Origin of the sequence: Pseudomonas sp. Eqa60 (assembly GCF_018326405.1) — a bacterium.
In the GTDB taxonomy this organism is placed as follows: Bacteria; Pseudomonadota; Gammaproteobacteria; order Pseudomonadales; family Pseudomonadaceae; genus Aquipseudomonas; species Aquipseudomonas protegens.
This window is the reverse complement of the sequence record NZ_AP024342.1, coordinates 3,870,071-3,979,740: the sequence shown is the minus strand read 5'-3', so window position 1 is coordinate 3,979,740 and position 109,670 is coordinate 3,870,071. Positions and strand designations below refer to the sequence as shown.

Annotated in this window: 114 protein-coding genes, 1 tRNA gene and 6 pseudogenes (2 of these 121 running past the window's edge); 51 read left to right on the top strand and 70 right to left on the bottom strand. The window is 62.6% G+C overall.

The window, feature by feature from the left end; all coding sequences use genetic code 11:
• Positions 1-81, top strand: the 3' portion of a protein-coding gene (locus KI242_RS18095) for a hypothetical protein (RefSeq protein ID WP_011061741.1). 303 nt of this gene lie to the left of the window's left edge; only the last 81 of its 384 coding nucleotides appear in the window; the start codon falls outside the window, past its left edge; its stop codon occupies positions 79-81.
• Between the two features lie 145 nt (positions 82-226).
• Here KI242_RS18095 and KI242_RS18090 read toward each other — a convergent pair whose 3' ends face one another.
• Together KI242_RS18090 and KI242_RS18085 are read right to left on the bottom strand one after the other, a co-directional pair.
• The gene (locus KI242_RS18090) at positions 227-1,189 is read right to left on the bottom strand and encodes a bifunctional GNAT family N-acetyltransferase/nucleoside diphosphate kinase regulator (RefSeq protein ID WP_077934284.1); all 963 of its coding nucleotides are present in this window, start codon (positions 1,187-1,189) and stop codon (positions 227-229) included.
• Between the two features lie 304 nt (positions 1,190-1,493).
• On the bottom strand, positions 1,494-1,961 hold the full coding sequence (locus KI242_RS18085; RefSeq protein ID WP_077934283.1) for a hypothetical protein: 468 nt from the start codon (positions 1,959-1,961) through the stop codon (positions 1,494-1,496).
• 288 nt (positions 1,962-2,249) lie between these two features.
• Between KI242_RS18085 and KI242_RS18080 the strand changes: the two genes are divergently transcribed.
• Complete coding sequence (locus KI242_RS18080) at positions 2,250-2,609, top strand: hypothetical protein (RefSeq protein WP_041752309.1); 360 nt, start codon at positions 2,250-2,252, stop codon at positions 2,607-2,609.
• Positions 2,610-2,895: 286 nt separating this feature from the next.
• On the opposite strand, the pseudogene KI242_RS18075 reads toward KI242_RS18080, so the two are convergent.
• Positions 2,896-3,150 (bottom strand): annotated as a pseudogene (locus KI242_RS18075) (alpha/beta hydrolase); the annotation flags it as partial.
• Between the two features lie 3 nt (positions 3,151-3,153).
• Between KI242_RS18075 and KI242_RS18070 the strand changes: the two are divergent.
• Positions 3,154-3,468, top strand: a pseudogene (locus KI242_RS18070) (2,4-dienoyl-CoA reductase); the annotation flags it as partial.
• 27 nt (positions 3,469-3,495) lie between these two features.
• On the opposite strand, the gene KI242_RS18065 reads toward KI242_RS18070, so the two are convergent.
• Entirely contained in the window at positions 3,496-3,876 is a 381-nt protein-coding gene (locus tag KI242_RS18065) for a hypothetical protein (RefSeq protein ID WP_077934281.1), read from the bottom strand.
• 138 nt (positions 3,877-4,014) lie between these two features.
• Positions 4,015-5,058 (bottom strand): hypothetical protein, encoded by a 1,044-nt coding sequence (locus KI242_RS18060; protein ID WP_011061732.1) that lies wholly within the window; start codon positions 5,056-5,058, stop codon positions 4,015-4,017.
• Positions 5,059-5,386: 328 nt separating this feature from the next.
• On the opposite strand from KI242_RS18060, the gene KI242_RS18055 reads away from it, so the two are divergent.
• A complete protein-coding gene (locus KI242_RS18055; RefSeq protein ID WP_077934280.1) occupies positions 5,387-6,841 on the top strand; it encodes a DUF1254 domain-containing protein in 1,455 nt (484 codons plus the stop codon).
• Between the two features lie 35 nt (positions 6,842-6,876).
• Entirely contained in the window at positions 6,877-8,370 is a 1,494-nt protein-coding gene (locus KI242_RS18050) for a DUF1254 domain-containing protein (RefSeq protein ID WP_072441539.1), read from the top strand.
• 262 nt (positions 8,371-8,632) lie between these two features.
• Here the strand turns inward: KI242_RS18050 and KI242_RS18045 are convergent, their stop codons facing one another.
• The 6 genes from KI242_RS18045 to KI242_RS18020 all read right to left on the bottom strand — a co-directional run bounded on the left by KI242_RS18045 (position 8,633) and on the right by KI242_RS18020 (position 13,078).
• A complete protein-coding gene (locus tag KI242_RS18045; protein ID WP_123430650.1) occupies positions 8,633-9,682 on the bottom strand; it encodes a hypothetical protein in 1,050 nt (349 codons plus the stop codon).
• A 7-nt stretch (positions 9,683-9,689) separates the two neighbouring features.
• Positions 9,690-10,376 carry a class I SAM-dependent methyltransferase gene (locus tag KI242_RS18040; RefSeq protein WP_011061728.1) on the bottom strand — a complete coding sequence of 229 codons (687 nt, stop codon included), beginning with the start codon at positions 10,374-10,376 and terminating at the stop codon, positions 9,690-9,692.
• Between the two features lie 518 nt (positions 10,377-10,894).
• Entirely contained in the window at positions 10,895-11,290 is a 396-nt protein-coding gene (locus KI242_RS18035) for a hypothetical protein (protein WP_011061727.1), read from the bottom strand.
• A gap of 25 nt (positions 11,291-11,315) precedes the next feature.
• Positions 11,316-11,879: a hypothetical protein gene (locus KI242_RS18030; protein ID WP_011061726.1), complete on the bottom strand. Its 564-nt coding sequence runs from the start codon at positions 11,877-11,879 to the stop codon at positions 11,316-11,318.
• A 443-nt stretch (positions 11,880-12,322) separates the two neighbouring features.
• On the bottom strand, positions 12,323-12,484 hold the full coding sequence (locus tag KI242_RS18025) for a DUF2986 domain-containing protein (protein ID WP_077934278.1): 162 nt from the start codon (positions 12,482-12,484) through the stop codon (positions 12,323-12,325).
• A 120-nt stretch (positions 12,485-12,604) separates the two neighbouring features.
• A complete protein-coding gene (locus tag KI242_RS18020; RefSeq protein ID WP_015635918.1) occupies positions 12,605-13,078 on the bottom strand; it encodes a hypothetical protein in 474 nt (157 codons plus the stop codon).
• 291 nt (positions 13,079-13,369) lie between these two features.
• Here KI242_RS18020 and KI242_RS18015 point away from each other — a divergent pair, with 291 nt between their 5' ends.
• Positions 13,370-13,510, top strand: a complete 141-nt coding sequence (locus KI242_RS18015) for a hypothetical protein (protein WP_003083582.1) — start codon at positions 13,370-13,372, stop codon at positions 13,508-13,510.
• Positions 13,511-13,571: 61 nt separating this feature from the next.
• A complete protein-coding gene (locus tag KI242_RS18010; RefSeq protein ID WP_011061723.1) occupies positions 13,572-13,709 on the top strand; it encodes a hypothetical protein in 138 nt (45 codons plus the stop codon).
• 90 nt (positions 13,710-13,799) lie between these two features.
• Here the strand turns inward: KI242_RS18010 and KI242_RS18005 are convergent, their stop codons facing one another.
• Positions 13,800-14,273: a hypothetical protein gene (locus KI242_RS18005; RefSeq protein ID WP_123430651.1), complete on the bottom strand. Its 474-nt coding sequence runs from the start codon at positions 14,271-14,273 to the stop codon at positions 13,800-13,802.
• Between the two features lie 227 nt (positions 14,274-14,500).
• Between KI242_RS18005 and KI242_RS18000 the strand changes: the two genes are divergently transcribed.
• Positions 14,501-15,469, top strand: a complete 969-nt coding sequence (locus KI242_RS18000) for a pyridoxal-phosphate dependent enzyme (protein WP_077934277.1) — start codon at positions 14,501-14,503, stop codon at positions 15,467-15,469.
• Positions 15,470-15,603: 134 nt separating this feature from the next.
• Here the strand turns inward: KI242_RS18000 and KI242_RS17995 are convergent, their stop codons facing one another.
• Entirely contained in the window at positions 15,604-16,245 is a 642-nt protein-coding gene (locus KI242_RS17995) for a hypothetical protein (protein ID WP_015635915.1), read from the bottom strand.
• Positions 16,246-16,349: 104 nt separating this feature from the next.
• Positions 16,350-16,595, bottom strand: a complete 246-nt coding sequence (locus tag KI242_RS17990) for a hypothetical protein (protein WP_011061719.1) — start codon at positions 16,593-16,595, stop codon at positions 16,350-16,352.
• 325 nt (positions 16,596-16,920) lie between these two features.
• On the opposite strand from KI242_RS17990, the gene KI242_RS17985 reads away from it, so the two are divergent.
• From KI242_RS17985 to KI242_RS17975, 3 genes and pseudogenes are all read left to right on the top strand, one after another.
• A complete protein-coding gene (locus tag KI242_RS17985; RefSeq protein ID WP_105625670.1) occupies positions 16,921-17,295 on the top strand; it encodes a hypothetical protein in 375 nt (124 codons plus the stop codon).
• A gap of 69 nt (positions 17,296-17,364) precedes the next feature.
• The gene (locus KI242_RS17980; protein WP_011061717.1) at positions 17,365-17,598 is read left to right on the top strand and encodes a YceK/YidQ family lipoprotein; all 234 of its coding nucleotides are present in this window, start codon (positions 17,365-17,367) and stop codon (positions 17,596-17,598) included.
• Between the two features lie 132 nt (positions 17,599-17,730).
• A pseudogene (locus KI242_RS17975) lies at positions 17,731-18,197 on the top strand (anti-virulence regulator CigR family protein).
• 64 nt (positions 18,198-18,261) lie between these two features.
• On the opposite strand, the gene fabF reads toward KI242_RS17975, so the two are convergent.
• Positions 18,262-19,530, bottom strand: coding sequence for a beta-ketoacyl-ACP synthase II (gene fabF, locus KI242_RS17970; RefSeq protein ID WP_015635913.1), 1,269 nt, complete (start codon positions 19,528-19,530; stop codon positions 18,262-18,264).
• A gap of 116 nt (positions 19,531-19,646) precedes the next feature.
• Here fabF and KI242_RS17965 point away from each other — a divergent pair, with 116 nt between their 5' ends.
• Complete coding sequence (locus tag KI242_RS17965; RefSeq protein WP_011061714.1) at positions 19,647-20,132, top strand: helix-turn-helix domain-containing protein; 486 nt, start codon at positions 19,647-19,649, stop codon at positions 20,130-20,132.
• A gap of 124 nt (positions 20,133-20,256) precedes the next feature.
• Here KI242_RS17965 and KI242_RS17960 read toward each other — a convergent pair whose 3' ends face one another.
• The 3 genes from KI242_RS17960 to KI242_RS17950 form a co-directional block, all read right to left on the bottom strand.
• Entirely contained in the window at positions 20,257-20,991 is a 735-nt protein-coding gene (locus tag KI242_RS17960) for an HAD family hydrolase (protein WP_041752307.1), read from the bottom strand.
• Between the two features lie 95 nt (positions 20,992-21,086).
• The gene (locus KI242_RS17955; protein WP_015635911.1) at positions 21,087-21,623 is read right to left on the bottom strand and encodes a hypothetical protein; all 537 of its coding nucleotides are present in this window, start codon (positions 21,621-21,623) and stop codon (positions 21,087-21,089) included.
• Positions 21,624-21,677: 54 nt separating this feature from the next.
• Positions 21,678-22,319, bottom strand: a complete 642-nt coding sequence (locus KI242_RS17950; protein ID WP_053152151.1) for a TetR/AcrR family transcriptional regulator — start codon at positions 22,317-22,319, stop codon at positions 21,678-21,680.
• Between the two features lie 93 nt (positions 22,320-22,412).
• Between KI242_RS17950 and KI242_RS17945 the strand changes: the two genes are divergently transcribed.
• Entirely contained in the window at positions 22,413-23,021 is a 609-nt protein-coding gene (locus KI242_RS17945) for an NAD(P)H-dependent oxidoreductase (RefSeq protein WP_194237719.1), read from the top strand.
• A gap of 607 nt (positions 23,022-23,628) precedes the next feature.
• Here KI242_RS17945 and KI242_RS17940 read toward each other — a convergent pair.
• Positions 23,629-24,117: an ATP-binding protein gene (locus KI242_RS17940; protein ID WP_015635908.1), complete on the bottom strand. Its 489-nt coding sequence runs from the start codon at positions 24,115-24,117 to the stop codon at positions 23,629-23,631.
• A 352-nt stretch (positions 24,118-24,469) separates the two neighbouring features.
• On the opposite strand from KI242_RS17940, the gene KI242_RS17935 reads away from it, so the two are divergent.
• The 9 genes and pseudogenes from KI242_RS17935 (at position 24,470) to KI242_RS17895 (ending at position 31,276) form a co-directional block, all read left to right on the top strand.
• Positions 24,470-24,733: a DUF1652 domain-containing protein gene (locus KI242_RS17935; RefSeq protein ID WP_015635907.1), complete on the top strand. Its 264-nt coding sequence runs from the start codon at positions 24,470-24,472 to the stop codon at positions 24,731-24,733.
• Positions 24,734-25,001: 268 nt separating this feature from the next.
• Positions 25,002-25,202 (top strand): hypothetical protein, encoded by a 201-nt coding sequence (locus tag KI242_RS17930; protein ID WP_015635906.1) that lies wholly within the window; start codon positions 25,002-25,004, stop codon positions 25,200-25,202.
• A gap of 356 nt (positions 25,203-25,558) precedes the next feature.
• A tRNA-Leu gene (locus KI242_RS17925) sits at positions 25,559-25,645 on the top strand.
• A gap of 634 nt (positions 25,646-26,279) precedes the next feature.
• Positions 26,280-26,912, top strand: a complete 633-nt coding sequence (locus KI242_RS17920) for a hypothetical protein (protein WP_244868132.1) — start codon at positions 26,280-26,282, stop codon at positions 26,910-26,912.
• A 265-nt stretch (positions 26,913-27,177) separates the two neighbouring features.
• Entirely contained in the window at positions 27,178-27,498 is a 321-nt protein-coding gene (locus KI242_RS17915; protein ID WP_019093051.1) for a hypothetical protein, read from the top strand.
• A gap of 519 nt (positions 27,499-28,017) precedes the next feature.
• Positions 28,018-28,734, top strand: coding sequence for a hypothetical protein (locus tag KI242_RS17910; RefSeq protein WP_212805401.1), 717 nt, complete (start codon positions 28,018-28,020; stop codon positions 28,732-28,734).
• 561 nt (positions 28,735-29,295) lie between these two features.
• On the top strand, positions 29,296-29,937 hold the full coding sequence (locus KI242_RS17905) for a hypothetical protein (RefSeq protein ID WP_041752304.1): 642 nt from the start codon (positions 29,296-29,298) through the stop codon (positions 29,935-29,937).
• Between the two features lie 129 nt (positions 29,938-30,066).
• On the top strand, positions 30,067-30,414 hold the full coding sequence (locus KI242_RS17900) for a hypothetical protein (RefSeq protein ID WP_125063870.1): 348 nt from the start codon (positions 30,067-30,069) through the stop codon (positions 30,412-30,414).
• Positions 30,415-30,893: 479 nt separating this feature from the next.
• Positions 30,894-31,276: pseudogene (locus KI242_RS17895) on the top strand (cytochrome c).
• 71 nt (positions 31,277-31,347) lie between these two features.
• Here KI242_RS17895 and KI242_RS17890 read toward each other — a convergent pair.
• Positions 31,348-32,295, bottom strand: coding sequence for a hypothetical protein (locus tag KI242_RS17890; RefSeq protein WP_041752303.1), 948 nt, complete (start codon positions 32,293-32,295; stop codon positions 31,348-31,350).
• Positions 32,296-32,512: 217 nt separating this feature from the next.
• Between KI242_RS17890 and KI242_RS17885 the strand changes: the two genes are divergently transcribed.
• The gene (locus tag KI242_RS17885; protein ID WP_011061704.1) at positions 32,513-33,112 is read left to right on the top strand and encodes a GNAT family N-acetyltransferase; all 600 of its coding nucleotides are present in this window, start codon (positions 32,513-32,515) and stop codon (positions 33,110-33,112) included.
• 60 nt (positions 33,113-33,172) lie between these two features.
• Here KI242_RS17885 and KI242_RS17880 read toward each other — a convergent pair.
• Positions 33,173-33,846: pseudogene (locus tag KI242_RS17880) on the bottom strand (polysaccharide lyase family 7 protein).
• A 269-nt stretch (positions 33,847-34,115) separates the two neighbouring features.
• Here KI242_RS17880 and KI242_RS17875 point away from each other — a divergent pair.
• A complete protein-coding gene (locus tag KI242_RS17875; RefSeq protein ID WP_019094152.1) occupies positions 34,116-34,502 on the top strand; it encodes an MliC family protein in 387 nt (128 codons plus the stop codon).
• Positions 34,503-34,697: 195 nt separating this feature from the next.
• On the opposite strand, the gene KI242_RS17870 is transcribed toward KI242_RS17875, so the two are convergent.
• Entirely contained in the window at positions 34,698-34,982 is a 285-nt protein-coding gene (locus tag KI242_RS17870) for a hypothetical protein (protein WP_015635899.1), read from the bottom strand.
• A gap of 179 nt (positions 34,983-35,161) precedes the next feature.
• On the opposite strand from KI242_RS17870, the gene KI242_RS17865 reads away from it, so the two are divergent.
• Positions 35,162-35,320: a hypothetical protein gene (locus tag KI242_RS17865; protein ID WP_011061701.1), complete on the top strand. Its 159-nt coding sequence runs from the start codon at positions 35,162-35,164 to the stop codon at positions 35,318-35,320.
• A 123-nt stretch (positions 35,321-35,443) separates the two neighbouring features.
• Positions 35,444-35,764 (top strand): YbjQ family protein, encoded by a 321-nt coding sequence (locus KI242_RS17860; RefSeq protein ID WP_011061700.1) that lies wholly within the window; start codon positions 35,444-35,446, stop codon positions 35,762-35,764.
• 20 nt (positions 35,765-35,784) lie between these two features.
• Here KI242_RS17860 and KI242_RS17855 read toward each other — a convergent pair whose 3' ends face one another.
• The 7 genes from KI242_RS17855 to KI242_RS17825 all read right to left on the bottom strand — a co-directional run bounded on the left by KI242_RS17855 (position 35,785) and on the right by KI242_RS17825 (position 42,977).
• Positions 35,785-36,177, bottom strand: coding sequence for a VOC family protein (locus KI242_RS17855; protein WP_019094154.1), 393 nt, complete (start codon positions 36,175-36,177; stop codon positions 35,785-35,787).
• A gap of 88 nt (positions 36,178-36,265) precedes the next feature.
• Entirely contained in the window at positions 36,266-37,906 is a 1,641-nt protein-coding gene (locus KI242_RS17850) for an ATP-binding cassette domain-containing protein (RefSeq protein ID WP_212805400.1), read from the bottom strand.
• A 178-nt stretch (positions 37,907-38,084) separates the two neighbouring features.
• Positions 38,085-39,122: a DNA topoisomerase IB gene (locus tag KI242_RS17845; RefSeq protein WP_053158950.1), complete on the bottom strand. Its 1,038-nt coding sequence runs from the start codon at positions 39,120-39,122 to the stop codon at positions 38,085-38,087.
• An 80-nt stretch (positions 39,123-39,202) separates the two neighbouring features.
• Positions 39,203-40,285, bottom strand: coding sequence for a molybdenum ABC transporter ATP-binding protein (gene modC / locus KI242_RS17840; RefSeq protein ID WP_011061696.1), 1,083 nt, complete (start codon positions 40,283-40,285; stop codon positions 39,203-39,205).
• A gap of 4 nt (positions 40,286-40,289) precedes the next feature.
• The gene (gene modB / locus KI242_RS17835) at positions 40,290-40,970 is read right to left on the bottom strand and encodes a molybdate ABC transporter permease subunit (RefSeq protein ID WP_015635894.1); all 681 of its coding nucleotides are present in this window, start codon (positions 40,968-40,970) and stop codon (positions 40,290-40,292) included.
• Positions 40,971-41,738 (bottom strand): molybdate ABC transporter substrate-binding protein, encoded by a 768-nt coding sequence (gene modA, locus KI242_RS17830; RefSeq protein ID WP_011061694.1) that lies wholly within the window; start codon positions 41,736-41,738, stop codon positions 40,971-40,973. It lies immediately after the preceding gene.
• A 174-nt stretch (positions 41,739-41,912) separates the two neighbouring features.
• Positions 41,913-42,977 (bottom strand): nitronate monooxygenase family protein, encoded by a 1,065-nt coding sequence (locus tag KI242_RS17825; protein ID WP_053158945.1) that lies wholly within the window; start codon positions 42,975-42,977, stop codon positions 41,913-41,915.
• A 214-nt stretch (positions 42,978-43,191) separates the two neighbouring features.
• Between KI242_RS17825 and KI242_RS17820 the strand changes: the two genes are divergently transcribed.
• Positions 43,192-43,680 (top strand): GyrI-like domain-containing protein, encoded by a 489-nt coding sequence (locus KI242_RS17820; RefSeq protein ID WP_011061692.1) that lies wholly within the window; start codon positions 43,192-43,194, stop codon positions 43,678-43,680.
• Here the strand turns inward: KI242_RS17820 and ada are convergent.
• The 5 genes from ada to KI242_RS17795 form a co-directional block, all read right to left on the bottom strand.
• The gene (ada, locus tag KI242_RS17815; protein WP_011061691.1) at positions 43,632-44,717 is read right to left on the bottom strand and encodes a bifunctional DNA-binding transcriptional regulator/O6-methylguanine-DNA methyltransferase Ada; all 1,086 of its coding nucleotides are present in this window, start codon (positions 44,715-44,717) and stop codon (positions 43,632-43,634) included. The genes KI242_RS17820 and ada overlap by 49 nt on opposite strands.
• An 85-nt stretch (positions 44,718-44,802) precedes the next feature.
• Entirely contained in the window at positions 44,803-45,483 is a 681-nt protein-coding gene (gene alkB, locus KI242_RS17810) for a DNA oxidative demethylase AlkB (protein WP_212805399.1), read from the bottom strand.
• A complete protein-coding gene (locus KI242_RS17805) occupies positions 45,473-46,189 on the bottom strand; it encodes a 2OG-Fe(II) oxygenase (RefSeq protein WP_011061689.1) in 717 nt (238 codons plus the stop codon). The genes alkB and KI242_RS17805 overlap by 11 nt, the downstream gene beginning before the upstream one ends.
• A 103-nt stretch (positions 46,190-46,292) precedes the next feature.
• Entirely contained in the window at positions 46,293-46,463 is a 171-nt protein-coding gene (locus KI242_RS17800; protein ID WP_015635890.1) for a hypothetical protein, read from the bottom strand.
• 29 nt (positions 46,464-46,492) lie between these two features.
• On the bottom strand, positions 46,493-46,795 hold the full coding sequence (locus tag KI242_RS17795; RefSeq protein WP_011061687.1) for a DUF1883 domain-containing protein: 303 nt from the start codon (positions 46,793-46,795) through the stop codon (positions 46,493-46,495).
• Between the two features lie 211 nt (positions 46,796-47,006).
• Between KI242_RS17795 and KI242_RS17790 the strand changes: the two genes are divergently transcribed.
• From KI242_RS17790 to KI242_RS17775, 4 genes are all read left to right on the top strand, one after another.
• Positions 47,007-47,357, top strand: a complete 351-nt coding sequence (locus tag KI242_RS17790) for a hypothetical protein (protein WP_011061686.1) — start codon at positions 47,007-47,009, stop codon at positions 47,355-47,357.
• Positions 47,358-47,654: 297 nt separating this feature from the next.
• On the top strand, positions 47,655-48,305 hold the full coding sequence (locus tag KI242_RS17785) for a c-type cytochrome (protein WP_011061685.1): 651 nt from the start codon (positions 47,655-47,657) through the stop codon (positions 48,303-48,305).
• Complete coding sequence (locus KI242_RS17780) at positions 48,302-49,222, top strand: c-type cytochrome (RefSeq protein ID WP_011061684.1); 921 nt, start codon at positions 48,302-48,304, stop codon at positions 49,220-49,222. Before KI242_RS17785 ends, KI242_RS17780 begins: the two co-directional genes overlap by 4 nt.
• 69 nt (positions 49,223-49,291) lie before the next feature.
• Positions 49,292-49,522, top strand: a complete 231-nt coding sequence (locus tag KI242_RS17775; RefSeq protein WP_011061683.1) for a hypothetical protein — start codon at positions 49,292-49,294, stop codon at positions 49,520-49,522.
• 14 nt (positions 49,523-49,536) lie between these two features.
• Here KI242_RS17775 and KI242_RS17770 read toward each other — a convergent pair whose 3' ends face one another.
• Positions 49,537-49,818 carry a hypothetical protein gene (locus tag KI242_RS17770; RefSeq protein WP_011061682.1) on the bottom strand — a complete coding sequence of 94 codons (282 nt, stop codon included), beginning with the start codon at positions 49,816-49,818 and terminating at the stop codon, positions 49,537-49,539.
• 465 nt (positions 49,819-50,283) lie between these two features.
• On the opposite strand from KI242_RS17770, the gene galU reads away from it, so the two are divergent.
• Together galU and gorA are read left to right on the top strand one after the other, a co-directional pair.
• Complete coding sequence (galU, locus tag KI242_RS17765) at positions 50,284-51,123, top strand: UTP--glucose-1-phosphate uridylyltransferase GalU (protein WP_011061681.1); 840 nt, start codon at positions 50,284-50,286, stop codon at positions 51,121-51,123.
• Between the two features lie 130 nt (positions 51,124-51,253).
• A complete protein-coding gene (gene gorA / locus KI242_RS17760) occupies positions 51,254-52,612 on the top strand; it encodes a glutathione-disulfide reductase (RefSeq protein ID WP_077934248.1) in 1,359 nt (452 codons plus the stop codon).
• Here gorA and KI242_RS17755 read toward each other — a convergent pair whose 3' ends face one another.
• Entirely contained in the window at positions 52,613-53,620 is a 1,008-nt protein-coding gene (locus KI242_RS17755) for a DNA-binding protein (RefSeq protein ID WP_212805398.1), read from the bottom strand.
• Between the two features lie 180 nt (positions 53,621-53,800).
• On the opposite strand from KI242_RS17755, the gene KI242_RS17750 reads away from it, so the two are divergent.
• The 3 genes from KI242_RS17750 to ahpF all read left to right on the top strand — a co-directional run bounded on the left by KI242_RS17750 (position 53,801) and on the right by ahpF (position 57,144).
• Positions 53,801-54,739, top strand: a complete 939-nt coding sequence (locus tag KI242_RS17750; RefSeq protein WP_212805397.1) for a site-specific integrase — start codon at positions 53,801-53,803, stop codon at positions 54,737-54,739.
• A 151-nt stretch (positions 54,740-54,890) separates the two neighbouring features.
• Positions 54,891-55,454: an alkyl hydroperoxide reductase subunit C gene (gene ahpC, locus KI242_RS17745; protein ID WP_011061677.1), complete on the top strand. Its 564-nt coding sequence runs from the start codon at positions 54,891-54,893 to the stop codon at positions 55,452-55,454.
• A 124-nt stretch (positions 55,455-55,578) separates the two neighbouring features.
• Entirely contained in the window at positions 55,579-57,144 is a 1,566-nt protein-coding gene (gene ahpF, locus KI242_RS17740) for an alkyl hydroperoxide reductase subunit F (protein WP_011061676.1), read from the top strand.
• 172 nt (positions 57,145-57,316) lie between these two features.
• Here the strand turns inward: ahpF and gloA are convergent, their stop codons facing one another.
• Positions 57,317-57,838: a lactoylglutathione lyase gene (gloA, locus tag KI242_RS17735; protein ID WP_011061675.1), complete on the bottom strand. Its 522-nt coding sequence runs from the start codon at positions 57,836-57,838 to the stop codon at positions 57,317-57,319.
• 198 nt (positions 57,839-58,036) lie between these two features.
• Between gloA and KI242_RS17730 the strand changes: the two genes are divergently transcribed.
• Positions 58,037-58,564, top strand: coding sequence for a DUF4946 domain-containing protein (locus KI242_RS17730; RefSeq protein WP_011061674.1), 528 nt, complete (start codon positions 58,037-58,039; stop codon positions 58,562-58,564).
• 230 nt (positions 58,565-58,794) lie between these two features.
• Here KI242_RS17730 and KI242_RS17725 read toward each other — a convergent pair whose 3' ends face one another.
• The 3 genes from KI242_RS17725 to KI242_RS17715 all read right to left on the bottom strand — a co-directional run bounded on the left by KI242_RS17725 (position 58,795) and on the right by KI242_RS17715 (position 61,904).
• A complete protein-coding gene (locus tag KI242_RS17725) occupies positions 58,795-59,160 on the bottom strand; it encodes a histone-like nucleoid-structuring protein, MvaT/MvaU family (protein WP_015635884.1) in 366 nt (121 codons plus the stop codon).
• Positions 59,161-59,403: 243 nt separating this feature from the next.
• The gene (locus KI242_RS17720) at positions 59,404-60,942 is read right to left on the bottom strand and encodes an EAL domain-containing protein (RefSeq protein ID WP_212805396.1); all 1,539 of its coding nucleotides are present in this window, start codon (positions 60,940-60,942) and stop codon (positions 59,404-59,406) included.
• Between the two features lie 89 nt (positions 60,943-61,031).
• Positions 61,032-61,904, bottom strand: a complete 873-nt coding sequence (locus tag KI242_RS17715; protein ID WP_053151989.1) for a LysR family transcriptional regulator — start codon at positions 61,902-61,904, stop codon at positions 61,032-61,034.
• Between the two features lie 85 nt (positions 61,905-61,989).
• Here KI242_RS17715 and KI242_RS17710 point away from each other — a divergent pair, with 85 nt between their 5' ends.
• From KI242_RS17710 to hpaR, 3 genes are all read left to right on the top strand, one after another.
• Positions 61,990-62,946: an EamA family transporter gene (locus KI242_RS17710; protein ID WP_077934244.1), complete on the top strand. Its 957-nt coding sequence runs from the start codon at positions 61,990-61,992 to the stop codon at positions 62,944-62,946.
• A gap of 251 nt (positions 62,947-63,197) precedes the next feature.
• Complete coding sequence (hppD, locus tag KI242_RS17705) at positions 63,198-64,274, top strand: 4-hydroxyphenylpyruvate dioxygenase (RefSeq protein ID WP_011061669.1); 1,077 nt, start codon at positions 63,198-63,200, stop codon at positions 64,272-64,274.
• A 128-nt stretch (positions 64,275-64,402) separates the two neighbouring features.
• Positions 64,403-64,825 carry a homoprotocatechuate degradation operon regulator HpaR gene (hpaR, locus tag KI242_RS17700; RefSeq protein ID WP_011061668.1) on the top strand — a complete coding sequence of 141 codons (423 nt, stop codon included), beginning with the start codon at positions 64,403-64,405 and terminating at the stop codon, positions 64,823-64,825.
• Positions 64,826-64,873: 48 nt separating this feature from the next.
• Here hpaR and rarD read toward each other — a convergent pair whose 3' ends face one another.
• From rarD to KI242_RS17685, 3 genes are all read right to left on the bottom strand, one after another.
• Positions 64,874-65,755: an EamA family transporter RarD gene (gene rarD / locus KI242_RS17695; RefSeq protein ID WP_015635880.1), complete on the bottom strand. Its 882-nt coding sequence runs from the start codon at positions 65,753-65,755 to the stop codon at positions 64,874-64,876.
• A gap of 204 nt (positions 65,756-65,959) precedes the next feature.
• Positions 65,960-66,973 (bottom strand): aldo/keto reductase, encoded by a 1,014-nt coding sequence (locus KI242_RS17690; RefSeq protein ID WP_053158935.1) that lies wholly within the window; start codon positions 66,971-66,973, stop codon positions 65,960-65,962.
• Positions 66,974-67,200: 227 nt separating this feature from the next.
• Positions 67,201-68,100 (bottom strand): LysR family transcriptional regulator, encoded by a 900-nt coding sequence (locus KI242_RS17685; protein ID WP_011061665.1) that lies wholly within the window; start codon positions 68,098-68,100, stop codon positions 67,201-67,203.
• Positions 68,101-68,200: 100 nt separating this feature from the next.
• On the opposite strand from KI242_RS17685, the gene KI242_RS17680 reads away from it, so the two are divergent.
• Complete coding sequence (locus tag KI242_RS17680) at positions 68,201-68,932, top strand: SDR family oxidoreductase (RefSeq protein WP_212805395.1); 732 nt, start codon at positions 68,201-68,203, stop codon at positions 68,930-68,932.
• Positions 68,929-69,339: a hypothetical protein gene (locus KI242_RS17675; protein WP_123473485.1), complete on the top strand. Its 411-nt coding sequence runs from the start codon at positions 68,929-68,931 to the stop codon at positions 69,337-69,339. Before KI242_RS17680 ends, KI242_RS17675 begins: the two co-directional genes overlap by 4 nt.
• Positions 69,340-69,417: 78 nt before the next feature.
• Here KI242_RS17675 and KI242_RS17670 read toward each other — a convergent pair whose 3' ends face one another.
• Complete coding sequence (locus KI242_RS17670) at positions 69,418-70,728, bottom strand: MFS transporter (RefSeq protein WP_123430665.1); 1,311 nt, start codon at positions 70,726-70,728, stop codon at positions 69,418-69,420.
• 191 nt (positions 70,729-70,919) lie between these two features.
• Here KI242_RS17670 and KI242_RS17665 point away from each other — a divergent pair, with 191 nt between their 5' ends.
• The 4 genes from KI242_RS17665 to KI242_RS17650 all read left to right on the top strand — a co-directional run bounded on the left by KI242_RS17665 (position 70,920) and on the right by KI242_RS17650 (position 74,875).
• Positions 70,920-72,041: a sugar diacid recognition domain-containing protein gene (locus KI242_RS17665; protein WP_011061661.1), complete on the top strand. Its 1,122-nt coding sequence runs from the start codon at positions 70,920-70,922 to the stop codon at positions 72,039-72,041.
• Between the two features lie 308 nt (positions 72,042-72,349).
• The gene (locus KI242_RS17660) at positions 72,350-73,513 is read left to right on the top strand and encodes a glycerate kinase (protein ID WP_212805394.1); all 1,164 of its coding nucleotides are present in this window, start codon (positions 72,350-72,352) and stop codon (positions 73,511-73,513) included.
• Between the two features lie 235 nt (positions 73,514-73,748).
• The gene (locus KI242_RS17655; RefSeq protein WP_092308884.1) at positions 73,749-74,045 is read left to right on the top strand and encodes a transposase; all 297 of its coding nucleotides are present in this window, start codon (positions 73,749-73,751) and stop codon (positions 74,043-74,045) included.
• Positions 74,042-74,875 (top strand): IS3 family transposase, encoded by an 834-nt coding sequence (locus KI242_RS17650; RefSeq protein ID WP_169894174.1) that lies wholly within the window; start codon positions 74,042-74,044, stop codon positions 74,873-74,875. Before KI242_RS17655 ends, KI242_RS17650 begins: the two co-directional genes overlap by 4 nt.
• A gap of 64 nt (positions 74,876-74,939) precedes the next feature.
• Here KI242_RS17650 and hpaI read toward each other — a convergent pair whose 3' ends face one another.
• From hpaI to KI242_RS17610, 8 genes are all read right to left on the bottom strand, one after another.
• The gene (hpaI, locus tag KI242_RS17645) at positions 74,940-75,740 is read right to left on the bottom strand and encodes a 4-hydroxy-2-oxoheptanedioate aldolase (RefSeq protein ID WP_077934239.1); all 801 of its coding nucleotides are present in this window, start codon (positions 75,738-75,740) and stop codon (positions 74,940-74,942) included.
• A gap of 10 nt (positions 75,741-75,750) precedes the next feature.
• Positions 75,751-76,554, bottom strand: a complete 804-nt coding sequence (hpaH, locus tag KI242_RS17640) for a 2-oxo-hept-4-ene-1,7-dioate hydratase (protein WP_077934238.1) — start codon at positions 76,552-76,554, stop codon at positions 75,751-75,753.
• 2 nt (positions 76,555-76,556) lie between these two features.
• Positions 76,557-77,864 (bottom strand): MFS transporter, encoded by a 1,308-nt coding sequence (locus tag KI242_RS17635; protein WP_011061657.1) that lies wholly within the window; start codon positions 77,862-77,864, stop codon positions 76,557-76,559.
• A 135-nt stretch (positions 77,865-77,999) separates the two neighbouring features.
• Complete coding sequence (locus KI242_RS17630; RefSeq protein WP_210458581.1) at positions 78,000-78,389, bottom strand: 5-carboxymethyl-2-hydroxymuconate Delta-isomerase; 390 nt, start codon at positions 78,387-78,389, stop codon at positions 78,000-78,002.
• A 65-nt stretch (positions 78,390-78,454) separates the two neighbouring features.
• Positions 78,455-79,312: a 3,4-dihydroxyphenylacetate 2,3-dioxygenase gene (gene hpaD / locus KI242_RS17625; protein ID WP_212805393.1), complete on the bottom strand. Its 858-nt coding sequence runs from the start codon at positions 79,310-79,312 to the stop codon at positions 78,455-78,457.
• Between the two features lie 54 nt (positions 79,313-79,366).
• Positions 79,367-80,827 carry a 5-carboxymethyl-2-hydroxymuconate semialdehyde dehydrogenase gene (gene hpaE, locus KI242_RS17620; RefSeq protein ID WP_011061654.1) on the bottom strand — a complete coding sequence of 487 codons (1,461 nt, stop codon included), beginning with the start codon at positions 80,825-80,827 and terminating at the stop codon, positions 79,367-79,369.
• Positions 80,828-81,628: a fumarylacetoacetate hydrolase family protein gene (locus tag KI242_RS17615; RefSeq protein WP_019095470.1), complete on the bottom strand. Its 801-nt coding sequence runs from the start codon at positions 81,626-81,628 to the stop codon at positions 80,828-80,830.
• Between the two features lie 9 nt (positions 81,629-81,637).
• Positions 81,638-82,297, bottom strand: coding sequence for a fumarylacetoacetate hydrolase family protein (locus tag KI242_RS17610; protein ID WP_053158921.1), 660 nt, complete (start codon positions 82,295-82,297; stop codon positions 81,638-81,640).
• A 197-nt stretch (positions 82,298-82,494) separates the two neighbouring features.
• Here KI242_RS17610 and hpaA point away from each other — a divergent pair, with 197 nt between their 5' ends.
• The gene (gene hpaA / locus KI242_RS17605; protein WP_174395181.1) at positions 82,495-83,424 is read left to right on the top strand and encodes a 4-hydroxyphenylacetate catabolism regulatory protein HpaA; all 930 of its coding nucleotides are present in this window, start codon (positions 82,495-82,497) and stop codon (positions 83,422-83,424) included.
• Positions 83,425-83,538: 114 nt separating this feature from the next.
• Positions 83,539-84,630: a DUF1176 domain-containing protein gene (locus tag KI242_RS17600; RefSeq protein ID WP_174395180.1), complete on the top strand. Its 1,092-nt coding sequence runs from the start codon at positions 83,539-83,541 to the stop codon at positions 84,628-84,630.
• A gap of 9 nt (positions 84,631-84,639) precedes the next feature.
• Here KI242_RS17600 and KI242_RS17595 read toward each other — a convergent pair whose 3' ends face one another.
• Genes KI242_RS17595 through KI242_RS17575 form a run of 5 tightly spaced genes read right to left on the bottom strand, consistent with a single transcriptional unit; the run spans position 84,640 to position 90,607 of the window.
• A complete protein-coding gene (locus KI242_RS17595; protein ID WP_053151964.1) occupies positions 84,640-86,301 on the bottom strand; it encodes a GMC family oxidoreductase N-terminal domain-containing protein in 1,662 nt (553 codons plus the stop codon).
• A gap of 35 nt (positions 86,302-86,336) precedes the next feature.
• Complete coding sequence (locus KI242_RS17590; protein WP_053158915.1) at positions 86,337-87,638, bottom strand: carbohydrate porin; 1,302 nt, start codon at positions 87,636-87,638, stop codon at positions 86,337-86,339.
• 56 nt (positions 87,639-87,694) lie between these two features.
• Positions 87,695-88,759: a 2,3-butanediol dehydrogenase gene (locus tag KI242_RS17585; protein ID WP_123473604.1), complete on the bottom strand. Its 1,065-nt coding sequence runs from the start codon at positions 88,757-88,759 to the stop codon at positions 87,695-87,697.
• Positions 88,759-90,039 carry an MFS transporter gene (locus KI242_RS17580; protein ID WP_065364199.1) on the bottom strand — a complete coding sequence of 427 codons (1,281 nt, stop codon included), beginning with the start codon at positions 90,037-90,039 and terminating at the stop codon, positions 88,759-88,761. The genes KI242_RS17585 and KI242_RS17580 overlap by 1 nt, the downstream gene beginning before the upstream one ends.
• 34 nt (positions 90,040-90,073) lie before the next feature.
• On the bottom strand, positions 90,074-90,607 hold the full coding sequence (locus KI242_RS17575; RefSeq protein WP_011061645.1) for a 2,4'-dihydroxyacetophenone dioxygenase family protein: 534 nt from the start codon (positions 90,605-90,607) through the stop codon (positions 90,074-90,076).
• A 326-nt stretch (positions 90,608-90,933) separates the two neighbouring features.
• Here KI242_RS17575 and KI242_RS17570 point away from each other — a divergent pair, with 326 nt between their 5' ends.
• Positions 90,934-91,980 (top strand): helix-turn-helix domain-containing protein, encoded by a 1,047-nt coding sequence (locus tag KI242_RS17570; RefSeq protein WP_212805392.1) that lies wholly within the window; start codon positions 90,934-90,936, stop codon positions 91,978-91,980.
• A 168-nt stretch (positions 91,981-92,148) separates the two neighbouring features.
• Here the strand turns inward: KI242_RS17570 and KI242_RS17565 are convergent, their stop codons facing one another.
• The 6 genes from KI242_RS17565 to hpaB form a co-directional block, all read right to left on the bottom strand.
• The gene (locus tag KI242_RS17565) at positions 92,149-93,270 is read right to left on the bottom strand and encodes a class II histone deacetylase (protein WP_212805391.1); all 1,122 of its coding nucleotides are present in this window, start codon (positions 93,268-93,270) and stop codon (positions 92,149-92,151) included.
• Between the two features lie 89 nt (positions 93,271-93,359).
• Complete coding sequence (locus KI242_RS17560) at positions 93,360-94,523, bottom strand: MFS transporter (RefSeq protein WP_212805390.1); 1,164 nt, start codon at positions 94,521-94,523, stop codon at positions 93,360-93,362.
• Positions 94,524-94,547: 24 nt separating this feature from the next.
• Entirely contained in the window at positions 94,548-95,420 is an 873-nt protein-coding gene (locus KI242_RS17555; protein ID WP_212805389.1) for a transporter, read from the bottom strand.
• 135 nt (positions 95,421-95,555) lie between these two features.
• Complete coding sequence (locus KI242_RS17550; RefSeq protein ID WP_015635862.1) at positions 95,556-96,533, bottom strand: helix-turn-helix transcriptional regulator; 978 nt, start codon at positions 96,531-96,533, stop codon at positions 95,556-95,558.
• A 203-nt stretch (positions 96,534-96,736) separates the two neighbouring features.
• Positions 96,737-97,249: a 4-hydroxyphenylacetate 3-monooxygenase, reductase component gene (gene hpaC, locus KI242_RS17545; protein WP_011061639.1), complete on the bottom strand. Its 513-nt coding sequence runs from the start codon at positions 97,247-97,249 to the stop codon at positions 96,737-96,739.
• Between the two features lie 141 nt (positions 97,250-97,390).
• Positions 97,391-98,953, bottom strand: coding sequence for a 4-hydroxyphenylacetate 3-monooxygenase, oxygenase component (gene hpaB / locus KI242_RS17540; RefSeq protein WP_015635861.1), 1,563 nt, complete (start codon positions 98,951-98,953; stop codon positions 97,391-97,393).
• Between the two features lie 379 nt (positions 98,954-99,332).
• Here hpaB and KI242_RS17535 point away from each other — a divergent pair, with 379 nt between their 5' ends.
• Together KI242_RS17535 and KI242_RS17530 are read left to right on the top strand one after the other, a co-directional pair.
• Positions 99,333-100,958 (top strand): methyl-accepting chemotaxis protein, encoded by a 1,626-nt coding sequence (locus KI242_RS17535; protein WP_183000367.1) that lies wholly within the window; start codon positions 99,333-99,335, stop codon positions 100,956-100,958.
• Positions 100,959-101,042: 84 nt separating this feature from the next.
• Positions 101,043-102,221, top strand: coding sequence for an aminotransferase class I/II-fold pyridoxal phosphate-dependent enzyme (locus KI242_RS17530; protein ID WP_212805388.1), 1,179 nt, complete (start codon positions 101,043-101,045; stop codon positions 102,219-102,221).
• 211 nt (positions 102,222-102,432) lie between these two features.
• Here the strand turns inward: KI242_RS17530 and KI242_RS17525 are convergent, their stop codons facing one another.
• From KI242_RS17525 to KI242_RS17495, 7 genes and pseudogenes are all read right to left on the bottom strand, one after another.
• Positions 102,433-103,218, bottom strand: a complete 786-nt coding sequence (locus KI242_RS17525) for a hypothetical protein (RefSeq protein WP_053158903.1) — start codon at positions 103,216-103,218, stop codon at positions 102,433-102,435.
• A 76-nt stretch (positions 103,219-103,294) separates the two neighbouring features.
• Entirely contained in the window at positions 103,295-103,645 is a 351-nt protein-coding gene (locus tag KI242_RS17520) for a DUF2493 domain-containing protein (RefSeq protein ID WP_041752297.1), read from the bottom strand.
• Positions 103,633-105,335, bottom strand: a pseudogene (locus tag KI242_RS17515) (Na/Pi cotransporter family protein). Before KI242_RS17515 ends, KI242_RS17520 begins: the two are co-directional and overlap by 13 nt.
• Positions 105,336-105,363: 28 nt before the next feature.
• Positions 105,364-105,564: a hypothetical protein gene (locus KI242_RS17510; protein WP_019095481.1), complete on the bottom strand. Its 201-nt coding sequence runs from the start codon at positions 105,562-105,564 to the stop codon at positions 105,364-105,366.
• Between the two features lie 124 nt (positions 105,565-105,688).
• Positions 105,689-108,400, bottom strand: coding sequence for a magnesium-translocating P-type ATPase (mgtA, locus tag KI242_RS17505; protein ID WP_011061631.1), 2,712 nt, complete (start codon positions 108,398-108,400; stop codon positions 105,689-105,691).
• A 283-nt stretch (positions 108,401-108,683) separates the two neighbouring features.
• Positions 108,684-108,974: a hypothetical protein gene (locus KI242_RS17500; protein WP_011061630.1), complete on the bottom strand. Its 291-nt coding sequence runs from the start codon at positions 108,972-108,974 to the stop codon at positions 108,684-108,686.
• A 410-nt stretch (positions 108,975-109,384) separates the two neighbouring features.
• Positions 109,385-109,670: the 3' portion of a hypothetical protein gene (locus tag KI242_RS17495; RefSeq protein WP_011061629.1), read on the bottom strand. Its footprint extends 65 nt past the window's final position; the window shows 286 of its 351 coding nt (coding positions 66-351); its start codon lies beyond the right edge, outside the window; it ends in the stop codon at positions 109,385-109,387.

The following is a 109,670-nucleotide window of genomic DNA, read 5'->3' as shown; positions in this document are numbered from 1 at the left end:
TTTCAATGGGTGTCTTTTGTGTCGTTTGTTTCGTTGAGTGTGGGACTGATCGCGGCGGCGGCTTATTTTATCTTTGGTTGAGTCATCAACACCGATAGCCGGCTAGACCTGTTTTACCGCCTCCTGCTTTTGATCAAACCAACGGGCCGCTCAAGCACGAAAAGCGCGGCACTCTCCTTTGGGGAATCCTCGCGCTTGATGGCCGAACACTAAGCAAAGGGCGCACTTACAGGTGGAAATCCCCCGCAGCCTCCGGCTGGTAAAGCACTTTCCTGATTTCAATCCGGCGGGTGCGATCAGAGATTCGCCAGTCGATGGTGTCCCCCTCCTGATAGCCAAGGATGGCGGCGCCTATATCGGAATACACCGAATGCTTCCCTGCGGTGCTGTCCGCGTCTTCAGGGTAGACCAAGGCCACTTCGATCTCTTCGTCGTCCAGTTGTAGCAAGGCCCTGGAGTTCATCGTGATGACGTTGCGCGCCACCTGCTGGGGCTTGACGACAATGGCTCGCTCAAGCTCATGTTCGAGTTCAACAATCGTCGGGCCTTGCTCGAACACGATCAGGCTCTCGAGCCTGGCCTTGTCGATTTCAGTGATGTAGATCTCAGTGGAGTCGACAACGGTACCTTTGCGCAAGAACTGGAGATAGCGCTCGGCCGTCATGGAAAATGATTTCAATGTCGGCGTTTCGCTTTCAAGCACAAAGCCGCTGCGCTGAAAGGCTTTCAGCGAGCGCGTATTGTCCGGGTGGATCTTGGCGATGAGTTTCTCGGCCCGCATGTCGAGGAAGGCCAGTTTCATGCCTTCGCGGATGGTGCGGGCGCCCAGGTTCCGGCCCCATTTGTCGCTGTCTCCGATGACCAGGACTATCTCGCAATTGGAGCCGGTCTTGACCAGACGGACAAAGCCCACCGGGGCGTCATGCCGGTCATAGGCCATGAAGAACCGGCCGTCCCGGTTGAATAGATGGGTCAGGATCGGCAATTGAGTCCGATCGATGACTTGTTCGATGGAGCGGGAGACGTGACGCGAATCGCTCAGAAAGCAGGTAACGCGCTCATCCTCCAACCAATCCATCAATGTCAGCGCGTGCGCCCGAGTAATTTCAGGGCACAGTGTAATGAAAGGCTTGTTCATCTTGACCACACTTATCTGTAAAGAATGGAAGCCTTTCATGGCTATGGTCATGACGGTTCTTCGGCAACCGCGCATTTTAAGATATACCGCGAGGAATGGCGAACATCCCGGCGTGTTCGAGGAAACCATCGTTCTGCCCCAGGATCCGGTCCAGAGGTTCGCCGCAGGCTGCTCCATCAAATGTATGTGGATGTCCGGGCATGACCGGGCGTAACAGTTTCAGTGCTTTGGATCATGTGGCCGAACTCGCTTTTGGGGCGGTTTCGAGAGTTTCGGCCCGCCAAGGCCCGTCTGGCGGCGTTTCAGCGCAGTGAACCTAAAGATGCCCGGCCGGGCCAATCTATTCGTGAAACGTTTATTTTCCGTTGGCTGCAATAAAATCTTGAAAGCTTTTGATAAAGGCTTTTCTTGTGCCAGGTAGTATTTTTTTTAGAGCCAGAAAATAAAGATAGATAGGCGTCGCGTCCCCAGTGCCTTCCTCTATCCAGCACTCTTCTGTTGCAAAGCAAAAAAGTACACAGCGTATGAGGTTCGCAAAGTCTTCATCTGATTTACGGTGCTGTTGCTCTACCGTCCAGAGTTCTAGCGCAAGCCTTTTCCGGAGATCCCCATCGCTTTCTATAGGTTCTCGCTGGATGCTTTTTTCGATATATGGAATCAGAACTTTCAACTTAGGGGTGGAAACGCTAGCAAGTACACCGCCGTCGATCAGACTGAGCAAATAGCGTGCGTACTGACGTGTTATTTTACCGAAAGGCACGTTTGCTTCAAGTAACGCCTGTTCAAGGTAATCGAACTCTTGAACCTCCAGGCTATCAATCATCATACAGCTCCATCTTTTACTCTTATCCTGCAGCAGCAATCGGCCGAAAGCGGTCAGTGCAGATTCAGGTAGGGGTTCGAGTTCCTATTCTCCCTACCCTGGTTGCATTTGGCGAGCTGGTTGTTGGGGGGGGCGAGGCCCTGGGCTGGTAAGCTGATAGCTAAGAACAACTACTCATCACAGAGGGCAATGACCCGCAGATGGCCGCCCCTGCGCATCGTGCAGCTCGTGCGCCGTCGATGTTGGTTAGAATGGCGTGTTGAAGTCTACTGCTCGCAAGGAAACCCAATGAGCACTGAAAAGCCAGAGCCTTTGCTCATCCTTCAAAGGTTTCTAGATAATGTTTATGTGAAGGCTTCGAAAAGCCAGAATGTTTTACTCAAAAGAAACCATGGCCACTACACATACGCGAATGGAATACTCTTCGTCTACGTGACGATCTTCCCTAAAGAGGTTGAGCTTGTTTTTGAAAGCAAGCAGGTAGGTAACGGGGTTTTTAGTATTGTTTTGGATATGTGCATGTCCAGTGGAGAAGTACTGGCTGGCAACCTGCTGTCTCTGAATGGGAGATGCGAGGAGATCAGCACGGCATTAGCCTCGCAAGAAGACTGGGTGTTGGCCCTGTTGTTAAAGTGCTTGGGCAACTGAGTCTTTTTCCAGAGCGTGGACACCGCAGGCGTTCCGGTTTGCCGGTTCGCGTGCGCCGAGTTTATGCAGTGACCGCTTCTGGCTGTGGATTCAACCGGTCGATGCAACAGATTGGCTAAATCGTTCGGCGGGTGCTTCGTAGTCTAGTGTTTTCCGAGGGCGGCTATTTAGCTGCCTTGCAACTTCATTGAGCGTGGCTCGCGTGCGAGGGCGGCGACTCGGTCTTTGCCCCGGCGATTTACTGGTTTTAAGCCAGCAAGGGCGGGTCTTTACCCGCCCCAGTGGTTTAGTTACGCACGAACGCCAGTAGATCAGCGTTAATCGTATCGGCGTTAGTTGTCGGCATTCCGTGGGGGAAGCCGGGGTAGATTTTCAGGGTGCTGTTTTGCAGAAGTCTGGCGGACAGAACTCCGGCATTTTCATAGGGCACGATCTGGTCATCGTCCCCGTGCATCACCAGTACGGGGATCTTTATGCTCTTCAAATCCTCGGTGAAGTCGGTCTGAGAAAACGCCACGATCCCGTCATAGTGTGCCTTTGCATAGGCGGCAGCTACTCGGCGCCCGCCATGCAGGGCGAAGTCCGTGACGGTAGTACCCTGGCGCGCGAGGCCTATTTCGTTGAGTTTGCGCGTGACATCCGCACCGTCGCCAGGATGCCGGTCATGGTCAACGGGGGAGTGCGCCGACGGCCGATCGCTGAAATGGCCGCCCAAAGTGGCATGGATATGGTGGGGATCGGCGCGGCGTTGACCTCCGATCCGAGCGTGTCGCCGTTGCGTGCGCTGGTGCTGCAACAACTCGCCATGGCCTTTCGCCCCCGCCAATATCGACGTTGGGTAGAGAAGCGTTCGATGTGAGTCGATACCTGGCAAACCTACCGCTCATTATTTGGGCGAGAAAGTCACTTTGACCGGATTGTCGTGTTTGTAGGTTGCCGATGATGGCCCGTAGTCGAGGTTGAAGCCTGGCAGCCAGGCCCTGAGTTCAGTATCTGAAATCCATTCGAGCTGGAGCTGGCTTGCGGCCGTATTGGCGTCGAACTGAGCTAAGGCTTGCACCGCAGATTGGCAGGCTGCCGATACGCCGGATTCCAGTACCGAGACCTGGAGCTTCTCGCTCCAAGTGATGGATCCGCTTTGCGGGCACTGGCGTACTTGCACATGATATTTCCCGCTGGGTGAAGGCAGGTCGTAGACAATTTTGTTGGGGCCGCATGCGGCCAGCAAGGCGGATGAGAAAATCAGGGCGGGGACACGTTTATTCATAGCAGCGTTCCAATTGCCAGGAGGGGCAAGTGGGCAGTCGGCCGGCCTGCACCGGGGGCGTGCCGAATTCAGGCAAACAGGCCCCGAGCGCATGCTCGACACGGTATTCGATGAGACGCCCATACCCCCGGACTTGTCTTACTTGGCCAGTGACAACGGCACGCCCCAGATGGGATCTTCCATGCCTTGCTTGCCCAGCGGCGTGATTTGCATGGGCTGGAGCCTGGACAGCAACTGCCGGTGCTTCTCGCTCAGGTTGCGCTGCTCGATGAGATTCTGCGTAAAGCTCATGGGCGCCGGCCAGGTATAGACGGTCAGGTTGTCGAGAGGGCACTCGATTTTCTTCGGGTCGATCGCCCGGCACTTCGACTGCTGGTACTTGTAGCCAGGGGTCTTCAGGTGCATGCGTGGGGCCAGCAGCAATTGGCCGCCCTGGATGGTGAAACTGGCAAGCGCCTTGTCGACCGGCAGGCGTGCCTGGACCTTGATCGCGGGAACGTCGCGAGAATCGGTCTGTTGGTAATAGCCGCCCGGGGAGAGCGCCGTCGTCTGGGTATATTGCTGTTCACCCCAGCTCACGCAGGCACCCGAAGCCCTGAGCACGGCGGTACAGACACCTTCGGTCTTGGTCTCGCTGCCATAGGTCGCGTCCTTCCAGACCTCTTCCCTGTAGTACTCGCGATACAGCTCGGGGGACAGGTAGGCAGTCCCGTTGGCGCCATGGCCCGAACCGGGTGGGCCGCTGCGGGCGCCGACCTGGTCGAGCAAGCCGTGGATCTGGTAGTCGTCGCCGCCGGTCAGCAAGTATTTGCCTGGTGGCAGGATGTGCACCTCGAAGGCCTTGAACAGATAGGTTTCACCAGGCGGCCTCTGCAGCGCGTTGGTCTGGAACTTGCGGCCGAAGGTCACCTTCGGATCCTTCTCGTATTCCCAGATCACCGTCGGCGTCCATTGAGTCATGGTCAGCGCATCGCTCAGCGACTTGTGCGGCATCACGTCCGCCACCAGCACCACCGCCATGTTCGCCTTGAGTGCTGCGTCCACCTGGTCCAACAGCTGCGCGTAGCGCGGATCGTCCATGCTGCCGTAGGCACCCGAATCGAGATCGGAGACGCAACCGGAGAGGGAAAGAGCGAGGAGCAACGCGGCGGGTAGGGCAGAGCGCTGCCGGAACAGTTTCATGTATCAATCCTTGATGGGCGTTGGCGGGAGGTGTTGAACATCAATATTAATGGTTTGAGGGTAGAGCGCAATATTTAGGAAGGCCGGTCCGATGGCATGCGCAAAGAGCAAGAATACGCTGTGATTCACCTCACATATCGAACTCTGAACGCTGTGCGAATTCGACTTCGCAGGCCCATAACGACCTGCGCAGGTAGAGGCAGGGAGGGGCCGAATTGCTGTCCGTTTCTCTGGCAGAACCCGGATCCTCTGCTAGTTTTTTTCAACGATCAATCTTGCCGCAAAAGATTCGCTCGCCAAAAAAACACTCAAGCAAGGAAGCAGCCGCATGAAGAAAGCCCCCGTATTCATCAGTGGCTTGATTGCTACGTCAGTGATGCTCGCCGCGATGCTTGTGCAGGCGCAAACCTCGCCGATGGCGCAGGTCTCCGGGCCTGAAGCCGATGTGAAGGTAACGCAATCTTACGTACGGATGATGGCGCGGGAAGCGTATTTCTGGGGTTGGCCGATGGCCAATATCTTCAACCGTCGGCAGAAGTTCAAGGACCTGCCGGAGCCGGGACTGATGGGCGGTATCGTGCCCGTAGCACCGATCAACCATCTGTCGATGCTCACCGATTACATTTCCCCTGGCGAGCGGCTGGTGGCCTGCCCGAACCAGGATGTGGTCTACGGTGCGGGCAGCATTGCCCTGGATATCGAGCCTGTGGTGATTCAGGTGCCGGACTTCGGCGACCGTTTCTGGGTGTATCAACTGGTGGACCTGCGCTCCGACAGCTTCGCCGAACTGGGCAAGATGTACGGTACCAAGCCGGGCTTCTATCTACTGGTGGGGCCGGACTGGAACGGCAAGGTACCGGAAGGCATTGCCCAGGTGTTTCGCGCCAAGACCAACACCGGTTTCGTGATCCCGCGGGTATTCCAGGACGATACCGCCGAAGATCGCAAGGCCATTCAGCCCTATCTGTCAGGCATCGATATGTACCCGCTGTCCAAGTACGACGGCAAACTCAAGCAGCGTGACTGGAGCAAGTCGCCGAAATTCCCTGCCGAGGCATCGGGAGACGAGGAGACCCGCTGGGTGCTCCCGGAAAAGTTCTTTGATGAACTGCCGGCGATTCTCAAGGACGCCAGGCCGCTACCGGGTGAAGAGGCGCGCTATGCGCAATTGGCGGTGCTGGCGCAAATCGCCCAGCGCGACCCCGAGCTGAAAAAAGCCATGATCGACGAAGCGCAAAAGGCTGACAGCGAGGTGGTCAAGCCGCTGTTGCAGTTTCGCAACTACGGCCAGCAGTTGCCGCATCACTGGAGCACCATCAGCAACGGCGCGGCGTTTGGTACCGATTACTTCCTGCGCACGGCAGTCGCCCGGTCGAATATCTTCGTCAACAAGCAGATCGAGACCAAGTATTTCTACCAGGACCTGGACGAGACCGGTGCTCGGCTCAATGGCGCCCAGCGCTATAGCGTGACCTTCCCCAAAGGTGCGCTGCCGCCGGTCAAGGGCTTCTGGTCGTTGACGCTGTACAACCAACAGCATTTCTTCGCCGAAAACCCGTTGGGACGCTATTCCCTCGGCACCAAGAACAAAGCGCTCAAGAGCAATGCCGATGGCTCGCTGACACTCTATGTGCAAAGCGACTCGCCGGGCGCGGACAAGGAAAGCAACTGGCTCCCCGCGCCCCAGGGCGCCGACTTCTCGCTATACGTTCGCGCCTACTGGCCGGAAGCCGCTGCGATGAACGGCCAGTGGACACCACCGGCGGTGGTCAAGGTCAACTGAACCGATTTTCCAACTGCGTTTCATAAGGACAGCCCATGAACCGTTTGCGCACTTCCCTGACGGCCCTGGCCGCAGCCATTACCCTGAGCGGCCTGGCCAATGCTGCGACGCGTTATGAGGAACTGGCCAACCAGCCCTTTGAAAAGGGCTTCCCGACTGAGACAGCTGCACGCACCCTGATCGATGAGCTGGTGTTCCAGCGCGCTGTGCAGTCGTACCTGTGGGCCTTGCCGGCGATCAACATCTGGTCGATGAAGGAGGCTTCGGAGAAGGAGTTCGGCGCCGGCTACAACATCCTGCCCACCTGGAAAAAGCGCATCAATGCCAAGACGCTGGTGACCACGCCGAACTCCGATCTGGTCTACGCCATGAGTTATCTGGACCTGCAGAAGTACGGCCCCCTGGTGGTCGAAGCACCGCCCGGTGTACAGGGCATGTTCGACGATTTTTTCCAGCGCCCGATCGTTGGCCCGACCATCGACGGCAAGACCTGGCGCGGCGACGTCGGCCTGGCCGGCCCTGACAAGGGCAAGGGCGGCACCTACGTGCTGTTGCCGCCGGACTACAAGGGGCCGGAGCCGACCGAGGGATACGTCTATCGTTCGCGCACCAACAACGTGTTCCTGTTCTGGCGCACCTTTTTCAAGGATCCGAAAGACCTCAGCGTGCCGGTGGCTGAAGTCGAGCGCACCAAGATCTATCCGCTGGGCAAAAAGGATGAGGCGCTGCCGATGCAATTCCCCGATGCCACCGGCGCACCGATCAACATGCTGTTTCCCGAGGATGGTCGCTATTTCGACATGCTGTCGCGCTTCATTGACGCCGAAGCGGTGGACCCGGCAGACATGGACATGCGTGGCTTCCTGCACACCTTGGGCATCGAGAAGGGCAAGCCCTTCGCTCCGGATGCGCAAAGGCGCAAATTGCTCGATGAAGCGGCGCGCACCGCGTTCAAGATGAGCAAGGTGGTGACCAGCCATTTGCTGCTCAAGGAACCGGGCGGCTTGTACTACAAAGATCGGCAATACGTGAATACCTTCGCCGGGGAGAACACCGAGTTTCAGTCCAGTGGCAGCTTCACCAATCTTGAGCAGCGGGTGGCGTTCTTCACTTCGGCCTACTCGGACAGCCCCGGCATGGTCATGAACATGGTCGGTGCCGGTGCCAAGTATCCCGCGACCACCCGTGATGCCGACGGCAAGTTCCTCGACGGTGCCCAGACCTACAAGCTCAACCTGCCGGCAAATGTACCTGCGGCGTTGTTCTGGTCGGTGACCGCCTACGACAACCTGACCGCCTCGGGCCTGGACAACGGCCAGCCGTTCCCGTCTCTCAATCAGATGGATAAGCCGGTGCAGAACAGCGACGGCTCCACCGATATCTACTTTGGCCCGAAATCTCCGGGCGAGGGCAAGAACTGGATCAAGACCGTACCGGACAAGGGCTTCCTGGTGATCGTGCGGCTTTACGGGCCCAAGCAGGCATTCTTTGACCAGAGCTGGAAACCGAGTGATTTGCTCAAGCAGTGATGAGTGTGCTCGTGTCGTGCCCCATAAGACGGCCAATGCGAACAACGCTTTTCGAAGGGTAGCCGGTGTGCGGTACGTTGAACCCTCTGCGCGATAGCGTTGAGCATTCATTAATAGCCGTCAGGTATGTCTGAATCAGGCTAAATGGTGCCCACTTCATTAGGTGGACACCATTTCCCTGAACGTTGGGATCAGGCCGGACGATTACAGCCATAGTGACTGTCGACCCGTGGGTGAGATTTGCACAGAGCGGGGAGTTCGCTCACTGCCCCTTTATATTGATTGTCACCTGTAATCCCAGTGGGCCAGGCCTGTCGCAGATCAATGTCATGCTGCCGATGGGATGACGCTCCAGCAATTGAAGCAGTTGCGTCGGTCGCAGACCTACTCGCACATGTGCCAGCAACTCGCGAGTGTGCTGAGACAGCGCTTGTAGCAGGGTGGCGGGATCATCAACCTGCAGATGCAGCCATTTGCGCGGCGCCGCGATATCCGGCAAATCGAAGCCGTCGACGCCTGTCTGGAACAGCTCCCCACCCTCGCTGTGAACGGAGGACGCAGCAGGTGAAATACCCAGGCCCTGCAGTAGCAATTTAAGCCTGGCAGCCTCGCCGGCAATGCCTGCGGCATTCATGGCAGAGAATGCGTAATTGACGCGCTTGCTCGGGGACTGCAATACGGCTTGCTCAAGAAAGGCCGTACGCTTGGGTGCTATCTCCCAAACCAGGGTGTTTTCAGTTTCGCAAGGCTGCATGGACTGCCTTTGAGCGGCAGCCTGATAAAACGGATGCTCACTCAGGGGCTGCATGACCTCGGACAGCCGAGTGGCCAACCCGGTATCAAGAAAGCTCAGATACGCCTCGAAGGTCTGGTTGGACTTCGCGTCAGGCCAGCACCCGCAAAAAGCCCTGAGTGCGTCACGGGCTGCCGAGTCGAATGCCTGCGGCAGGATCATCGTCCCCAGATCCCGGGATCGCCCGCTGTCGCTCAACAGCGCGGCGTAGTCCATCAGCAACTCGCCCTGGTCGACCCATTGAATACCGTGGTCACGACCACGGCGTTGCCACCGACTGCGTTGCTGCTCATCGTGAGAGAACAGCAGGGCTGTCGTCTGTCCCGGAATGCATTGCGCCAGGAAGTCTTCAGTGGTCATCAGTTGAATGCCATCAACGGCATCAATCAGTACCTTGTCGTGCACCAACGCCACCGGTTCCCAAGGGAAGTCCCGATCCTGCAACGCGCGCTTGAAGGGCACTGATCGCGGCGTACTGTAATCCCAACCGATAAAGTAGAGTTTCTTGCGAACAGTCATGCCGGGCTCACTGTGGTTTCTGGAAGTAAAAAGTTTGCGTATCGCCGATACGGCCTGCGGTCAAAGCACCGCTATGGGGGCTGTAGTAATTGCCCGAGACCACCTTTCCGCTACTTGGATTGACCAACGTGCAGTCGGCCCCCAGCCAGGTCATCAGGGTCAAACCATGCCTTTCGCCCAAGCTCAGGAACTCTTCCACGGTGTAGTGCTTGTAGTGCCACGCGTAGGGGTTTTTGCTCAGGTCCACAACCTGTGAGTTGGGTGCGGAGATAATCAATCGGCCGCCGGGCTTCAATGCATGGACCATCAGCCCAAAGAACGCTTCGCCCTGCTCGACGTGCTCGATGGACTCGATCGACACAATGAAATCAAAGTGGTTGGCTGGCAGTGAAAACGGAAAAAATTTCTGGCTGAACAGTACGTTCAAATCGACATAATTGCGGTTAGCCAGGTCAATGGACTCGGCCGAGCCGTCGATGCCGTGCATGAAGCAGGGCAGGGATTGCGCCAGCAGATGAGTGCCATAGCCATTGCCGCAAAAGATATCGGCGCCCAGCAGCGGCCCCGGCAGGTCGGCGAGGACCTCGCGTGCGAATTCATAGCGAGCGATGGCATCGGGCGGGAGTGCATCCGGGTGCAATGCGGTGAGTCGTTCACCACTGTCCAACCTAAAATCTCTATCAAGCAATCCCATAAATACCTCGGCACTAAATGCCCGGACTCCAGGCACCGTAAATAAATGATTAGTACGTGAACACCCTGGGGCCTAGGGGGCTCAACTTGTCATAAAAACTGTTGCCAGGTAACTGTCGCCCACGTACAGCTCCCAACAATAATTTGCAGTGTTCGCCCGCTACCGTGCCGGGCAAGGCGACACTGGCCAAGCCAACCTTGGGTCTTGCGAGCCACCCCTGCGCTGTCCGGGGTGACTGCAGATTGATCAGCCGGTAGCCCGCCATTTGAACCTGCGGGAGTAGCTCGTGGCAGCGTAATTCGCCGCCCTGCCATCGAGCACGACCCCTACACGTTTTTCGGCAGGCGGATAGTGCTGTAGCAGTGGCGACAGGTCAAATTTGGAATGGTTGTTCGATGCCACGCGAGCTATACCGCCCAGTAGATCATCTGGTGCCGCCGCTATGGAGGTTGGCCATGGGCCAGGAGCAGACCCCTGGCCCGGCGTGGCTCTGGCCACCCGGGGCGGGTCAAGGAGGGTCAGGCTTCTGGCTTGAGCTTTATGCCGGCGCATCGGCCTCGAGTCAGCAGGTAGTCCACTTGCCTGGCGCGGTTGATGGCGACGCGGATTTCGCAGCTGGCTGAGTTGGTCACGTCGCCCCAGTATTCAGCGTGTACCAGTTGGCCATTCTGTGGGCCGGTGTAGGTGCCGAGCGCTTCGCGTGAGGTGTACGAGGTGTCGCGTTTATAGATCAGTACCACCCAGTCCTTTTCGGGGGCGGTGGCGACTTGGTTGGGGACGCCAAAGTGCTCGATCGCCTCGCCAACCGGGCGGTTCTTCCAGTAGTTGCGAGCCTGGGCTTCGGGCAGGGTCGGAATGGCCGAGCATCCGCTGAGCAGGATGGCGGCTATTCCCAGTGCGAGCAGTCTTTTCATCGCACGTTCTCCATAAATAGTGCGTTCATTTGGCGGGCATCTGATCGAATGCCTGGTCGACGATCTTCAGGATGGCCGTCTTGGTGTGCTCGTGATTCATTAACTGGAACAGCCCCGGAGCGGCCGAAATCATCTGCGAGGTAGGCATCTTGCCGAGCGGATACATCTGCTTCGCCTGGCGCTGCTCCGGATGACAGAGGAAGTCCCGGGTCTGGGCTATCCAGGGCTCGGGCTGCTTTTGCCATTGAGTGGAAACCTTCTTCGGGCGCAAGTCGTTGAAGAACTTGCTGTAGTTCTGCGCGCCGTTCAGGCGCACCCGGTTCTTCGCGCAGTCGACTTCGACGTCATACGCGGTCATCGTTGGCTTGCCGCCTTCTTCGTAGAGCTGATAGACGCCCAGCGAACGGACACCGCCCTTGCGCAGGAAGATGTTGGAAGGTTCACCGTCGACGATGAAGGCTTCGTTCTTGTTGAGGCTGCCCTGGTGATGAATCATCCAGAAGTCGCCGGCCGGGGCACTTTCCGCTTGTGCAGCCAGCGGGCTGCACAGCAGCAAGGCGGGCAGCCAGGGTCTGAGGGAGGTGAGCATAGGGCAACAATCCTTTGCTGTGGTGGGCACCTGGAGGCGGTGCTTGCGGGTGAAGAAAAATCAACTCAGTCCGTTGGCAAGACAGTGAGTGGCCAAGCTCAGGGGCTGTATCGGGCGATGGGCAGGGCGGACTCTGGTGAGTGGCTGCCATGACCAGAGGGCGCTCCTCGAGTTTTTTGTTCGTGGCAGCAGGTGGGCCGCTCAAGGGTAGAAATATAGGTGCGCCGGGCGTCGTGGGTCGATTAGGGCAAATGTGCTAATGGCGTATTGCCGCTATCGAGCAGAGCCGCGGAAACTGCGGCGGGCAGCTTCCCAGGGCAGGCCGCAGGAGGTCGATGGAGCGCTCAGGCCCGAGGGGGCCGGGTGAATTCAGGTAAAGGCCAGGGCCGCTCAGGGAGGGGGGCAGTGTGCTACGGCGGCCAAGGCTGTTGGGGGGGGCTGGATCAGTTTTCGGGTGCGATGATCGGGTCTTGAGCGGCTTCAGCCGCCAGCTTCAAGCGATCGGCCTTGCTGATGTAGGTGCACTTCTTCTTCGGTGCCAGTTTGGCACTGGCCTTCTTGGCGTTGGCCTTCAGCAGTTGGTTGATTTTCTTGCGGCGATTCATGTGTGCGACTCGGCGGGTAAGTTGCCGAATGATATCAGCTAAGGGGGGCAGGCCGGCCACCCGGGGTGAACCCTGGTGGCACAAGAGTGGGTGGCGGCCCTGTTTAGCTGGATCACCCGATCACTTCTTGCTGTTGCAGTCGATTACGCTGGCATCGGTGATGATGTTCTGGCTATCGGTGTACAGGGTGATGCTGCAGAAGTAATCGAGCACTGTCCGGTTTTCCTCATACCCGGTCTTGCGATAGACCGCTTCGCTCCCCACCGGCATCATGCCGCCGACTCCGCCACCGCCAATGCCTACCCAGGTCTCCTTCTGGCCGACGTACTCGACGCCGGTCTGCACGAAGACCTTCTCTGGCGTGGTATGGGTCTGCACCCGGTTCCACAGGTAGAAACCTCCACTGCCGTAGGAAGAAGGCCCCATGCCCTGGTCGGGCCTGCCGAACAGTTGAAACGCATTCTTGGCCGGCTGCCCCACCAGTTTCTGGGCGGCGATCTCGACGTCGTTGGGTTCGGTCTTGGCTGTTGGGATGGCACAGGCGCTGATGGTCAGAACCGTGAGGGCAAGGCATACGAGCTTGAGTGAAGGCATGACACAGATTCCTTGTGTTCCTGGATTTTCGGCAAAAGATAATCTGAAAAATATCGGCATGGCCAGTGCAAGATTGTGCTGAAGAGTCGCCGTGCGCTGATTTGCGCCGGCCATACAGGCGCGACAACACGCCACACTGGCGCAATCGCCGGCAGTGGTCTTTGCTGTCTCGGGCCCGGCGGCAGGGCGCGCGGACTGAGCCTGCGTCATGCCATACAGGGGGCCTGTGTCCGACTCTGGTGACAGAGCAGGGCACAGAACACTATCGAGGTCTCGACCAAGGAGGTCAGGTTGAAAAGGAAAATGCTGGCGGCTTCGCTGCTGCTGTGGATGTTTTCGCTGACGGCGCAAGCCGACTGCGCGGTGCTGGGGCCGGGAGAGGATCCGTGCGCTGGCCCGGTGCTCGGGCCTACGGTCTGCGAATGCCCTTGATGAATGTCCGTGCCCTCGTCAGGGGGCATGGGTGACTGGATGACTGACCAGGAGGTCGCAAATGAAAAAAGTGATGTTGGCGGTATTGCTGCTGTGGGGCTTCACCCTGACGGCCCAGGCTTCTTGCCCGGTGTTCGGCCCGTCCGAAGATCCGTGCAGCGGCCCGGTATTCGGTCCGTCCACCTGCGAATGCCCTTGAGCTAGTTGCCAATGGCAGGCCCGGCCCAGGTCGGGCCTGCTTCTGCCTTGGGCTTGATCGGCAGGTGCCGAAGGGCCTGTGGCCGGTTCTTCAAAGATGGGCAATCAGCTGCTGCCGATAGCCGTTTTCATCGGCTGGGGCGGGGTATCGGGTTTCATCGATCAGCGCGCGCAACTGCTGTGAATGGCTGGACTGCCTGAAGGCGACCTGGCACTTGGCAGCATCAAAAAAACCTCGTAGATGAGGCAGGACCAAGGGCAGCAACAGAGGTTCTATCTTCAACGAAATACTGACGATATCCAGTTGGTCGGTGGGGTCTCGGTAGAGATCGATGACCAGTAGGCTTGCACTTTCGGTACCCGGATAAATGTGGACGTCGCCAGCGCCAACCGGGGTTTCGTCGAAGTAGCTGGTGTACAGCTTGCGAATGTCGAGAGCGATTCCCAGGGTGTTCAATGCCGCCGCCAGATCGGCGTTGGGAACAGGCTCGTCCTGCGCCCAGGTGACGAAGTCAGGCATGGAAACACAGATGTCGAACTCGTTGGCGCAGATGATGGGCGTCACTGGGAAGGCTTCCTGGTGGTGGAGGGCCGCTAGCCTACCACTGGGCGACGCTGTTTTTGCAGCGATGATCCATGAGCTACTCCAGGTTGCTCACCGGCTGTCCATAACTCTTGAATAGGTGGCGCATTCCCCGGTTTGTCCTGTAGCGTTCATCGCGGCTGGCGAAGCTGGCCAGGCACGGACGTTGGGAGTCCTGCACACATTCAGACCAAGGATATTGGCCCCAGATGACTCAGCTGATTGATTTCAAATCCATCGTTGCAGCAGCGCAGCGGATAGATGGATCGGTAGTTCGTACGCCGACGGTGGAAAGTTCAATGCTGGCAGGCATGGTTGAACGACCTGTCTTTCTCAAGCTTGAAAACCTGCAGACCGGTGGTTCATTCAAGGCCCGCGGGGTACTCAACAAGTTCTCGGCGTTGCAGGAGGGCCTGAGCGATAGCCACTTCGTCGCCGTCAGTGGGGGTAACTTCGGCATTGCCATCGGCGAGGCGGCCAAGCGCTTCGGCGCCAGGGTGACGGTGATCATGCCCGAGAGCGCGCCGTCTTCGTCGGTCGAGCGCATTCGCGCCTCCGGCAGTACGGTCATTGTCGAAGCGGATGTGCATGCTGCCTTTGCCCGGGCCAAGACCCTGGAGGCAGAGGGCTATGTGGTGATCGACGATTGCGCCGACACGCTGATTGCCGAGGGGCATGGAACACTGGCCCTTGAGTTCATTGCCGACTGCCCGTCCCTGACCGACGTGTTTGTCGCGATCGGCGGCGGGGCGATGCTGGCGGGGGTGGCCACGGCCTTGAAGGCAATCAAGCCCGGGATCCGGGTCTGGGGCGTAGAGACCGCCGGCGCACACTCCATGAGCCAGGCCTTGCAGGCGGGCAGGCCGGTGGATATCGACGTCAGTTCGATCGTCTCCACCCTTGGCGTTCCGATTATCGACGAGCTGATGTTTGCCCACGCTCGCCACTATGTCGAAGACATGGTTGTGGTCCCTGACGAAGAGGCGATCAAGGGCATGCTGTCCTTTGCGCAAGGGGCAAGGCAATGGGTTGAGCTGGCTTCTGGCGCGCTTGTGCCCGCGGTCATTGCCACCGCGCCCAGGCTGCCTGCCGACGCGGTTATTGGTCTTGTCGTCTGTGGTGGGAACATATCCCTTCAAGACATGACGAAATGGGCTGCCCATGCGGGAATTTCCTGAACATTCCCAGGGTGATGTCTGTAACAGGTCGCTCGCTATCGAAAGCGAGTGCTGGCTGACGTACGCGCTCCGGCGCTGAGAGGGGGCGAGCAGCCCTCTCAGCGCACCAGGTTGGCCAGCCAGCCGTGCAGGTCCTACTTCACATCGCCATTGTAGAAAACGTGCTGTACGTCTTCTTTCTTGACGATCAGCTTGTTGCCATCGGCCAGGCTTTCGACCAGCTCCGAGCAGTTGTTGATTTCCATCTTGCCGGTCACCGATTCCGAGGCACTGTCAAAGGTGAAGGCGTAGGTGGTGGCGGGGCAGCTGGCGCCACCTTCTCCGGTGGAGACCACCAGCAGATACTTGCCACCGAAGGCATAGGCTTTCTCGACGGCGACGTATCCTGTGAGGTCCGGGTCTTCAACCACATAGTCCATCACGTTGACGACACCGGCGCGGGATACATAGTTGATGGCCGAACCGCCCATTTCGCGGGTGCTGGTGGTGAATACGCCACCGATGTCGTCGCCGCTGATGATCAGCGGTACGTAGCTGACCCGGGGCGCTTCTGGGGCCGGTTGGGTGGCGACTGTCGGGGCGGGGCGCTCGCCGAGGGCAGGAGCCGCCTGTGGCGATACACACTTGCCGGTCTCGCAGATCCGATCACCCTTGCAATCGGTGTCCTTGAAGCACTGGGCGGCAGCGCCTGCCTGGCCGGTTGCCACCGGCTCGGGTTTCTTGTCGCATCCAACCAGGGCCAGCGCTGCAAGTGAGAGGGCGTAAACAAGCTTCATGTTGATCTGTCCTTAATCAAGAGGAGGGGCCGGCGGGCAATGTAAAGGGTTTGCTCAGGCGTTGCCAGGAAACCTCAGCCCGGCCATCCCCTGTTGGCGGCTTGTCAGCAAAGGCTGTCGGCAGCACTGAGCATGGGGAGGACCGGGAGGCTCATATCGCGGATGGCCGCTTCAAGCTTGTCCTGGTAGATGCTCAGGATGGAGTAATCCAGTTTCTGGGTGATGTTCGCGCCGCTTGCGCAATTTTGCAGCAGTTCTTCCAGTGCGCCGGCAACCAGGTCCGCGGTGACCTGCAAGACGTTCAAGCCGAAGCGGCTATCGACAATGACCAGATTCGTTAAGTCGTACATACAGCCCCTGCGGTCACTGTGATGAAGGGTAATGGCTATGAGCCACTAGCAGTTTAACTAAACCGTCGGTGGGCTGTCACGGGGAGAAAAGGGGGGATTTGCGCCGGTGAGCGGGTTTTTTGTACGGCGATTTTCCAGCGCTCAGGGGCCGCTCTGTGTACCATTCTGGTCCGCCTGGAAACCAGATTTGATCTGCATGCTGATTTTGAAAAAGGGTGATCACCAAGGCTTGAGGATAGGGCCACGCTGGCCGTCTTCAGAGGTCTCGATAGATGCCCGGGTCTTTGCCCAACTGCTTGAGGTCCAGTCGAGATTGCCTCGCTCCGTGCAACTGCTGGTAACCCGGGGTTACGAACCCAACAGCAGTTGCCTGGGGTTTTTCAGAACCCTGTCGCGCTGGCTGGGCATCCGGCTTTTCTGCCTGTGTTACCCGCGGCGAAAGCAGGAGCTGGAGGATATTTTCGGCTCCAATGGCCATGACGTGGACGGCACTCATGTCGACCTGTCCATCGTCCTCGATGGCAAGCGCCTGCGCTTTCTGCCCTTGGGTGTGTTTACCTCGCCGGCCCGCCAGGAACAGCGCAAGGCGCGTTACTCGGCGGTAGTGGAGGAGGTCAAGGCCACCCTGGGGCAGTGCGGTTTTCAGATTCATCGCAACCCTACCGAAAGCCTGCAGATCCATTGCGACTACAAGGCTTGATCTCGATCTCTGAAGCGTTGGTCATGCAGCACCCATGGTGCTTGCCGATGCAAGTAATAAGGACGTTACGTGTTGCGTAGTCTGTTGTGGCTGGTGCTGACCCTGGGGCTGAGCGGGTGCACGGCATTGATGACCCGAACCACTCCCTACACCTGTCCCTATATCGGCGTGCGCATGGACTGGGCCCTGGCAAAGGAAAACAACGGCGTGCTCTGGCCGTTTCTGGCGCTGGATGCGCCGTTTTCCGGGGTGGTGGATACGCTGATGTTTCCCTTTGAATACCAGCACAGTTGCAGCCTTTGATTCTCGAGGTTCAGCTGGGCTGAACGGTCAGGTGAGTGGGCGGGCCGATCCGTGCTCAGGGGCGGGGGCGACCCCAGGATAGAAAGGCCGTCTAGAGTTGATTCTGGCAATCGCTGCCTGAGGAGAACCACCATGCACACATCGCGTCCGCTTGTTACCGTTCTTGCCTGCCTGTTCCTGGCTGTGGCTTCCCCCTGGTACTGGCCGATCCGGGCGGGGGCAAGGGGCAAGGCCATTCCAAGCAGGGCGCCCAGGATGATCGTGGCCAGGGCAACCGGGAGGGCCACGGCAAGGGCAAGAAACCTGCTGCTGACGATTGGAGCCATGGCCCGAGCATCGATCGTGGCAACGTGCTCGGCATCTTGGGTGGGCACCGTGATTACTGGAGCCCGGGACCGGCGTTGCCTCCCGGTATCCAGAAGAACCTGGCCCGTGGCAAGCCCCTTCCACCAGGCATCGCCAAGAAGCTGGACAGCCGGCTGCTCGGGCAACTGCCACGCTATGAGGGGTATGAGTGGCGGCAGGCCGGTACGGACCTGATCCTGGTGGCCATTGCCAGCGGGGTCATCTACGAAGTGCTGAATGACGTGTTGAACTGATGGGGCTGCCGGGGTTTCAGCCAATCGCAACTCAAACCCCGGCAGGGAGCCCTGGCCCGAAGGGCTATTCCCAGCGCTTGAACAGCACGCTGGCATTCACCCCGCCAAAGCCGAAGCCATTGGACAGTGCGTATTGCATGGCCAGTTGGCGAGCCTGCCCCCTGACCAGGTCCAGCCCTGCGGCGGCGCTGTCCGGGTTTTCCAGGTTGAGGGTGGCCGGGGCGATCTGATCGCGCAGGGCGAGGATGGTGAAGATCGCCTCGATTCCTCCGGCCGCACCCAGCAGGTGGCCAGTGGCGGATTTGGTGGCGCTAATGGCCAGTCCACTGTTGGTGCCGAACACCGTTCTGATAGCAGCCAGCTCGCCTTTGTCACCCACGGGGGTGGAGGTGGCGTGGGCATTGAGGTGCTGCACCTGGGATGCCTGGATACCGGCCTGGCGCAGGGCCTGCTGCATGGCGCGACGGGCGCCGTCGCCGTCTTCCGGGCCGGCCGTCATGTGGTAGGCGTCGGCGCTGGTGCCGTAGCCCACCAGCTCGGCGATGGGCCGGGCGCCGCGGGCCAGGGCATGTTCCAGTTCCTCGATGACCAGCAGGCCGGCGCCTTCACCCATGACAAAACCATCCCGAGCCTGGTCGAACGGACGGGAAGCGCGTTCCGGGGTGTCGTTGAATTCGCTGGACAAGGCGCGGGCTGCGGCGAAGCCGCCCAGGCTGACCCGGTGGATGGCCGCCTCTGCACCGCCACACACAGCGATGTCGATTTCCCCGGCGCGGATCATCCGCGCGGCATCGCCAATCGCCTGGACCCCGGCGGCACAGGCGGTCACCGGCGCGCCCAGGGGGCCCTTGAGACCATGGCGGATCGACACGTGCCCGGCGGCCATGTTGCTCAGGAACGAGGGAATGGTGAACGGCGACAGGCGGCGCGGGCCCTTGCTGTCGGTGGTGCGTACCGCTTCGGCGATGGCCGGGAAGCCGCCCACCCCGGAGGCGATGATGGTGGCCGTGCGTTCCTGGGCTTCTGCCGTATCCGGCTTCCAGCCGGCCTGGGCCAGAGCCTCCTCGGCCGCGGCCAGGGCGAAGAGGATGAAGCGATCCATCTTGCGCTGTTCCTTGGGGGCCAGCAGTTGGTCCGGGTCGAAGCCGGCCTCCGGGTCCTGGAGCGAGTCGGGCACCTGGCCGCCGATGGTGGTCGACAGCTCGCCGATGAGTTCTTCCGGTAACGAGCGGATGCCGGACTGGCCTGCCAGCAGGCGCCGCCATACCTGTTCGACTCCACAACCCAGTGGCGTGATTGCGCCCATGCCGGTGACTACGATGCGTTTGCTCATGCGGATCCTGCTCCTTCAGCGTACGTGATTGGGGAACAACGAAACGTGGACGATACTATCATCATGAAAGTAACATCCGAATCCATAATTACCGAGGTGCAGTGCAGGAGCCAGCCATGCAACGAAAGAGTCTGATTGAAGCCGAGTGTCCGATCGCCCGAGGCCTGGAGCGGGTGGGGGAGTGGTGGAGCATCTTGATCATGCGCGATGCCTTGCATGGCTTGCGGCGCTTCGACGAGTTTGCCCGCAGCCTGGAGATCGCCCCGAACATGCTGACCCGGCGTCTCAATTCCCTGGTGGAGGATGGGTTGCTCGTACGTGAGGCCTACAGCCAGCGCCCTCTGCGCTATCAATATGTGCCCACGGCCAAGGGCGAGGACTTTCGCGTGGTGCTCATGGCTTTCGTGGCCTGGGGCAATCGTCACTACGCTCCCGAAGGTGAGAGCGTGCAACTTGTCGAGCGGGAAACCGGGCTTGCGGTACAGCCTGTTATGGCGGAGGTCGCCAGCGGCCGGTTGGTGGCATTGCAGGCGTGCACGGTGCAAGCCGGGCCCGCGGCCAGTGCCAGCATGCGCCAGCGCCTGGGGGCTACGGCTGACTGAGCCCTGGCGCCTGGTTCGATGCCGCGGGTGCGGCGGGTTGCTGTGCGGCGGCCAGGTTCTGGGTATCCAGCAGATTCTGGCTGGTGGCTGCCAGGGCGTTATCGTCCGCAGGCTGGCCGGCGTCTCAGCGTGCTCGCTGCCCGCGCCGCCATGAAGGGTGAAAGTGCCGCCAGTGGGCGTCCTGGGCTGCAGCCAGCAGCTCACGGTCGCCGCGGGTATCGCCCCAGGCCCGGAGCCGATACTGGTTCAGCGGACCGTAGACGCTTTCCAGGCGCAGGACCTTGTTCTGGCAACGGCAATTGTTGCCGGTGATACGCCCGCTCAGTATGCCGTCGACCACCTCCAGTTCGGTGCCGATCAAGCTGATCCCCAGGCGTGTGGCGAAAGGTTGCAGGACCAGGGCCGGGGAGGCAGAGCACAGGGTTACCAGGGCGCCTGAGCGCAGCTCCTGGGCCACCGCCTGCAGGCCCGCCGGGCGCATCAGTCGGCTCCAGGCCTGCTGGCAGAAAGCTTCTGCCCGCTGCTGGAGCCAGGCGGCCTCGACGCCTGTGAGGAAGGTGCTGATCAGTTGCGCCTTGAGCTGGTCGCGATCGACCCGGCGTACCAGGAACCTTAGGCTGGGCAGGGCCAGGCCGAGTATCCGCCGGTTGAACTGGCGGTGGCCGAAGGCAAACCTGAGAAAGGGTACGAAGCTGTCATGGCGGGTCAGGGTGCCGTCGAAATCGAACACCGAGAGCACCTGGCTGGCATCGGGGTTGATCCCGATGGTGTCCGGGGCAAGCGCCTGGGCTACGGATTGTGGTGCCTGGGATGGCAAGCCCGTGGGGGCGAGGGGGCCGGTTGGCGGGTGGGGCGGCATGGGTGTTCTCATTGATGGCGGCCGTGGATACGCAGCCGGTTTTGCCTGGGATTGCTGCAGTCTACGCGTTCCGAGTGGATGCTTCTGCTACAGGTCTACAGACGCAGCATGGGAAGGGGGTTCCAGGGACGGGTCAACAGCTGTCTGGCGGACAATTGAACCAGGCGCAGATGAAAGCCGGCATCGGGAAATGCGGCAAACACTCGACGCCGATCCTGGCGCGATAGACCAAAGCTCAGCATGCCCAGGGAGACATCAATCCAGTCGGCGCGGCGAAAGCCTTCCACCAGGCTACCCGGCTGCTCGGCAGTAGGGGTGATCTTGTGGTGCAGTTCAATCATTGGCAGCACCTCGGCTGCCCATTCCAGCCTGCCGATTTCCTCCAGATAGGCTTCGGCCAGGTGTAACGAGGGTGGCAGGTAGTCGAAGGTCCCGGCGGTCCAGATCCCCAGATCATGAAAGGCTCCGGCAATGGAGAGTTTCTGCAACTGCAGGGCATCAGTGCCTGTAAGCAGGTGGCAGAAGTTGATGACCCGGTACACATGGTTGCGATAGCCGGTGAAATCCTTGCCCAGCTCGCCGCGATAGCGTTGCAGCAGTTCGTCCAGCAGTTCCAGTTGGGTCAATAGCATTGCAGCGTCCTTGCGGTACCCCTTCGGGGCGCGTTTTCAAGAGTCGGTTCACAATTAACGGGAAGCGCCGGATGCCGGTGTGCGTTGCCTGGCGCGGGCTCTTTCGACCATGGCCACGATGGTGTCGCAGAGCTCTTCCTGGGCTTGGCCGAAGCTGATCTCTCCCAGTGTGGCGGCATGGGACAGCGCTTTAGCGGCGCCGAGCATGGCCCGCAGGCCCGCGGTGCCTATCACGGCGCCGTTCGCGAAGGGCTCAAGGGCACCTCGACAGGTTTCCAGGAAGGTGGCCTCGTATTCACGCTTGGTCTGTTCCAGCTCCGGCGAGCTGGCCAGGGCGGCGATCACCCCAGGGATTTCACGGCCCTGGCGTTGCACACAATCCATATAGGACGCGGCAATCACATCGGCGCGAGCCGCCAGCGTGGGGCTGGCAGTCTCCAGCGCCTGCTCCATGAGTGCGGTCTGACGCTGATCGTAGTCCTGGTAGAGGGCCGCCAGGAGTACCGCCCGAGTGTCGAAATGATCGTAGACCACGGGTTTGGTGACACCGGCCTGTTCTGCCAGGTGCCCCAGTGTCAGGGCCTCGGTGCCTTGTTCGCGAACTATCTGCCAGGCCACGCCCATCAACTGCTGCAGGCGCTGTTCCCGTGTCAGGCGACGGCGCGGTGAGGCATCGGTGTTCTGGCGGCTTGACATGCTTATATACCAAAGGTAGGTTATTGGTTGTAACTTACTAAAAGTATATAAATCCTCTGCAATCAGCGCAATGCGCTTGTGGGAGTAGTCGCCATGCACGCACTTCTTGTCTTTGCCCATCACGACCCCAGGTCCCTGACCCACAGCCTTGCCCGGCAGATTGCCGAAGGCCTGGCCGAGTCTGCGGAGCACTCCTTCGAGCTTGCCGATCTCTGGAGCGAAGGCTTCGAGCCACGCTTCGGCGCTGCAGATATTGCGGTACACAGAACCCAGGTCACCCCTCCTGTGGACGTTCTCGCCGAGCAGGCCCGGATCGATCGCGCTGATGCTCTGGTACTGGTCTATCCGGTCTACTGGTGGTCCATGCCAGCGCTGCTCAAGGGGTGGATCGACCGGGTGTTCAGCAATGGCTGGGCGTTTGATTTCCAGGCCGATGCCAGGTTGGTGAAAAGGCTGGGGCGCCTTCGGGTGCATCTGGTGGGGGTGGCTGGGGCTGATGCCGGTACCTATGAGCGTCACCGCTACCTCGAAGCGATGCAGGCTCAGATTGATCACGGGATCTTCGATTACTGCGGGGCCAGTGTGATGACGTCGCAGTTGCTGTACGAGTCGGAGTCCGGCGCCCAAGCCGCCAATCTGCAAAGGGCCCGGGCTATCGGGCAGGCCTTGTTCAGCGCCCACAGGCTCGCCGAGCCGGTGTAAGGCTTTGCCAGGCATATCCAGAGGGGCAGGGCGGGAGGGGGGCGGGCGGTGGTCGCGGTCGAAGGTCGGGCTGGTTCTAGCCCCAGCAGCACCAGGCGAAGGTCGTCAGGCAGAGCAGCAAGGGCAGGGCATCAAGAAATTCATTCATACCGGCACATTCCATTCGGACGGGTGCCGGCAATTTAAGGTGGCTGCTGTTATCTGTCTGTTGCGATTCTGTGAATTTTCAACGCTATTTTGTTGAATGCTTCACGAAGCATTGCAGGTGCGTGGCTGGCACCTTTTTTTCGCGGCTCCAACACTGATGGAGGCCTTCCAGAAATCTGTCCTGAAATCCAAAGACTCAAAAAAAGTGTGGATATTTAATGACTTAGGTGATTTTATTTGTGGTTTTTTTCTCAAAAAATGTTGTTACAGAATGTACGATTCCGTTACTATAGCCCTGCGTTCACCTACCACGGTTTATGCATTTTTAGCCCCAAGTGTCCATCAGCTACTTGGGCTTTTTTTTGCCTGGAATTTGTCACGGGCCGCTTTTACCCATGGGCTGGATGCACAGGATTCACGATCGGGCACCTGGCTCACCCGACCGTGACTGCCGATACGCCTAGTGCCGGACGATGTGCAGCCCTTCCTCCTCCTGAGGCGGCACGAAGTAGCGGCTAATCCGTTCGAACTGCTCGTCGCTGGCGGCAAACGGGTGATCGCCCAGACGATTGCGCTCGCGCAGCCTTGCCTTGCACTGGGCTTCATCCACATCCAGTACATGCAATTGATGAGGGGTGCCGGCCTGGTCCGCCAGCGCTCGCAGCCAGGTTCGCTGGGCGACGGTATTGGCGGGAAAGTCCAGGACGACACAGGTTCCAGCGCGCAACATGGCGATCACCAGCGGTTCCAGCACACTTGCCAGGCGCTGGGCGTGGAGCAGGTAGTCGGCGATCGAATGAATCTGCTCCGGATACAGGCCTGCCAGCCACTGGTCTTCAGAGATCAGGACGCTGCCGTGCGCCTCTGCCAGCTGCCTGGCCAGGGTGGACTTGCCCGAGGCGATCTTGCCGCACAGTAAATGCAGTACGGCGGGTGATGAGTGCTTCATGGTTTTCTCCTGGGGTAGTTGCCTCAGAAGAGTGGTGGTCAACCCCGCCTCCGAGGCGGGTTTTTGACAGCCTGGACGGCCGCTAGCCCACCTTGCTGATGAAGGGGGTAATAATCGCTGCGAGGCCAGGCCGGGGGATCGGGTTCATGTTGTGGAAACTACAGAGTCGCCACGAAAAAAAACAGCCCGGCCATGCACAAACCTTCATCATTTCGAAGCGCTGAGGCATTGCGCAGGCATTCGATAACTGCGGGGTAGTTAACATTTCTCTGTGTTTTTTCTGATACACAAAAGCGTATACAGGCCTATCCTGAACGGGCGAACTTCACCTCCCCCATACAGGCGAGAAGCCATGCTCTCTACCAGCGAGCTTTGCCACATATTGGAGTCCGGCTTTCTCCCGCTGTCCTGCGCCTGCGCCCTGAACCCCAACGGCTCCCTGACCATCAAGATCTACGATGCAGAGTCGGGCCGGGTGGACTTGCTGCTCACCGGTGTCTCCACTGCCGAACTCACCAGCGTGCGCGACATCTCCAATCTGATTGGCGAGCTGCGTACCGAATTGCGGGCAGGGCGCCGAGCCTTTGCCGGGGCCTTCACCCACTACGCCGGCTGAGGGGGCGGGGAGGCGCGTATTGCTGACAGTTGAACATGTCATTGCGAGGGCATAGCGTTACAGCGTTCGCCCAGTATCTATGACTCTTTACCGGTTCATGGATGGCGAGGTCATCTGTACTGGGCGAACTCCACAGGCGCTTGATGTACGTCTTTCTGGTTATAGCTGTTAACCTCCCTCGCCATTTTCACCCAAGGGTGCGCAACTCGGGCGGTACCCGAGGCTTTGTGCACCTGGCTTGGTCTTTACCCATTCAAGGAAGGTCTTCATGAACATCGGCAATACGCCTCCCGCCAACTACAGCTACGCCCAACTCTCGAAAGTACTGGAACACAACCGCTCGGTTGCTCAAGTCAAAGGTCCCGAGGCGCCTGTGGAGCAGGAGTTCGCGGCGCATCTGGAGGCCGAGCAGGCGGTCGCCAAGGACGACGCGCTCAAGCTCTCCTTGAGTTTTTCCGCGCAAGCTTGAGGGCTGCTCGGGGAGGAAGCTCTTGCTGGACATTGCTGGCAGGAGCTTCGTCCGAGGCTGTCATTTCAGGATAAGTCTTTAAAAATCAGTTGGTTGGCTTATGGCGCCATGTTAGTCTTGCCGCCGCTGAGGGAATTGGCGAGAGGCCGTGCGGCCCCTGGTTGAACCTCGAGATGACGCTGTAGATCTCTGATTTACCGTGTTTTTTTACCCTCGACAGCGAGTCGGGAACCGGGCTTTTTTGCCGGCTTCGACCTTGCTTCACAAGGACTGGATGTATATATTCCACTCCCTGCTTCAAACACTGGACGGCCTGATGCCGATTGAATGTTCCAGTGCCGCGTTATCGCGCTACCGCCCGAATGGCGAAACTGGTAGACGCATGGGACTTAAAATCCCCCGCTCGTAAGGGCGTGCCGGTTCGATTCCGGCTTCGGGCACCATCTATTTCAAGGGCTTGCACGGTTTTTTGAGTGAGCCTTACTCTGAATCAATTCGCAACTTCAAATACTGCTCCGCAATTCACTTTGTGGGTGAGGCCTTCTTGCCCTTGCGATTGCGCGTGCACTGTTCGGTCATCTCCAAATCGGGAGGGCTAAATGAGCTGGAAGCGTTTTAAGGTGGCGATCCTGTATGTCGGTGCTGTCCTCATGCTCGTGCAGGCCGGGCGACATTTGGCCGATGGTGCTACAAAGCTCGATAACGTGGGGCCCGCAATCATTGCCTTGGGGATCGCCTACTACTTGATCAGGCGAGCAAGAGCGTGTGCCGGATAGCATGGCGGCAACTTGATCTTGATTGATAGATCACGCTGTCACTAGTTGTCGAGTAGGCGGGTAAATCAACTCAGCGCTCGGATACTTGGCATGCTCTTGCGGCAGAGAAGGGCTTGCGCCCCTTCAGCATCGATGAATCCGCTATATGCGTCTATTTGTTGGCGCCCTGATCGCCAGGTATTTGCCGGTGGTTCTTTGGGGGAAGTTCACAAGTAGAGGTGGTGAAAAAAGCCTGGTAACTCTAGGCCGAACTATCTGGCAGTAGTGGTACCGTCTACGCTACATCTCTGGAGCCTGCTAGATGGATGGTCAAAGTCCACCTCACCGCATCGCAACGCCTCTAGTTGCGTCAAGCGCTGAAAACCCTGCTGTTCACCCACCTGTTTGGCATCGCGGCCCGGACTTGCTGACCATTGGAAGCACGGGGGCGGCCATTTTGGGTTTCTGCTTTGTGGTGCTTGGGTTGTTGCCGGGCTTGGTGCTGACGCTACTGCTCCTACTCGGGTTCGAAGCGATGCCAGGTGAACCGAGCGACGATGGGTCTAGCCTCACAACGTCGTCGTTCATCCAGCTCCTGTGTGGGTCTGTTGTGCTCATGGGGCTGGTCTTCGCGTGGATTTTTTCTGCATCTAGAGTGCTGGCCTTCACGTTCGACGAAAACCAGCAACTGCTTACTCTCACGGTCACCCGTCGCGCTCGCAAGCCCGCCGAAGTGCAAGTGCCATTTAGCGACATCATTTGTATCTGCCCTTACGTGCTCGCCAGTTATGACCGCGATGGCCATTTTAGTGTCGTGTGCCAGGGACCGAGGGGCAAGGAGTTCGTATATCGATTGGCCGAGGGCACTTCTCTGGAGGAGATGGAGTTTCATGCTGCGTGGTTGCGGGGAATGATAGGGGACCGAATGCAGGAACCATTGAATCTGGATAAATGAACGAAGCACGTCTCTCCAGCCACTATCGAGGTGAGGCGGCTCTGCGCTCGACTGGCCGGGGTGTTTCAAACGGATTCTCGAACGGCCTGCATCGGCCGGGACGAGCGCCAATTGGCATGCTTCATAGGGTGCTGATCGCATCCGGGGCTGGACTGTTCAAACTGCTCCACAGGTCGCCAAATTCTGCAATTCGATCGGGCCGGGATCGTGACGGGGTTGCTGAATTTAGGTAACTTGGCATTTTCCATTCATGGATGACGGATTCATGCCAATCACCAAGCGTATTGCAAAAATCTCCCTGAGCATCTCCCTGCTGGGCCTCGTAGGCGCTAGCCCATTCTCCCTGGCGGACGACACCACTCCGGTGAGCGAGTTGCTGCGTAGCGGCTATGAAGTCAAGGCGGCCTACCAGGCGCCAGCACGAGTCGGCCTGGTGCACTTTCTGATCTTGCAAAAAGGTTCGTCGGCGTTTCAGTGCGTGACCTATGGCGCCGAAATAAAGCCACGTTTCCATGACTACTCCAACACCTACTCTTGTGCTCAAATTCAGGACCTGATTCCCACCCAGCCTAACCTCCGGCAATAATCCCCAAGCGTGTTCGTGGCTCCATTGCCCCCCAGCCCTACGGCTAGGACTGGGGAGCTCCAGGCTGCACAGGCTCGGGTAGTTCCCAGTCATCGCGTAGTAATTGGTCCTCTGCTACTTCGTCCCTGGAGCATGATCTATGTGAGTTGACCATGGTCACCAGCTAGCCTTGGCAATTGCCCGGAACTGCTTGAGGAAGCCTGCGTCTACCCACTCCCGGCGGCTGCCTGAATCCTTGGCTTCGCCCATTCAGCAGGTAGGGCTGCAAGCTCTACACAAGTCAGTTTAGATAAAGGCATGCAGGAGACCATCCATATGCTTTCGGAACGGTCCTACAAAAAGAAGCGGTAGATTCTTAGATCTAAAACCAGGGGGATTTATATTCTTTCGACTCATTTACTGGGTCGGGATTTAATGCCTTGAAATTTTATAGGTTCTATAGGGTTGCAAGTATTTTTTTACTTTTTCTAATGGTTGATACTGCTTTTGCTATTTCGATAGTTTCAACGAAGAGCGTGTATGAGCCAGCTGGTACTAGATATTATTTTACAGTTTCAAATTGGGGGGGCGAATGAATATATTTGTAATACGATGAGTATGAGTAAGTGTACTGTGATAATAGTTGGTGCGCCTGCCCCTGGAGAATATTCTTCCTGGATAGATGCGCCTTATCGCTATGAAATTCAGCCGTCCTCGTCACCAGAACTTATTCTTTATCGATTGCGGGAGAAAGGTTTTTCGATACCACTGCATGGGTCCTTTGTTGTTCCAAGGTGGACTTATGTTCCGAGTACGTTCTGCATTTCCTTGGCTTATTCCGAGGTGAGCAATACTATCGGCGGAGCATACGCTTTGTATGGTCCTTGTGTCCGAGTTGTCAAGCCAGCGCTTAAGTGTGATGTGGGTGGAAACAAAACAATTGTTCATGACAATGTCAGTGAACGTGCAATAGATGGTAACGAGGCAGTTACTAACCTGCAGTTGTCATGTACCGGTGCGTCTAGCGTAATCATATATGCGAGCCGGGAAAGTGATTCCCGCGTTAATCTTAGAGCGGATGGCAGCTTGTACTCCAAACTCACGATTGAAGGCAAACCAGCGGCGCAGGGTGCTTCAATCAAAGTGCAGGAGGGCGTATCTACTCCGGTTTTGGTCAAATCAACGCTGTTCAGCAAAGGAACTGTTGAACCTGGTGAGTTCTCCGGATCTATCGTGCTGAGAATATCTCCACCTTAGTCGGGCCTATTGGCTCTCGAACTTCTGTCTGCCCTCTCGCTGATCTTGTGAATGCTCTGGAGTGGGAAGGCCGCAGTATTTCGCTCGGCATTGGAGCTGCCATTTTTGCTGCCTGCGTTGTCATGGTAAGGGCAGCTTTCTCTCGATAATCGCTGGCTGTATCACTTGCAGTGAGCTGCCGGTTCACCAATATCGGTAGTCAGGCGGGTTTCAAGACCGCCTAACTGAAGAGCCCTCGACAAGATCGGGACCTTTGCGTTTTCAGCTCCGTCACATCCATTGCCCCAGGTCGCGTGTGCGATGGGCAGGCCGTTCTTCCTGGTACGGGTCTGGACCCTTCCGGGCAGGAGAGATAGAGCACAGGGCAGATAATACTGGTTGCATATACAGTTTTTTGTTGAGAGAATTTCCCCACTCCGCGGGTGCATAGGAGGTGAATATCAGCTTGATGCTGATTTGCATGCATCCGTGTGAAGGCCTCGAGCCAGGAGCCATCGCCTTTGAGCGACATGAGAGCGGAGTCTTCCGCGACAAATCATTCGACTCAATAGGTCAATCCAAATGAAAAAAACTATCAGTGTTTCCCTGCTCGGTCTCTTGGCGTGTTTTGGTGCCAGCATGAGCGCCTTTGCTGACACAGCCATGTCCTGGAATTTGGCAAGGGATGTAATCCTGGCGAAGGAGAGCGCGCCACCAGGCTCACCTTGGTCGTTTATGCAGAACTTCTCCGGCGTGAACAAGGCTGAAAATTACATCCTATTGCCATACTTCAAAGCCGATTCGTGTAACAACCTCCCAGCTACTTGCTGGATGGACCAAGTTTCTGGGGCGCATGTTTCGGTTCACATGAAACCTTACACCTACACGGCAAACGGCAGCTTTACCATTGCGGCTGGCAACGTGGCCTTTCACCCAGGCCAGAATAGCCAGACGGTTATTCGCTGGACCAGTCCGGTGGTCGGTGAGATCAACATTCTCGGGCGAGTTAACAGCGTTCATGACAGTTGCGGTGATGGTGTGGCTTGGTCTTTGAATCAGGGCGACACGGTTCTTCAGTCGGGTAGCTTGGTCAGAGGCAGCGGCGCGGTCTTCTCGGTCAGCAAAGTGCCTGTCACCCAATCCTCTGCCATTTACTTGGTCCTCGACAAGAAGGCCAACTACGTCTGCGACACCAGCACCATCGACATGTTGATTACCAAGTAAAGGTGACGCTTGGTTGTATCGAGCTTTAGTGGCCTGCTTATTGAAAGCCAAGAGCTTCGAACTTATCGCCTTTGAGCGACATGAAAGCGGAAGCCTCCGCACAAATCATTAAGCTCAATAGGTGAAACTATGTCAGTAGTTAAAGTCGGCAAATTTTTTCGCAACGTAACCATGAATCCGGCGCGTGTTGTGAAAATTGTAGACCCCGCAGAAAACACTCATGGATTGATTATTCAGACTGGTTTGATTAGCCCCTCCAACGGCGCGTTGGGGCTCTACTCGGGCACCTCGGCACCGACCGGTATCGGTGATGAATCCAAGCCCATCATCTTTGCGGGGAACGGCAATACAGCTGCGGGTTCCGGCTCTGAGCTGTTGATGCCTAACCCACTCTTTGTCTCTGCGGGACAAGGCCTGTGGGTCGCTGCAAACGTCCCGGCTGCGGCCGTCGCTCTGACCTGGGATTTGCTTGATTGATCCTGATGCCGTGAAAGCGAGCCCTGCGATTGTGCAGGGCTTTTTCGTTTCCTCTCCCCGCCACGCTCCTTGCTTTAAGCGGGGTTACTGGTGGGCCACTTTTAAGTTGAGCCTTGGGAGGCGAAGGGCCTGGCGCTCACCCAGCCCCGCCCGTAGAGGCGGGGCGGGTGAGATGGAGCAAGGCGTTGCGGCCAAGTGCAGATGCAGCGTGAACAGGCTGAAAGTGAGCCTTGCAAGCAAGGACGGGGCAAAGGAGAATGGCCAGCTTTCAATGTTTGTAACTAGAAATAACAAAATAAAATCAATAAGTTACTTTCTGGTTTTTGAGGCGGCATGGAATGCGGAACTGCGTTTGAGCTGAAGTTCACCTCTGGCAAACACACGCCTGTTGCTGACCAACACTCTCGGTTCAGATGTGACCCAGAGCGTTGCTGCGCCGCCTCCGGGATCTGATTTCTACAACAAGGCCAGATGCAAAAATGAACATAAAAGCATTGCTTATCGCTTCGCTGGGGGGCTCTCGCTGATTCAAGCAACGCTTTCCTTTGCGGACAACACCAATGGCAAGAGTCTCTATGTGCAACGATGTGCCATGTGTCACGGCGCCGATATCAAGGGAACTGGGCCGCTGGCCAATAAGAGCAATCCTCCTACACCCGATCTGACGACCCCTGCTTTTAAAAAGCGACTCAATGAGTATCCGGGTGTGATTGTGTCGTCGGTAATACTGCGCCCCAATGGAGACTTGATTCCCAGAACTTTGCGGGAGAACGGTGTGAAGGTGCCCCCGCATGCTTGGAGCGTTAAGGATTTTCGCGATTTGAATCAATACATGAGTGACGTGATTTCAAAGACTCGATGAGTTCTTCATATGCGCTGGCATAGCGTTCCAAGAGCCACTTGCTCCGAGACGGTGGCCAATCAATCTTCGCTTCAGCCTTGAGGCTCATCGCTGCCCGGGTCGGGCTGCACCAGGTGCTGCCAGGGAAATACCTGTCGGGCGAAATTCTTCACGTAACCGCCAGTGGTGGCCTGGATCACCATGATCGGCAGTTTGGGTCGCTGGCGCTGCAGGGCTTCGAGTTGTTCCAGGCTCAGGCAGGTATTGCGCAAGCGCAGCGCCCGCAATGGGTCGCACGCGTGGCTGGCAAACAATCTTTCATAGCTGGTAAAAGACGTGATGGCGTGCTCCTCGCGGTCTTTTGCCCAGCTTTGCTGAAGTGCGCTGGATTCGCTGAAGTCCAGGCTGCTCAACCGCGGCAGGTTGCTGGAGCCTGCGAGGTTGTCGATAAAACCCTGGGTGTCGAAATGGGCGCCGATACGCAGTTGCGCAAGGTGTGGCAGGTCGACCTGGAAGAAGTCCGCGTTGGGGGCATTGGGCAGGGTCAGTTCGCTGAGGTACGGGGTCTTTGCTACCCAGCGGGCGATTTCACCGGCTTCTTCCATGATGGTGCCGGCCTTCTGGATCAACGAAGCGTTATGGTCCTGAGGTTCGGTGGGGCGAATCGCCAATGACCTGAGGCGGGGAAATTGCACCGCACTGTCCAGCAAGGGGCTGAACTCCCACTCGCGGGTACCGTTCGCGCCTTCATCGGCACCGGAAAACAGCAGCGAGCTGAGGGTGTCCGCCACGCTCTGCTCTGCCAGGCATTCCAGGGTCCAGGCAAAGGGCTCGTCCCATAGCTCGCCGTAGTACTCCAGATGCAGGCCGTCACGCATCGGCGCCAGGGCCAGGTAGTTGTAGTCGCTGGCCCACAATGGGCCGGCCGGGTCTTCGCCGGTGTCGTCGTGCTCGGCGGCCTGCTCCCGAGTGAACTCATGGATGCGTTGCTGCAGGGCCAGCAGCCGCTGGTAGCCAGGGGAAGACAAGGGATTGGACATGGGCTGGGTTCCGCGGGTAACGCAGGCGCGGGCCTGCTGGATAAACGCTGGGCATGGTGAGGGCCGATCATAACAAAGCGGCGAGGGCGGCCCGCTGTGAAGCGAGCGCTGGGCGGTACACATTTTTCCAACAAAGAAACTCTGTCCTCAGGGCCTGACCGGACGCTAGGATCCGTCGCCGACCTGCCGGCCTAGTGTTTTCCAGGGGCTCCACAGCATGCAATCAAGGCTACTGCCGTCATCAGCAACCGGGCTCGCGCCCAGGGAAATCACCCTGGATGACGCAGCGCTGTTGCAGCGTTTCTTTGTCGAGAACCCGGAGTATTTCCATATCGTCCACGGTGCAGCGCCGCAGCCGGACGAGGCGCGCGACGAGATCGATGATGCACTGCCAGCGGGCTGGTCCTACACCCACAAGTGGAAAATCGGTTACTTCGACAGTGAAGGGCGCCTGCTGGCGTTCGTCAGCATTGTCACCGACCTGTTGGCACAAGGGGTCTGGCACATAGGCCTGTTCATGCTGGCTACCCCCTGTCATGGCAGCTCCCTTGCCCGGCAGTTGCACGCTGAGCTGGAGGCCTGGGCTGCGGGCGAGGGCGCACGCTGGCTGCGCTTGAGCGTGGTCCAGGACAATGCCCGGGCACAGGGCTTCTGGAATGCCTGCGGTTATGCCCAGGTGCGTACCCGTGACGGGATCGAGCTGGGGCGCTTGCAGCACCAGGTGCGGATCATGATCAAGCCCTTGGCCGGGGATGCGCTAGCCGACTACCTGGCCCTGATGCCCCGTGATCGCAGCGAGGAGCAGGTACCTTCCTGACAAGGTGCCAGGAGCACCCGGACGGCGTGACTACCGCAAGGCAACCCCCCCAGCCAGGTGCTAGGCGTGGCTGAGCGACAGCTGGCTGATGATGCAGGCCGAGCCATCCTCCGCCGGAGTGCTGGGGGTGAAATCGATCTGGTTGTAGATCCCGCCATGAAAGTCGAATACCTGGCCATCCCAGGTCGAGTCCAGGGCGTGCGGGGGAGAGCTGGCTTGCTGACCATTGCAACTGGCGCCGATGGTGATCAGCCCAGCGTAGGTGCAGTGGATGCTGAGCTGGAACAGCGCGTCGAGCGGGACGCCGCCGAGCAGCGGTAGCGCCTGGGGTCGGCGCCGTTGAAGCTCTGGCGCAGGGCATAGGTCAGGGTGCCCTTGTCCCAGAACACCTTGACGGCCGGATTCACGTCATCGCGTACATGCATTTGCGCAACCACCACTTTCTGCGCCGAGTTGACCTTGGTCAGGGTCATCTGCTGGCGGCTCCAATGATCGGCGGCGCTGCTCAGGGCCCAGTAGCGGGATTCCTTCCACTCGCAGCGGGTTCGATGGGTGCTTTTGCTCGCCGCGCCCCAGGTCGGCGCGCACAGTTGTATCGAGCCATCTGCCAGGCGCGAGATCACGCTCGGGCATTGGGCCAGGGCGAGGTTGCCGTTGAGCTCCAGTGCCAGAGGGGTGCTGGCCGAGGTGGGCAGTGGGGTGGCGATGTCGAGTGTGCTGATGTCTACCGGCATGTGGAGGTTTCCTTGTCGGGGCGGTCGGTGGGCCAGCGTCCAGGGCGATGCTCGCGGCTGCGGGACCGCGGCATCAGCGGGAGCTGTTTCCCGGAGCGCCCCCGGAGCCGCTAGACCGCGGTGCCGATGTGACTGTCGACCCCGTTCCTCACCGACCCGCAGTTCTATCTCGAGCTTTGCCGCACCATGGTCCGAGGGGCTTGATCAGCCTGAACTAAAAACGCCCCTGCCAGTCCCATTGGGCATCTTTGAACGACTGGGGGAACACCATGAAAACTCATCCTGCAATGCTCTGCGCCGCGGTTCTGGCTTCAAGCCAGGCGCTCTTGGCACAGGCTGCCCAGACCACTACCGCCGAGCCGGCCTACCAGAGCCAGGTAGCACGCTACCAGTGTGAAGGGCAGGTGCGCATCGACGCCGCCTACCTGAACATCGACAACGGCTCCTCGTTTGCCACGCTGTATTACAAGGACCAGTTGATCCCCATGCACATCGCGCGTTCCGCTTCCGGCGCCCTGTATGTGGCGGACGACGAGCAGAACAGCTTCCGCTGGCACACCAAGGGCAAGATGGGGGTGCTCTCGTTCCTGGAGGCGGACCACACCGCCACGGAGCAAACCCTGCTCAAGGACTGCAAGGAACTCGAGCAGGACTGAAAAAACGCCAACGCACTTTCCCGCGGACAAAAAAAAAGCCCGCGGGGAGTGCGGGCGAACGTAGTTGCTTGAATGAGCGAGGCGACTATACACAGCGCTTTTTCGATGCTGGGTGAAAGAAGTTTCATCTTGCGCCTCAGGGGCGCACACCTTGCCCAGTCCCGTACTCGGCCGGCACGCTGGCGTGCTTCGGTTTCAGACGAAGGGCTGGCCGTGAAAGCCCCGTGGCAGACGCTGCAGGCCCGGCAGGGCGGTCAGGCGTTCGGTCCAGGCGTTACGCCAGAGTTGGCCGCCATGGCTGGCCTTGGCCTTGCGTGCAGCCCGACGAGCGGCATTGCGCTGGTTGCGTCGGGCCTCCTTGTAGACCTCGGTGTTTCGGCAACTGCGGCATTTGACCCGGTTCAGCTCGCCGGTGGAGGCCAGTTGGGTGCCGTGATGACCGCAGGCCAGGTGCCCGGCGACCTTGAAGTGAGTAACCATCGCGTTTCTCCTTCGGAGTGAGTCCGGAGCACGCGTCGTGTGTTCGATGCGTCTCCATACTTTTACGACCGCAGGGCACTGGTGACGTTCGTTGTTTTGTCGGCAAACCCCGAGCCACCGGCAGATCTGTTCTAACCTGCTAAAGCAAGTGAAAAATCCCTTCAGGAAGAGAGGTGGGCATGGCAACGCAACAGCAACGCCCTTACGAGCAGGAACGCAGCGATGAGACGGCACCCTACGAGGTTGAACACAAGGAGCCGCCTCCGCAGACCTGGAAGCATCCGGATGATGGCAAAAGCCTGTCGGAACTGGATGAAGAACGTCCCTTGAAACCGTGACCCACAGCCCCGCTCCAGAGCGGGGCTGTCGTTTGTGGCAAAGCTTTGGGCGGGCTCTGTTACCATCCCCGGTTTTGCCGCCCCGAAGCGCCGGGGCGAGTGGTCCGTTCAAGGGAGAAACACATGATTGTCACCACCACCGCCCATATCGAAGGCCGGGAAATTGCCAGCTACCTGGACATCGTCAGCGCTGAATCGGTCCACGGCATCAACGTGGTCCGTGACCTGTTCGCCGGCATGCGCGACTTTTTCGGCGGCCGCTCCCAGACCTTGGAACGCGCCCTGAAGGAAGCGCGGATACAGGCCACCAATGAAATCAAGGAGCGCGCCCGGCAATGCAACGCCGATGCGGTGGTCGGCGTGGATTTCGAGATCAGCATGCCGGCAGGGCGCGGCGGCATGGTAGTGGTCTTCGCCACCGGCACCGCCGTCAGGCTCAAGTAGCGTTCAACGCCTCCGGGCGTTCAGGGCGCGACCGGGGTGCACAGCTCCACTAAGGTGCCGTCCGGGCAGCGCACATAGGACACCGTCTGCCCCCAGGGCTTGCTTGTGGGGGGCGCCAGTTCCCGGGCACCGTGCTCCAGCGCCCGGGCATGGGCCGCCTGCACGTCTGCGGTGACCAGCCCCAGTTCCATGCCCAGGGGCCTGGGCGAGGAGTGAGCCGCCACATGGCCGGCCGGGAAATTCATTTCTGCCAGGTCATGGTCGGCGAAGGCCAGGGTAGTGCTGCCGGTTTCCAGCTCGCCATAGGTGCCGGATTCGTGGAGAAACCGCCGCTTGAAACCAAAGGCCTGCTCGAAAAAGCGCAAGGAACCTTCGACTTCGGGTACGTAGATGATGGTGTATCCGAACTGCATGGCGTGACGCTCCTGTCCATGGATTGTGAGGCGGCGAATCTAGCACGGGCCTGCGGCTGCGCAGGGCCCGTCGTTGTAAGCCGCTGTTTCATGGTTGCTGCTCCCTGAGGTGCCAGCCCAGGGCCGAGCATTGCAGCTCATGGGTCGGCGCCAGGGCCTGGAGAAAGGCCTGATCGTGGGAGGCCACCACCAGGGCCCCGGGAAAGTCCCGCAGGGCGCATTCGAAGGCCTGCACCGATTCCAGGTCCAGGTGGTTGGTGGGTTCGTCGAGCAACAGCAGTTGGGCTGGGTTGCCGCCCCACAGGGCCAGGGCCAGGGCGGCTTTCAGGCGCTCGCCGCCGCTCAGTTGCGCGCAGGGTTGCAGCACCCGCCGGGCATCCAGTTGCAGGCGTGCCAGGCGGGTACGCAAGGTGCTTTCCTCCAGGGGCGCGGCGGCGTTGCCCAGTTGTTCGAGCAGTGAGTGTGCGGGATCGAGTTGCGCCAGATGCTGATCCAGATAGGCACTGGCTACCGCCACTCGGCATTCGCCGCTCAGTGGCTGCAACTGGCCGGCCAGCAGTTTCAGCAAGGTGGACTTGCCGCAGCCATTGGGGCCGACCAGGGCGATGCGTGCCGGGCCGACGACGTTGCAGGTGAGGCGGCTGGCCGAGGCTTGCGGGTCCAGCCAGGGCAGTTGCGCCTGCAGTAGACTGAATACCGGCTGGCCGGCCTGCAAGGTGGTGGCGGGCAGAGTGAGCAAGGTCGGTGACTGCGCGCCGACCCGGGCAAAGGCGTCGCGCACCTGCTCGTCGAGCTCGCTCTTGTGCCCCTGATGGGCGTGGCGTACCTGGCCCATGATGTCCCGCGCGGCGCCGAGCAGCTTGGCCCGTTCGAAGCCTGAGACGTTGGCGGTCTTGGCGTGCCGGCGCGAGGCCGCGGCGTGGCGCTGGATGGTGTCGTGTTCCCGTTGCAGGCGCTTGTGCTCGCGGCTGCGCTGGGTACGCGCATGGTCCAGCGCCGCCTGCGCCGCCTCGCTGTGGGCCTGGCGCTGCGCCTGGTACAGCGCATAGTTGCCGCCATAGACCTGGGCGCCCTGGGGGCCGAGTTCGACGATGCGTTGCACCTGCATGAGCAACTGGCGGTCATGGCTGACCAGGATCAGCCCGCCACGCCAGCCTTGCAGTTGTTCCGTCAGCCAGCGCCGGCCGTGGCGGTCCAGGTGATTGCTGGGCTCGTCGAGCAGCAGCAGGTCGGCGTTGCCCAGCAGGGCGCCGATCAGCACCACCCGGGCCAGTTGGCCGCCGCTGAGGACGTCCGCCGGGCCCTGCGGTTCCACGTGCTCCAGGCCGGCTTCATCCAGGGCCAGGCGCAGGCGCTGGGCCAGGTCCCAGCGATCATCCACCCGGTGCAGGTCTTCCAGGCTGGCGCTGCCGTCGGCCAGGCGCTCCAGGGCGCCCAGCGTCTCGGCGAGGCCGGCGACCTGGGCCACGCTCTGCCCCGGCTGTACCTGCGGGTCCTGAGGCACATAGGCCACGCTGGCAGTGTGGCTGATGCTCCCGGAGGAGGGTTGCAGGTCGCCGGCGATCAGGCGCAGCAGCAGGGACTTGCCCACGCCATTGCGCCCGACGATGGCCGTGGGCAGGCGATCGAAACTCAGGTTCAGGGCATCAAGCAGGGTTTCGCCATTGGCGAATTGATAGGTCAGCTGGTTCAGGGAAACCAGTGCGGGCAGCCGGGTGACGTGAGTCATCAGCACCTCCGGAAAATGTGGCAACAGGCCAATGAGCGCTAGCAGTGCTCATCGCGGATACATTTTTGGAAGGCTTAGTTGTTCACGTCGGCAATCGTCCTTGGACGGGAAAGAAGGTGCGTAGCCTAACCTCAGAATTCTCTGGCTGACAAGTACGCAAATTCGAAGGTGGCCGTCGTCAGGCCTGTTGGGCCTCCTTCGCCAGGCGCCGCAGAAAGTTCGCCAGGCCCGCTTCCTCGGCCTTCAGGCCCTGGCGGGCCCGGGCCTTGGGCAACTGCGCCAACTCACCGAGGACGAAGCGCTCCAGCAGCGCCGGATGGATGTAGCACTTGCGGCACACCGCCGGAGTGTTACCCAGTTCCCGGGCCACTTCCTTGACCGTTGCCACTATGTGTCTCTTCGCCTCGGCCTGGGGCTCCCAAGGCTGCTGGCGCAACCGCTCCAGGGCCAGGACGCTGCCGGCCCAGGTGCGGTAGTCCTTGGCGGTGAAGTCGGCTCCGGTCAGTTGCTGCAGGCAGGCGTTGATGTCCGACGAGCTGACGTGGTGCCGTTGACCGTCTTCGTCCAGGTACTGGAACAGCTGCTGCCCAGGCAACTCCAGGCAGCGCTTGACCACCCGTGCCAGGCGCGGGTCCTTGACGGTGATCTGGTGCTCGACCCCGCTCTTGCCACGGAACTGGAAGTGGATGGCGCTGCCGCTGACCTGTACATGGCGGTTGCGCAACGTGGTCAGGCCGTAGGAGCGATTGTCCCGGGCATACTGGCTGTTGCCGACGCGGATCAGGGTTTCATCCAGCAGCAGGATCAAGGTGGCCATGACCTTTTCCCGGCTGAAGCCGGGCACCGCCAATTGCGCCTGCAACTGCCGGCGCAGCTTGGGCAAGGCGTTGCCGAACGCCAGCAGGCGGGCGTACTTGTCACCGTCGCGCACTTCGCGCCAACGCGGGTGGTAGCGGTACTGCTTGCGGCCCCTTGCGTCGCGGCCGGTGGCCTGCAGATGGCCTTTGGGGTCGGGGCAGATCCACACCTCTGCGTAGGCCGGGGGAATCGCCAGGGCGTTGATCCGCTGTACCTCGGCGGCCTGGGTAAGGCGCTGGCCCTGGGCGTCGTAGTAGACGAACTTGCCCCGCAGCTTGCGCCGCCGGATGCCCGGCTGGCGGTCGTCGGTGTAGTGCAGGTCGGCGGGCAGGGCGGGGGTATCGCAAGCGTCGGGCATGGCGGCAGGTCCTGGGCAAAGTGCGGGCCGGTAGACCATGGACCGCGGCCTCGGCCAAGGGTGCCGATTTTCTCTGCGGTTTACGCCAGGACGGCCACTGCCTTGATCTGTGCCCAGAGTTGCTGCCCGGGGTGCAGGCTCAACTGGTCCCGGGAGAAGCGGGTGATGCGCGCCAGCAACGGGCTGCCCGCCACGTCCAGACGCACCAGCACATGGGCGGCGTTGTCCGCGGGGATTTCGTCGCGCACCGTTACCGGCAGGCGGTTGAGGATGCTGCTGTGCTCGCTGTCCTGCAGGCTCAGGCTGACGTCCCGGGCCTGGACCTTGAACCGCAAGGCCTTGCCCAGTGCCAGAGGCTCGTGGGCCACGCGGATCGTCAGCTGGCTGCCGGGCAGTTGCAGGGTCAGCAACTGGTAGTCCGGGTCGTAATGGCTGACCCGGCCTTCCACCACCACGCCCGCGTCGTCACCCAGGGCCAGGGGCAGGTCCAGGCGCGCCAGGGTCTCGCCCACGGGGCCGCTGGCCAGGGCCCGGCCATCGCTGAGCAGGACGATATGGTCGGCCAGGCGCGCCACTTCATCCTGGGAGTGGCTGACGTACAGCACCGGGATATCCAGCTCGTCGTGCAAGCGTTCCAGGTAGGGCAGGATCTCGCTTTTGCGTTTCGAATCCAGGGCCGCCAGGGGCTCGTCCATCAGCAGCAGCCGCGGGCTGGTGAGCAGCGCCCGGGCAATACCGATGCGCTGGCGCTCGCCGCCGGAAAGGTGCTGCGGGTGGCGCTGCAGCAGGTGGCCGATGCCCAGCAGTTCAGTGGCCTGGGCCATGTCCACCCGGCGCTGTGCCTTGGCAATGCGCCGCAGGCCGAATTCCAGGTTGGCTTGCACGGACAGGTGGGCGAACAGGCTGGCCTCCTGGAACACATAGCCCAGGGAGCGCTTGTGGGGCGGGACGAACAGCTTGCGCTGGCTGTCCTGCCAGACTTCGTCGTTGATCTGGATGCGCCCGCGGCCGGCTTTTTCCAGGCCAGCGATGCAGCGCAGGCAGGTGGTCTTGCCCGAGCCCGAATGTCCATACAAGGCTGTTACCCCGCGCCCTGGCAGTTGCAGGTCGAGATCCAGGGCGAAGTCCTGGTAGCCCAGGTGCAGCTTGACGTGAATGCTCATCGGCTCAGCTCCAGCCGGCTTTGGTCTTGCGGCTGGAGTACAGCGCCAGCAGCACCAGGAACGAGAACACCAGCATGGCCCCGGCCAGCCAGTGGGCCTGGGCGTATTCCATGGCCTCGACGTGATCGTAGATCTGCACCGAGACCACTCGGGTCTTGTTGGGGATGTTGCCGCCGATCATCAGCACCACGCCGAACTCGCCGACGGTGTGGGCAAAGCCGAGGATCGAGGCTGTGATGAAGCCTGGCCGCGCCAGGGGCAGGATCACCGTGAAAAAGGTGTCCCAGGGGTTGGCGCGCAGGGTTGCGGCCACTTCCAGGGGACGGCTGCCAATGGCAGAAAAGGCATTTTGCAACGGCTGTACCACGAAGGGCATGGAGTAGATCACCGAGCCCAGCACCAGGCCGGCAAAACTGAACGTCAGGGTGCCCAGCCCCAGGGACTGGGTGAACTGGCCGAAGAAGCCGTTGGGCCCCAGGGCCAGCAACAGGTAGAAACCTATCACCGTGGGTGGCAGCACCAGGGGCAGAGCCACCACGGCGCCGATCGGCCCCCGCAGCCAGGAGCGGGTGCGCGACAGCCACAGGGCTATCGGAGTGCCGACCACCAGCAGGATCAGCGTGGTCAGGGACGCCAGCTTGAGGGTCAGCCAGATGGCGGAAAAATCGGCACTCGACAGGCTCATTTACAGTTGGTAGCCGTAGGACTTGATCACCGCGGCGGCTTTTGGCCCCTTGAGGTAGTCCACCAGTGCCTTGGCGGCCGGGTTGTCCTTGCCCTTGTTGAGGATGACCGCGTCCTGCTTGATCGGGTCGTGCATCTGGGCCGGGACGATCCAGGCCGAACCGCTGGTGACCTTGCCGTCCTTGTAGATCTGCGACAGGGCGACGAAGCCCAGCTCGGCATTGCCGGTGGAAACGAACTGATAGGCCTGGGTGATGTTCTGGCCTTCGACAATCTTGTCCTTGACCTTGTCGGTCAGGCCCAGCTTGGCCAGTACCTGGGTTGCGGCCAGGCCGTAAGGCGCGGCTTTCGGGTTGGCGATGGACAGATGCTGGTACTGGTTGTCCTTGAGCACCTGGCCCTTGGCGTCGACGTAGCCGTCCTTGGCCGACCACAGGGCCAGGGTGCCGATGGCGTAGGTGAAGCGCGAGCCCTTGACGATGTCGCCTTCGCTTTCGAGCTTTTGCGGGGTGCTGTCGTCGGCGGAGAGGAAGACTTCAAAAGGCGCGCCGTTCTTGATCTGGGTATAGAACTGCCCGGTAGCGCCGTAGGCGGCCACCAGTTTGTGCCCGGTGTCTTTCTCGAAGTCGGCGGCAATCGCCTGGATCGGTGCGGTGAAGTTGGCGGCCACCGCGACCTGGACTTCATCGGCCTGGGCCGAACCCAGGGCGAAGACAGCGAGCAGGGCGGCGAGGCAAGTCGGGGCAAAACCTGAGGCGCGAAGGTTCATCAAACAGCTCCATTGGGGGGACGGATGCGTTGGGCAGTGAGTTATTGGAAGGGGCCTGCACCAAGGCAAGGGGGAATCGCTATATAGCGGAATATATAGCGATTTGTCGATGAACGGAACTCTGTTGCCAGCGCTTGTTGCCCGGGCCGCGATGTGGATCGCGGCTCTAGTGAATCAGCGTCTGCGCAGTTGTGCCAGGGTTTGTTCGGCCAGGCGCAGGGTCAGTTCGTAGGCGGGCAGTTCCACCCCCAGGCGCAGGGCCTGGCCGGCCCAGAGGTTGGCGAAGTCCGCCTCGTCCTTGGCACGCAGCGGCATCAAGGCGCCGCCGGCCCGGGGGAAGGCCGGCGCCAACGGGCTGATGGGGCCGATTTCGCGCATGACGCGGTTGACGATGCCCCGGGCCGGGCGCCCGGTGAACAGGTTGGTCAACGCGGTTTCGCTTTCCTTGGCGTGGCGCAGGGCATGGTGGTGGGCGGCGCTGACCTTGGCTTCCGGGGTGAACAGGTAAGCGGTGCCCAGTTGCACCGCCGAGGCTCCCAGGGCCAGCGCCGCGACGATGCCCCGGGCATCGCCGATGCCGCCGGCGGCAATCACCGGCAGTTGCACCGCGTCGACGATCTGCGGCACCAGGGCCATGGTGCCGACCTGGCTGTTGAGATCGTCGCCGAGGAAGATTGCCCGGTGGCCGCCGGCTTCGTAGCCCATGGCGATGATCGCGTCGCAGCCGCGCTCCTCCAGCCAGAGCGCTTCATCGACGGTGCTGGCCGAGGACAGCACCTTGGCTCCGGTGGCCTTGACCCGGGCCAGCAACGAAGGCTCTGGAAGGCCGAAGTGGAAACTCACGACTTCAGGGCGCAACTCTTCCACCAGTTGGCAGGTGCTCTCATCGAAGGGCGCGCGGTTGCTGACCGGGGTCGGAGCATCGAAGTCGGCGCCCAGCTCGCGATAGTAGGGCTCCAGGGCGTTCTTCCAGCGTTGCTCGTGTTCGGCATCGACGGGCTGCACCTGGTGGCAGAAGAAATTCAGGTTCAATGGGTTCTGCGTGGCTGAGCGAATCACCTGTACTTCCTGGCGGATCTGCCCGGCGTCGAGCATGGCGCAGGGCAGGGAGCCCAGAGCACCGGCCCGGGAGGCGCCGATCACCATGGCGGAGCCGGAGGGGCCGGCCATGGGCGCTTGGATGATGGGCAGGGCGATACCCAGCAGGTCTAAGAGGCGGCGATCAGTCCATTGGCTCATTTGCGGGAATTCTCCGTCGGCAGGTTTAGACGATGCAGCCCGTGGTTTTTATCAGGAGATGGCGCCCCGAGGCCAGCTGACTTTTCCACGGGGCTCGATTCCAGGCCTTTGCAACCGATACAGCGGCCGCTGCCGACGGCTGTCGGCGGCGTCGATCCGGCGCTAGACTGCGGCGGATATTTTTCCTCATCGCACCCCTCAAGGAAGGCTGGCCATGGATGTAAAACTGCGTGAAGTACTGCCGTTCAGCGTTGCAGGCCTGCAAGTAAGGACCCTCAACGCCGCCGAGCAACAGGCCGACAGCGCCCGGATCGGGCCGATGTGGCAGCGCTTCTATGTCGAGGGGCTGTTCGACAAGATCAGCCCTCGCCAGGCTGATTCGTTCGTCTACGGCGTCTATTCCAACTACGAGTCCGATGCCAGCGGGCACTTCGACGTGACCGCCGGCGTGGCGCTGGAAGGTGCCTGCGCCGACTACCCGAGCGTGGCTGTCCAGGGCGGGGACTACCTGGTGTTCAGTGCCAAGGGCGCGATGCCCGATTGCGTGATCCAGACCTGGGGGCTGATCTGGGCCTACTTCCAGGACAACCCCCAGGTCCGGCGCGCCTTCGCCACGGATTTCGAGGTCTACACCAGTGCCGATTCGGTGGCGATCTACATCGGCATCGAGGCCTCGCAGGCCGCTTCGCGCTCCAGCAACTGACGCTTGCGTTCCACACCCCAGCGGTAGCCTGAAAGGCTGCCGTCGCTGCGTACCACCCGGTGGCAGGGAATGGCCACCGCCAGGCTGTTGGCCGCGCAGGCCTGGGCCACGGCGCGCATGGACTTGGGCGCGCCAATGCGCTGGGCAATTTCGGCGTAACTGGCGGTGCTGCCCAGAGGAATGCTCCTCAGGGCCTGCCATACCCGCTCCTGGAACACCGTGCCCTGCAGATCCAGGGGCAGGTCCAGGCCAATGGCCGGGGCCTCGATAAACCCCACTACCTGGGCGACCAGGCGCTCGAAATCGCGGTCGGCACCGATCAGGTTGGCCCGGGGGAACTTGTCCTGCAGTTGCTCCAGCAGCGGGCCGGGTTCATCCCCCAGGAGAATCGCACACACACCGCGCGCGCTTTGCGCCACCAGTATTGCCCCCAGGGAACACTGGCCGAGGGCGAAGCGGATATCGGTGTTGGGGCCGCCGGCGCGGTAGTCGCTGGGCGTCATGCCCAGCAACTGGTCGGCCGCTTCGTAGAAACGGCTGTTGGAGTTGAAGCCGGCGTCATACAGGGCTTCGGTGACCGACTGGCCGCGTTCCAGGTGGGAGCGTACCTTGCGTGAGCGTTGCGCGTTGGCATAGGCCCGGGGGGTCAGCCCGGTGGCGGCCTTGAACACTCGGTGAAAGTGATAGCTGCTCATGCCGGCCTGCTGCGCCAGCTGGCCCAGGCTGGGCGGTGTTTCGGCGCCCTCGATCTGCCGGCAGGCCAGCGCCACCAGCGTGGCATGGTGCGCCGCGACCTGGGTCTGGTCACTGGCCAGGCGCTTGCTCGGGCGGTAGCCGGCGGCTTCGGCTTGCTCGGCGCTGTCGAAGAATTCGACATTCTCGGCCTTGGGCAAGCGCGACAGGCTGCTGGGGCGGCAATAGACGCCGGTGGTGCGCACGGCGTAGACAAAGCTGGCGTCGGCGCTGGCATCGCGCTTGAGCACGGCTTGCCAGCGGGGGTCCTGTTCGATGCGGTGCTTGCGCGACAAGGCGGTCATGGTCGGTACTCGGTAAGCGGTGGCGGCCAGATTAACCAAGCTGGGGCCGTTCGGCACTCCGGGCCTTGCGCTTGAATTCTCAACGTCAGCCGGCCCGGCGCAAGGTCAGGTTGATCCGTTGCTGGCCCAACAGCGGGTGGTGGCCGTCCTTGAGGGCCAGCACTCCGTGATAGCGCAGGCGGTCGACGCCGCCCCAGACCACCACATCGCCATGCAGCAGCGCGACCCGCTGGCTCTTGTCGCTGCGCTGCCGGCCGCCGAAGAGAAAGATCGCCGGCAGGCCCAGGGACAGGGACACGATAGGGGCCGAGTAGTCGCGCTCGTTCTTGTCCTGATGCAGTGACATCTTTGCCCCCGGCCGGTAGCAGTTGATCAGGCAGGAGTCCGGGGCGAACCCGGGAAAGCCGGCCGCCTCGGCCGCGGCTTCGGCCAGCTCCTGGAATACCTTGGGCAGTGCTGGCCAGGGGCGCTGGCTTTGCGGGTCGATGGGGCTGTAGCGGTAGCCGCTGCGGTCGGTGGTCCAGCCCAGTTGCCCGCAACTGCTGAGGCCCACCGACATGGTGAAGCCGCCGGGCATCTGCATCTGGCGAAAGGGTGCGGCGGCGAGCACGGCATCGAGTTGCGGCAGCAGCGCTTCGACCCAGGGCAGGGCGAAGCCGCGCAAGACCCGGGACTCTGGGCCCAGGACCTCGACGCGGGCAGGCTGCTGCAGGTCGCTGTCACTGAACAGCCCGAGGGTGGCTGGGCCGTCATCATTACAGTGCATCGTGAAAAATCACTCCAAGGGTATGGCGCTGGCCACTGTGAACGCGGCTGACACCGTGGCGCAAGGTCACCCGATAGTGCCCGCGCGCTCCGGCTACCGGGCGATGATGCACGGCGAAAACCAGCCCATCACCCTGCTTCAGACCAATGACCTGCGGCCGCGATTGCATGCGTGGGCGCTGTTCGGTGAGCACCAGTTCACCGCCGCTGAAGTCGCTTCCCGGCTGCGACAACAGGAAGGCCACTTGCAAGGGGAATACATGCTCGCCGTACAGATCCTGGTGCAGGCAGTTGTAGTCCCCGGGGCCGTATTGCAGCAGCAAGGGCGTCGGGCGCATCTGCCCGGCGTCGTGGCAGCGCTGGATGAAGGCGGCGTGTTGCATCGGATATTGGACGTCGATGTTCATCAGGCGGTTCCAGCGGTTGGCCTGGTCCACCAGGCGCGGGTAGAGCAACTGGCGCAATTGCGCCACGGGCTCCGGCAGCGGATAGCCAAAATACTGGTACTGGCCACGGCCAAAACCATGGCGGGCCATGATCACTTTCGAGCGAAACAACTCGGGGCTCTGGTAAAGCCGGCTCAGGGCCTGGCATTGCGCTGGGGTCAACAGGCCTTCGAGGCGGGCGCAGCCGTCCTGGTCGAGGGCCTGCTCGATGCGGGCCCAATCCAGTTGTTGCAGGCGATCGTGTAGCGAGGGGGCAGGCATGGCGGGAGTGTCCTGGGCGGTAGGGAACCCGGTCAGTCTGCGGCACGGTTGGCCGCGGAACACTCCGTTGCTTGCGCTTGAATCGGTGGTGCGCAGCGGCGCTCTACAAGGCCTTGCTGACGCTGACGTCGCTGATGACATCGTCGGACTGGCCATGCAGCGCCTCGAGGGCGGCCCGGGCTTCTTCCTCGGAGCCGGTCTGCAACTGGGCGAATTCGAAGCGGCGCTCACCGTTGAGCTTGTATTTGATGACGTACTTGGTGGTCTGGGGCACGGGGCTACCTGTTGTCGCGAGGGGAGGGCTTAGCGCAGTTTCGAGCTGGAGCGGCGAATGATGCGGATCGAATGCGTCAGGTTCGGCTTGCGGGTCACGCTGATGGGCCGACGGTTGACGGTGTCGATGGTGATGTTCCAGAAGCCAGTGCTGGGGGCGGTGATCTTTGCCGGGAACTTGTCGAAGGCGCCGCCGTGATAGGTATGACGGCCGCCGTTCTTGAAACTGCGGAAGTTGGCGTCGCTCATCAGGCGAATGTTACAGACCTGGGAGCATTCGATGACGACGATATCGTCTTCGTTCAGGTGCTCGCGCTGGTGGATGAATTTCATGGGCGCCTCCAGAAGGGCTATAGCTACAAAAGCAAAAAACGTTTGCGTGGGCGGTGACGCAGTTTATCAGGCCCAAAGGAGTATTATTCGGCCCCGGCGTCGAGCTTTGACAATTTAAAACAGTTATTTGGATTTTTATCGGCGATAAAGCCGTGCCTCCGGAGAAAAACGGCGCCTTTGCTGTCGGAGGGACTTTATTGGAGATTTTTATATGAAGCGCTGGGTGTGGGTTCTGGTCTTGGCCATCGGCGGTTGCGCAAGCGTCTCGGACATCAACCAGACACCGCCAACCCTGAGCGTGATTTCCGGCAAGAAGCCTCAGGAATACGCCAAGTGCCTAGCCGACAAGCTCTCCGGCAGCCGCGGCGCGCTGCAGGTCGAGCCGCACAAGGACGGCTTTCGGGTACTAGTGCCCCAGAGCCTGTCGCCGGCCCCGGCTGCAGTGTTCTACATTGAGGCGCGTTCCGGTGGCAGCAGCATCAAGCTGCACGAGCAGATGAGCAACAACCCCTTGCGCCCTCAGGATGTGCGCAAGGCCGGTGAAGACTGTATCTCCGGCTAAGCCGTTGCTCCCTGCGGGTGACCGGCCCCGGTTACCCGCTTGCATCCCTTCTCCAGACTTTGCCCCAGGCCCCGGGTAGCGCCGCCAAGCGCGGCCCGGGGCTGCTTTTGCGTGGGCAGAAGCCTTGTTGCACTGCGGCGATTAGCCGCTTTTTTTCGCCTGGTAAAACCTTGTTTTGCTGTTCGGTATTCGATAGGCGCGGGGCAATTTCGCGTTGTCCCGGTGGATCAATTGACCTACTATTTGTGTGCTTATGCCATGCAGGTCTAAGCATATAACTAGAATAATGGAGTTCATATGATCCCACTGGATCGAATGCTATTGAGTGGCCTGATGCTGCTGTTGGTTCAAACTGCCCATGCCGTGGAGGGGCAGAAAGTCTTTACCCAGGGAGGCGCCCAGCCGGGGGCGACGGCTTGCCTGGCCTGCCATGGTGCCGATGGCATGGGCCTGGCTCCGGCCGGGTTTCCACGCCTTGCCGGGTTGCCAGCGGGATATCTGGGCAAGCAGTTGCACGACTTTCGCAGCGGCGCCCGCACCAGCCCTGTGATGCAACCGCTGGCCAAGGCCTTGAGTGAAGAGGAAATCACCGCGGTCACCACGACCCTGGCCGCCATGCCTGCGCCCAAGCTGGCTCCTGTCAGCCGTAGCCAGGTGGCCACCGGTGTCGGTGAGCGCCTGGCCCTGCGTGGTGCCTGGGAACGGCAAGTGCCCGAGTGCGTCAGTTGCCACGGACCGGGTGGCGTGGGCGTCGGTACCGCCTTCCCACCCCTGGCCGGGCAGCCTGCCAGCTACCTGGTGGCACAGCTCAACGCCTGGCGTGAAGGTACCCGCCACAACGACCCCAATGACTTGATGGGGCACATCGCCAAATCCCTGAGCGCCGAAGAAGTGGCTGCCGTGGCGGACTACTTTGCAACCTTGAACTCCCAGGAGGCGCGCCCATGAAACTATTGATTCCAGGGGCGCTGCTGAGCCTGCTCGCGATCCAGGTCCAGGCGGCCACCATCGCCATGGAGGACCAGTCGCAGATCCCGGCGCCGAGCGCTTCCGCCCATGTCGAGTACTTCAAGCCGCCGGCTGAAAGCGAGCTGCCGGACAACGCCTACGGCAAACTGGTACGCGAAGGCTACGCCCTGTTCGTCGATACCAAGCGCCTGGCGCCGCAGTTCGTTGGCAACGGCCTCAATTGCAGCAATTGCCACCTTGATCAGGGGCGCCTGGCCAACTCGGCGCCACTGTGGGGCGCGTACCCGATGTACCCGGCCTATCGCAAGAAGAACGACAAGGTGAATACCTTTGCCGAGCGCCTGCAAGGCTGTTTTCAGTTCAGCATGAACGGTGGCAAGCCGCCGGCGGCGGACAGTCCGCAGATTACCGCGCTGTCGGTGTATGCCTACTGGCTGGCGAGCAAGGCGCCGCTGGGCGTCGAGCTGCCCGGGCGCGGGTATCCCGACGTGGCGCAGCCCGCCAAAGGCTACGACCTCAAGCAGGGTGCGGCGGTGTATCAGGCGCAGTGTGCGGTTTGCCACGGTGACAACGGCCAGGGCCAGAAGGCCGGTGCGGATTACGTGATGCCGCCACTCTGGGGCAAAGATTCCTACAACTGGGGTGCAGGAATGCACCGGATCAATACTGCGGCGTCCTTCATCAAGCACAACATGCCTCTGGGCAAGGGCGGCAGCCTGAGCGATCAGCAGGCCTGGGACGTGGCGGCGTTCGTCAACAGCCACGAGCGGCCGCAGGACCCGCGCCTGGTGGAGGGTTCCATCGAGAAGACCCGGGTCAAGTTCCACGCCAATGATGGGGTGAATTTGTACGGTCAGACGGTAGAAGGCGTGCTGATAGGCCAGGGCATCCGATAAACTAGCGCCCATTGTTGCCGGTGCCGCCCGGGCTCACGCCTGGACGGCATCGATTTTTTGGGAGAAAGCATGAAGCGGGAAGATGTCAGGGCAAAGCATGCAGAGGGCTTGATCTCTGCCACCCACGTGATCCAGAACCCGGCCAATTCAGGGGAATGGATTGTGTTTTTCAAGAAGAGCGCCGGGCGCAGCTATTTTCTGGTGGACGACAGCGACGAGGTGGAATCTTTCTGCCGTCTCGACGACCTGATCGAAACTATTCGTGGCCTGGGCATCAAGTTCGCCGAAATTCATATGTAGAGGGCGTGCGCCTTCTACTTGCAGACCACTACCACGCTGCGGCTCTTATAGTTGCCAACATCGACGCCGAGGGTCTTGTCGCTTTCCTTGGTGGCGGGCGTGCCGACAGTGCTGACGATCCGATAGCCGGTGCCGGCGCAGGACGCCTCGGCTTTCTCGTAACAGCTGGCCCAGGAGCTGGCCTCGCCAGAGCAATCGATGCTCAGGCCTTGTTCGCCATTGGCCAGGTAGGTATTGGAGGCGGTGGCACATCCACTCAGGGCCAGTACTGCGGTGACAGTGAAAAGTCTGTTCATGGGGGATTTCGTCATCTGAGGGGGAGGGGGTGAAGTGGCCGTGCATGCCAGTGGCGATGCTATAGCTAATGGCCATTTCGGTACAGCACGTCACCTTAGTCCTCCGCGGGCCTGCAAAAGTGCCGCAGCCCCTCTGGGTGAGGGGGTTGTGGTGCCTGCGGGTGAACATCGCCAGGGCGAAAACGGTGCCATCATGGAGTCCGGATGGCCCGCCTTGGCCGTTGAGTCGAGGGTGTGCCTGGCCGATGCCTGGGGCATTCCGGCAACCCTGTGCAGGTGCCGGTTTACAAGCGCTGCGCGGTGATGGAGGTTTACCTGGCAGGCTATCTGGAGGATGCTGCGGAACTATCTGGCACTTTATTTCTCTATGATGGCAGCGGTTAGCCAGCGCGGGGCATTGTAAGGCGCTCGCGCCCTCATTAGACTGCGCCGAAACTCGTACACACAGCCTTTTTAAGGACTCATATGATCAAGAAATGCTTGTTCCCAGCAGCCGGTTACGGTACTCGCTTCCTGCCAGCGACTAAAGCCATGCCTAAAGAAATGCTGCCGGTGGTGAACAAGCCACTGATCCAGTACGGCGTTGAAGAAGCGCTGGATGCCGGATTGAATGAAATCTCCATCGTGACCGGCCGCGGCAAGCGCGCCCTCGAAGACCACTTCGACATCAGTTACGAGCTGGAAAACCAGATCAAGGGCACCGACAAGGAGAAATACCTGGTCGGTATCCGCAAGCTGCTGGACGAGTGCTCGTTCTCCTACACTCGCCAGACCGAAATGAAAGGCCTGGGCCACGCCATTCTGACTGGCCGCCCGCTGATCGGTGACGAACCCTTCGCCGTGGTGCTGGCGGACGACCTGTGCGTCAACCTCGAAGGCGACGGCGTACTGACCCAGATGGTCAAGCTGTACAAGCAGTTCCGCTGCTCGATCGTGGCCATCCAGGAAGTCGATCCGCAGGAAACCAACAAGTACGGCGTGATTGCTGGCGAGATGATCCGTGACGACATCTACCGCGTTCACAGCATGGTCGAGAAGCCAAAGCCGGAAGACGCACCGTCGAACCTGGCGATCATCGGTCGTTACATCCTGACTCCGGACATCTTTGACCTGATCGAGCAGACCGAGCCGGGCAAGGGTGGCGAGATCCAGATCACCGACGCCCTGATGAAGCAGGCGCAGAACGGCTGCGTGATGGCCTACAAGTTCAAGGGCAAGCGTTTCGACTGCGGTGGTGCCGAAGGCTACATCGACGCAACCAACTTCTGCTTCGAGAACTTCTACAAGACCGGCAAGGCTTACTGATAGCCGCTGCACGGGTTTTTCGGAAAAGCCACCTTCGGGTGGCTTTTTCATTTGTCGCCCTTATGTAGACCTCTGCGCTGACCCGATCGCCATCTGCGGTTATGCTTGTCAGCCTGCCTGGGAGAGTGAAATGGCCTACGATTTTGATCTTTATGTAATTGGTGCCGGTTCCGGCGGTGTGCGCTGCGCGCGATTCGCGGCGGGTTTTGGCGCGAAGGTCGCGGTCGCTGAAAGCCGCTATCTGGGCGGTACCTGTGTCAACGTCGGCTGCGTGCCGAAAAAGCTGCTGGTGTACGGCGCGCACTTCGCCGAAGACTTCGAGCAGGCCTCGGGTTTCGGCTGGTCCCTGGGTGAGGCGAATTTCGATTGGGCGACCCTGATCGCCAACAAGGATCGCGAAATCAATCGCCTCAACGGCATCTACCGCAATCTGCTGGTCAACAGCGGCGTGACCCTGCATGAAGGCCACGCCAAGCTGATCGATCCGCACCAGGTAGAGGTCAACGGCCGGCGCTACAGCGCCAAGCACATCCTCATTGCCACCGGCGGCTGGCCACAGATCCCGGATATCCCGGGGCGTGAGCATGCCATCAGTTCCAACGAGGCCTTCTTCCTCAAGGAGCTGCCCAAGCGCGTGCTGGTGGTGGGCGGTGGCTACATCGCGGTGGAGTTTGCCGGGATCTTCCATGGCCTGGGCGCCGATACCCAGCTGTTGTATCGCGGTGAGCTGTTCCTGCGCGGTTTCGACGGCGCAGTGCGCAAGCACTTGCAGGAGGAACTGACCAAGCGTGGTTTGGGCCTGCAGTTCAATGCCGACATCGAGCGCATCGACAAGCAGGCCGACGGCAGTCTTGAGGTCACCCTCAAGGATGGTCGCAAGCTGGCCGCCGATTGTGTGTTCTATGCCACCGGGCGCCGGCCGATGCTGGACAACCTGGGGCTGGAGAATACCGGCGTGAAGCTCGACAAGCGCGGTTTCATCGAAGTGGACGAGCAGTATCAGAGCAGTGAGCCGTCGATCCTGGCGATTGGCGATGTCATCGGCCGCGTGCAACTGACGCCGGTGGCCCTGGCCGAGGGCATGGCCGTGGCTCGGCGCCTGTTCAAGCCCGAGCAGTACCGTCCCGTGGATTACCAGATGATTCCTACGGCGGTGTTCAGCCTGCCGAACATCGGTACCGTCGGCCTCACCGAAGAGCAGGCGCGAGAAGCGGGGCATAAGGTGCAGATTTTCGAGAGCCGCTTCCGGCCGATGAAACTGACCCTGACCGACTGCCAGGAACGCACCCTGATGAAGCTGGTGGTGGACGCCGACAGCGACAAGGTCCTGGGGTGCCACATGGTCGGCCCGGATGCCGGTGAAATCGTTCAGGGCCTGGCAATTGCCCTGAAGGCGGGGGCGACCAAGCGCGACTTCGACGAAACCATCGGCGTGCACCCGACGGCCGCCGAAGAGTTCGTCACCATGCGTACGCCTGTCGCGGGCTGATCAAGCCTTCGCAGGTGCGTCTGGCTGGGCCTTGGTGGCAGCAGCCAGGCGCAACGCCTCCAGGCCGGCCTCGGCCTTGGTGGCGCGCAACTCCATCTCCTTGCTCGATCGAGCCTGTTTCCTGGTTTGTTCCTTGAGTGCCTGAACTTCTTCCTGGGCAACGCGCAGGCGTTCCTGGAGCAGGGTGCTTTCGCTGTCCTGGCGGGCGACCTGTTCGCTCAGGCGGGCCTGTAGCGCCGAGTTCTTGCTGGCGGCATCCTGGGCTTGCTTGAGCTCTTTGTGGATGGCGCGCTGTTCGCTGAGCAGGCGCTCGTTATCGCGATGCAGTTGGGTGATCTCGTCCTGGCGTACCAGCGCGCTCTGTTGGGCCTGGCGCAGCTCCATCTGGATCTGTTGCAGCTGCCCTTCGTGGCGGCGCTGCTCCTGTTCGCGCTGTTCCTTGCTGGCCGCGCGGTAGTGCTCTAGAGCGTCCCTGGCATGCAGGTGCTTTTCCTCCAGGGAGTGGATCTGCTGCTCCTTGTCCTCCAGCCGCAGCTCAAGGCCCTTGAGTGCCTGGTTGAGTTCGGCGTTGCGGGTCTGTTCGCTCTGCAGCATGGAGCGAGTGTCTTGCAGGGCGGCGCTTTCCCCGGCCAGGGCGCTGGCTTGAATCTGCAACTGCTGTTGCAACTGCTCCTGAAGCTGGTGGGCTTCGTTCAACTGGTGTGCCAGCACCTGCTTCTGTTCTTCGAAGTGGGCGAGGGCTTGCTCCAGGGGTTCCTGGGCCTGCTCCTGCAGGCGTTGCGCCAGGCGCCCGACCAGCTCGCCCAGTTCTTGGTCCAGGGGCGCAGGGCCGCTGTCACGCCGGCTGGCGCCGTCATCCAGCTCCTTGAGATAGCGGTGGATGGTGGTTTTCGAGCCGGTATTACCCATTTCGATGCGTACTGCGTCGATGCTGGGGTGTTCGCCGCGGGCAAGAATCGCCTGACGCGCTTTCTTCACCACCGCCTTGTTTATGCCTCCGCGAGCCATGCATCCTCCGACGATTTAATACTGTGTTACGTGGTATGTAATTACATGGAATTGTACAGAAGATGTGAAATTATCAAAAGCCTGAAACTGACATGGGATATTATGGTGTTACCCCGTGTGATAGGCGCTGAGGGCGGTTTTCGCCAGCCATCGCCGTACATTTGCCTGAGTTGAGCTGCCATGAGCGAGCTGGATCGTTATCTGCAAGCCGCCACCCGCGACAACACCCGTCGCAGCTATCGGGCGGCCATCGAGCATTTCGAAGTGCAGTGGGGCGGTTTCCTTCCGGCTACGGCCGAAAGCGTGGCCCGCTACCTGGCCGCCTATGCCGGTGAGCTGTCGGTCAATACCCTGCGGTTGCGCCTGTCGGCCCTGGCCCAGTGGCACAGCAGCCAGGGCTTTGCCGACCCGACCAAGGCACCGGTGGTGCGCCAGGTGTTCAAGGGCATCCGTGCGCTGCACCCGGTACAGGAAAAACAGGCGCAACCCTTGGAGCTGCAGCACCTGGAACAGGTCGTCGCCTGGCTAGATGAGGAGGTCGCGAGTGCCGCAGCTGAACAGCGCCAGGGGGATCTGTTACGTGCCCGGCGTGATCGGGCGCTGATCTTGCTGGGCTTCTGGCGCGGCTTTCGCAGTGATGAGCTGTGCCGCTTGCAGATCGAGCATGTGCAAGCGGTGGCCGGGTCGGGCATCAGCCTCTACCTGCCCCGCAGCAAGAGTGACCGTGACAACCTTGGGCGGACCTTTCACACCCCGGCCTTGCTGCGCCTGTGCCCGGTGCAGGCCTATATCGAGTGGATCAACAGCGCGGCGCTGGTGCGCGGGCCGGTGTTTCGCGGCATCAACCGCTGGGGGCGCCTGAGCGAGCAGGGGTTGCATGCCAATAGCGTGATCGCGTTGCTGCGCCAAGCCCTGGAGCGTGCCGGTATCGCTGGCGAACACTACACCAGCCATTCCCTGCGCCGGGGCTTCGCCACCTGGGCGCACCGCAGCGGTTGGGATCTGAAATCACTGATGAGCTATGTCGGCTGGAAGGACATGCAGTCCGCCATGCGCTACGTCGAGGCCAACCCGTTCATGGGCATGGCGCGCATCGGCGAGAAGCCGGTACAGCAGTAGATTAAGGTTTCTTCTATTAATACTGTTGGCTGATAGTCAAAACCAATCGGCAGCATCAGGTTTGCCAATGAGCCAAGGGGCGATTCATTGGTTAGGATTCTCCCCATCAAGTTTTCACCCAATGTTCTCAACCACTGATGGAGAGTCAACGATGCCTATCATCAACAGCCAAGTTAAACCCTTCAAAGCTACCGCATTCAAAAACGGCGCATTCGTCGAAGTGTCGGACGCCGATCTGAAAGGCAAATGGTCTGTCGTGTTCTTCTACCCGGCTGACTTCACCTTCGTGTGCCCAACCGAGCTGGAAGACCTGGCCGACAACTACGCCGAATTCCAGAAGCTGGGCGTCGAGATCTACAGCGTTTCCACCGACACCCACTTCGCTCACGCTGCCTGGCACAACACTTCGCCAGCCATCGGCAAGATCCAGTACACCATGATCGGCGACCCGACCCTGGCCATCTCCCGCAACTTCGATGTGCTGATCGAAGAAGCCGGTCTGGCTGACCGCGGCACCTTCGTGATCAACCCGGAAGGGCAGATCAAGATCGTTGAAATCAACGACGGCGGTGTAGGCCGTGACGCTTCCGAGCTGCTGCGCAAGATCAAGGCCGCTCAGTACGTCGCTGCTCACCCAGGCGAAGTCTGCCCAGCCAAGTGGAAAGAAGGCGAGGCCACCCTGGCTCCGTCCCTGGACCTGGTCGGCAAGATCTAAGTCCATGCATTACCCAAGGGCGGTGATCCGCACTTAAGTCAGCTGCACCGCCCTTAAACAACGCCCGGGCGAGATTCGCTCGGGCGTTGTTTTTTCTACCGAATCAAAACAGGAGATCGCCCGTATGTTGGACGCCAATCTTAAAGCTCAGTTGAAGTCTTACCTGGAACGGGTCACCCAGCCGATCGAGATCGTAGCCTCCCTCGACGACGGTGCGAAATCCCAGGAAATGCTCGCGTTACTCAAAGACATTGTCAGTCTTTCCAACCAGATTACCTTGCTCGATAACGGCAGCGACGCGCGCAAGCCTTCGTTCTCGTTGAATCGCCCGGGAAGTGATATCAGCCTGCGTTTCGCCGGTATTCCCATGGGCCACGAATTCACCTCCCTGGTGTTGGCCTTGCTGCAAGTGGGTGGTCATCCATCCAAGGCCAGTGCCGAGGTGATCGAGCAGATCCGCTCGCTCAAGGGCGAGTTCAATTTCGAAACCTACTTCTCGCTGTCCTGCCAGAACTGCCCGGACGTGGTCCAGGCGCTGAACCTGATGGCGGTGCTCAACCCCAACATACGTCACGTGGCCATCGATGGCGCGCTGTTCCAGGCCGAAGTCGATGAACGCAAGGTCATGGCGGTGCCCAGTGTCTACCTCAATGGCGTGAACTTCGGCCAGGGGCGCATGGGGCTGGAGGAAATCCTCGCCAAGCTCGACACCGGTGCGGTGGAGAAGCAGGCGCAGAAACTCAACGCCAAGGAAGCCTTCGACGTGCTGGTGGTCGGCGGTGGTCCAGCGGGTGCTTCGGCAGCCATCTACGCCGCTCGCAAAGGCATCCGTACCGGTGTGGCTGCCGAGCGTTTCGGTGGCCAGGTGCTGGACACCATGGCGATCGAGAACTTCATCTCGGTGCAGGCAACTGAAGGGCCGAAGCTGGCCGCCGCCCTGGAAGAGCACGTCAAGCAGTACGACGTGGACATCATGAACCTGCAGCGGGCCAGTGCCCTGGTGCCGGCCAAGGAAGTCGGCGGCTTGCACGAGATCCAGTTCGAAAGCGGCGCCAGCCTCAAGGCCAAGTCGGTGATCCTGGCTACCGGTGCCCGCTGGCGCGAGATGGGCGTGCCGGGTGAGCAGGAATACAAGGCCAAGGGCGTGTGCTTCTGCCCGCACTGCGACGGCCCGCTGTTCAAGGGCAAGCGTGTGGCGGTGATTGGCGGCGGCAACTCCGGTGTCGAAGCGGCCATCGACCTGGCGGGTATCGTCAGCCACGTGACCCTGCTGGAGTTCGACAGCAAGCTGCGGGCGGATGCGGTGTTGCAGCGCAAGCTCTTCAGCCTGCCCAACGTCAAAGTCATCACCAGCGCCTTGACCAGCGAAGTGAAGGGTGACGGCCAGAAGGTCACCGGCCTGGCCTACAAGGACCGTGATTCGGGCGAGTTCCACACGGTGGACCTGGAAGGCATCTTTGTGCAGATCGGCCTGTTGCCCAACACAGATTGGCTCAAGGGCACCGTCGAGCTGTCGCCTCGTGGCGAGATCATCGTCGATGCCCGCGGCGAGACTTCGCTGCCTGGGGTATTTGCTGCAGGTGACGTCACCACGGTGCCCTACAAGCAGATCGTGATAGCCGTGGGCGAGGGCGCCAAGGCTTCCCTCAGTGCATTCGATCACTTGATCCGTACCTCAGCACCGGCTTGATCGGTCGCTTAGAAAAACAAAACCCCATGAGCCTGGCTCATGGGGTTTTTTATTGCTGTGCCGGCAGGCACCGGCTTGTCGCTGAAGTGGCCGCTGGGTCTTGCGCCGCCCTTGAGAGCGGGAGTGCTGACAATCCAGCTTCTACACAGGCCGGCTTCGCACCTGCATAGGTTTATAGCGGTGCTGGCTGGATGATCTCGACCCAGTAGCCGTCCGGGTCCTTGATGAAGGCCAGGCTTTTCATCCGGCCATCGTTCAGGCGCTTCTGGAAATCGCAGCCCAGGGCTTCGAAGCGCTCGCAGGCGGCGACGATGTCCGGCACCGAGATACAGATGTGGCCGAAGCCGCGCGGGTCGCTGTTGCCGTTGTGGTAGGCGAAGGCTGGATCGTTCTCGGTGCCGTGGTTGTGGGTCAGTTCGAGAATGCCGGGAATCGACTTCATCCACTCGGTTCGCGCGCCAGCGTCTGCCGGGATCTGTGCCTTGTCCACCAGGGCCAGGAAGTACAGGCTGAACTCGGCTTCAGGGAAGTCGCGTTTTTCCACCAGGGAAAAGCCCAGGACCCGGGTGTAGAAGTCCAGGGAGCGAGTGATGTCCTTGACGCGCAACATGGTGTGGTTGAACACGAAACGGGCAGTGGCCGCATCCGGTTGGGCGGTCACGCCGGGAAAGGTATTGAGTTCGTTGAGGCTCATGGGCCCTCCAGAAGAAAGTGCGGCCAAGACTGCTTGCCGGGGCAAGCAGCCTTGGCTGGCAATGGTTCGGACATCCTTGGGATCGGGCAATGATACGCAAGTGGGTCGGCTGGCGCCAAACCCAAAGCTCCTGATCTATTGCCCATTCCTGGCGCCGGGCTCAGACTTCCAGGCCCCTTTACCTCAGTGTGCAAACGCATGATCGAGTCTTTTAAGTTCCGCGCCGCAGCTCTGTTGCTACTGGCGCTGGCCGGTGTTGCAGAGGCCGAGCCGCAAGTGACCTGGCCCCAGGGCTGGACGGTGGAACCGCTGCCGGCCCCAGAAGGCGAAGAGGCCGCCAAGGTGTCCCGGCAGAGAGCGGTCAAGAGCGATACCGCTGGCAATCCACTCATGGTCATGGAGTTGACCATGACTCAGGTGGACAGTGGGCATGTAGTCAATCTGCAGGGGGTATTGCTGGAGATGCGCAAGTCGGTGCAAAAGGACTTTGCCCAGGGCGGTTATCAGAGTGTCTGTAACAAGATTCATGCCGCGCAGTTGAGTCGTCTCGAGGCGCTGGAGACTACTTGCACCATTACCCAGAATGGCCGGCATGTGCTCTCGCAAACATTGGTGGCGGCACTGAATGGGGATAAGGCTTATGTACTTTCATACGCTGGCCAGGCTGCGGCTTTTGCCGAGAGCCAGGATGAAATACTCGCTGTACGAAACGGCCTTAAACTTTAAGGAAAAATCTGAACCAATCGGTTCGCTTTCTGCGGGTTACCCGTTCGTTAGCGAAAAGGCATTAAGCCTGAAGTTGCTTGGGAATCAGACGTTATTGCACGATGTATCAGCTAGGGAGAGGGGTGGGATCTCGCTCGGCTCTTCCCTTAGATGCAAGTCGTAATAAGAATTTTCTTATTCAATGTAAAAGGCCCTACATATGCAGGGCCTTTTTCGGGGTGCGGCTTTGTTCAAGCGCGCAGCCAGGAATCCACAGTGGCGGCACCGTACTGTTCTTTCCAGGCCTTCAGGCCGCGGTGATTGCCGCCTTTGGTTTCGATCAGTTCGCCGGTGTGCGGGTTCTGGTAGACCTTGACCACGCGGGCACGGCGCTGCTTGGGGGCGTTGGCCTGTGGCAGGCCGGCCTTGCCCTGGTTGGGATCAAGGATGGCGATGATGTCACGCAGGCTCTTGTCGTAGGACTTCATCAGGGCCTGGAGCTTTTCTTCGAACTCGATTTCCTTCTTGAGTCCGGCGTCGTTTTTCAGGGATTCAAGCTGCGCGAGCTGTTCTTGAAGTGCTTTTTCTGCAGCACGAAACTCAGCAAGTCTGGACAATATCTTCACTCCACTAGTCTATTTGGCTGATACAAACCACAAACAAAGCTATAAGCCATGAGCCGATTAAGGCTCGATTAAGTGGCCTACCTGTGAATCTTGTACAGGCGGGAAAAATTGTAGTAGTTAATGCATCAAGAGTAAATCAGGTTGTTCTTGTCAAATGCGAAATTGACCAATTGATTCAAATTGGTGCAAGCCCCGAGTTGTTAGATCCAGCACTTTTTGTTCGAGCATGGCTATTTAATGGCGCGCCAGGGCTGCAACAAATTCGGCACTGGGCATGGGCCGTCCGAATAAATAACCTTGCAGGAAATCCACCCCTTTAGCTGCTAGATAATCCCGCTGTTCTGCAGTTTCAATACCTTCGGCGACAATGCCCAGATCGAGTTTGGCCGAGAGTTCGATAATGCTGTCGAGTATATGCAGGGACAGTGCGTCGGCACCGATCATGGCGACGAAACTCTGATCGATCTTCAAATAATCCACATTGAACTGGCGCAGATAACCCAGGCTGGAATGCCCGGTACCGAAGTCGTCGATGGCGATCATCACACCCAGTTCGTGCAGGGCGGCAAACAGCTGGTGGGTGGTGGCCGTGGGCTCGATCAGTTCGCGTTCGGTCAACTCCAGCACCAGGATCACCTTGCCTGGGGGGAAGCCGGCGAGGAACTCCCGGCAGTCCTCCAGCAACTGCAGGTCATGGCAATGGCTGGCGGTGATGTTGATACCTATATGGAAACCGTCGGTAAAGTGCGCGGCATGGGGCGCCAGGGCTTGTTGGGTCTGCTGCATCAGCGAGCGGGTCATGGGCACGATCAGCCCCGAATGCTCGGCGAAGGGGATGAACAGGTCCGGGCGCACCAGCCCCTCTTTCGGATGCTGCCAGCGCATCAGGACTTCGATGCCGGCCCACGCCAGGGTGTCCCCGCGCACCACCGGCTGAAAGTACGGAATGAACTCCTGGGCCCCCAGTGCCCGTTGCAGCTCGTGGGTGGGGGAGGCGGAGCGCTTTTGCAGCCAGTGGGCAAGTACGCCCGCCGCCGCGCCGAAAAACACCAGCAGGCTGAACAGCGCCGGGTACTGGCTCTTCATGTAGCTCCACACGTCGCCCTCGGGAAACCCCGAGCTGACGCTGTAGGGATAGCGCGATGAGCTCAGTTGCTGGCTGGCCACGGCCGCCAGTGGCGGGCTGCCCTCGTGGACACGGCCGTCGCTGGACAGCCAATGCCCGCCGACCTGCAATTGCAGGTCGGCGAAGCGGCTGATCAGGCGCAGGGCATTGGTCAGGTGATAGCCGTCGATGGTGGCCAGGGCGGCGCGATCGCCCTCGCTCCAGCGATAGACCAGCAGGGCCGTGTCGGGGGTGACAGGGTTGCCGCTCATCAGCCAGAGGCGGCCGTCCACGTAGTCCAGGGGGTTGAGCGGGACTGCGAAACTGCCGAGCAGGGAGCTGCAATAGTTGTTGTTGCGCCACACCAGGTTGGTCGAGCGCACGAACGGCCGGCGGGTGACCTGTTCGCGCAGGGCCAGTTGCCGGACTTCATCACAATCGCGGCCCACCTGGGGCAGCAGCGCCCTGGCGGCGATGTCGGTGTTATCGAGCATCAGGTCGAACTGGCGGATGGCCTCTTCGGCGGTTTCCAGGCTACTGTGCATCAGTGTTCGTTCGGCCTGGGCGTAGAGGATGAGGGCGCCGAGCCCGATGGGAAGAAGCATGGCCAGCAATGTCCAGAAGGTACGGGTAGAGCGCTTCAATGGACCTTTGGCGGTCAGGGGCATGGATCGGACCTGTGGGCGGGCGAGGGGGAGGATGGCACCGGGGGGCATGGCCCCTGCGGCTGTCTTGATCATCGCAGGATAGCCGGCTTTTACCGGCGATAAAGGCGCTGCGCGTGCTGGATGAAGGCCAGGGCCGCCGGCGACGCCTGGCGTCGGTCGAGCACCGCGATCCCCACTTGGCGGCGCACGGCAGGCTCCAGGGGGCGGCTGGTGTAGCGCGGGTCCGCGGACTGGGGCAGGGACAACTCGGCAACGATGCTCAAGGCATCGCCGCGGGCCACGGTTTCCAGGGTGCTCAGCAGTTGGGTGCTGCGGTAGCGGATATTGGGCCGCAGGCCGGCACCGATGAACAGGCGTGACACCAGCTCCGCCGAGCCGGCTTCGGTGAGCACGAAGGGGTCATGGCACAGTTGGTCCAGGCGCAGTTGCGCTTCACTGGCCAGGGCGTGGCTGGCTGGAATCAATGCCAGCAACTGGTCCTCGACCACAGGCACGGTGTCGAAGCGCTCCTGGGGCAACACCACGAAGCCCAGGTCCACCCGTCGTTCTTCCAGCCATTGCAGGACCTGGCGATCGGGGCCTTCGTCGATATGCACTTCGATGTCCGGATATTCGCGGCGGTAGTCGTGAAGAATCCGGGGCAGGAGGCGGATCGACGAGGTGGGGCCGAACGAGCCGATGCGCAAGGTGCCGCGCTTCATGCCCCGGGCATCCGCGGCTTCCTGGGTCAGGGTCGCCGCCAGGCCGAGCATGGCCCGGGCGCGCAGCAGCAACTGGGTGCCGATGTCGGTGAGTTCGACCTGGGCCTGGTGCCGGCGAAACAGGTCCACCTGCAGCTCCTGCTCCAGTGACTTGATGGCATGAGACACCGCCGACTGGGTGATGCCCAGGCGCGTGGCGGCGCTGGTAAAGCCCTGGAGTTCGGCCACCAGGGAAAAGATCTCCAGCTGGGTCAGGGTCATGAGTAAAAGCTCATTTTACGATGATCAGGCATTAGACAAAAAATGGTCGTGCAGTACAAACCCATTGCCTCAGAGCGTCTTGACCATGAGTGAAAGCAATATCAGCGGCCCCCTGGCGGGCGAATACCGGGACCTGGCGGTGTATGGCCGCCTGGCGACAGTCACCATGATCTGGGGCGGCACCTTCGTTGCCGGGCGCTACCTGGCCGGCGGGCTCTCGCCCTTGCTGGCCGCCAGCCTGCGGTTCCTGCTGGCCAGCCTGGCCTTGCTCGGCTTCATGGCCGTGGCGCGCATTCCCCTGGTGCGGCCCAGCCTCAGGCAGTTCGGCCAACTGGCACTATTGGGGTTCTTCGGGATCTTCTTCTACAACCTGTGTTTCTTCCTCGGCCTGGAGCAGGTCAAGGCTTCTCGGGCATCGTTGATCGTGGCCCTGAACCCGGCAGTGATTGCCCTGGCGTCCTGGGCGCTGTTCAAGGAGCGCCTGGGCCGGCGCAAGCTGTTGGGCATTGCCCTGTGCCTCTGTGGCGCGGCCCTGGTGATCTGCAGCCGTGACCCTTCGGCCCTGGCGGCGCAGGCCGGGAGCTGGCAAGGCGACCTGCTGATTCTTGGCTGCGTGCTGGGCTGGGGCGTGTACTCGCTGTTCTCCAGGGGGCTGAACCACAGCCTGGGCTCATTGCAAACCGTGACCTGCTCGATCCTCCTGGGCACCCTGATGCTCTGCGCCGCCACCCTGATCCGTGGCGAGTTCGACCTGCAGGCGGTGGCTCGCCTGAACCTGGCCCAGGGCTTGAGCCTGTTGTACCTGGGCGTGCTGGGTTCGGCGCTGGCCTATATCTGGTATTACGACGGCTTGCGGCGGATCGGTGCCACCCGTTGCGGTGTATTCATCGCCCTCAATCCGCTGACTGCGGTGATCCTCGGCGCGCTCGTGCTGGGAGAACAGTTGAGCCCGGTGATGGGGGTGGGCGGGGCGCTGATTCTCGGCGGTATCTACCAGTGCAACAAACCCCTTGCGGGCGGGGCAAAAAAGGCGATTTTATAGAGAATGCGGACAAAGGCTTTTACGCTGTGTAGAATCCGGTTACGCATACAATAATAAAGTCTTCTGGCAGCAGAAGCCTCGCCCCCCAGCCTGCAAGACAGGGTCGAAATGAAGATTCTCGGGTTTCAACTGATCTATGGTGACTTCCTCGCCCGCAGCGTGCGCGGTATCTCCTGTGCGCCACCGTCCCTCCTCAGCATTGCTAGCAACTAACGATCCGTTAATTCTAAAAATATGATGAGGCGCCAACCATGGCAGATATCTTCGAAAACCCAATGGGCCTGATGGGCTTTGAATTCATCGAATTCGCATCGCCTACCCCCAACACCCTCGAACCGATCTTCGAGATCATGGGTTTCACCAAAGTCGCGACCCATCGTTCCAAAGACGTGCATCTGTATCGCCAGGGTGCGATCAACCTGATCCTCAACAACGAACCCCACAGCGTCGCTTCCTACTTCGCGGCCGAGCACGGCCCGTCGGTGTGCGGCATGGCGTTCCGGGTCAAGGATTCGCAAAAGGCCTACAACCGCGCCCTGGAACTGGGCGCCCAGCCAATTCACATTGAAACCGGCCCGATGGAACTGAACCTGCCGGCGATCAAGGGCATTGGCGGCGCGCCGCTGTACCTGATCGACCGTTTCGGCGAGGGCAGCTCGATCTACGACATCGACTTCGTGTTCCTCGAAGGCGTGGACCGCAACCCCAAGGGCGCGGGCCTGAAGATCATCGACCACCTGACCCACAACGTGTACCGCGGGCGCATGGCCTACTGGGCCGGCTTCTACGAGAAGCTGTTCAACTTCCGCGAGATCCGCTACTTCGACATCAAGGGCGAGTACACCGGCCTGACTTCCAAGGCCATGACCGCTCCGGATGGCATGATCCGCATCCCGCTGAACGAGGAATCGTCCAAGGGCGCCGGGCAGATCGAGGAGTTCTTGATGCAGTTCAATGGCGAGGGCATCCAGCACGTGGCCTTCCTCACCGACGACCTGGTCAAGACCTGGGACGCCCTGAAGAAGATCGGCATGCGCTTCATGACCGCGCCACCGGACACTTACTACGAAATGCTCGAAGGGCGCCTGCCGAACCACGGCGAGCCGGTCAACGAGCTGCAATCGCGGGGCATCCTGCTGGACGGTTCTTCGGAAGCCGGCGACAAGCGCCTGCTGCTGCAGATCTTCTCGGAAACCCTGATGGGCCCGGTGTTCTTCGAATTCATCCAGCGTAAGGGCGACGATGGCTTCGGCGAGGGCAACTTCAAGGCACTGTTCGAATCGATCGAACGCGACCAGGTGCGTCGTGGCGTACTCGCCACCGAGTAAGCCCCGGCACGCTTGAGTCCAAGGCCCGATCAGGAGGTTTCTGGTCGGGCTTTATTTTGCCTGTCGGTTGGCGATTGTGAATGTGTTAATGTTTCGCCCCCGATTCCCAGCCCCTGACCGATGCCTCGATGAACACACCCAGACCTTCCCTGACCTTGACCCTGCTGCAGGCCCGTGAGGCCGCCATGGCGTTTTTCCGTCCCTCGCTGAACCAGCACGACCTGACCGAACAGCAATGGCGGGTGATCCGCATCCTGCGCCAGAACGGCGAGCTGGAGAGCCATCAGCTGGCGAAGATGGCCTGCATCCTGCCGCCGAGCATGACCGGCGTGCTGACCCGCCTGGAGCGCGACCAGTACGTCAGCCGGCGCAAGTCTCCGGAAGACCAGCGCCGCCTGTTCATCACCCTGACCGACAAGGGCCAGGCCTGTTTCGAATCCATGAGCGGCGACATGGAAATCAATTACCAAAAGATCCAGCAGCAGTTCGGCGAAGACAAGATGCAGGCCTTGCTGGCCCTGCTCAATGAACTGAAGCAGATCAAGCCCTGAGCCTGTACCGCAGGCCTTGATGCACGCGAGATACCCCCGCAGCCGGGCTCAGCCCCGGCGCTGGCGCAGCAGATGGCGCACGCCTTCGAGCACCAGGACCAGCACCGCCAGCCAGATCGGCACGTAGGTCAGCCATTCCCCGGCCTTGATGCTTTCCCCCAGCAGCAGCGCCACCAACAGCAGCAGTACCGGTTCCACATAGCTGAGCAGGCCGAACAGGCTGAAGGCCAGCAAGCGGCTGGCAATGATGTAGCACACCAGCGCCGAGGCACTGATCACCCCCAGCACGGGAATCAGCAGGTACAGCCAGGGTTGGGCCGCGACCACGGCAATGCCCTGTTCGCCGCTCTGCACCACCCACAGCGCCACCGGCATCAGCAGGGCCATGTCCACCCACAGGCCGCCCAGGTGGTCGGTGCCCAGGCGCTTGCGCAAGACGAAATACAGCGGGTAGCCCAGGGCCACCACCAGGGTCGCCCAGGAAAAACTGCCCACCTGGTACAGCTCGTTGAGCACGCCGATGCAGGCCAGCACCGCTGCCAGCTTCTGCAGCCGCGACAGACGTTCGCCATAGACGATGCGTCCGGTCAGGACCATGGTCAGCGGCAGCAGGAAATAGCCCTGGGATACGTCCAGGCTGTGGCCGTTGAGCGGTGCCCACATGAACAGCCAGAGCTGCACCCCGACCAGCGCCGACGACAGCAGCAGCGCCGGGCCCAGCACGGGCTTGCTGCGCACCCGTCGCAGCACCTCGTCGACCCGATGCCATTCACCGGCCAGCAGCATGAACAGGGTCATGCAGGGCAGGGTCAGCAACATCCGCCAGCCGAAGATCTCCACCCCGGTCAGGGGCGCCAGCAGCGAAGTGTAGAAATACATGACGGCAAACAGCACCGACGCCAGAACCGATAACGCAATACCTTTAGACACGCAGTCCTCGTAGAACCCGAACGCTCGGGATGCACAAAAAGAAGGGGAGAGTGGAGCGAGGGGGAATATAGAGGGTTTGCCCCGGGATTTTTGCTCTGTTTGCGACACCCCGGCGGGAAAATTTCTCGTTTGTGGCGCGGCCCGGCCTTCCAGGGAAAGGCCGGACTGCGATGGCCGCTGGGTTTGCGCGGCCAGGGTCCGTGTTTAGCCCAGGTGCGCAAAACGTCCGGAGACAAAATGGCCGACATCATTGAAGCCGGGTGTCGAGGCGTGCCCCGGGGTCACCAGCGCGTCGATGAAGGCTTCGTCCTCAGGGCTGATCTTCACCTCCAGGGCCCGGGTGTAGGCGTCCCACTGGGCTTCAGTGCGCGGGCCGACAATGGCCGAGCTCACCGCCTGGTTGTTCAGTACCCAGGCAATGGCGAACTCGACGATCCCGGCCCCGCGCCCCTGGGCGTATTCCTGGATCTGCTGGGCGATGCGCAGGGATTCGACCCGCCATTCGGTCTCCAGGATGCGCTTGTCCTGGCGCCCGGCGCGGCTGGCGGCGTCCGGGGCGACGTCCGGCGCATACTTGCCGCTGAGCACACCACGGGCCAGGGGGCTGTAGGGCACCACGCCCAGGCCATAGGCGCGGGCGGCGGTGATCTGCTCGCCCTCGGCCTGGCGGTTGACGATGTTGTACAGCGGCTGGCTGATCACTGGGCGGTCCACCCCCAACTGGTCGGCGACTCGAATCGCCTCGGCAATCCGCCAGCCACGATAATTGGACAGGCCCCAGTAGCGGATCTTGCCCTGGCGCAACAGGTCGCCGATGGCCGAGATGCTCACTTCCAGAGGCGTGTTGTGGTCTTCGCGGTGCAGGTAGTAGATGTCCAGGTAATCGGTGCCCAGGCGGGTCAGGCTGGCCTCGATGCCGTTGAAGATGTGCTTGCGGCTCAGGCCGCTGCGGTTGGGCACGCCGTCCACCGGACCGAAGCCGACCTTGGACGCCAGCACCCACTCATGGCGGTGGCTGGCAATGGCTTCGCCGACGATCTCCTCGGAGCGGCCCTGGGTATAGACGTCGGCGGTGTCGATGAAGTTGATCCCCTGGTCCCAGGCCTTGTCGATGATACGCAGCGAGTCTTCGGTACTGGTCTGCTCGCCGAACATCATGGTGCCCAGGGTCAGGGTGGAAACCTTGAGACCGGAATGGCCGAGGGTGCGATAGCTCATGGGTGGAATCCTTGTGCTAGAGGGCTGGCCAGTGCGTTTCCGGCCATGGGGGCGACCATCAAATACCACAACCCCGGGCCTCTGCAATGCCTGAATGGCGCTCCCTTGCCGGCATAGGTGCCCGTGAGATCGCTATCGCTGGCAAGCCCGCTCCTACAAGGAGGTTCCGTAGGAGCCGGCTTGCCGGCGAACCGCGCAGCGGCCAGCCGTCCCGGAGCCGCTGCGGGTCAGGGGCACAGCGCCCGGCAGCGCTGCAACACAAAGCTGTGCAGCAGGCGCACCCGCTGGGAAACCTGCAGGCGATGGGGGCACAGCAAGTTGAAGGGGGCCGGTTCCCCTTGCCAGTCGCCGAGCAGCGGCACCAGGCGCCCGGCGCGGATGTCCTCGGCCACATCCAGCCGGGCCTTGTAGACAATGCCGTGGCCGGCCAGGGCCCAGCGCCGGGCCACCTCACCGTCGTCGCACAGGTAATCGCCACGCACCAGGACTTCGCGGGTTTCGCTGCCGCGGCTGAAACGCCAGCGGTCATAGGGCTGGCCGTTGCGCAGGTACAGCAGGGCGCTGTGCCCGGCCAGCGCCTCGGGGTTTTGCGGCACCCCGCAACGGGCCAGGTAGGCCGGGCTGGCGCAGGCGATGCGCCGGTGCCCGGGGAGAATCGGCAAGGCCACCAGGCTGGAATCCTCGGGCACGCCAAAGCGCAGGGCCACATCCACAGCGTCGCGGAACAGGTCGGCGTGGCGATCATCGAGCCGCAGTTGCAGGCGCAGTTGCGGGTGCTCGGCCTTGAATTCATCGAGCCAGGGCAGCAGGGCATTGCGCCCGAAGTCCGAGGGCGCCGACAACTGCAGCACCCCGGCCAGGCCCAGGCTCTGCTGCTTGAGCGCCAGCTCGCCGTCCTCCAGGGTGGCCAGGGCCAGGCGCACGCTTTCCAGGTAGCGGCGGCCTTCCTCGGTGAGCCGCATGCTGCGGGTGGAACGCGCCAGCAGACGGCTGCCGAGGCGGGTTTCCAGGCGCTTGAGGGCGATGCTGGCGGCTGCGGCGGTCAGGCCCAGGGAGCGGGCCGCGGCGGAAATGCTCCCGGCATCGGCGGTGCGTACGAAGATTTCCAGGTCCAGTATCGAGCTCATTAATAAAAATCCTTTAAAGATCTTTGCGTTTTAGCTGGATTTTTCCTCGATTGGCAAGCTGGGAAGATGCAATCACTTTCAATCGCAGCAGGTGATCGCAATGACTCTTTCCAACTCAAGCCTGGCCCAGCAAACCTTGGTGGTGATTGGCGCCGGCAGCGGCATCGGCGCTGCGGTGGCGCGTCAGGCCGCGGCCCGTGGTGCTCGGGTGGTACTGGCGGGGCGCAGCCCCGAGGCCTTGCAGCGCCAGCAGGCACAGCTGCCGGAATCGGCCTGCAGCATCGCCGTGGACATTACCGATACCGCCAGTCTCCAGGCCTTGTTCGCCAGGGTGGGGGCCTTCGATCACCTGGTGATCAGCGCCGGTCCGACCATTGCCGCCAAGCCCCTGGCCGACACCGATCTGCTGGATGCCCAGCGGGCTTTTGAGGTGAAGTTCTGGGGCGTGTGGCGCGCGGTCCAGGCGGCGCTGCCGACACTCGCGCCGCAAGGCAGCATCAGCCTGACCTCGGGCCTGCTGTCGCGCAAAATGGTCCCCGGGCAAGTGCTCAAGACCACCCTCAACGCCGCCCTCGAAGCCCTGGGCAAGCACCTGGCCAAGGAGCTGGCGCCACGCCGGGTGAATGTCATCAGCCCCGGGGTCACCGCCACCGAAGCCTATGCCGGGATGCCCGAGGACGCCCGCGAAGCCATGTTCGCCCGCACCGGTGCCAACCTGCCGGTGGGCCGCGTCGGCCAGCCGGATGAGGTGGCGGCGGCCTTTATCCTGGCCATGGAGAACGGCTTTATCAGCGGGAGCCTGATCGATGTCGATGGTGGAGGCCTGCTATGAACTGGCGCTTCGATCACCTGGCGTTCAACTGCGCCGAGGGCGAGGCGTTGCAGCAGGCCTTCGCCGATCTGCTGGGCCTGCAAACGGGCCGGCGGCCGCCGTTTCCCTTTCCCGGGCGCTGGTTGTACCAGGGCGAGGCGGCGCTGGTGCACGTCATCGAACAGGCCCATTGCCCTGAGCCGCACCTGAGCCACATCGCCTTCAGTACCCAGGAGGCAGCCGAAGCCGTGTTGCGCCGGGTGCAGGCCAGTGGCCTGGAACATCAAGTGGCGCAGGTGCCGGAAGACGGCATCTGGCAGATCTTCGTCCGCTTGCCCGGCGGCCTGGTGCTGGAGTTGGATGCTCCGGCGATGGGAGCGTTGAGCATCAGCCACGACTACGCCCGACAAGGTGGGGCACCGGCCTGAGCCCAGCCATGAAAAAGCCCGTTGGAGCCGAGGCTCGAACGGGCTTTTGTCGTGGCCGGGGCTGTGTAGTGCCGGGGCTTAGCGGTTTAGGGTGCGGGTCATGCGCAGCGCCAGCAGGCTGCCGCCGACAATTACCCCGGCCAGCAGGTACAGCGCGGCGTCGGTGGAACCGGTGCTGTCCTTGACCCAGCCGACGATATAGGGGCTGAGGAAACCGGCCATCTGGCCCATGGAGTTGATCAGCGCCAGGCCACCGGCAGCTGCACCGGCGCTGAGCAGGGCAGTGGGCACCGGCCAGAACATCGGCAGGCCGGTGAGGGCACCCATGGTGGCGAGGGTCAGGCCGAGAATGGCGATGGCCGGGTTGGCGGCGAAGTTAACCGCGATCAGCAGCCCCACGGCGCCCATCAACATCGGCACTACAAGGTGCCAGCGGCGCTCCTTGCGCAGGTCCGCCGAACGCCCCACCAGCAGCATGAACACCGCCGCCAGCAGATAGGGAATGGCGCTCAGCCAGCCGATCACCAGGTTGTCGGCAAACCCCAGGTTCTTGATGATCGACGGCAGCCAGAAGTTGATCGCGTAGACCCCGCTCTGGATGCAGAAGTAGATCAGGCCGAAGGCCCAGATCGCCGGGTTCTTGAACACCGCGGCCAGGGAGTCGCTGGCGGTCTTGGGCTGGTTGGCGAGGTCGCTGGCCTGGTCGGCCTCCAGCACTGCGCGTTCAGTCGGGGTCAGCCACTTGGCATGGGCGAAGCTGTCGCTGAGCAGGAAGAACGCCAGTGCGCCGAGGATCACGGTAGGAATGCCCTGCAGCAGGAACATCCACTGCCAGCCGGCGAGGCCGCCCTGGCCGGCGGCGAAGTGGTTGAGGATCCAGCCGGAAAACGGGCTGCCCAGCAGGCCGGACACCGGGATCGCCGACATGAACAGGGCCATGATCCGGCCACGGCGGAAGGTCGGGAACCACTGCGAGAGGTACAGCACCACGCCGGGGAAGAAGCCGGCTTCGGCGGCCCCGGTGAACAGGCGCAGGGTGTAGAACTGGGTCGGCGTGGTGACGAACAGCAGGCAGGTGGACAAGGTGCCCCAGGTGATCATCATCAGCGCGATCCAGCGCCGCGGGCCGAACCGGTTCAGTGCCAGGTTGCTCGGCACGCCGCACAGCACGTAGCCGATGAAGAAAATCCCGGCGCCCAGGCCGTAGACCGTTTCGCTGAATTTCAGGGCATCGAGCATCTGCAACTTGGCGAAGCCAACGTTGACCCGGTCGAGGTAGTTGAACAGGTAGCAGACGAAGATGAAGGGGATCAGGCGCAGGGTGATGCGCTTGTAGACGGCGTTCTTGTCGTCAGCCTGGGCCAGTGGGGCAGCGGCGCTCTGTGACATGGTGTGTCTCTCTTTATTATGATTTTTCGCGGTGCAAGGGTAACGTTGACCGCCCTGAGAGTCTCGGTCACCGGCGCGGGCCTGTCTTTGTGCCGGCGCACAGCGATTGGCCCCGGGCCCTGTGCCACTGAACAACGCCGCGTACCCCGCGGCCCGTCCCCGCAGCTGTAGCCGTCAAGGATCATCCCCCCATGTTCGAACTGGATCATGACCTGGCGCAGGATATCGTCGACCGCACGATGGCGATCCTGCCCTACAACGTCAACGTCATGGACAGCCAGGGCCTGATCCTTGGCAGCGGCGAGCCGGAGCGTATCAACACCCGGCACGAAGGCGCGCAACTGGTGCTGGCCAACGGCCGGGTGGTGGAGATCGACGAACCCACCGCGCGCCAGCTCAAGGGCGTGCAGCCGGGCATCAACCTGCCGTTGCTGCATGACCAGCGGCTGATCGGGGTGCTGGGCATTACCGGCGACCCGGCGCAGTTGCGCACCTATGCCGAACTGGTGCGCATGACCGCCGAGATGCTGGTGGGCCAGCGCCACCAGCAGGCCGAGCAGCAATGGCGGCGCCAGCGCTGCGACGACCTGCTGGCCCTGCTGCTGAGCGACGGCGGCGACTCACCGCGGCTGGTGGATGAAGCCCAGCAGATGGGCCTCAAGCCACAGCTGGCGCGTACGCCCTATTTGTTCGAACTGGCCCAGGAACCGGCCTCGGGGCAGGGCGTGGATAGCCTCAGCAGTTGGTTGCTGAGCCGCTATCCGGACAGCTGGTGCGTCAGCTCGTCGAAGAGTTCCCTGCTCTGGTGCCGCCCGGCGAGCCTGAGCCTGGACAACCCGCGGCTGCTGGAAAAGCTCGACGGCCAGGGCTGGAACATCCTGCGGGTGGCGGTGGGCGGGCAGGCCGAGGGCCTGGCCGGATTGCGCCGCTGCTACCGCCGGGTCGGCGACCTGCTGGCCTACGGCCGGGATATCCTGCCGGATGCGCGATTGCTCACCCTCAACCGCTACCGCCTGCCGGTGATGCTCTGGCGCCACCGCAACGATGACGCCCTGGACGAACTGCTGACGCCGTTGCGCAAGGTCCTGGCCAAGGACAGCAACGGCCAGTTGCTGGCGACCCTGCGCAGCTGGTGCGACCACGACGGCCAGAGCCAGGCCTGCGCCGATGCCCTGGGCATCCACCGCAACAGCCTGCGCTACCGCATGGAACGGATAGCCGAGCTCAGCGGCGTCGACCCCTTGCGCCTGGACGGCATGCTGGCTCTTTATCTTGGCGTACAGCTGCTGCCCCACCGCAGCGAGCCGGCCTGATTTATCGCGCCGATCTCCACCATCGCCTATCCCGATCCAACAGGGGTGGTAGCCGCCGCAGAGCCTTGGCGAGGCTGCGCAAAGGCCCGCAGGGCCTTGCCTGGCAATCTCCAGCTAAACCTGTATCGCTTCCAAGACCTTCGCGAGCGCTACGCGCCCGTTCGCAGCCTGCGGCAGCGGTTTCAACGCTAGGCGAGGTTGCGCGGTTGTAGCAATGAACAATAAAGCGCCCTCGGACTTGTGCAGTGGCCCGGGGTCAGCGCCTGCGCCAGATGGCAGCATGGCGGCACAAGAACCGGAGAAAACCCATGAAGATCATCATCGCCCCCGACTCGTTCAAGGACAGCCTGAGTGCCGAGGGTGTGGCCCAGGCCATTGCCCAGGGGCTGGCGGATGTGTGGCCCGACGCCGAGCTGTGCCAATGCCCCATGGCCGACGGTGGCGAAGGGACGGTGGAATCGATTCTCGCCGCCTGTGACGGGCAACTGCGCAGCAACCGGGTCCAGGGGCCGCTGGGAGCGATCGTGGAGGCGCGCTGGGGCTGGCTGCCTCAGAGCCACACGGCAATCATCGAAATGGCCGAGGCCAGTGGCCTGCAACTGCTGGCGCTGGAGCAGCGCGATGCGTGCAACAGCAGCACCTTCGGCACCGGGGAGCTGATCCAGGCCGCTCTGGAGGCCGGTGCCCGGCGCATCATCCTGGCCATCGGCGGCAGCGCCACCAACGACGGCGGCGCGGGGGCCCTGCAGGCGCTGGGGGTCAAGCTGCTGGACCGCCAGGGCCGGATACTGCCTCGCGGCGGCCTGGCCCTGGCCGACCTCGACCATATCGAGCTGGATGCCATGGACCCGCGCCTGGCCCAGGTGCGCTTCGACATCGCCGCCGACGTCAACAACCCGCTGTGCGGCGAGCACGGCGCTTCAGCCATCTTCGGCCCGCAGAAAGGCGCCTCGGCGCAGCAGGTGCAGCAACTGGACCAGGCCCTGGGACACTTTGCCGACCTGTGCGCCCAGGTACTGCCCAAGGATGTGCGTGATGAACCCGGCAGCGGCGCGGCCGGTGGCCTGGGGTTTGCCGCCAAGGCGTTTCTCGGCGCGCAATTTCGTCCCGGGGTGGAAGTGGTGGCGGAACTGGTGGGCCTGGAACAGGCGGTGCAGGGCGCTGATCTGGTGATTACCGGTGAAGGTCGCTTCGACGCCCAGACCTTGCGCGGCAAGACCCCCTTTGGCGTGGCGCGCATTGCCCGGGAGCAGGGGGTTCCGGTGATTGTCATTGCCGGCACCCTGGGCGAGGGTTACCAGCAGATGTACGCCCACGGCGTGGACGCGGCCTTCGCTCTGACCTCCGGGCCCATGAGCCTGGAACAGGCCTGCCGCGAAGCCCCGCGCCTGCTGCGCGAACGCGCCGCCGACATCGCCCGCGTCTGGCGCCTGGCCGTTCAATCCTCGCCGGCGCCTGCTGCCCCTGTGTAGGAGCTGGCTTGCCAGCGAAGAGTCCGCTAAGCCTTGCACCACCCGCAAGAATGCTTTCGCCGGCAAGCCGGCTCCTACAGAGAAGCCGCATGAACCTTGCCCCCCTGTGTAGGAGCTGGCTTGCCAGCGAAGAGGTCCTCAAGCCTTGCCGCGCGCAAGAACGCTTTCGCCGGCAAGCTGTTGTGGCTCAATATTCCTGAACCACTCTGTAGGAGTTTCAACCTAAGGAAGCATCATGGGATTTCGGGTTGTTAGCGCTGAAGAAAAGGCTGAAGCTATTCGCCTGGTCGTGGAAATGAATTACTCGGTGCCTAAGGCGTGTGAGCAAACCGGGGTTGGGCCTACAGCCCTGCGACGCTGGGTCGCCAGATGGCGCAAGGAGCATGAAGGAGCCTTGCTGCCCACACGCCCTCAGGACCAGGAACTGATTGACTCACTGCAGGCCAGGCTCGCCCTGCTGGAAGCCGAGAATAGCGTCCTAAAAAAGCAATTGCCCTCTCATCTGAAGGTGCTGTTCAGCCGAATCAAATGATCGAGGGTTTGAAAGGACAGCTCTCCATTCGGCACTGCTGCCGACTTCTGGGCGTGCCTCGCAGCAGCTATTACGCCAAGCACTTGGCCCGGTCTGAGCCTGGGGTCGAGCGGCAACTGGAAAAGACCATTCGGCAGTTGCACCGGGAGCATCGAGGTGCCCTGGGCGCCCGGGGATTTGCCAGGGAGCTTAAAAAGCAGGGCGTCGTGGTTGGACGCCATCGTATGGGCCGTCTGATGAAAAACCTTGGTCTGGTCAGACGACGAGCCCGTTACGCTCACTATCGTCGGACCGGAAAGCCCAGCAATACCGCAGCCAATGTCCTTGATCGTCGCTTTAATCCTGCATCGCCCAATACGTTTTGGGCCGGAGACATCACTTATATTCGCGTCGGTGGAAGCTGGCTGTACCTGGCAATCGTGATGGATCTGTTTTCACGTCGGATCGTCGGCTGGGCCTTTTCCAGGACCGCCGATGCCGAGCTGTCGCTCAAGGCGTTGCGGCTGGCTGTTGGCATACGTCGACCTGGTTCAGCGCTGGTATTCCACTCGGACCAGGGCTGCCAATACACCGCGGATCGCTTTGTCGAATACCTGGCTGAGAAGCAGATCGTGCAGAGCATGAGTCGACGCGCAAACTGCTGGGACAACGCGGTGGTGGAGCGTTATTTCCGGACACTGAAACACGACTGGTCGCCTGAAAATGGCTACCAGAATCATTTCGAGGCGCAGAAGGATGTGATGGATTTCATTGCCCATTACAACCATCGGCGTTGCCACAGCGCCTCAAACGATCTGCCGCCCGCTGCTTTTGAAAGGCTGGCGGCCTAATGCTCCTACAGAGTGGTCCAAAAAAGCTGGACCACTACAAGCCGGCTCCTACGGCAATCGCCCGTCAGTAAACCCCACCCTCGCTGGTGGGGGCGTCCAGGGTTTTGTACTGGCCGGCCAGGCTCTGCAGGCCCTTCATCAGGACGGTGGTATCCACGCCCACCGCGACAAAATTTGCCCCCAACTCGATGCAACGCCGCGCCAGTCGCTGATCGGCACTGAGAATCCCTGCGGCCTTGCCCGCCCGACGAATCCGCACGATGGCGTCTTCAATCGCGGCCACCACGTCCGGGTGCCCGGGGTTGCCGCGCTGGCCCATGGCCGCCGACAGATCCGCCGGGCCGATAAACACCCCGTCGACCCCGTCCACCGCGAGAATCTCATCCAGGTTGCGCAGGCCTTCGAGGTTCTCGATCTGCACCAGCAGGCACATCTGCTCGTCCGCCTGTTCCAGGTAGCCGGCGATGCTGTTCCAGCGCGACGCCCGGGCCAGGGCGCTGCCTACGCCACGAACCCCCAGTGGCGGATAGCGCATGGCGCGCACCAGCTGGCGTGCCTGCTCGGCGCTTTCCACCATGGGGATCAACAGGGTCTGGGCGCCGATGTCCAGCAATTGCTTGATCAGCGCGGTATCGCCAATGGGCGGGCGGATAATGCCTTGGGCTGGGTAAGGGGCAATGGCCTGCAACTGCGCCAGCAGGCTGCGCAGATCGTTGGGCGCGTGTTCGCCGTCCAGCAGCAGCCAGTCAAAACCGGCGTTGGCCGCCAGCTCGGCACAGTAGCCGTCCGCCAGGCCCAGCCACAGCCCGATCTGTGGCTCGCTGTGTTGCAGGCGTTGCTTGAACAGGTTCTGCGGCATGTGCATGTGCTTCTCCTCAGACGAAACGGCAGGCAATGCTGCCCAACTGATCGTAGTCCACGTGGAATACATCCCCGGGCCGCGCCGCCACCGGCCGAGTGAAGGAGCCGCCAAGAATGATCTGCCCGGCCTCCAGGCCGACGTCGTAGGCCGCGAGCTTGTTGGCCAGCCAGGCCACGCCCTTGGCCGGGTGGTTGAGCACCGCGGCAGAGACCCCGGACTCCTCGATCACGCCATTGCGGTAGAGCACCGCCGGCACCTTGCGCAAGTCCACGTCCCCTGGACGCACGGCGCGGCCACCCATCACCACCCCGGCGTTGGCGGCATTGTCCGAGATGGTGTCGAAGACCTTGCGGGTGGCCTGGGTCTGCGGGTCCACCTGCTGGATGCGCGCATCGATGATCTCCAGCGCCGGGATCACCCAGTCGGTGGCGTCCAGCACATCGAACAGGGTGCAGTGGGGCCCCTTGAGCGGCTTGCCGAGGATGAACGCCAGTTCCACCTCGACCCGGGGCACGATGAAGTGCTGGAAGGGAATGTCGCTGCCTTCGTCGAACAGCATGTCGTCCAGCAGGGCGCCGAAATCCGGCTCGGTGATGTTCGAGGAAACCTGCATGGCCCGTGAGGTCAGGCCAATCTTGTGGCCCACCAGCTTGCGCCCGTCGCGGATTTTCTGTTCCACCCAGCTGCGCTGGATGGCGTAGGCATCTTCGATGCTGATAGCGGGGTATTGCAGGGACAGCTGGCCGATCTGTTCACGGCTGCGCTCGGCGGCGTTGAGGCGCGCGGCGGCTTCCTGGATATCCGAGGGGCTGAGCATGGTTATTTCTCCCGAGGGTTGACGATATGAGCCGGCACCTGGAGCACCAGCCAGGCGCCGCAGGCAATCAGCAGGGCCAGGGCGTAGAGGGCCAGGCTGGCGCTTTGGGTGGCGTCGCGCACCACGCCGATCAGGTAAGGGGCAAGGAACGCGGCGACGCTGCCGAAGGAACTGATCAGGGCGATACCCGCGGCCTGGGTGCTGCTGGCGAGAAAGGCCGGCGGCAGTTGCCAGAACATCGGCAAGGCGGCGCTGGCGCCCATGCCCGCCACCAGCAGGCCGAACATCACCAGCCAGGGGTTGTCCGGGGCCAGCCCGGTGAGGATCAGCCCCAGGCTGGACATCAGCAGCGGCACCCCCAGGTGCCAGCGGCGTTCGCGCAGGCGGTCCGAGGAGCGGCCGACGCCGAGCATGAACAGGCAGCCTGCCAGGTAGGGCAGGGCACTGAGCAGGCCGACATTGCTGTCCCGGGCGATGCCGGCGTGGTGGATCAGGGTCGGCATCCAGAAGGCGATGGTGTTCACCGCCAGCATCACCGCGAAGTAGATGCACACCAGCAACCAGACGTGGCGGTCCCTGAGGATGCCGCTGAAACGGGTGATGGACTTGTGCTGTTCTTCCTGTTGCAGGGCCTGCAGCAGCCAGGTCTTCTGCGCCGGGGTCAGCCAGCCCACCTGTTCGATGCTTTCCGGCAGGGCCTTGAGCACCACCAGGCCCAGCAGCACCACCGGCAGGCCTTCGATGAGGAACATCCACTGCCAGCCGCGCAGGCCGCCGAAGTCGTGGAAGCTCTCCAGGATCCACCCGGAGAGGGGGCCGCCAATGACTCCGGCCATGGGCACGGCGATGGCGAACAGGGCGGTGACCTGGCCGCGGCGGCTGGCCGGGAACCAGCGGTTGAGCAGCACCAGGATGCCGGGGAAGAAGCCCGCCTCGGCGACCCCCAGCAGAAAGCGCAAAACATAGAAGCCCCAGGCGCTGTCCACCAGCATCAGGGCGCTGGACAGCAGGCCCCAGACCAGCATCAGGAAGGCGATCCAGCGCCGTGGGCCGACCCGGTCCAGGGCCAGGTTGCTGGGCACCCCGAACAGCGCGTAGGCGACGAAGAACAGCCCGGCACCCAGGCCGTAGACGCTGTCGCTGAAGCCCAGGTCCTGGGTCATCTGCAGCTTGGCGAAACCGATGTTGATGCGGTCCAGGTGAGCAAAGATGTAGCAGACGAACAACAGCGGCATCAGCCGCCAGGTGATCTTGCGATAGCAGTCATCGACCTCGGCGACCGGCGCCGTGGCAAGGGTTGAGTGGGGCATGGCAATGATCTCGTTATTGTTCTTGTGTGGGTGGCCGGCCTGCAGGAGCCGGCTTGCCGGCGAAGGCGGATCCGGGGCTGGCACAAGGCCTGAGGGCCGCTTCGCTGGCGAGCCGGTTCCTACCGGCGGCTACCCTCAGGCTTGTCCGCGCAGGAACTCGTGCACGTTGTTGTGCTTGAAGTTCAGCTCGGCATCCAGCTCGCTCATTTCGAACGACAGGGCCAAGAGGCGCTGGCCCTGAAGCTCGGCGAAGTGCGCCTTGATGATCTCGAACAGGCCCTCGGCGACCTGGCGTCGTGTGGCCAGGTCGCGGCCGGCTCCCACTTGCAGGCGCATGTGGACGAAGGCGTAGTCGTGCTTGCCGTCGGCCATGCGCCAGGTGTCCAGGCGCACCCCGCGGCTGCGAATGCCGCCCAGGGGGAACACGCCAGTGGCGCCCAGGTAGTCATGGACCTTTTCGAACAGCCCCGGCAGGTCGGCGGCCTGTTCGATGTTGTCGGTGTATTCAGTGATGAAATGCGGCATGGGGAACTCCTTCGCAAGTGGCCGGCGGGAACCCGGCCGCTTGCGAGTCAGGGTGGCAGCTGGGCCTAGACAGGGAAGATGGCGTTGATCTGGCCGGTGCCGGAGCTGCCGAACAGCGGAGTGACGATCTCCGCTGGGCGGTTGTATTCAGGCCCGCCCAACAGCCCCAGGAGCATGGCCGTATCGTGCATTCCGCCCTCGCCATGACAGCTGCTGGCGTAGTCCGGGAGCATGGCGCAGAACTCGCGGAAGCGGCCCTGCTGCCACAGCTCCACCACCCGCTGGTCCACCTGCTTGTCGAACTCCCGGGTCCAGTTGTGGATGTTGGCCTCGGCCTCGCGGTCGTTGGAGAAACGGTGGGAGAGGGAACCCGACGCCAGCACCAGGACCTTGCGATCGCTCTTCTCGATGGCCCGGCGCACCGCGGCGCCAAAGGTGAAGCTGTCTTCGAGGCGGTGCCAGGCGCACCAGGCGGCGATGGACACCACCTTCAAGTGCTCGGCAGCGGGCACGTCCATGTGCATGTAGCGCATGGGCACCAGGGTGCCGTACTCCAGTTCCAGACTGGGAATGTTGTGGGCCAGGGTGCGCACGTCGGCGGCATTGGCCTCGGCGGCGATCAGCTCACCCAGCTCCGTGCTGCCCTGGTAGTCGTAGGTCATGTTCTTGATGAAGTGCGGCAGCTCGTTGCTGGTGTAGGTGCCGTTGAACGCCTCGCCGCAGTTGATGTGGTACCCGCTGTTGACCAGCCAGTGCACATCGAACACCACCGCGGTGTCGGCCCCCAGCTCCCGGGCCCGGCGGGCGATCTCCTTGTGCCCGGCAATGGCCGCCTCACGGCAGCCGTGGTGTTTGCCCGGCAGTTCGGACAGGTACATCGATGGTACGTGGCAGACCTTGGCGGCCATGACGACTTCGCCCATGGTGCTTCTCCTGAAACATCTTCTTGTTGGGGTGATCCGGGACGGTTCTGAACCTTACACGCCCCAGCGCGGTATGTGGTGGCTGCCCATGGAGAGGCAGACGTTCTTGATCTCGGCAAAGACCTCGAAGCTGTATTCGCCGCCTTCGCGACCGGTGCCCGATCCCTTGATGCCGCCGAAGGGCTGACGCAGGTCGCGCACGTTCTGGCTGTTGATGAACACCATGCCGGCCTCGATGCCACGGGCCAGGCGATGGGCCTTGCCGATGTCCTGGGTCCAGATGTAGGAGGCCAGGCCGTACTCGGTGTCGTTGGCCAGTTGCAGGGCCTGGGCCTCGTCCTTGAACGGGATCAGGCACACCACCGGGCCGAAGATCTCTTCCTGGGCGATGCGCATCTGGTTGTCCACGTCGGCGAACACCGTGGGCTGGATGAACTGCCCGCGGGCCAGGTGCGCCGGCAGGTTGGCCGGTCGTTCCAGGCCGCCGGCCAGCAGGGTCGCGCCTTCTTCCAGGCCGATGCGGATATAGCCGGTGACCTTGTCGTAGTGGGCCTGGGTGATCATCGAGCCGACCTGGGTCTTGGGGTCCTGCGGGTCACCGACGATCAGGCGCCTGGCCCGGGCGGCGAACTCCTTGACGAACTGCGGGTAGACGCTTTCCTGGATGAAGATCCGGCTGCCGGCGGTGCAGCGCTCGCCGTTCAGGGAAAAGATGGTGAACAGCGCGGCGTCCAGGGCCCGTTCCAGGTCGGCGTCCTCGAAGATCAGCACCGGCGACTTGCCGCCCAGTTCCATGGAGTACTTCTTCAGGCCCGCGGTCTGCATGATCTTCTTGCCGGTGGCGGTGCCGCCGGTGAAGGAAATCGCCCGCACGTCCGGGTGGCGCACCAGGGCATCACCGGCGGTGGCGCCGTAGCCCTGGACGATGTTCAGCACCCCGGCGGGAATCCCGGCTTCCACCGCCAGCCGGCCCAGCTCATTGGCGGTCAGTGGCGACAGTTCGCTCATTTTCAGCACCGCGGTGTTGCCCAGGGCCAGGCAGGGCGCGGTCTTCCAGGTGGCGGTCATGAACGGCACGTTCCATGGCGACACCAAGGCGCAGACGCCCACCGGCTGGTACAGGGTGTAGTTGAGCATCTGGTCGTCCACCGGATAGCTGTGGCCATCCATGCGGGTGCAGACCTCGGCGAAGAAATCGAAGTTGTGGGAGGCCCGGGGAATCAGCACGTTGCGGGTCTGGTGGATCGGCAGGCCGGTGTCCAGGGTTTCCAGCTCCGCCAGGTGCGGCACGTTCTCTTCGATCAGCGCACCCAGGCGGCGCATCAGCCGGGCGCGCACCGATGCCGGGGTATTGGCCCATTTCGGAAAGGCGTCCTTGGCCGCCGCTACCGCCTGGGCGATTTCCTCGGCGCCGCCGCTGGCCACCTCGCCAATGGCTTCACCGGTCGCGGGGTTGTAGTTGGTGAACACTTCGCGGCTTTCGACTTCGCGGCCGTTGATCCAGTGCTTGATCATTTATGCGTGCTCCTTGGCCACGGCAGTGGGCTCCGGGTGGGCGTGATGGGTGAAGAATTCGCTTTCGCTGACGATGCGGTTGACCAGCCGGCCGATGCCTTCGATTTCCACCACCACCTCATCGCCGGGCACCACGTCGGACAGGCCTTCGGGGGTGCCGGTGGCGATCATGTCCCCCGGTTGCAGGGTCATGAAGCCGGACAGGTATTCGATCAGGTAGGGGATGTCGAAGATCATGTCGGCGGTGCTGCCTTGCTGGCGCAACTCGCCGTTGACCCAGGTGCGCAGGGTCAGGTTGTTGGGTTCGGGTACCTGCGCCGCGTCGATGATCCACGGGCCTACCGGGGTGGTGGCATCGCGGTTCTTCACCCGCAGGTTGGGCCGGTAGTAGTTCTCCAGATAGTCGCGGATCGCATAGTCGTTGCACAGGGTGTAGCCGGCCAGGTAGTCCAGGGCATCCTCGCGCTTGACGTTGCGCGCGGTCTTGCCGATCACCGCCACCAGCTCGCACTCGTAGTGCATGTAGGCGACGTTGTCCGGGCGCCAGGTCACCTGTTTGTGGCCGGTGTAGGTGCCGGGAGACTTGATGAACACCAGCGGTTCGGTGGGCGGCTTGAAGGCCAGCTCGGCGGCGTGGTCGGCATAGTTCAGGCCCAGGGCGAACATGGTCCCGGTGGCCGGCGGCAGCCACTGCACCTGGTCTTCGGCCAGGACCCGGCCGTCTTCCAGTTGCAGGGTGTTGGGGCCGGTGACCAGGGCCTGGTGGACCTGGCCCTGATAACGAATGCGTGCATGTTTCATGTCGGTTCCTTATTCGGCCACGATGGTGTTGGCGAGGCGGCCCAGGCCGCTGATCTGCACTTCGACCCGATCGCCGGGGCGTACATCGACCCGGCCTTCCGGAGTGCCGGTGATCAGCACGTCACCGGGGTGCAGGGTCATGAACTCGCTGATCTCGGCAATCAGCTGGGGAATGCTGCGCACCAGGTTGGCGGTGCTGTTGTGCTGCACCCGCTCGCCGTTGACCCACAGCTCCAGGCTCAGGGCATGGGGGTCGGCCACCTCGGCGGCCGGTACCAGTTCCGGGCCCAGGGCGCAGAAGCCGTCCCGGCACTTGGCCTTGACCGCGGGGCGGTAGTAGCTGTCTTCCGGCAGGCTGAATTCGTTGACGATGGTGTAGCCGGCCACGTGTTCCAGGGCGTCTTCCAGGCGCACCCGGCTGGCGCGCTTGCCGATCACCACGCCCAGGGCCGGGCCGGGCTGCAGGCGCTCCACACCCTGGGGAAACACCACCGGCGCCTCATGGCTGTTGCGGGTGTTGGGGGTCTTGATGAACAGCACCGGCTTCACCGGCGGCTTCTGGTAGGGCGGCTGGGTGAAGCTCTGCAGATGGCTCTGCAGCAGCCCCTGGTAGTTCAGCGCAACGCCGAACAGGGTGCCGCCGGCGTGATCGTTCAGTGCACGGCTCATCGGGCTCTCCTGGTGTCCGTACCCGTAGCGGCTTGCCGCTGGCGGGTCGATTTCGTTAATGTGTTAACGTTATATTTAATATGTTAACGATCGTCAAGCGATGGACTGCCCGCTTCCATCCCGCAGTGGCGGGCAAGCCGCGAATCACGCAGGATGCGCAGGGTCCGCGTGGATCAAAATAAAAACAGAAGGGCGCCATGAACCCACGCCAACCGATTCCCAACATCAACATCGGCCAGGTCTACGACCAGCGTTACGCCGATGCCCAGGTGCACTACGACAAGCTCAGCAACCTGGCCGGCTTCTTCGGTCGCAACATGCCGGTGCATCGCCACGACCGTTTCTTCCAGGTGCATTACGTGCAGAGCGGCGCGGTGCGGGTCTACCTCGACGATCAGCAGTATCTGGAGTCGGGGCCGATGTTCTTCCTGACCCCGCCGACCATTCCCCACGCCTTCGTCACCGAGGCCGACAGCGAAGGCCATGTGCTGACCGTGCGCCAGCAACTGGTGTGGGAGTTGATCGGCGCCGACCCGGCACTGGCCCCGGCGCCCCAGGTGCCGCCGGTGTGCGTGGCCCTGGCGCGCCTGGGGCCGCAGTTCGCCGGCGAAGTACGACGCCTGGAGGGCCTGTTCCATGAATTGCAGCGGGAGATTGCCGGGCAGGGCCCGGGGCGCGAGCCGGCGCTGGAAGCCCTGACCCGGCTGCTGATGATCAGCCTGCTGCGGTTGTCGGCCAACTCCCTGACGGCGCGCCCGGCACGCCATGAAGACCTGCAGATCTTCCACCGCTTCAACGAGCTGATCGAGGCCCGCTACCTGGAGCACTGGCCCCTGGGCCGCTACGCCAGCAGCCTGGGAGTGACCGAGGCGCGCCTCAATGATGTCTGCCGGCGCATCGCCGACCTGCCGTCCAAGCGCCTGGTGCATGAACGGGTGATGCAGGAGTCCAAGCGCCTGCTGCTGTTCACCGGCAGCTCGATCAACGAAATCTGCTACCAGCTGGGCTTCAAGGATCCGGCCTATTTCAGCCGGTTTTTCCAGCGTTACGCCAAGACCGCGCCGGGGGAATACCGCTTGCGCCAGGGGCAGGCGCCTGTCCCTGGCGCAAATGCGCCGGGTGCCTGATCGCTGGGGCAGGGCTGATGCCATGGAGCCGCCCCCAGACAACTGACCCTGGCGGTATTCGCCGCCTGGCGGGCGTGGCAGAATCCGCGCCTTTGCCCGACAAGGAGCGTCGTCATGCTGCGTACCGTTGTGTTGCCCCTGCTGGTGCTTGGCGCCTTGCCGTGCCTGGCCCGGGAGCTGCCGGAGCTGACGCCGCTGTGGTTGCAACAGGAGGGCTGGATCGGCGCGTGCGACAACCGCCGCGACTGCCAACTGCTCTACGCGCCGAACATCGATTTTGCCGAGCGGGTCAACCACCTGACCCTGAAAATCCGCAGCCAGGCCGGCCCCGAAGGCCTGTTGCAACTGCAACTGGAGCACCAGGGCGCACCATTGGAACTCGGTGCATTGCGCCTGGATGGCCAGCCGCTGGAGCCCGGCTTGCTGGCGGCGCTGGTCCAGGAAGTGGAAGCCCCCGACAGCACCCGTGAACAACAGTACTACCGGGTTGATGACCAGCCCCTGGCCCGGCAATGGCTGGCGCGGCTGCGGGCCGGGCAGGTGCTGGAACTGCCGGGAGAGGAGCCGGCCCAGGTGCTGCTCAAGGGGTTGCCGGACTTGCTGCAACAGGTGGACCAGGTGCAGCAGCGCCAGGGCACGGTCAGCGCCCTGGCCGCGCCCGGCGAACAGCCGGCCAGCGCGGTGCCCGGGTTGCAGCCGGCCGCGGCATTGCGCCCCTATCCCGGGGTGAAGCCCCTCGGCGCCCGAGAGCGCACCGGGCTGCTGGCGGCGGTGCGCAAAACCTTGCCGCCGGCAAAGACCGAAGACGCCGACGGCTACGTCATGCCACCGAGGATCGAGGTCTATCCGCTGACCGCGCAGCGGGCGCTGGTCTTCGAGTTCTCCGATTGCGGTGCCTACATCTGCCTGTTCGATATCAGCAGCCGCTCGCGCACGGCGCCCTATGCGCTGCAGCCCCTGCAGATGCAGGCGTTGCCGGCCGGCAGCGTCGACCATGCCGGGGGCCTCAACTATTACCCCGAGACCGGCGAGCTCAGCAGTTTCCTCATGGGCCGCGGGATAGGCGACTGCGGTGAAATGGCCAGTTGGCACTTCGATGGCCAGGCCTTCCAGCTCACCGATTATCGGCGCATGCCCACCTGCAGCGGCCTGGGCTACGAAGACTGGCCGGTGCTCTGGAGCGCCGAGGCACCCAAGCGCCCCTGAGCCCCGGCATCAGGTGCAAGCTTCGCCTTGAAGCACGTTGCTCGGTTGCGCCGGTGCCGTGCCCAGCACCAGGTCCGCGGCCTTTTCGCCGATCATGATTGCCGCCGCATTGGTGTTGCCGGTGATCAGGCTCGGCATGATCGAGGCGTCCGCCACCCGCAGCCCCTGGAGGCCGTGGACCCGCAACTGGTCGTCCACCACCGCCAGTTCGTCGTGGCCCATCTTGCAGCTGCCCACAGGGTGAAACACCGTGCCCAGGTGCTGGCGGATCCATTGCTCGATCTGCTCCTGGCTCTGCACCTGCGGCCCGGGTACCAGCTCACCCTTGAGGCGTTGGGAGAAGGCCCGGGTCGCTGCCAGCTGGCGCACCAGGCGCAAGCCGGCCACCAGCTTGCGCAGGTCTTCGGGGTGGCTGAGGAAGTTGGCGTCGATCAGCGGCTTGTCGTGCGGGTCGGCGGAATTCAGGCGCACCCGGCCTCGGCTCTGCGGGTGCATCACCGCCACATGCAGGCTGATGCCGTGGCCCACGGGGATCAGGCGCTGGGGCTGGTTCTTAAGGGCCGGGGCGACGATCAGCCCCAGTTCCGGCACCGGGTCCTCGGGCGCAAGGCGCAGGAAGGCTCCGGACTCGACGGTATTGGAGGTCAGCGGGCCCTGGCGCCGGGTCAGGTACTGCCAGGGTGAGCGGGCCAGGGGCAGCAGGCCCTTGGCGGAAATGCCGTAGCCCAGTTCGGGGTCGCTGCGGTACATCAGCACGATGTCCTGGTGATCCTGCAGGTTGAGCCCGACCCCTGGCAGCGGGTGGCGGGAAACGATCCCGTGGCGCGCAAGCTCCTCGGCCGGGCCGATGCCGGACAGCAACAGCAGTTGCGGCGAGTTGATCGCCCCGGCGCACAGGATCACTTCCCGACGTGCCAGCAGTTGCCAGACCCGGCCGTCCTGGCTGATTTCCACACCGCTGGCACGAGTGCCTTGCAGCAACACCCGGTGGGTCAGGGTGCTGCTCAGTACCGTCAGGTTCTGCCGGTGCAGGATCGGGTGCAGGAAGGCCCGTGCCGCGCTGCAGCGCTCGCCGTTGATCTGGGTGACATGGAAGGGCCCGAAGCCTTCCTGCTCCGGGCCATTGAAGTCCGGATTGTAGCTCCAGCCCAGCTCGGTGGCGGCCTGGTAGAACACCTGATTGACCGGGCTCGGGCTGCGCTGCTCGGCGACGTTGAGCTCGCCGTGCTGGCCGTGCCACGGCGAGGTGCCGGGTTCGAAATGCTCCGAGCGCTTGAAGTAGGGCAGCAGTTCGTCATGGCTCCAGCCCTGGTTGCCGGCGGCGGCCCAGCGGTCGAAGTCCAGGCGATGGCCGCGGATATAGATCATGCCGTTGATCGCGCTGGAGCCGCCCCAGACCCGGCCCCGGGGGCAGGGGATCGGCACGTCGCCACTGCTGGCCTGTGGGCTGAACTGGTGCATCCAGTTCCAGCGCGGGTTGGCGATCAGGCGGATGATCCCCGCCGGGGTACGCACATAGGCGGCGGGCAGCAAGGTGCGGTCACTGGGCCCGGCTTCGATCAGGCACACCTGGACCTTGGGATCGGCGGACAGTCGGTTGGCCAGCACGCAACCGGCGGAACCGGCGCCCACCACGATGTAGTCGAAGGTCTGCGTGGTTGTTTCACTCATCGGAGGTACCTCGTTGGCAGTCACAGAAATCCATCTCAGAGCCCCAGCAGCGAGCCGACGTCGAGGGTCACTTGCAGGCCGACGACAAAGCCGTTGCCGCTCAGCTCGCGGGCTTCGGGGTTGTAGAAGTTGTCCGGGTTGACCAGGTACTGGATGCTGGGCTCCAGGGCCAGTTGCCGGGTCAGGGCGATATGGGCGTTGGCTTCCAGTGCGTAGACATTGCGTTCGCCCAGGCGCGGGTCGCCGCCGTTGGCGATGCGGGCCTGCTGCTGGAAGCGCAGCTGGTGGTCGTTGAGGCGCAGGTAGCTGGCCTTGAGGTTGAGCTTGTCCTGGGGCCGGTCGAAGGGCGCGAGGTAGGTCAGCCCGGCCTCGGCGAACTGGCTGAAGGGCTGCTTGTCATCGGCCGCCGCCGACAGCGAACCGAACAGCAGCAGGGCCTGGGGCGCACTGCCGGTACCGGCGTCGGCACGCCACAGTGCCTGCTGGAACTTGAAGAAGGCACCGCCGGTGCCGAAGTCCATGGCCCCGGTCAGCGGGTCCACCTGCTTGGAGGTGTTGTAGTAGCCATTGAGCTCGTAGTGGGAGCTGTAGGCATCGCGGTTCTGGCTGCCGATGCCCAGCAGCAGGCTGGTGCCGCTGGCGTCGTCGGTACTGAAATCCAGGCCCTTGCGCTCCTTCAGGTAGTCCACCGGGTTGGACTCGAAGGCGCCGCCATGCACGTACCACTGGGGCGTCAGCTGGTATTTCAGGTAGCCGCCCCAGCTGCCGTAGGGTGGCGGCAGGATGCCGGTGGAAGAGTCGATGATCGGGTCGTTGCAGGTCACCGTGCTTTCGCAGTTGTAGATATAGAAGTAGCGCCGGGCGTTGGTCCGCCCCAGGCTCAGGTCGACCCGGCCGTCGAGCCAGGTCTGCTGGTAGGTCAGCAGGCTCAACTGGTTGCTGGTGAGGTCGTTGTGGATCGGCGCGCCGCCGAAGTAGCTGCCGGCGGCGCCCTGCCAGTTGCGCGAGGTGGGCACGCCGGTCTCGTGGTCGAGGATGAACAGCGTCTGCTCGAAGTGCAGGGCTGCGCCGTCGAGGCCGGCGAAGGTCCCCAGATCGATATCGGCACCGACGAACAGGTCGCCGCTGTTGCCGAAACTGTGGGGTCGGGGGCCCGTGTCCAGGTTCTTCATGGCCAGGCTGAGGAACTGGACATGGGGCGTTATGCCACGGTCGGCCAGGTAGTCCCCCAGGTCGGACAGCGGGCCGGTACGCGGCGTGGGCGGCGTCTGGGCAAGGCAATCAAGGGGCAGCAGCAAGGCGGCCAGCAGCGGGCACAGCGCATAGGTTGCATTCATGTCGGGTACTCGATTCTTGTTGTTTTTGTCTTGAGTGTCGGTTGCACATTGTTTGTTCAGGCATCGGCCAGGGCCGGGGTCGGGTTGACCAGCACCTTGATCTGGCTCTTGTCTTGCAACAGCGCCTGGAAGCCTTGCTCCACCGCCTGTTCCAGGGCCAGGCAGCGGGTGACCGCCCGGCTCAGGTCCAGGCGCCCGCTGGCCAGCAGCTGGATCAGTTCGGGGTAGACGTGGCGGTAGCCGACGCTGCCGAGCAGGCGCAACTCGTTGTTCACCAGGTGGAAGGCATCGAACTGCACGTCGCCCATCAAGCCCACCAGCACCGCTTCGCCGCCCTTGCGCAGGCAGTGCAGGGCATGGCTCAGGGTCTGCTGGCTACCGGCGGCCTCAAAGGCGCTGTCGATACCACCGGCGCTCAGTTGCCGCAGGCGTGCCTGCAGTTGCGGGTCGGCGCCGTCCAGGGCCTCAGAGGCGCCGAACTCCAGGGCCAGGCGCCGGCGCTCGGGGTCCAGGTCCACGGCGTAGATCCGTTCCACCCCTCGCAACCGTGCCAGTAGCACCAGCAGCAGGCCGATGGGCCCCAGGCCGAACACCGCGCAACTGTCGCCGGCCATCAGGCTGCTCTGGTTCAAGGCGTGGTAGGCCACCGCTGCCGGCTCCAGCACGGCCGCCTGTTTGAAGCTGACGCTGTCCGGCAGCAGGTGCAGCATGTAGGCCGGTACCACCGCCTGTTCGGCAAAGCCGCCGTCGCCCATCAGGCCGATAAAGCCCATGGATTCACAGAGGTTGTACTGGCCCATCTGGCAGTACGAGCACTCGCCGCAGCGGTATTCGGGTTCCACCGCCACCCGCTGGCCCAATAGCCGTGCATCCACGCCCTGGCCCAGGGCTACTACCTGGCCGCAGAACTCGTGGCCCAGGGTCAGCGGCGCCCGGCAACCGGACAGTGGGTGAACTACCTGCTGAGGTATGGAGTGAGGGCCGTCGGCGTACTCATGCAGGTCGCTGCCGCAGATGCCGCAGTAGGCGACTTGCAGCAGCACCTCGCCGGGGCCGGGCTGGCGCGGTTCCAACTGAGTCAGGCGCAGGTCGCGGGCGGCATGCCATTGCAGTGCTTTGATCATGGGTTTCCTCCCAGGCTCGGGCTGGGTGCAGGGTGGGGGCCGGGGTGCCGGCGTTGTTGGCGGGCCAGTACCGCGGGGGCGGTTTCCTTGAGGAACAGGGCCAGCACGGCGGCCAGCAATGCGCCGCCGCAGGACATCCACATGACGATCGACAGGCCGAAGCGGTCGGCGGCGAAGCCGGCAATGGTCGGAGCGATGAAGCCGCCCACCAGCTCGCCGATACCCATGATCATGCCCAGGGCCGTGGCCATGACTTCGCGGGGCACGGTTTCCGCGGGGATGGTGGCCATGAACAGGGTGAAGCAGCCCAGGCCGGTGTAGGTCAGCAGCATCAGCACCCCGAGCATCCAGGGCGACGAGGCGTAGAGCAGGGCGATGGGACAGCAAGCGGCAATCAGCGAGAACAGCACCAGGGTCGGGCGCCGGCCGAGGCGGTCGGAGATTGCCGGCACGCCGAAGCCCCAGAGCACCCAGGCGCCTCCCAGGCAGCTCATCACCGTGCCCATGCTGGCCGGGCTGTAGTCGCGAACCTTGACCAGGAAGGTCGGGGTGAAGGAAATCAGGATGATGAACCAGGTCAGGAACACGCAGCTGATGAGGGTGCAGAGCACGATGTTGCGGCTCTTGAGCAGGGCCAGGCGATGGCTGCCACCCGGGCTGGACGGGGTGTGCGCTCGCGGTTCGTGTCGCGGTGGGTCGGGCTGCACGTAGCGCCAGATCAGCAGGGCGATCAGTAGCCCGGGAATCAGCGAAATGATGAAGGCGTGGCGCCAGCCGTAGGCTTCGGCCAGGGCGATCAGCACCGGCGGGCCGATCACCGCGCCCAACAGGCCCGCCGCCGACCCTTGCAGCAGGCCCATGTTCAGGCCCCGGCGATGGGGCGAGGAGGCTTCCACCATCAGCGATTGGGAGAGCGGCAGGATCGGCCCCTCGGCCAGCCCCATGATGGCGCGGAACAGCAAAAGGCTGAGAAAGCCGGTGACCAGCCCGGACAGCGCCGAGCACAGGGAAAACAGGATCACCGCGACGATCAGCAACGGCTTGCGCACGCCCCGGCGGTCCGACCAGGCACCCACCAGGGCCCCGGACACCGCCCAGGCCAGGGCCAGGATCGACGACAGCATGCCCAGGTGGCTGTTGCTCAGTTGCAACTCGTCAGCCATGAAGGGGAACAGGAAGGACAGCGCCAGACGATCGAAAAAGACGAAACCGAAGGTCAGGAACAGCACCCCCAGCAAGGTGTTCTCGTAACCGGCCTTGTTGTTTTTATAAGCCATGGTGGTTCTCCGAAGGAGGCGTGGGCAGCGCCGGTCAGCGGAACAGGGTGTCGATATGGGCGGCGCCCAGGCCGATCTTTTCGTAGTGGGCGCGGCACATGGCGATGTAGGAGTGCACGTCGAAGTAGCCGTCGGGCTCGCCCTGTTCGTCGAGCCAGATCAGCGGGCCCTTGACGATGAAGAACACCCGCATCGGCTGCTCATGCTCATAGGCCACCAGGGTGTGGCCTTCGCCCGGGGTCTCGTAGACGAAGTCCCCGGCGGTGGCGGTCCACTCGTGCTCCAGGTAGCCCCATTTGCCGGACAGGGTGTAGGCGAAGACTTCGTGGGGGTGGTAGTGGCGGTTCACCAGCCCGGCGCTGCGGGCCAGGAGAATGTCGCACCAGCGGTTTTCGCTGGGGGAGATCCACAGTGGCCGTGAGGACACGGTCTCGGTGAAGGGCACGTACAGGCTCAGGTCGTCGCTGGCGGCGTCGGGCAGGTAGACCTCCGGCTTGGCGTCGGGCTTGAAGCAGTTGGCGATCGGTTGCAGGTCTTTCCAGAATTCACGGTGGGCGGCTTCGGGCATGCTGGGCCTCGGTTGTTGTTATGGGAGGAGCCTGGGCAGCCGGGCAGGGCGGCCATGGGGGTACGGCGCAGACTTTAGGTCGGGAGCGGGGCAAGGGTTTGCACGGATCGGACTGGTTGTTTGTCTGTTTCGGACGGCTTTTTTCCTACGGCCGATAGAGAGCCGATGACGCACTCAAAGCGACCGGGCCCCACTGCGTTTCAAGTTGACAGGCTATATAGTTCAGATGTTAATGAATGGCCGCAGCCCGCAGTGCCTGCGGCCCCAGGTGTCCGGACACTGCCTTGCCGTCCGGGGAACATCCCGCCGCCATGAGAAGAACAACAATGTCTCCATGCGCCTTGCTCGAAACCCGGCATGCCAGCACCCAGGCCGTCGACCTGGACCAACGCCTGGCCTTCTGGGAGGACTACAACGCCAGCACCCTGGTGGGGCTCAAGTGCAACTCCTACGCCGAGGGCGGTTTCGCCGCCAGCCAGGACAACCTGCAATTGAGCGCCATGCGCCTGGCCCGCATCGTCGGCAACGAACACGTGGTGGAGCGCGACACCTCGATGATCCGCGGCGTGCCCAAGGAGTCGATCTTCGTGTCCCTGGTCACCGGCAGCGGTTCGTTCTTCTACCAGGATGGCGCCTGCCAGGTGCTGGAGCCGGGGGAGCTGGTGGTCTACCGCACCGATAAGCCCTATCTGTTCGGCTTTTCCGGGGCCATGCGCCAGTTCATCTTCGACATTCCCCAGCAGCAGTTCGCCGAGCGCTGCCTGAAACGCTTCGACCGGCCTTTGCGGATCAGCGTCGAAAGCGGGGTCCAGCGCCTGTTGCTGCGCACCCTGGGCGAACGTACCCGGGGCTTTTTCCAGCAACCCCTGTGCGCCGAGGCCGAGGCTTATCAGGAGCAGGCCTTCGAGCTTCTGGCCAGCATCATTGCCGGGCAGGTGGGGGAACGGCCAATCAACGCCCTGAGCGCCTCCTACCTGCTGGCGGCCAAGCAATGCATCCATGAACAGCTGGCCGACCCGACCCTGAGCTGCGAGCGGGTGGCGGCCCAGACCGGCATTTCCACCCGGCACCTGGCCCGGCTGTTCGCCCTGGAAGAAACGCTACCCAGCCGCTTCATCCTGGAAAAACGCCTGCAACAGGCCCGTCAATTGCTGTGCAGCAGCCAGGGAGCGGGCCTGGATATCAGCGAGATCGCCTACCGGCACGGCTTTGCCAGCCAGGCGCATTTTGCCCGGGCCTTCAAGAGCCGCTTCCAGCAAACTCCCAGTGAGGCACGCGCCCTGGGGTTAGCCGCAACCCTGGCAAGCCCGGCAGCCGAAAGCGTCGGTCACGCCTGTGGCGACAATCTCCGGGGCCTGGAGCAAGGCAACTGACCCACCCGGGCCACACTGTTGCAGCAAGTAGCCCAGGGGAGCGGGGGAAGGATGGCCGGTTGGGCAGAGCGGCGTTCCGCTGGCTGGAGCCCGGGCTCCGGGGAACGCCGTTGGTGGATGCCGCCGCTCGGGTGGCGGGGCTTGCTCGTTCCGGCACCAGAGCGGGGGTCAGCGCCCGGCAGCCTCCATGGCTTGGGCTTGAAGGTCGAGCAACTGGCGTTGAAAGGTCACGAATGGCTCCTTGGGCTGTTGCAGGCGTACGAACTCCAGCATCGGGTCGGCGACGGCGGTGCGGATACCCGACAGCGCCTCCAGGGTGGCCAGCCCGCAAAACGGTACGTAGGCCTCGGAGTAGCCGCCTTCATGCACCAGCACTAGGCGCCCTCGGCACAGGCGCTCGGCAGCATCCTTCAGGCACTGGGTCATCTCGCGGAACGAGTCACTGTGCAGCAGCATCCGCGCCAGGGGGTCCACGGCGTTGGCGTCATAGCCACAGGCGACAATGATCAGTTCCGGCTCGAAGCGCTCCAGGGCCGGTATCACGATGCGCTGCATGGCGTACAGGTAGGCGTCGTGGCCACTGCCCGGCAGCAGCGGGATATTGATGTTGCAGCCCAGGCCGGCGCCGCGCCCGCGGTCCTGTTCACCGCCATAGCCCGGAGGGAAGCAACCGTCCTGGTGCAGGGACAGGGTCAGCACGTCGGCCCGCTCCTCGAAGATCGACTGGGTGCCGTTGCCGTGGTGCACGTCCCAGTCGATGACCGCTACCTTGCCCAGTCCATGACGGGCCTTGGCGGCCTCGATGGCGATGGCGATGTTGGCCAGGAAACAGAAGCCCATGGCCTGGTCGCGGGTGCAGTGGTGTCCCGGTGGACGGGACAGGGAATAGGCGTTATCGGCTTCGCCGCTGAGCACGGCGTCCACGGCGGCCATGGCCAGCCCGGCGGACAGCTGGGCGATTTCATAGCTGCCCGGGCCCACCGGCGCCTCGTCGCCGAGGTGACCGCCACCGGCGTCGCTCAAGGCCTTGAAACGCTGCAGGTAGGCAGCACTGTGGACCCGCAGCATGTCGTCTTCGGTGGCCGCTGCGGCGCTGCGCAGGTGCAACTGTCGGGTCAGGCCGGAGACATCCATCAGGCTTTTCAAACGGCGTTTGGTTTCCGGTGATTCGGCGTGCCCGGCGGCGGCTGGCGGCTGTACCCAGCCCCCCACCGGCAGGGTCAGGACGTGGGGGCCGCCGCTGTGCCACAGGCTGAGTTCGTCGAAGAAAAACGCGCTTTTACAGGTCATGGTGATATCCATTTTTCAGGGTGGAATTTACAACGCGACAGCGGCTGGCCCAGGCCCTCGGTGCCAGGGGCATCAGGGCACCGAGAGCGTTAGCGTGCAGGCCGGCAACTGAGTACCAGGGCCATGGACAGCAGGGTGATTGCGGCGCCCGCCAGCAGCAGCCCGCGGAAGCCGCCGCTGCCTTCGATCAGCCGCCCGGCGATGGTCGGGCCTATGGCCAGGCCGGCGCTGATCACCAGGTTGGAGGCGTTCATCAGGCGGCCGCTGCGGTCCATTTCGGCCATGCGCGCGAGGATCAGCGGCAGGATGAAGGTCCAGGTGAACTTGAACACCAGCGCCGCCAGGGCAAAGCGCGCCAGTTGCGGCTGGCCCAGAAGCAGCAGCACCGAGCCGGCCATCAGGCCGTAGCCCAGCAGGAGCAGGGCGCTACGGGGCAGGCGATCGCCGAACAGGGTGGCGCACAGGGCGCCGGCAATGCCCATCAGGGTGGCGATGGCCAGCACGTCGCCGCTGGTCTGTGCCGAAAGGCCGGACTGGCCACCGATGGTGCCGATGAAGGTCCAGACCCCGCTGAGGCTGATGTAGAAGGTCAGGATGCCGAGAATCCCCAGGGTGGCCTTGGCCCTGGAAACCGGCGGGGCCTTGGCTTCATGGCTGGCGGCCTTCGCCGCGCCCGCTGGAAAGCTGCGAGCCAGGGGCAGGCACAGCAGCATCAGCAGCGCCATGATCAGGTAGCAGGCACCCAGGCCGAAGCGCTCGAAGAGCATGGGCAGCAGGCTCAGGCCGATGGCCCCCAGCACCAGCTGGCCCATCACCCAGAAGCCGTAGGCGCGACTGGGGTTGGGGCTGGCGGCGGCGCTGGCCAGGCAGATGATCATCAGCGAGCCGCCGGCCAGGGCACTGCACGAGCGTGCGATCAGCAGCAGCGAATAGTCATTGGCGAGCATCGACAGCAGGTTGGCGAGGATGAACAGCAGGGCGCTGCACAGCGCCGCGCGGCGCCAGTCGATGTGTTTCAGCCACCAGATGGCGGGCAGCGTGGCCAGGCTCATGGCCCCCAGCTCGGCGGAAAACAGGTCGCCGATCTGGGAGGGGCTCAGTTGCCACTGGCTGGCCAGTTGTGCGGCAATGGCCGGGGCCGTCAGCAGCACCGCGGGGGTGATGGCGGCGAACAGCACGATGGCCGCCTGGAGCCCGAGGGGCTGGCGGGTGATCGGCGGATTCTGGCTCAAGGCGGGGTTCTGGGTGTTCATGGACAGGCTCCTAAGGCAAGGGGGTCAGAACACATGGACCAGGCGCAGCAGGGCGTCGGTGCCGGCAAAGCCGTTCTGGGTGGCGACGTTCTGCGACAGGCCGAACATCAGCTGGTTCTGCTTGTCCAGCCAGTGGCCGAGCTCGAACCCGACCTGGGTGTAGCGCTTGTGGGTGTCGTCGATGCGCCGGTCGTTGATCCGCAGTTCGCCGCCATCGGCGTGGATCAGGCGCAGGGCACCATAGGTGGCGGGGGTGAAGTCGTAAGAGGCGAAGGCCTGCAGGCGGTAGAGCGGGTCCTGCTTGAGGTCGCTGCCGAAGTAGTCGTCGTTGGTGCCATAGAGCTGGGCTTCCAGGTTGGCCTCCAGCACCCACTTTTCCCCCAGGCCCTGGGTGTAGTTGTAGACAAAGGTCGCGCCCCAGCGGTTGGCCCCGGGGGAGACGTCGGGGTTGCGCCCGTGGTACTCGCCCACGGGCAGCGTGATCAGGGTCAGCAGGCCGCTGTAGGTGCGGGTTTGCGGCTGGTTGATGAAGAACAGCGTGCCGCCCACCTGGGGGTCGCCAACGCCGCTTTCGCCGGTGTGGCGTTCGGCGCCGGGCAGGCGCGCGTCGATATCGGCGAAGGGCACGATGAACTGCGGGGTACAGAGGGTGCCGCACAGGTCGCTGAAGAACACTTGGCGGTAGGCCATGGCATTGACTCGCAGCTCGGCCTTGCCCGTGCTGTCGGCCGGGCCGTGGAAATCACCGGCGCGGGTGGCGGGCAGGTACAGCACGCCCAGGCTGGTGCCCGCTGGGGCGGCGAAGAAGTCCCGGGCATTGAGGTCGGCGGCGTTCAGTGAAAGGCTGGCCAGGGTAGCCGTCAGGGCCAGGGTGATGCGGGGCACGGGCGTGGTCATGGGCGGTGCGTCTCTTGTTGGAGTTGTTGTTCGGCGAACGGCTCGCCGGCACACGGCAGGGGCTGGAAAAAGGGCAAAGGCTGCCCGTGGCCGTCACATTCGACGGCACTGATCAAGGGTGGTCAGGGGGCGGAATCAGCCGGGAGGGGCATGCAGCAACTGGGCGATGCGGGCCTTGTCCTTGACCCCGAGCTTGCTGTAGATGGCCCGAATGTGATGGCGCACGGTGTTGGGCGACATGCCCAGGTCCCGGGCCACTTCCTTGTAGGTCTTGCCTTCGCCGAAGCACTGGGCGACGGCATTTTCCCGTGGGCTGAGCCGGGGCAGCAGGTTGCGGCTGCGGGCCGCCAGGAGGCAGAGGTCGCCTACCGCTGAGGATTCCACCTGCAGGGACTTGCCTTCGAAGCCGACGGGGTCCAGCGCCATGGGCAGTTGCGGGCCGCTCCACTGCGGCCATTCATGCAGCAGCAGGTCGACGAAGCCGCGTTCGGCGCATTGCAGCACGCCGCGCTGGTCGCACACGGCCAGGGCCAGGTTGCGCGGGCCGGTGAGTTTCTCGCGCATGGCCACCAGGGTGCGGATCTGGTTGGCCGACACTGCGGCCACCAGGTGCAGCATCAGGTTGTTCAGCAGGTGGCAGTCGCCCTGGTTGAAGCGCGGCGCTCCCGGGGCGCGGTACAGCGCCAGGTGATTGTTCAGGTGGGTGTGGGGGTCGATGTGCACCACGCACAGCAGTTCGCCGATGTTGTACTGGCGGCCCAGCCAGTTGAGGCCGGGGCCGTTGTCCGGATCGGCCATGTCGACGATCACCGCCCGGCCCGGCACCTCATGGACCCGGCTCACCGTGACATCGATGTGGCGGATCGATTGCCAGTCCGGCAGGTAGCTCGGTGGCAGGCGGTACAGGTAGCAGCTGTGTTCATCCGGCAGGCCATCCACCAGTGCGGCACGGCCCCACCAGGCGCTGTCGAAGGGCAGGAGCCTGCTGATGCGCGCCAGTGCATGCTGGTGCAGGTTTTCGATGTCCCTGTTCTGCGCCAGTTGCTGCAGTTCAAGGGTCAGTTCGCTAAAGGCCTGCAACAGGCTGGCCGGGGCACGCTCGGGGTGGTTCATGGGTCTGTACCTCTGTGCGACGTTGTTATTGTTTTCGTCACGGAAGGGGTTTGGGACCGGTACGTCAGGGGACGTGGGCAGGGCCTGGTTCGAGTATCGATGGCTTGGAAGAGCCGCGCCATCCTACAGATGCAGGAGGTGGCCCTTGGCCCGGATGCCGGCGGGCATCCAGGCGCGGGAAGTGACGGCCAGGAGGGAAGGGTTCAGGCCGCCCGGCAAGGGTGGGCCAGGCGATGGAAGCAACGGCTGAAGTACACCAGTGAGTCGCCGTGCTCCAGCACGCCGATTTCATCCAGTTCCACCAGCATTACCGAGTGTGTGCCGATTTCCTGGACCTCGGTGATGCGCCCCTGCAGGCTGGCCAGGGCGCCCTCCAGCACCGGCAGGGCCTGCAGGCCGTCGCGCCAGGGGTGCAGGCCGAAGCGCTGGTCCATGGCCACGCCGGTCATGCCGGCAAAGTGCCGGGCCACTTCTTCGTGTTCGCCGCTGAGGACGTTGACGCACAACCGCCCGTTGCCCTTAAACACTGGGTTCAGGGCGCTGTTGCGGTTGACGCAGACCATCAGTGTTGGCGGGCTGTCGGTGACCGAGCAGACCGCTGTGGCGGTGATACCGCAGCGGCCGGCGGGGCCGTTGCTGGTGATGACGTTGACCGCTGCGGTCATGTGCGCCATGGCGTTGCGAAAGGCGAGTTGCTTGGGATCGAGTACAGACATGACGAATTCCTCGTGGACGCAGGGCATTGCGCTGCAGGAGCCGGCTTGCCGACGAAGGGGCCTGGGCCTTGTGGCGTTCTGGCGGGCGTTTTCGCTGGCAAGCCAGCGCCTGCACAAGCCCGCTCCTGCATGTGGCGTGGGCTATTGGCGGATGCGGTCCAGCATGTTGATGTCATCCGGGTTGCTCAGGTGCGGCACGGTCCAGCCGTCGAGGTCGTAGTCCCCCAGGCACTTGTCCACCAGGTCGGTCATGGCTTTCATTGAGCCGCTGGCCTGGGCGTGGCGCAGGCACTGCATGCGGATCTCGTCCTGGCTGCCGGCGTAGTTGATCTCGTACAACTCGTGGCGGCCGCCGAATTCGGTGCCGATGGCGTCCCACAGAAGCTTGAGGATCTTGATCCGCTCCTCGTGGCCCATGCCCCCGGAGCCCCGGCAGTAGGTGCCGAGGTACTGGTTGAGCACCGGGTCCTTGAGGTCGCGGGAGCCGGAGGGCAGGTAGATCAGGCCGCTGGCCACCACCTGCTCGATGATCTTCTTGATGTCGGTGTAGGCCTGGGGCGCCAGCACCCGGTAAGCCTGCAGCGCCTGGGTGCTGGGCAAGTAGACACCGTTCATCCATTCACTGGCGTTGCCATGCATGGCGTCGGTCAGGGACCAGAACAGGTTGCGCCAGGCCACCACTTCGCCAACCTGCGCCTGGACCCCGCGAAACTCCAGGGAACCGGTGCATTGCAGGGCCTTGACCAGCAGGCCAGTGATGAAATCCAGCTTGACCGCCAGCCGGGTGCAGCCCTGCATCGGGAACAGGCGGCCGAACCCGCCCTGGGGGAACCATTGGCGGCAGCGCTCGAAATCGCGGTAGATCAGCACGTTTTCCCAGGGGATGAACACCTTGTCCATGATCAGGATCGCGTCGTTCTCGTCGAAGCGGCTGGACAGCGGGTAGTCGAAGGGCGAGCCGGTCATGCCGGCCTGCAGTTCATAGGAAGGGCGGCAGATCAGCTTCATGCCCCGGGTGTTCATCGGCGCGATGAACATCAGGGCGAAATCGGTGTTGTCCCCCAGCAACTGGGCCGAGCCCTGGCCGACGAAGTTGTAGTGGGTCAGGGCCGAGTTGGTGGCCACCACCTTGGCGCCGCTGACGATGATCCCGCCCTCGACTTCCTCGTCCACCGAGATGAACACGTCCTTGACCTGATCCACCGGTTTGTCGCGGTCGATGGGTGGGTTGACGATGGCGTGGTTGAGGTAGAGGCAGGCTTCCTGGATGCGCTTGTACCAGGTGCGGGCGTTGTCTGCGAAGCGCCCGTAGAACTCCGGGTTGGCCCCCAGGGCGCTGCCGAAGGCGGCCTTGTAGTCGGGGCTGCGGCCCATCCAGCCATAGGTCAGGCGCGACCAGTCGGCGATGGCGTCGCGCTGCTGGCGCAGTTCATCGGGGCTTTTCGCCGAACGGAAGAACTTGTGGGTGTAGCCGCCGTTGCCGGTGTCGGTGTCCCAGCACAGTTGCTCCTTGGTGGCCGGGTCGTGCAGGGCGTCGTACAGGCGGGCCATGGAGGCCGCGGAGTTGCGGAAGGCCGGGTGGGTGGTGACGTCCTTGACCCGGTCGCCATAGATGTAGATTTCACGGTCGTCGCGCAGGCTGGCCAGGTATTCGGCACCGGTCAGCGGGCGGTCGGTTGCGGCACGAAAGTCTTCAGGTTTCATATCCAGTCTCAGCGTTGTTTTTATTGACTGGGGCCATGATGGGCAGCCGCGGGAATGGACTAAATGGCTTTTCCGGCGAATGAATTGCACTTTTCATAGGGAGGCGGGTGGCCGGAGCGAGGGTCGAAAACGGTGGCTGAGGACGATGCTGGAGCGCTTTATCGATTCACTTCGCGTTGTGTTGTATCAGCAGTGATACACCGGTCACATTCAGAAATATTTTTAACAATCAGCCATATGAAAGCTCAAGTTCGGCCGATATCTCTGACAGGCCCGCGGACTTCCAACAGCGCGGCGCCCCACGTCGGCACAGCCCCTGATGCGCCGACGGCTCAACGGCATGGATGCCCGTCGCCCGTTCTCCCTCGAGAGTCGTCCTATGTCCTTGCGTAACCTGAATATCGCCCCTCGTGCTTTCCTCGGTTTTGCCTTCATTGCCTTGCTGGTCGTGGTGCTGGGGGTGTTTGCGGTCAATCGCATGGCGGTGATCCGCGAAGCCTCGATGGACATGGAAAGCAACCAGCTGCCCAGTGTCGGCTTTCTCGGCAACCTCACCGAGAACGTGCTGCGCCTGCGGATTCTTTCCTTCCGTGTGCTGGTGAACCGCGAGCCGGCAGGCCTGGCAGAAGCCCAGACGCGCATCGGCGTGCTGGTGGACAACGCCAGAAAGGCCCAGGCCAGCTATGCGGCCTTGCCGGCGGGGCCGCAGGAGGCTGCGTTGTACAAGACCTTCGCTACGACCCTGGACAACTACCTGCAGGCGCAGAACGAGATGCTCGAACTGTCGCGCCAGAACAAGCTGGATGAAATGCGCAGCCTGATCAATTCGCGGATCAAGGAAGGCACAGACCAGATGGGCGAGCAGTTGAACCAACTGATCGCGATCAACGCTGCTGATGCCACGAGCGCTTCCAAGGCTGCCGGCGAGCACTACAGCAGCGCCATCGCCGGGATTGTGGCGGTGGCTGTGCTTGCCGCGCTGCTGACCATTGTTCTGGCGCTGTTGCTCACCCGCAGCATCGTCACCCCCCTGAACAGGGCCCTGAATGCCGCTCAGGTGATCGCCGGCGGCAACCTGCGCCAGGCCATCGAGGTCGATGGCAAGGACGAGCCGGCGCGGCTGCTGCAGGCCCTGGCCGAGATGCAGGCCAGCCTGCGCCGCACCATCGAGCAGATCGCCGGCTCGGCGACCCAGCTGGCCTCGGCCTCGGAAGAACTCAGCGCGGTCACTGAAGAGGCTTCCCGCGGCTTGCAGCAGCAGAACAACGAGATCGAACAGGCGGCCACCGCGGTCAACGAAATGACCGCCGCGGTGGAGGAGGTGGCGCGCAACGCGGTGTCCACTTCCGAGGCTTCCCGGCAGTCGACCCAGGCCGCTCGCGAAGGTCGCGACCGGGTGGTGGAAACCGTGGACGCGATCCAGACCATGACCCACGATGTGCAGAGCACCTCGGTGATGATCGAAGGCCTGGCGACCCAGGGCCGGGATATCGGCAAGGTGCTGGACGTGATCCGCGCCATCGCCGAGCAGACCAACCTGCTGGCCCTCAACGCGGCCATCGAGGCGGCTCGTGCTGGTGAGGCCGGGCGCGGCTTTGCGGTGGTGGCCGACGAGGTGCGGGCCCTGGCCCATCGGACCGCCCAGTCGACCCAGGAAATCGAGAAGATGGTGGCCGGCATCCAGAACGGCACGGGCGACGCGGTGGAGTCGATGCAGCAGAGCAACCAGCGTACCCAGAGCACCCTGGAACTGGCCCGTGCCGCGGGCGTGGCCCTGGAGCAGATTGCCGAATCCATCAACCAGATCAACGAGCGCAACCTGGTGATCGCCAGCGCCTCGGAAGAGCAGGCGCAGGTGTCCCGCGAGGTGGACCGCAACCTGGTGAACATCCGCGACCTGGCCACCCAGTCGGCGGCCGGGGCCAACCAGACCAGCGCCGCCAGCCATGAGTTGTCGCGCCTGGCGGTGGACCTGAACGCTCTGGTGGCGCGTTTTGTGATCTAAGCGTCCAACGGCGCTGGCGCTCGCTCGACGAGTGCCGCGCCAGCACCTAGGGTTCTGGCTGAAGCATCTTTCATGGAGAAAGCGATGCGCTATTCAGCCCTGACCCAACGGATTGCCGGAGAAGGTTCCGCCGCCTGGGATATCCATTACCGAGCTTTGGCCTTGCGCGAGCAGGGGCGCGATGTGCTGTTGCTGACCATCGGCGATCCGGATTTCGACACCCCCCGGCCGGTGGTCCAGGCGGCCATCGACAGCCTGCTGGCCGGTGACACCCACTATTCGGACGTGCGCGGCAATCTGGCGTTGCGCAGTTGCATCGCCCGTTGCCACCACCAGCGCACCGGGCAGATCGTCGATGCCGAGCACGTGGTGGTGCTGCCGGGGGCGCAGTGTGCGGTGTTCTCCGTGGCCCAGTGCCTGCTCGACCCGGGGGACGAGGTGCTGGTGGCCGAGCCCATGTACGTCACCTACGAAGGGGTGTTCGGTGCCTGTGGCGCCACCGTGGTGCCGGTGCCGGTACGGGCCGAGCAGGGCTTTCGTCTGGACCCGCAGGAAGTGGCGGCGCGCATCAGCCCGCGGACCCGGGCCATGCTCATCAACAGCCCCAACAACCCCTCCGGGGCCAGCCTGTCCCTTGATGACTGGCAGGTCCTGGCGCGGCTGTGCATGGAGCATGACCTGTGGCTGGTTTCCGACGAGGTCTACGGCGACCTGCTGTACGAAGGCCAGCACCTGAGCCCGGGCGGTCTGCCGCGAATGGGTGGGCGCACCGCCACCATCAACAGCCTGTCCAAGTCCCATGCCATGAGCGGCTGGCGGGTGGGCTGGGTGATCGCTCCGCCGGTGCTGGTCGGGCACCTGAGCAATCTGGCCCTGTGCATGCTCTATGGCCTGCCGGACTTCATCCAGAATGCGGCAGTGGTGGTGCTGACCCGCGAACTGCCGGAACTGCCACGGATGCGCGACGAGTACCGCCAGCGCCGCGACCTGGTGTGCACGCTGCTCGGGCAGTGCCCGGGCTTGCGGCCAGTGCTGCCCGATGGCGGCATGTTCGTCATGGTCGACGTACGCCGCACCGGGCTGGGCGCCCAGGCGTTCGCCGAGCGACTGCTGGAGGGTTATGGGGTTTCGGTGCTGGCGGGCGAAGCCTTCGGCCCCAGCGTGGTCGGGCACATCCGCATTGCCCTGGTGCTGGACCGCGAACGGCTGGCCGAAGCCTGCCGCCGCATCGCCCAGTGCACCGCGCAACTCCTGGCCCTGTAGGAGCCGGCTTGCCGGCGAAGAGGTCCCAGAGCCCTGCATCGCCCTTGCCGACGCCTTCGCTGGCAAGCCAGCTCCTACGGTGCAACGCAACGCCGAGCGTACCTTGCGTAGGAGCCGGCTTGCCGGCGAAGAGGCCCTTGAGTCTTCCATCGCCCTTGCCGACGCTTTCGTTGGCAAGCCAGCTCCTACAGAGGTGGGGCGCTTTCGGGGGTTAGAAGCGCAGGGTCGCGCCGGTGGTCAGCCAGCGATCGCGGTCTTCGGTCAGGTGCTGGCCAACGATCAGGTCCAGGTCCAGGTGCTGGCCCAGATGCAGGCGCGGGCCGGCCTGCCAGCCCTGTTCGCCGCCGCGTTGGCCGTAGCGCTCGGCAATCAGGGTCAGGCTCTGGGCCAGGTCGTACTCCAGCCCGCTGCCCCAGGCCCAGCGGTGGCTCTGGTCGCCGTCGTCATAGGCGTGGGCCCAGCCGGCATTCAGGTTCAGGCGCAGGCTGGCAACAGGGCTGAAGGTCAGTGGCAGGGCGAGGTCGCCACCGTCGAAGCTGTGGCTGCGGTTCAGGGCCCAGTGGGCGGAGCCGGCCAGGGCCAGTTGCAGGCCCAGGTCTTCACGGTCCAGCAGGGCCAGCTTGACCTGGGGGCTGAGCTGGGTCTCGCCCTGGCCGTCGGCCTGCTGGCGCTGCATCGCGGCCCCCAGTTGCACCCAGGGCAGTTGGCTGAAGGTGCAGGCCGGGGCCACCACGCTGGTGTGGCTGGAGCCCTGGTGGCGGGTGCTCTGGTACCAGACATCGACATTGCATTCCCCGGGAGCGTTGATGGCGCCGTCGTCCACCACGTAGGCGCCGCCGGCGGCCTGAGCCTTGGAGCACAGGGCCAGGGTGGCGGTCGCGCTGGCGGTGAGGGCGAGGAACAGCAGGTTGCGCTTGAGCATGCGGCTTTTCGCGGCAGGCAGAGGGTGGCCAAAGGCGCTGGAACGCGAGGGGCGATGTGGGGTGTGCTTGGACATGGCGGATCTCGTTCTGGGTTGGGGCACCGGTGCATCTGGCGTGCGGGCCGGTGCAGAGGGTGGCGGCTTGGGAGGCTTACTGGTCGGCCATCGACAGAACCTGGATCTGCCGGGCCCGGGCCTGGGCCAGCAGTTCTTCGGTGTCTTCCCCACCGGGCAGGGCGAGGACGATGTCGGGGCGGCTGTCGGCCAGCATGAAGGCGTTGCGCAGGCGTTCGGCGTGCTTGCCATGGCGTTGCCAGTTGGGCGGGTAGCGGACGATGTCGGCGCCGATGTCCCGGGCCCAGTCCTCGATATGGGCGCCGAGGAACTGGCTGCCGCCATGAATCACCACGCGGGTTTCATGCAGGCGCTGAAAGGCGTCGAGGACCTGGCGGCACCGGCGGTCGTCGGCGTAGTAGCGGCCGGCGCAGATCAGGACGCGCATGGGCTGTTCTCCTTTACCGGGCTGATGCTGGTCTCGCCGGGCAGCGGTTCGTTGAGGTAAGCGTGCTCGATGTCCCGTTCACCGGCGCGCTCCAGGGCCGGGTAGGCCAGGGCGGCGATGTGGTGGTGAACCCGCCGGTAGTCGCGCAGCAAGCGCTGGAAAATGTCCCCGGATTCGGCCCAGGCGCCACGGTCTTCGCGCAACTTGCGAAAGTGCTCGCGGCTGGCGGCGGCTTCCAGGCGCCGCACGTTTTCCTTGCGCGCCACCAGTTGGTGGGCGGTGGGCAGGTCTTCGCGCAGGAACACGGTGATGGCCAGGCTCAGGCTGTCCAGCAGTTCCTGGTGCAGCGGGTACAGGGTGCTCAGCTCGAACTCGGAAAACGGCTCGCCACGGCGCAAGCGCCGCGCGGCCAGGTGCGCCAGGCTGGTGGCGAGAATGTCCCCGGCATGTTCCAGGTTGATCACCAGCAGCAGGATTTCCTGGGAGCGGTCGGCATCCTGGTCGCTGATGCCTTCCTTGCCGATATCCGCCAGGTAGGCGCGGATCGCCGCGCTGAGCAGGTCCAGGGACTGATCGATATGGCGAACCTGATCGGCATTGGCCTGGTTGGCGGTGCGAAACAGCTGCAGCACCCGGTCGAGCATGCCCGAGAGCATGTCGGCCATGCGCAAGGCTTCGCGGGCGGCGTTGGACAGGCCGATATTGGCCACTTCCAGGCCGGCTTCGTCCAGGTACAGCGGCATGCCCGGGTCGGTCACCGCGGCCGGGGCCGGCAGCAGCCGGGTCAGCAGCTTGGCCATTGGCCCGGTGAAACCGATGAACAGCAGCGCCAGCACCAGGCTGAAGGCGGTGTGCAGGGCCACCACCAGCAGTGCCGGAGGCAGTTGCTCGATGACGTGCCACTGGCCCAGGGTGGCGATCCAGGGCATCAGCAGCGCCGCTCCCGACAGGCGCACCAGCAGGTTGCCCAGGGGCAGGCGCCGGGCCACGTTGCCGCTGGCGCTGAGCAGCGAGGGCAGGGTGCTGCCGAGGTTGACCCCAGCACCAGGGCCATGCTGGTGGCCGGCGACAGCAGCCCAGTGCCGGCCAGCGAGGCAATCAGCAGCACCACGGCAACGCTGGAGTGGCACATCCAGGTCAGCAGCAGCGCCACCAGCAGGGCCAGCAGCAGGTCGCCGTCGAGGCTGGTCATCACCAGCTGGAACACTGGGGTACCTTCCACCGCCCCCAGGGTCGCGCCGAGCATGCCCAGGGCCAGCAGCATCAGGCCCAGGCCGATCAGTGCGCAGCCGATGCTTTCAAAGCGCGAATCGTCCCGCAGGCGAAAGCACAGGAAGCCCGCCAGCAATGCCACGGGTGCCGCCAGCGAGAGGTCGAGGCTGAGCAGCTGGACCACCAGGGTCGAGCCGATATTGGCCCCCAGCATCACCGCCAGCGCCGGGGCCAGGCCCAGGGTGCCGGCGGCGGTGAAGGAGCTGGCCATCAGGCTCACCGCAGTGCTGCTTTGCACCACGCCGGTGATGCCGACGCCGCACAGCAGCGCCAGCCAGCGGTTGTTCAGGTGTTGCCCGAGCCAGTGCCGCAGCGGGCTGCCGAAGCCCCGCAGGAGTGAGCCGCAGATCATCTGCGAGCCCCACAGCAACAGCGCGATGGCGCCGGCCAGGTTGATCAGAAGAGTAGTGCCCGACATGAGTATTCTCCCGGGACTGTGACAGGTTTCAGGCAATCGCCAGGCGCAGCGAGGCGCGGGTGATGGCGGCGCTGAACCCCAGCAGGAAACGCATTTCAACGGCGCTCAGCAGGCCCCGCACATAGAGGCGGATGCTCAGGCGGGCGAGCAGCCTGGCGCAGGCGCACAGGCCGCAGACCAGCAAGGCCTTCAGGCCGCGTTGCAACAGCGAAAAAGGTTTGAAAAACATGGCGATGCTCCTTTCGGGCGAACAGCGTCGCCGTCGACAGGGCGCTGGCCGCGCCGACGGTGGCATCGTTGGTTTGCTGTATCTGGTGCGACCGCCCTGGGGCGGTCGCACCGGGCTCAGGCCCTTAGAACCACTGCTTGAAGCGGCGGATGTACAGGGTCTTCATGGTCTGGGCGACCACGCAGTAGCTGAGCAGGGTACCCACCAGCCAAGGGAAGTATTCCCATGGCAGCGGCACCAGGCCGACCATGCTGCCCAGAGGCGAGAAGGGCACATAGATACCCAGTGCCATCACCAGGCCCGTGGCGAGCATGACCGGCAGTGCCGCGGTGCTCTGGATGAACGGGATCTTGCGGGTGCGCAGCATGTGCACCACCAGGGTCTGGGAGAGCAGGCCTTCGATGAACCAGCCGGACTGGAACAGGGCGGCCATTTCCACGCTGTTGGCGGCAAACACGTACCACATCAGGGCAAAGGTGGTGATGTCGAAGATCGACGAGGTCGGCCCGATCCACAGCATGAAGCGCCCGATGTTCTTGGCGTCCCACTTGCGTGGCTTGCTCAGGTATTCCTTGTCCATCTTGTCCCACGGCAGGGCCAGCTGGGAGAAGTCGTACATCAGGTTCTGCAGCAGCAGGTGGATCGCCAGCATCGGCAGGAACGGAATGAAGGCACTGGCCACCAGCACCGAGAACACGTTGCCGAAGTTGGAGCTGGCGGTCATGTTCAGGTACTTCATGATGTTGCCGAAGGTCTCGCGACCCTTGATCACCCCTTCCTCCAGCACCATCAGGCTCTTTTCCAGGAGGATGATGTCCGCCGATTCCTTGGCAATGTCGGTGCCGCTGTCCACCGAGATGCCGACATCGGCATCGCGCAGCGCCGGAGCGTCGTTGATGCCGTCGCCGAGAAAGCCCACGGTGTGGCCGTTGGCCTGCAATGCCTTGAGCACCCGGGACTTCTGCAGCGGGGTGAGCTTGGCAAATACCGTGCGCTCTTCCACCAGGCGCCCCAGCACTTCGTCGTCCATGCGCTCGATGTCACGACCCAGCAGCGGCTCGCCGACCTCCAGGCCGACCTCGCGGCAGATCTTCGCGGTGACGATGGCGTTGTCACCGGTCAGTACCTTCACGGTGACCCCGTTGTCGCGCAGGGCGGCAATCGCCGGGCCGGCGGTTTCCTTCGGCGGATCGAGGAAGGTCAGGAAGCCTTCGATCACCAGCTCGCGTTCGTCGCTGGCGCTGTACTGGTTCTTGATCTGGTCCCGGGCGATGTCACGGGTGCCCACCAGCAGCACGCGGAAACCGTCGCGGTTGTAGTCTTCGGCCAGTTGCAGCAACTCGGCACGCAGGGCAGCGTCGATGGTATGGGTGACACCGTTCTTGCGGACCCGAGTGGCGGTTTCCAGCATTTCTTCCACCGCGCCCTTGCACACCAGCAGGTGGTGGCCGCGGGCATCGGCGAGGATGACCGACAGGCGCCGCCGGACGAAGTCGAACGGTAGCTCATCCACCTTGCGCCAGGCGGCAGGAGGGGTGAAGTGCGGGTTCTCCTCGGCGAAGCTGACCACTGCGCGGTCCATCAGGTTCTTCATGCCGCTCTGGTGGTAGCTGTTGAGCCAGGCCAGTTGCAGCACTTCATCGCAGCGGCTGCCGCTGATGTCGACGTGATGTTCGAGGATGATCCGGTCCTGGGTCAGGGTGCCGGTCTTGTCGGTGCAGAGCACGTCCATGGCACCGAAGTTCTGGATCGCGTTGAGGCGCTTGACCACCACCTTGCGCTTGGCCATGGCCGAGGCGCCCTTGGCCAGGTTGGCGCTGACGATCATCGGCAGCATTTCCGGGGTCAGGCCGACGGCCACTGCCAGGGCGAACATGAAGGCTTCGGCCCAGTCGCCCTTGGCGAATCCGTTGATCAGCAGAACGATGGGCACCATCACCAGCATGAAGCGGATCAGCAGCCAGCTGACGCTGTTGACCCCGCGGTCGAAGGCGGTCTGGGTGCGGGAGCCGACGATGGAGCGGGCCAGGGAACCGAAGTAGGTGCGCGAGCCGGTGGCCACGACCACGGCGGTGGCCGTGCCGCTGACCACGTTGGTGCCCATGAAGCAGATGTTCGGCAGGTCCAGCAGGTCTTGCTGATCGGCGGCCTGGGCGGTGGCGGACTTTTCCTGGACGGCGCCCAGGGTGTCGTACTTTTCAACCGGCAAGGCTTCGCCGGTGAGCACCGCCTGGCTGATGAACAGGTCGCGGGATTCGATCAGGCGGATATCGGCAGGGATCATGTCACCGGCGGACAGCTGGATGATGTCGCCCACCACCAAATCGCGCATCGGCACTTCACGCACCCGGGCCTGCATGCCCATCTGCTCGCGGCGCAGTACGGCGGCGGTGGTCCGTACCATGGCCTTGAGCGCTTCGGCGGCCTTGGCCGAGCGGTGTTCCTGCCAGAAACGCATCAGGCCGCTGGCCAGCACCATCACCAGGACGATGATGACCCCGGTGAGATCGGTTTCTTCGCCGGCCTGCAGCGGCAGCCAGAAGTCGGTGAAGAAACTGATACCGGTCAGGGTCATCAGCACATAGATGAAAGGGTTGTTGAAAGCCTGGAGCAACTGCACCAGAGCGTGTGGCGGACGGTCGTGGGCGACCTCGTTGTGGCCGTCCCGTTGCAGGCGGCCCTCGGCATCCAGTTCAGTGAGGCCGGCGGTGGTGGAGTTGACGTTGGCCAGGGTGACGGCCAGGCCGTTCTGGGCTTCGCGGGCGGCACGCATCGACAGCTTGTTGCTGTCACTGGTGGCGCTGGTGTTGCGGGAAGTTGGGGTTTTTACAGTCATGGTCTGTGCTCCTGCCGCCTGCTTGCGGCACGACACAGCAACACTCAACTAATTAAAGGCGAGCGAAAACATGTCGAGCCGCAGGTTAGCGATCGATTTTGATCTTGGCGTTTTTCAGGTTTTAACGTTCGCTGCTCAAACAATGAAGTTGTATGGGCAGCGAACCTACTACTGGCCTCTTCCATAACTTTCTCCAGTAACTTTATTAACTGATAGGCACTAGCACGCCGCCGAACTTAAACTTTTAAAGTTCGTTTGCAAACAACGGAAAGTTACCGCTGGTTCAGGCTGAGCTGCGTGCCCCGAGGTACAGGCCGAAGATCAGTCCGGCCTGCTGCAGGAGCAGGGCAGCGCCCCGACTCTGTGGGTCCTGGCTATCGTCGAAGCTCCAGCGTTGCTGCAACTGCCCGGTCATCGGGCAGACGCGCCAATTGGCTCGCAGGGCGGTCGAGGGGGTGGGGGCGGCACGAGAAAACGGCGAGCGCGCCAGAACCTTGGGCTCACGGCACAGCTTGACCCGCATGGTGGCGGCGAAGGCGCGAACGCCTGGCATTACAGAGGAAGTGAAGTGCATAACATTTGCCTCGCGACCGGACTGGTTCCGGGGGAGGCAAGTTACGTTGGAGCGTCAAGCCCTAGCGCAGCTTACCCGACCGCGGAGTCGAGTCCCGTCATTTTCAGGGTTAAGTGCCTGGCTCTGCGCAGCGGCAGTGACCAGACAGCGTCTAGATACTGTGTCCATTGGCTTCTTTAGTGAGTTAAACAAAGGGCCGTAATTACCGGCCCGCGCAATTTACTCAGGAGGGGTGCTGGAGTCAAGGTTAAATTGCCCTGAATCATTGGTCAGTTACGAAGTTTCAGGTGAGGTTCAGCTAAGGGTGGGAATTAGCTGATACGAGAGGCGGATATATATAAGTTTCAGATAAAGAAAGTGCCCACGACAGATGGGGATGTCATGAGCACTGAATATAGCGACGAGGATTATCAGTGCAGCAAGTGCTGGGAGATATCCTTGTAGGTCGCGCTATCGGTGGCCGCCATCAACTGCCGGCCATCCTTGAGGGTGCCGATGAAGGTCACTTCGTTTTCCGTACCCGCCATCAGGTACCCGGCCAGGGCGCCCACCGGGCCCAACAGCATGGCGCCGGCAATGCCGTAGCCCAGGGCGTCCTTGTTGGTGATGGGGCTTTCGCTGGCGATCTCCAGCGTCTTGAAGGCCGATGCCTTGACCTCGACGCCGTTGCTGTTGAATACCGTCTTGAGCCTGAAG

Coding starts and splice junctions, on each gene's coding strand:
- KI242_RS17935 (WP_015635907.1), top strand. CDS start 24,470: ATGCTCTCTACCAGCGAGCTTTGCCACATATTGGAGTCCGGCTTTCTC.
- KI242_RS17650 (WP_169894174.1), top strand. CDS start 74,042: ATGATCGAGGGTTTGAAAGGACAGCTCTCCATTCGGCACTGCTGCCGA.
- KI242_RS17950 (WP_053152151.1), bottom strand. CDS start 22,319: ATGTCAAGCCGCCAGAACACCGATGCCTCACCGCGCCGTCGCCTGACA.
- KI242_RS17675 (WP_123473485.1), top strand. CDS start 68,929: ATGAACTGGCGCTTCGATCACCTGGCGTTCAACTGCGCCGAGGGCGAG.
- KI242_RS18020 (WP_015635918.1), bottom strand. CDS start 13,078: ATGCCTTCACTCAAGCTCGTATGCCTTGCCCTCACGGTTCTGACCATC.
- KI242_RS17755 (WP_212805398.1), bottom strand. CDS start 53,620: ATGGCTCGCGGAGGCATAAACAAGGCGGTGGTGAAGAAAGCGCGTCAG.
- KI242_RS17960 (WP_041752307.1), bottom strand. CDS start 20,991: ATGCCGCCCCACCCGCCAACCGGCCCCCTCGCCCCCACGGGCTTGCCA.
- KI242_RS17955 (WP_015635911.1), bottom strand. CDS start 21,623: ATGCTATTGACCCAACTGGAACTGCTGGACGAACTGCTGCAACGCTAT.
- KI242_RS17860 (WP_011061700.1), top strand. CDS start 35,444: ATGATTGTCACCACCACCGCCCATATCGAAGGCCGGGAAATTGCCAGC.
- hpaC (WP_011061639.1), bottom strand. CDS start 97,249: ATGTCTGTACTCGATCCCAAGCAACTCGCCTTTCGCAACGCCATGGCG.
- gloA (WP_011061675.1), bottom strand. CDS start 57,838: ATGAGCCTCAACGAACTCAATACCTTTCCCGGCGTGACCGCCCAACCG.
- KI242_RS17775 (WP_011061683.1), top strand. CDS start 49,292: ATGAAGCGGGAAGATGTCAGGGCAAAGCATGCAGAGGGCTTGATCTCT.
- hpaA (WP_174395181.1), top strand. CDS start 82,495: ATGAACCCACGCCAACCGATTCCCAACATCAACATCGGCCAGGTCTAC.
- gorA (WP_077934248.1), top strand. CDS start 51,254: ATGGCCTACGATTTTGATCTTTATGTAATTGGTGCCGGTTCCGGCGGT.
- KI242_RS17720 (WP_212805396.1), bottom strand. CDS start 60,942: ATGCCCCTGACCGCCAAAGGTCCATTGAAGCGCTCTACCCGTACCTTC.
- KI242_RS17665 (WP_011061661.1), top strand. CDS start 70,920: ATGTTCGAACTGGATCATGACCTGGCGCAGGATATCGTCGACCGCACG.
- KI242_RS17750 (WP_212805397.1), top strand. CDS start 53,801: ATGAGCGAGCTGGATCGTTATCTGCAAGCCGCCACCCGCGACAACACC.
- KI242_RS17670 (WP_123430665.1), bottom strand. CDS start 70,728: ATGTCACAGAGCGCCGCTGCCCCACTGGCCCAGGCTGACGACAAGAAC.
- KI242_RS17565 (WP_212805391.1), bottom strand. CDS start 93,270: ATGACCTGTAAAAGCGCGTTTTTCTTCGACGAACTCAGCCTGTGGCAC.
- KI242_RS18045 (WP_123430650.1), bottom strand. CDS start 9,682: ATGACTGTTCGCAAGAAACTCTACTTTATCGGTTGGGATTACAGTACG.
- KI242_RS17770 (WP_011061682.1), bottom strand. CDS start 49,818: ATGAACAGACTTTTCACTGTCACCGCAGTACTGGCCCTGAGTGGATGT.
- galU (WP_011061681.1), top strand. CDS start 50,284: ATGATCAAGAAATGCTTGTTCCCAGCAGCCGGTTACGGTACTCGCTTC.
- KI242_RS17710 (WP_077934244.1), top strand. CDS start 61,990: ATGAGTGAAAGCAATATCAGCGGCCCCCTGGCGGGCGAATACCGGGAC.
- modC (WP_011061696.1), bottom strand. CDS start 40,285: ATGAGCATTCACGTCAAGCTGCACCTGGGCTACCAGGACTTCGCCCTG.
- KI242_RS18090 (WP_077934284.1), bottom strand. CDS start 1,189: ATGACCATAGCCATGAAAGGCTTCCATTCTTTACAGATAAGTGTGGTC.
- KI242_RS17530 (WP_212805388.1), top strand. CDS start 101,043: ATGCGCTATTCAGCCCTGACCCAACGGATTGCCGGAGAAGGTTCCGCC.
- KI242_RS17965 (WP_011061714.1), top strand. CDS start 19,647: ATGCAACGAAAGAGTCTGATTGAAGCCGAGTGTCCGATCGCCCGAGGC.
- KI242_RS17680 (WP_212805395.1), top strand. CDS start 68,201: ATGACTCTTTCCAACTCAAGCCTGGCCCAGCAAACCTTGGTGGTGATT.
- hpaH (WP_077934238.1), bottom strand. CDS start 76,554: ATGCTCAGCCCCTCGGATATCCAGGAAGCCGCCGCGCGCCTCAACGCC.
- KI242_RS17655 (WP_092308884.1), top strand. CDS start 73,749: ATGGGATTTCGGGTTGTTAGCGCTGAAGAAAAGGCTGAAGCTATTCGC.
- ada (WP_011061691.1), bottom strand. CDS start 44,717: ATGACCGCCTTGTCGCGCAAGCACCGCATCGAACAGGACCCCCGCTGG.
- KI242_RS17570 (WP_212805392.1), top strand. CDS start 90,934: ATGTCTCCATGCGCCTTGCTCGAAACCCGGCATGCCAGCACCCAGGCC.
- KI242_RS17805 (WP_011061689.1), bottom strand. CDS start 46,189: ATGCCTGCCCCCTCGCTACACGATCGCCTGCAACAACTGGATTGGGCC.
- KI242_RS17555 (WP_212805389.1), bottom strand. CDS start 95,420: ATGACCACGCCCGTGCCCCGCATCACCCTGGCCCTGACGGCTACCCTG.
- KI242_RS18000 (WP_077934277.1), top strand. CDS start 14,501: ATGACTCAGCTGATTGATTTCAAATCCATCGTTGCAGCAGCGCAGCGG.
- KI242_RS18025 (WP_077934278.1), bottom strand. CDS start 12,484: ATGAATCGCCGCAAGAAAATCAACCAACTGCTGAAGGCCAACGCCAAG.
- hpaE (WP_011061654.1), bottom strand. CDS start 80,827: ATGATCAAGCACTGGATCAACGGCCGCGAAGTCGAAAGCCGCGAAGTG.
- KI242_RS18060 (WP_011061732.1), bottom strand. CDS start 5,058: ATGAAACTGTTCCGGCAGCGCTCTGCCCTACCCGCCGCGTTGCTCCTC.
- KI242_RS17630 (WP_210458581.1), bottom strand. CDS start 78,389: ATGCCGCATTTCATCACTGAATACACCGACAACATCGAACAGGCCGCC.
- KI242_RS17885 (WP_011061704.1), top strand. CDS start 32,513: ATGCAATCAAGGCTACTGCCGTCATCAGCAACCGGGCTCGCGCCCAGG.
- KI242_RS17660 (WP_212805394.1), top strand. CDS start 72,350: ATGAAGATCATCATCGCCCCCGACTCGTTCAAGGACAGCCTGAGTGCC.
- KI242_RS17845 (WP_053158950.1), bottom strand. CDS start 39,122: ATGCCCGACGCTTGCGATACCCCCGCCCTGCCCGCCGACCTGCACTAC.
- KI242_RS18080 (WP_041752309.1), top strand. CDS start 2,250: ATGAGCACTGAAAAGCCAGAGCCTTTGCTCATCCTTCAAAGGTTTCTA.
- KI242_RS17940 (WP_015635908.1), bottom strand. CDS start 24,117: ATGAAGCACTCATCACCCGCCGTACTGCATTTACTGTGCGGCAAGATC.
- KI242_RS18035 (WP_011061727.1), bottom strand. CDS start 11,290: ATGAAAAGACTGCTCGCACTGGGAATAGCCGCCATCCTGCTCAGCGGA.
- KI242_RS17850 (WP_212805400.1), bottom strand. CDS start 37,906: ATGACTCACGTCACCCGGCTGCCCGCACTGGTTTCCCTGAACCAGCTG.
- hpaB (WP_015635861.1), bottom strand. CDS start 98,953: ATGAAACCTGAAGACTTTCGTGCCGCAACCGACCGCCCGCTGACCGGT.
- KI242_RS17820 (WP_011061692.1), top strand. CDS start 43,192: ATGGATGTAAAACTGCGTGAAGTACTGCCGTTCAGCGTTGCAGGCCTG.
- KI242_RS17790 (WP_011061686.1), top strand. CDS start 47,007: ATGAAGCGCTGGGTGTGGGTTCTGGTCTTGGCCATCGGCGGTTGCGCA.
- KI242_RS17865 (WP_011061701.1), top strand. CDS start 35,162: ATGGCAACGCAACAGCAACGCCCTTACGAGCAGGAACGCAGCGATGAG.
- KI242_RS17785 (WP_011061685.1), top strand. CDS start 47,655: ATGATCCCACTGGATCGAATGCTATTGAGTGGCCTGATGCTGCTGTTG.
- KI242_RS17715 (WP_053151989.1), bottom strand. CDS start 61,904: ATGACCCTGACCCAGCTGGAGATCTTTTCCCTGGTGGCCGAACTCCAG.
- KI242_RS17945 (WP_194237719.1), top strand. CDS start 22,413: ATGCACGCACTTCTTGTCTTTGCCCATCACGACCCCAGGTCCCTGACC.
- KI242_RS17615 (WP_019095470.1), bottom strand. CDS start 81,628: ATGAAACATGCACGCATTCGTTATCAGGGCCAGGTCCACCAGGCCCTG.
- KI242_RS18010 (WP_011061723.1), top strand. CDS start 13,572: ATGAAAAAAGTGATGTTGGCGGTATTGCTGCTGTGGGGCTTCACCCTG.
- KI242_RS17610 (WP_053158921.1), bottom strand. CDS start 82,297: ATGAGCCGTGCACTGAACGATCACGCCGGCGGCACCCTGTTCGGCGTT.
- KI242_RS17690 (WP_053158935.1), bottom strand. CDS start 66,973: ATGAGCTATCGCACCCTCGGCCATTCCGGTCTCAAGGTTTCCACCCTG.
- KI242_RS18065 (WP_077934281.1), bottom strand. CDS start 3,876: ATGAATAAACGTGTCCCCGCCCTGATTTTCTCATCCGCCTTGCTGGCC.
- KI242_RS17915 (WP_019093051.1), top strand. CDS start 27,178: ATGCCAATCACCAAGCGTATTGCAAAAATCTCCCTGAGCATCTCCCTG.
- hppD (WP_011061669.1), top strand. CDS start 63,198: ATGGCAGATATCTTCGAAAACCCAATGGGCCTGATGGGCTTTGAATTC.
- KI242_RS17875 (WP_019094152.1), top strand. CDS start 34,116: ATGAAAACTCATCCTGCAATGCTCTGCGCCGCGGTTCTGGCTTCAAGC.
- hpaR (WP_011061668.1), top strand. CDS start 64,403: ATGAACACACCCAGACCTTCCCTGACCTTGACCCTGCTGCAGGCCCGT.
- KI242_RS18040 (WP_011061728.1), bottom strand. CDS start 10,376: ATGGGATTGCTTGATAGAGATTTTAGGTTGGACAGTGGTGAACGACTC.
- modA (WP_011061694.1), bottom strand. CDS start 41,738: ATGAACCTTCGCGCCTCAGGTTTTGCCCCGACTTGCCTCGCCGCCCTG.
- KI242_RS18085 (WP_077934283.1), bottom strand. CDS start 1,961: ATGATTGATAGCCTGGAGGTTCAAGAGTTCGATTACCTTGAACAGGCG.
- KI242_RS17825 (WP_053158945.1), bottom strand. CDS start 42,977: ATGAGCCAATGGACTGATCGCCGCCTCTTAGACCTGCTGGGTATCGCC.
- KI242_RS18050 (WP_072441539.1), top strand. CDS start 6,877: ATGAACCGTTTGCGCACTTCCCTGACGGCCCTGGCCGCAGCCATTACC.
- KI242_RS17520 (WP_041752297.1), bottom strand. CDS start 103,645: ATGCGCGTCCTGATCTGCGCCGGCCGCTACTACGCCGACGACCGCCGG.
- KI242_RS17870 (WP_015635899.1), bottom strand. CDS start 34,982: ATGGTTACTCACTTCAAGGTCGCCGGGCACCTGGCCTGCGGTCATCAC.
- ahpC (WP_011061677.1), top strand. CDS start 54,891: ATGCCTATCATCAACAGCCAAGTTAAACCCTTCAAAGCTACCGCATTC.
- KI242_RS17510 (WP_019095481.1), bottom strand. CDS start 105,564: ATGTTTTTCAAACCTTTTTCGCTGTTGCAACGCGGCCTGAAGGCCTTG.
- KI242_RS17500 (WP_011061630.1), bottom strand. CDS start 108,974: ATGCACTTCACTTCCTCTGTAATGCCAGGCGTTCGCGCCTTCGCCGCC.
- KI242_RS17635 (WP_011061657.1), bottom strand. CDS start 77,864: ATGCCCCACTCAACCCTTGCCACGGCGCCGGTCGCCGAGGTCGATGAC.
- KI242_RS17795 (WP_011061687.1), bottom strand. CDS start 46,795: ATGAAATTCATCCACCAGCGCGAGCACCTGAACGAAGACGATATCGTC.
- mgtA (WP_011061631.1), bottom strand. CDS start 108,400: ATGACTGTAAAAACCCCAACTTCCCGCAACACCAGCGCCACCAGTGAC.
- KI242_RS18030 (WP_011061726.1), bottom strand. CDS start 11,879: ATGCTCACCTCCCTCAGACCCTGGCTGCCCGCCTTGCTGCTGTGCAGC.
- hpaI (WP_077934239.1), bottom strand. CDS start 75,740: ATGCACATGCCGCAGAACCTGTTCAAGCAACGCCTGCAACACAGCGAG.
- KI242_RS17930 (WP_015635906.1), top strand. CDS start 25,002: ATGAACATCGGCAATACGCCTCCCGCCAACTACAGCTACGCCCAACTC.
- modB (WP_015635894.1), bottom strand. CDS start 40,970: ATGAGCCTGTCGAGTGCCGATTTTTCCGCCATCTGGCTGACCCTCAAG.
- KI242_RS17560 (WP_212805390.1), bottom strand. CDS start 94,523: ATGAACACCCAGAACCCCGCCTTGAGCCAGAATCCGCCGATCACCCGC.
- KI242_RS17890 (WP_041752303.1), bottom strand. CDS start 32,295: ATGTCCAATCCCTTGTCTTCCCCTGGCTACCAGCGGCTGCTGGCCCTG.
- KI242_RS17600 (WP_174395180.1), top strand. CDS start 83,539: ATGCTGCGTACCGTTGTGTTGCCCCTGCTGGTGCTTGGCGCCTTGCCG.
- KI242_RS17730 (WP_011061674.1), top strand. CDS start 58,037: ATGATCGAGTCTTTTAAGTTCCGCGCCGCAGCTCTGTTGCTACTGGCG.
- KI242_RS17920 (WP_244868132.1), top strand. CDS start 26,280: ATGGATGGTCAAAGTCCACCTCACCGCATCGCAACGCCTCTAGTTGCG.
- KI242_RS17910 (WP_212805401.1), top strand. CDS start 28,018: ATGAGCCAGCTGGTACTAGATATTATTTTACAGTTTCAAATTGGGGGG.
- KI242_RS17580 (WP_065364199.1), bottom strand. CDS start 90,039: ATGGCTTATAAAAACAACAAGGCCGGTTACGAGAACACCTTGCTGGGG.
- KI242_RS17855 (WP_019094154.1), bottom strand. CDS start 36,177: ATGCAGTTCGGATACACCATCATCTACGTACCCGAAGTCGAAGGTTCC.
- fabF (WP_015635913.1), bottom strand. CDS start 19,530: ATGAGCAAACGCATCGTAGTCACCGGCATGGGCGCAATCACGCCACTG.
- alkB (WP_212805399.1), bottom strand. CDS start 45,483: ATGCACTGTAATGATGACGGCCCAGCCACCCTCGGGCTGTTCAGTGAC.
- ahpF (WP_011061676.1), top strand. CDS start 55,579: ATGTTGGACGCCAATCTTAAAGCTCAGTTGAAGTCTTACCTGGAACGG.
- KI242_RS17575 (WP_011061645.1), bottom strand. CDS start 90,607: ATGCCCGAAGCCGCCCACCGTGAATTCTGGAAAGACCTGCAACCGATC.
- KI242_RS17685 (WP_011061665.1), bottom strand. CDS start 68,100: ATGAGCTCGATACTGGACCTGGAAATCTTCGTACGCACCGCCGATGCC.
- KI242_RS17995 (WP_015635915.1), bottom strand. CDS start 16,245: ATGAAGCTTGTTTACGCCCTCTCACTTGCAGCGCTGGCCCTGGTTGGA.
- KI242_RS17990 (WP_011061719.1), bottom strand. CDS start 16,595: ATGTACGACTTAACGAATCTGGTCATTGTCGATAGCCGCTTCGGCTTG.
- KI242_RS17905 (WP_041752304.1), top strand. CDS start 29,296: ATGAAAAAAACTATCAGTGTTTCCCTGCTCGGTCTCTTGGCGTGTTTT.
- KI242_RS17535 (WP_183000367.1), top strand. CDS start 99,333: ATGTCCTTGCGTAACCTGAATATCGCCCCTCGTGCTTTCCTCGGTTTT.
- KI242_RS17900 (WP_125063870.1), top strand. CDS start 30,067: ATGTCAGTAGTTAAAGTCGGCAAATTTTTTCGCAACGTAACCATGAAT.
- KI242_RS17780 (WP_011061684.1), top strand. CDS start 48,302: ATGAAACTATTGATTCCAGGGGCGCTGCTGAGCCTGCTCGCGATCCAG.
- KI242_RS18055 (WP_077934280.1), top strand. CDS start 5,387: ATGAAGAAAGCCCCCGTATTCATCAGTGGCTTGATTGCTACGTCAGTG.
- KI242_RS17550 (WP_015635862.1), bottom strand. CDS start 96,533: ATGAACCACCCCGAGCGTGCCCCGGCCAGCCTGTTGCAGGCCTTTAGC.
- KI242_RS17595 (WP_053151964.1), bottom strand. CDS start 86,301: ATGAGTGAAACAACCACGCAGACCTTCGACTACATCGTGGTGGGCGCC.
- KI242_RS17590 (WP_053158915.1), bottom strand. CDS start 87,638: ATGAATGCAACCTATGCGCTGTGCCCGCTGCTGGCCGCCTTGCTGCTG.
- hpaD (WP_212805393.1), bottom strand. CDS start 79,312: ATGGGCGAAGTCGTCATGGCCGCCAAGGTCTGCCACGTACCATCGATG.
- KI242_RS17525 (WP_053158903.1), bottom strand. CDS start 103,218: ATGTCCAAGCACACCCCACATCGCCCCTCGCGTTCCAGCGCCTTTGGC.